General features: G+C 66.0%; 97 protein-coding genes and 1 tRNA gene (2 of these 98 running past the window's edge). 46 read left to right on the top strand and 52 right to left on the bottom strand.

Features of this window, described 5'->3' with window-relative positions:
• From P8R42_03375 to pilB, 8 genes are all read right to left on the bottom strand, one after another.
• A protein-coding gene (locus P8R42_03375) for a phosphatase PAP2 family protein (protein MDG2303690.1) crosses the window boundary here: on the bottom strand, positions 1–712 show its 5' portion. Its footprint begins 329 nt before the window's first position; 712 of the gene's 1,041 nt are visible here — the first part of the coding sequence; the start codon lies at positions 710–712; its stop codon lies off the left edge, out of view.
• Entirely contained in the window at positions 709–2,286 is a 1,578-nt protein-coding gene (locus P8R42_03370; GenBank protein ID MDG2303689.1) for a hypothetical protein, read from the bottom strand. Before P8R42_03370 ends, P8R42_03375 begins: the two co-directional genes overlap by 4 nt.
• Positions 2,283–3,920: a hypothetical protein gene (locus P8R42_03365; GenBank protein ID MDG2303688.1), complete on the bottom strand. Its 1,638-nt coding sequence runs from the start codon at positions 3,918–3,920 to the stop codon at positions 2,283–2,285. Before P8R42_03365 ends, P8R42_03370 begins: the two co-directional genes overlap by 4 nt.
• A 122-nt stretch (positions 3,921–4,042) precedes the next feature.
• Positions 4,043–4,468 (bottom strand): prepilin-type N-terminal cleavage/methylation domain-containing protein, encoded by a 426-nt coding sequence (locus tag P8R42_03360; protein ID MDG2303687.1) that lies wholly within the window; start codon positions 4,466–4,468, stop codon positions 4,043–4,045.
• Between the two features lie 479 nt (positions 4,469–4,947).
• Entirely contained in the window at positions 4,948–7,158 is a 2,211-nt protein-coding gene (locus P8R42_03355) for a sigma 54-interacting transcriptional regulator (GenBank protein MDG2303686.1), read from the bottom strand.
• Positions 7,155–8,378 (bottom strand): type II secretion system F family protein, encoded by a 1,224-nt coding sequence (locus tag P8R42_03350; GenBank protein ID MDG2303685.1) that lies wholly within the window; start codon positions 8,376–8,378, stop codon positions 7,155–7,157. The genes P8R42_03355 and P8R42_03350 overlap by 4 nt, the downstream gene beginning before the upstream one ends.
• A gap of 9 nt (positions 8,379–8,387) precedes the next feature.
• The gene (locus P8R42_03345; GenBank protein ID MDG2303684.1) at positions 8,388–9,491 is read right to left on the bottom strand and encodes a type IV pilus twitching motility protein PilT; all 1,104 of its coding nucleotides are present in this window, start codon (positions 9,489–9,491) and stop codon (positions 8,388–8,390) included.
• 190 nt (positions 9,492–9,681) lie between these two features.
• Positions 9,682–11,355 carry a type IV-A pilus assembly ATPase PilB gene (pilB, locus tag P8R42_03340; protein MDG2303683.1) on the bottom strand — a complete coding sequence of 558 codons (1,674 nt, stop codon included), beginning with the start codon at positions 11,353–11,355 and terminating at the stop codon, positions 9,682–9,684.
• 397 nt (positions 11,356–11,752) lie between these two features.
• Here pilB and P8R42_03335 point away from each other — a divergent pair, with 397 nt between their 5' ends.
• The 4 genes from P8R42_03335 (at position 11,753) to P8R42_03320 (ending at position 14,413) form a co-directional block, all read left to right on the top strand.
• Positions 11,753–12,142 (top strand): histidine kinase N-terminal 7TM domain-containing protein, encoded by a 390-nt coding sequence (locus tag P8R42_03335; GenBank protein MDG2303682.1) that lies wholly within the window; start codon positions 11,753–11,755, stop codon positions 12,140–12,142.
• A gap of 116 nt (positions 12,143–12,258) precedes the next feature.
• Positions 12,259–13,002 carry a Slp family lipoprotein gene (locus P8R42_03330; GenBank protein MDG2303681.1) on the top strand — a complete coding sequence of 248 codons (744 nt, stop codon included), beginning with the start codon at positions 12,259–12,261 and terminating at the stop codon, positions 13,000–13,002.
• The gene (locus P8R42_03325; protein ID MDG2303680.1) at positions 12,947–13,927 is read left to right on the top strand and encodes a YihY/virulence factor BrkB family protein; all 981 of its coding nucleotides are present in this window, start codon (positions 12,947–12,949) and stop codon (positions 13,925–13,927) included. The genes P8R42_03330 and P8R42_03325 overlap by 56 nt, the downstream gene beginning before the upstream one ends.
• 243 nt (positions 13,928–14,170) lie before the next feature.
• Positions 14,171–14,413, top strand: a complete 243-nt coding sequence (locus P8R42_03320; GenBank protein MDG2303679.1) for a thioesterase family protein — start codon at positions 14,171–14,173, stop codon at positions 14,411–14,413.
• A gap of 332 nt (positions 14,414–14,745) precedes the next feature.
• On the opposite strand, the gene P8R42_03315 is transcribed toward P8R42_03320, so the two are convergent.
• The 8 genes from P8R42_03315 to ppdK form a co-directional block, all read right to left on the bottom strand.
• Positions 14,746–15,576, bottom strand: coding sequence for a GIY-YIG nuclease family protein (locus P8R42_03315; protein ID MDG2303678.1), 831 nt, complete (start codon positions 15,574–15,576; stop codon positions 14,746–14,748).
• A gap of 15 nt (positions 15,577–15,591) precedes the next feature.
• Positions 15,592–16,767 carry a CoA transferase gene (locus P8R42_03310; GenBank protein MDG2303677.1) on the bottom strand — a complete coding sequence of 392 codons (1,176 nt, stop codon included), beginning with the start codon at positions 16,765–16,767 and terminating at the stop codon, positions 15,592–15,594.
• A gap of 7 nt (positions 16,768–16,774) precedes the next feature.
• The gene (locus tag P8R42_03305) at positions 16,775–17,557 is read right to left on the bottom strand and encodes an enoyl-CoA hydratase (GenBank protein ID MDG2303676.1); all 783 of its coding nucleotides are present in this window, start codon (positions 17,555–17,557) and stop codon (positions 16,775–16,777) included.
• A 44-nt stretch (positions 17,558–17,601) separates the two neighbouring features.
• Positions 17,602–19,347 (bottom strand): ABC-ATPase domain-containing protein, encoded by a 1,746-nt coding sequence (locus P8R42_03300; GenBank protein MDG2303675.1) that lies wholly within the window; start codon positions 19,345–19,347, stop codon positions 17,602–17,604.
• Positions 19,348–19,352: 5 nt separating this feature from the next.
• Positions 19,353–20,234 carry a shikimate dehydrogenase gene (gene aroE, locus P8R42_03295; protein MDG2303674.1) on the bottom strand — a complete coding sequence of 294 codons (882 nt, stop codon included), beginning with the start codon at positions 20,232–20,234 and terminating at the stop codon, positions 19,353–19,355.
• Between the two features lie 3 nt (positions 20,235–20,237).
• Positions 20,238–20,714 carry a thioredoxin family protein gene (locus tag P8R42_03290; GenBank protein ID MDG2303673.1) on the bottom strand — a complete coding sequence of 159 codons (477 nt, stop codon included), beginning with the start codon at positions 20,712–20,714 and terminating at the stop codon, positions 20,238–20,240.
• A gap of 53 nt (positions 20,715–20,767) precedes the next feature.
• Complete coding sequence (locus P8R42_03285; GenBank protein MDG2303672.1) at positions 20,768–22,228, bottom strand: ATP-binding protein; 1,461 nt, start codon at positions 22,226–22,228, stop codon at positions 20,768–20,770.
• A gap of 135 nt (positions 22,229–22,363) precedes the next feature.
• Positions 22,364–25,237, bottom strand: a complete 2,874-nt coding sequence (gene ppdK, locus P8R42_03280) for a pyruvate, phosphate dikinase (GenBank protein ID MDG2303671.1) — start codon at positions 25,235–25,237, stop codon at positions 22,364–22,366.
• Positions 25,238–25,366: 129 nt separating this feature from the next.
• Between ppdK and P8R42_03275 the strand changes: the two genes are divergently transcribed.
• The gene (locus tag P8R42_03275) at positions 25,367–26,599 is read left to right on the top strand and encodes an acyltransferase (protein ID MDG2303670.1); all 1,233 of its coding nucleotides are present in this window, start codon (positions 25,367–25,369) and stop codon (positions 26,597–26,599) included.
• A 47-nt stretch (positions 26,600–26,646) separates the two neighbouring features.
• Positions 26,647–29,910, top strand: coding sequence for an adenylate/guanylate cyclase domain-containing protein (locus P8R42_03270; protein ID MDG2303669.1), 3,264 nt, complete (start codon positions 26,647–26,649; stop codon positions 29,908–29,910).
• Positions 29,911–29,923: 13 nt separating this feature from the next.
• On the opposite strand, the gene P8R42_03265 is transcribed toward P8R42_03270, so the two are convergent.
• Genes P8R42_03265 through P8R42_03255 form a run of 3 tightly spaced genes read right to left on the bottom strand, consistent with a single transcriptional unit; the run spans position 29,924 to position 32,022 of the window.
• Positions 29,924–30,355: a hypothetical protein gene (locus P8R42_03265; protein MDG2303668.1), complete on the bottom strand. Its 432-nt coding sequence runs from the start codon at positions 30,353–30,355 to the stop codon at positions 29,924–29,926.
• A gap of 5 nt (positions 30,356–30,360) precedes the next feature.
• Positions 30,361–31,176, bottom strand: coding sequence for a DUF4198 domain-containing protein (locus P8R42_03260; protein MDG2303667.1), 816 nt, complete (start codon positions 31,174–31,176; stop codon positions 30,361–30,363).
• A 3-nt stretch (positions 31,177–31,179) separates the two neighbouring features.
• Entirely contained in the window at positions 31,180–32,022 is an 843-nt protein-coding gene (locus tag P8R42_03255; GenBank protein ID MDG2303666.1) for an SDR family oxidoreductase, read from the bottom strand.
• 90 nt (positions 32,023–32,112) lie between these two features.
• On the opposite strand from P8R42_03255, the gene P8R42_03250 reads away from it, so the two are divergent.
• Positions 32,113–32,436, top strand: coding sequence for an MGMT family protein (locus tag P8R42_03250; protein ID MDG2303665.1), 324 nt, complete (start codon positions 32,113–32,115; stop codon positions 32,434–32,436).
• A gap of 12 nt (positions 32,437–32,448) precedes the next feature.
• Here the strand turns inward: P8R42_03250 and P8R42_03245 are convergent, their stop codons facing one another.
• The 6 genes from P8R42_03245 to P8R42_03220 form a co-directional block, all read right to left on the bottom strand.
• The gene (locus P8R42_03245) at positions 32,449–33,243 is read right to left on the bottom strand and encodes a phytanoyl-CoA dioxygenase family protein (protein MDG2303664.1); all 795 of its coding nucleotides are present in this window, start codon (positions 33,241–33,243) and stop codon (positions 32,449–32,451) included.
• Between the two features lie 17 nt (positions 33,244–33,260).
• Positions 33,261–33,644 (bottom strand): response regulator, encoded by a 384-nt coding sequence (locus tag P8R42_03240; protein MDG2303663.1) that lies wholly within the window; start codon positions 33,642–33,644, stop codon positions 33,261–33,263.
• A complete protein-coding gene (locus tag P8R42_03235) occupies positions 33,629–35,731 on the bottom strand; it encodes an ATP-binding protein (GenBank protein ID MDG2303662.1) in 2,103 nt (700 codons plus the stop codon). The genes P8R42_03240 and P8R42_03235 overlap by 16 nt, the downstream gene beginning before the upstream one ends.
• Before the next feature lie 63 nt (positions 35,732–35,794).
• Entirely contained in the window at positions 35,795–36,694 is a 900-nt protein-coding gene (locus tag P8R42_03230; protein MDG2303661.1) for an LLM class F420-dependent oxidoreductase, read from the bottom strand.
• Positions 36,695–36,699: 5 nt separating this feature from the next.
• Positions 36,700–38,025 carry a glycine--tRNA ligase gene (locus P8R42_03225; GenBank protein ID MDG2303660.1) on the bottom strand — a complete coding sequence of 442 codons (1,326 nt, stop codon included), beginning with the start codon at positions 38,023–38,025 and terminating at the stop codon, positions 36,700–36,702.
• Between the two features lie 97 nt (positions 38,026–38,122).
• Positions 38,123–40,048 carry a hypothetical protein gene (locus P8R42_03220; GenBank protein MDG2303659.1) on the bottom strand — a complete coding sequence of 642 codons (1,926 nt, stop codon included), beginning with the start codon at positions 40,046–40,048 and terminating at the stop codon, positions 38,123–38,125.
• A gap of 123 nt (positions 40,049–40,171) precedes the next feature.
• On the opposite strand from P8R42_03220, the gene P8R42_03215 reads away from it, so the two are divergent.
• The 7 genes from P8R42_03215 (at position 40,172) to P8R42_03185 (ending at position 49,942) form a co-directional block, all read left to right on the top strand.
• On the top strand, positions 40,172–40,708 hold the full coding sequence (locus P8R42_03215) for a hypothetical protein (protein MDG2303658.1): 537 nt from the start codon (positions 40,172–40,174) through the stop codon (positions 40,706–40,708).
• Between the two features lie 5 nt (positions 40,709–40,713).
• Positions 40,714–41,883, top strand: a complete 1,170-nt coding sequence (locus tag P8R42_03210; protein MDG2303657.1) for a response regulator — start codon at positions 40,714–40,716, stop codon at positions 41,881–41,883.
• Entirely contained in the window at positions 41,880–42,401 is a 522-nt protein-coding gene (locus P8R42_03205; GenBank protein ID MDG2303656.1) for a chemotaxis protein CheW, read from the top strand. The genes P8R42_03210 and P8R42_03205 overlap by 4 nt, the downstream gene beginning before the upstream one ends.
• A 114-nt stretch (positions 42,402–42,515) precedes the next feature.
• Entirely contained in the window at positions 42,516–44,861 is a 2,346-nt protein-coding gene (locus tag P8R42_03200; protein ID MDG2303655.1) for a methyl-accepting chemotaxis protein, read from the top strand.
• Positions 44,862–44,902: 41 nt separating this feature from the next.
• The gene (locus tag P8R42_03195) at positions 44,903–48,472 is read left to right on the top strand and encodes a response regulator (GenBank protein MDG2303654.1); all 3,570 of its coding nucleotides are present in this window, start codon (positions 44,903–44,905) and stop codon (positions 48,470–48,472) included.
• 9 nt (positions 48,473–48,481) lie between these two features.
• Positions 48,482–49,087, top strand: a complete 606-nt coding sequence (locus P8R42_03190; GenBank protein MDG2303653.1) for an isoprenylcysteine carboxylmethyltransferase family protein — start codon at positions 48,482–48,484, stop codon at positions 49,085–49,087.
• A gap of 12 nt (positions 49,088–49,099) precedes the next feature.
• Positions 49,100–49,942 carry a polysaccharide deacetylase family protein gene (locus P8R42_03185; protein ID MDG2303652.1) on the top strand — a complete coding sequence of 281 codons (843 nt, stop codon included), beginning with the start codon at positions 49,100–49,102 and terminating at the stop codon, positions 49,940–49,942.
• A gap of 58 nt (positions 49,943–50,000) precedes the next feature.
• Here the strand turns inward: P8R42_03185 and recO are convergent, their stop codons facing one another.
• Positions 50,001–50,807 (bottom strand): DNA repair protein RecO, encoded by an 807-nt coding sequence (gene recO, locus P8R42_03180; protein ID MDG2303651.1) that lies wholly within the window; start codon positions 50,805–50,807, stop codon positions 50,001–50,003.
• Positions 50,808–50,898: 91 nt separating this feature from the next.
• Between recO and P8R42_03175 the strand changes: the two genes are divergently transcribed.
• The 14 genes from P8R42_03175 to P8R42_03110 all read left to right on the top strand — a co-directional run bounded on the left by P8R42_03175 (position 50,899) and on the right by P8R42_03110 (position 67,989).
• Positions 50,899–51,510, top strand: a complete 612-nt coding sequence (locus P8R42_03175) for a nucleotide exchange factor GrpE (protein MDG2303650.1) — start codon at positions 50,899–50,901, stop codon at positions 51,508–51,510.
• Between the two features lie 127 nt (positions 51,511–51,637).
• Positions 51,638–53,584: a molecular chaperone DnaK gene (dnaK, locus tag P8R42_03170; GenBank protein MDG2303649.1), complete on the top strand. Its 1,947-nt coding sequence runs from the start codon at positions 51,638–51,640 to the stop codon at positions 53,582–53,584.
• A 74-nt stretch (positions 53,585–53,658) separates the two neighbouring features.
• A complete protein-coding gene (gene dnaJ, locus P8R42_03165; GenBank protein MDG2303648.1) occupies positions 53,659–54,774 on the top strand; it encodes a molecular chaperone DnaJ in 1,116 nt (371 codons plus the stop codon).
• Positions 54,767–55,771 (top strand): thiamine-phosphate kinase, encoded by a 1,005-nt coding sequence (gene thiL, locus P8R42_03160; protein ID MDG2303647.1) that lies wholly within the window; start codon positions 54,767–54,769, stop codon positions 55,769–55,771. Before dnaJ ends, thiL begins: the two co-directional genes overlap by 8 nt.
• A gap of 5 nt (positions 55,772–55,776) precedes the next feature.
• A complete protein-coding gene (locus P8R42_03155) occupies positions 55,777–56,958 on the top strand; it encodes a hemolysin family protein (protein MDG2303646.1) in 1,182 nt (393 codons plus the stop codon).
• Entirely contained in the window at positions 56,955–58,106 is a 1,152-nt protein-coding gene (locus tag P8R42_03150; GenBank protein MDG2303645.1) for a transporter associated domain-containing protein, read from the top strand. The genes P8R42_03155 and P8R42_03150 overlap by 4 nt, the downstream gene beginning before the upstream one ends.
• A complete protein-coding gene (gene larB, locus P8R42_03145) occupies positions 58,103–58,852 on the top strand; it encodes a nickel pincer cofactor biosynthesis protein LarB (GenBank protein MDG2303644.1) in 750 nt (249 codons plus the stop codon). Before P8R42_03150 ends, larB begins: the two co-directional genes overlap by 4 nt.
• A 6-nt stretch (positions 58,853–58,858) precedes the next feature.
• Positions 58,859–60,214, top strand: coding sequence for an AarF/UbiB family protein (locus P8R42_03140; GenBank protein ID MDG2303643.1), 1,356 nt, complete (start codon positions 58,859–58,861; stop codon positions 60,212–60,214).
• A gap of 16 nt (positions 60,215–60,230) precedes the next feature.
• On the top strand, positions 60,231–61,478 hold the full coding sequence (gene larC, locus P8R42_03135) for a nickel pincer cofactor biosynthesis protein LarC (protein MDG2303642.1): 1,248 nt from the start codon (positions 60,231–60,233) through the stop codon (positions 61,476–61,478).
• Between the two features lie 64 nt (positions 61,479–61,542).
• Positions 61,543–61,833 (top strand): hypothetical protein, encoded by a 291-nt coding sequence (locus P8R42_03130; GenBank protein ID MDG2303641.1) that lies wholly within the window; start codon positions 61,543–61,545, stop codon positions 61,831–61,833.
• Between the two features lie 106 nt (positions 61,834–61,939).
• Positions 61,940–63,679 (top strand): tetratricopeptide repeat protein, encoded by a 1,740-nt coding sequence (locus P8R42_03125; GenBank protein ID MDG2303640.1) that lies wholly within the window; start codon positions 61,940–61,942, stop codon positions 63,677–63,679.
• 89 nt (positions 63,680–63,768) lie between these two features.
• Positions 63,769–64,578, top strand: coding sequence for a hypothetical protein (locus P8R42_03120; GenBank protein ID MDG2303639.1), 810 nt, complete (start codon positions 63,769–63,771; stop codon positions 64,576–64,578).
• A gap of 49 nt (positions 64,579–64,627) precedes the next feature.
• Complete coding sequence (locus tag P8R42_03115) at positions 64,628–65,767, top strand: DNA repair exonuclease (GenBank protein MDG2303638.1); 1,140 nt, start codon at positions 64,628–64,630, stop codon at positions 65,765–65,767.
• Entirely contained in the window at positions 65,764–67,989 is a 2,226-nt protein-coding gene (locus P8R42_03110; protein MDG2303637.1) for an AAA family ATPase, read from the top strand. Before P8R42_03115 ends, P8R42_03110 begins: the two co-directional genes overlap by 4 nt.
• Before the next feature lie 142 nt (positions 67,990–68,131).
• On the opposite strand, the gene P8R42_03105 is transcribed toward P8R42_03110, so the two are convergent.
• The 3 genes from P8R42_03105 to aroQ all read right to left on the bottom strand — a co-directional run bounded on the left by P8R42_03105 (position 68,132) and on the right by aroQ (position 71,970).
• Positions 68,132–69,094 carry an SGNH/GDSL hydrolase family protein gene (locus P8R42_03105; protein MDG2303636.1) on the bottom strand — a complete coding sequence of 321 codons (963 nt, stop codon included), beginning with the start codon at positions 69,092–69,094 and terminating at the stop codon, positions 68,132–68,134.
• A gap of 29 nt (positions 69,095–69,123) precedes the next feature.
• Positions 69,124–71,376, bottom strand: coding sequence for a DUF3604 domain-containing protein (locus P8R42_03100; protein MDG2303635.1), 2,253 nt, complete (start codon positions 71,374–71,376; stop codon positions 69,124–69,126).
• Between the two features lie 90 nt (positions 71,377–71,466).
• Positions 71,467–71,970 (bottom strand): type II 3-dehydroquinate dehydratase, encoded by a 504-nt coding sequence (gene aroQ, locus P8R42_03095; GenBank protein MDG2303634.1) that lies wholly within the window; start codon positions 71,968–71,970, stop codon positions 71,467–71,469.
• Positions 71,971–72,077: 107 nt separating this feature from the next.
• On the opposite strand from aroQ, the gene P8R42_03090 reads away from it, so the two are divergent.
• A complete protein-coding gene (locus P8R42_03090; protein ID MDG2303633.1) occupies positions 72,078–72,500 on the top strand; it encodes a hypothetical protein in 423 nt (140 codons plus the stop codon).
• Between the two features lie 71 nt (positions 72,501–72,571).
• Here the strand turns inward: P8R42_03090 and P8R42_03085 are convergent, their stop codons facing one another.
• The 9 genes from P8R42_03085 to pilM are packed head-to-tail and all read right to left on the bottom strand — an operon-like array spanning position 72,572 to position 82,675.
• Positions 72,572–75,055, bottom strand: coding sequence for a hypothetical protein (locus P8R42_03085; GenBank protein ID MDG2303632.1), 2,484 nt, complete (start codon positions 75,053–75,055; stop codon positions 72,572–72,574).
• Between the two features lie 47 nt (positions 75,056–75,102).
• Entirely contained in the window at positions 75,103–75,726 is a 624-nt protein-coding gene (locus P8R42_03080) for a hypothetical protein (protein MDG2303631.1), read from the bottom strand.
• 57 nt (positions 75,727–75,783) lie between these two features.
• Positions 75,784–76,872, bottom strand: coding sequence for a 3-dehydroquinate synthase (gene aroB / locus P8R42_03075; protein MDG2303630.1), 1,089 nt, complete (start codon positions 76,870–76,872; stop codon positions 75,784–75,786).
• Positions 76,869–77,402: a shikimate kinase gene (locus P8R42_03070; protein ID MDG2303629.1), complete on the bottom strand. Its 534-nt coding sequence runs from the start codon at positions 77,400–77,402 to the stop codon at positions 76,869–76,871. Before P8R42_03070 ends, aroB begins: the two co-directional genes overlap by 4 nt.
• A 36-nt stretch (positions 77,403–77,438) precedes the next feature.
• On the bottom strand, positions 77,439–79,841 hold the full coding sequence (pilQ, locus tag P8R42_03065; GenBank protein MDG2303628.1) for a type IV pilus secretin PilQ: 2,403 nt from the start codon (positions 79,839–79,841) through the stop codon (positions 77,439–77,441).
• Positions 79,838–80,314 (bottom strand): pilus assembly protein PilP, encoded by a 477-nt coding sequence (locus P8R42_03060; GenBank protein MDG2303627.1) that lies wholly within the window; start codon positions 80,312–80,314, stop codon positions 79,838–79,840. The genes pilQ and P8R42_03060 overlap by 4 nt, the downstream gene beginning before the upstream one ends.
• The gene (gene pilO, locus P8R42_03055) at positions 80,311–80,931 is read right to left on the bottom strand and encodes a type 4a pilus biogenesis protein PilO (GenBank protein MDG2303626.1); all 621 of its coding nucleotides are present in this window, start codon (positions 80,929–80,931) and stop codon (positions 80,311–80,313) included. The genes P8R42_03060 and pilO overlap by 4 nt, the downstream gene beginning before the upstream one ends.
• A complete protein-coding gene (locus tag P8R42_03050) occupies positions 80,928–81,566 on the bottom strand; it encodes a PilN domain-containing protein (protein MDG2303625.1) in 639 nt (212 codons plus the stop codon). The genes pilO and P8R42_03050 overlap by 4 nt, the downstream gene beginning before the upstream one ends.
• Positions 81,563–82,675 carry a type IV pilus assembly protein PilM gene (gene pilM, locus P8R42_03045; GenBank protein MDG2303624.1) on the bottom strand — a complete coding sequence of 371 codons (1,113 nt, stop codon included), beginning with the start codon at positions 82,673–82,675 and terminating at the stop codon, positions 81,563–81,565. Before pilM ends, P8R42_03050 begins: the two co-directional genes overlap by 4 nt.
• A 337-nt stretch (positions 82,676–83,012) precedes the next feature.
• On the opposite strand from pilM, the gene priA reads away from it, so the two are divergent.
• The 5 genes from priA to rpe all read left to right on the top strand — a co-directional run bounded on the left by priA (position 83,013) and on the right by rpe (position 89,111).
• Positions 83,013–85,508, top strand: coding sequence for a primosomal protein N' (gene priA / locus P8R42_03040; GenBank protein ID MDG2303623.1), 2,496 nt, complete (start codon positions 83,013–83,015; stop codon positions 85,506–85,508).
• Positions 85,509–85,575: 67 nt separating this feature from the next.
• Positions 85,576–86,130, top strand: a complete 555-nt coding sequence (def, locus tag P8R42_03035) for a peptide deformylase (protein ID MDG2303622.1) — start codon at positions 85,576–85,578, stop codon at positions 86,128–86,130.
• Positions 86,127–87,095 carry a methionyl-tRNA formyltransferase gene (gene fmt / locus P8R42_03030; GenBank protein ID MDG2303621.1) on the top strand — a complete coding sequence of 323 codons (969 nt, stop codon included), beginning with the start codon at positions 86,127–86,129 and terminating at the stop codon, positions 87,093–87,095. The genes def and fmt overlap by 4 nt, the downstream gene beginning before the upstream one ends.
• Positions 87,085–88,422: a 16S rRNA (cytosine(967)-C(5))-methyltransferase RsmB gene (gene rsmB, locus P8R42_03025; GenBank protein MDG2303620.1), complete on the top strand. Its 1,338-nt coding sequence runs from the start codon at positions 87,085–87,087 to the stop codon at positions 88,420–88,422. Before fmt ends, rsmB begins: the two co-directional genes overlap by 11 nt.
• The gene (gene rpe / locus P8R42_03020) at positions 88,419–89,111 is read left to right on the top strand and encodes a ribulose-phosphate 3-epimerase (protein MDG2303619.1); all 693 of its coding nucleotides are present in this window, start codon (positions 88,419–88,421) and stop codon (positions 89,109–89,111) included. Before rsmB ends, rpe begins: the two co-directional genes overlap by 4 nt.
• Here rpe and P8R42_03015 read toward each other — a convergent pair whose 3' ends face one another.
• Positions 89,112–91,835, bottom strand: coding sequence for a GAF domain-containing protein (locus tag P8R42_03015; GenBank protein MDG2303618.1), 2,724 nt, complete (start codon positions 91,833–91,835; stop codon positions 89,112–89,114).
• 230 nt (positions 91,836–92,065) lie between these two features.
• Between P8R42_03015 and P8R42_03010 the strand changes: the two genes are divergently transcribed.
• The 7 genes from P8R42_03010 to P8R42_02980 all read left to right on the top strand — a co-directional run bounded on the left by P8R42_03010 (position 92,066) and on the right by P8R42_02980 (position 96,769).
• A tRNA-Pro gene (locus tag P8R42_03010) sits at positions 92,066–92,139 on the top strand.
• Positions 92,140–92,272: 133 nt separating this feature from the next.
• Complete coding sequence (locus tag P8R42_03005) at positions 92,273–92,677, top strand: hypothetical protein (protein MDG2303617.1); 405 nt, start codon at positions 92,273–92,275, stop codon at positions 92,675–92,677.
• A complete protein-coding gene (gene plsY / locus P8R42_03000; GenBank protein MDG2303616.1) occupies positions 92,674–93,297 on the top strand; it encodes a glycerol-3-phosphate 1-O-acyltransferase PlsY in 624 nt (207 codons plus the stop codon). The genes P8R42_03005 and plsY overlap by 4 nt, the downstream gene beginning before the upstream one ends.
• A 272-nt stretch (positions 93,298–93,569) precedes the next feature.
• Positions 93,570–94,781, top strand: a complete 1,212-nt coding sequence (locus P8R42_02995; protein ID MDG2303615.1) for an ammonium transporter — start codon at positions 93,570–93,572, stop codon at positions 94,779–94,781.
• 48 nt (positions 94,782–94,829) lie between these two features.
• Positions 94,830–95,168 carry a P-II family nitrogen regulator gene (locus tag P8R42_02990; protein ID MDG2303614.1) on the top strand — a complete coding sequence of 113 codons (339 nt, stop codon included), beginning with the start codon at positions 94,830–94,832 and terminating at the stop codon, positions 95,166–95,168.
• 202 nt (positions 95,169–95,370) lie between these two features.
• Complete coding sequence (locus tag P8R42_02985; protein MDG2303613.1) at positions 95,371–96,195, top strand: hypothetical protein; 825 nt, start codon at positions 95,371–95,373, stop codon at positions 96,193–96,195.
• A gap of 13 nt (positions 96,196–96,208) precedes the next feature.
• On the top strand, positions 96,209–96,769 hold the full coding sequence (locus P8R42_02980) for a hypothetical protein (protein ID MDG2303612.1): 561 nt from the start codon (positions 96,209–96,211) through the stop codon (positions 96,767–96,769).
• Between the two features lie 30 nt (positions 96,770–96,799).
• Here P8R42_02980 and P8R42_02975 read toward each other — a convergent pair whose 3' ends face one another.
• Positions 96,800–98,227: an AMP-binding protein gene (locus P8R42_02975; protein ID MDG2303611.1), complete on the bottom strand. Its 1,428-nt coding sequence runs from the start codon at positions 98,225–98,227 to the stop codon at positions 96,800–96,802.
• Between the two features lie 8 nt (positions 98,228–98,235).
• A complete protein-coding gene (locus P8R42_02970) occupies positions 98,236–99,216 on the bottom strand; it encodes an NAD(P)H-quinone oxidoreductase (protein ID MDG2303610.1) in 981 nt (326 codons plus the stop codon).
• A 234-nt stretch (positions 99,217–99,450) separates the two neighbouring features.
• Between P8R42_02970 and P8R42_02965 the strand changes: the two genes are divergently transcribed.
• Entirely contained in the window at positions 99,451–100,608 is a 1,158-nt protein-coding gene (locus P8R42_02965) for a pectin acetylesterase-family hydrolase (GenBank protein ID MDG2303609.1), read from the top strand.
• 7 nt (positions 100,609–100,615) lie between these two features.
• Here P8R42_02965 and P8R42_02960 read toward each other — a convergent pair whose 3' ends face one another.
• Positions 100,616–100,903 (bottom strand): hypothetical protein, encoded by a 288-nt coding sequence (locus P8R42_02960; GenBank protein MDG2303608.1) that lies wholly within the window; start codon positions 100,901–100,903, stop codon positions 100,616–100,618.
• 73 nt (positions 100,904–100,976) lie between these two features.
• Here P8R42_02960 and P8R42_02955 point away from each other — a divergent pair, with 73 nt between their 5' ends.
• From P8R42_02955 to P8R42_02945, 3 genes are all read left to right on the top strand, one after another.
• The gene (locus P8R42_02955; protein MDG2303607.1) at positions 100,977–102,161 is read left to right on the top strand and encodes an acyl-CoA dehydrogenase family protein; all 1,185 of its coding nucleotides are present in this window, start codon (positions 100,977–100,979) and stop codon (positions 102,159–102,161) included.
• Positions 102,158–102,952, top strand: a complete 795-nt coding sequence (locus P8R42_02950; protein ID MDG2303606.1) for a hypothetical protein — start codon at positions 102,158–102,160, stop codon at positions 102,950–102,952. The genes P8R42_02955 and P8R42_02950 overlap by 4 nt, the downstream gene beginning before the upstream one ends.
• A 110-nt stretch (positions 102,953–103,062) precedes the next feature.
• On the top strand, positions 103,063–104,274 hold the full coding sequence (locus tag P8R42_02945) for a CoA transferase (GenBank protein MDG2303605.1): 1,212 nt from the start codon (positions 103,063–103,065) through the stop codon (positions 104,272–104,274).
• Positions 104,275–104,631: 357 nt separating this feature from the next.
• Here the strand turns inward: P8R42_02945 and P8R42_02940 are convergent, their stop codons facing one another.
• The 5 genes from P8R42_02940 to P8R42_02920 form a co-directional block, all read right to left on the bottom strand.
• Positions 104,632–105,309: a 3'-5' exonuclease gene (locus tag P8R42_02940; GenBank protein MDG2303604.1), complete on the bottom strand. Its 678-nt coding sequence runs from the start codon at positions 105,307–105,309 to the stop codon at positions 104,632–104,634.
• Entirely contained in the window at positions 105,306–107,183 is a 1,878-nt protein-coding gene (locus P8R42_02935) for a putative nucleotidyltransferase substrate binding domain-containing protein (protein MDG2303603.1), read from the bottom strand. The genes P8R42_02940 and P8R42_02935 overlap by 4 nt, the downstream gene beginning before the upstream one ends.
• 66 nt (positions 107,184–107,249) lie before the next feature.
• Positions 107,250–107,654: an OB-fold domain-containing protein gene (locus P8R42_02930; GenBank protein ID MDG2303602.1), complete on the bottom strand. Its 405-nt coding sequence runs from the start codon at positions 107,652–107,654 to the stop codon at positions 107,250–107,252.
• Positions 107,654–108,814 carry a lipid-transfer protein gene (locus tag P8R42_02925; GenBank protein ID MDG2303601.1) on the bottom strand — a complete coding sequence of 387 codons (1,161 nt, stop codon included), beginning with the start codon at positions 108,812–108,814 and terminating at the stop codon, positions 107,654–107,656. Before P8R42_02925 ends, P8R42_02930 begins: the two co-directional genes overlap by 1 nt.
• A gap of 34 nt (positions 108,815–108,848) precedes the next feature.
• On the bottom strand, positions 108,849–109,634 hold the full coding sequence (locus tag P8R42_02920; protein ID MDG2303600.1) for an exodeoxyribonuclease III: 786 nt from the start codon (positions 109,632–109,634) through the stop codon (positions 108,849–108,851).
• Between the two features lie 135 nt (positions 109,635–109,769).
• Between P8R42_02920 and P8R42_02915 the strand changes: the two genes are divergently transcribed.
• On the top strand, positions 109,770–110,867 hold the full coding sequence (locus P8R42_02915; protein ID MDG2303599.1) for a glycosyltransferase: 1,098 nt from the start codon (positions 109,770–109,772) through the stop codon (positions 110,865–110,867).
• A 3-nt stretch (positions 110,868–110,870) separates the two neighbouring features.
• On the opposite strand, the gene P8R42_02910 is transcribed toward P8R42_02915, so the two are convergent.
• The 5 genes in view from P8R42_02910 to P8R42_02890 are tightly spaced (at most 2 nt apart) and all read right to left on the bottom strand, a layout consistent with a single transcriptional unit that may run on beyond the window.
• Positions 110,871–111,593, bottom strand: a complete 723-nt coding sequence (locus P8R42_02910) for an ABC transporter ATP-binding protein (GenBank protein MDG2303598.1) — start codon at positions 111,591–111,593, stop codon at positions 110,871–110,873.
• Positions 111,590–112,414, bottom strand: coding sequence for an ABC transporter permease (locus P8R42_02905; protein ID MDG2303597.1), 825 nt, complete (start codon positions 112,412–112,414; stop codon positions 111,590–111,592). Before P8R42_02905 ends, P8R42_02910 begins: the two co-directional genes overlap by 4 nt.
• On the bottom strand, positions 112,411–113,382 hold the full coding sequence (locus P8R42_02900; protein MDG2303596.1) for a glycosyltransferase family 2 protein: 972 nt from the start codon (positions 113,380–113,382) through the stop codon (positions 112,411–112,413). The genes P8R42_02905 and P8R42_02900 overlap by 4 nt, the downstream gene beginning before the upstream one ends.
• Positions 113,383–113,384: 2 nt before the next feature.
• Positions 113,385–114,623 carry an ABC transporter ATP-binding protein gene (locus tag P8R42_02895; GenBank protein MDG2303595.1) on the bottom strand — a complete coding sequence of 413 codons (1,239 nt, stop codon included), beginning with the start codon at positions 114,621–114,623 and terminating at the stop codon, positions 113,385–113,387.
• Positions 114,623–115,343, bottom strand: the 3' portion of a protein-coding gene (locus P8R42_02890; protein ID MDG2303594.1) for an ABC transporter permease. It continues 65 nt past the right edge of the window; 721 of the gene's 786 nt are visible here — the last part of the coding sequence; its start codon lies off the right edge, out of view; it ends in the stop codon at positions 114,623–114,625. The genes P8R42_02895 and P8R42_02890 overlap by 1 nt, the downstream gene beginning before the upstream one ends.

The raw sequence follows: 115,343 nt of genomic DNA, 5'->3' as shown, positions 1-115,343 counted from the left end.
GCCACACGAATCGCGAGGGCCAGTAATAGATGGGGCCGAGCGCGGGCCAAACGATGTAGATGAGACTACCGAACATCCACAGCAGGCAGTACGCGAAGAAGAACGTCCCGCGAACCGGCCGCAGCCGGGTCGAAAAGAGGAAGAGAAGCGGCACCAGAAGCTGCACCGGGAAGAACACGAGGTACGCATGATCGAGGAACGGTAGTAATCCGTACTCGGCCGCGAACTCAGTCGCCCACACAGCGGGTTCGACACCGAAGTGCAGCCAGGCGTCGAGGCGCCACAACGGCGAGTCGTACAGCGTCGGATTCAGCGCGGGCACGTACTGCTTCAAGTTGACGAAGACGACCAGGGTCACGTGCACCGCGACCATCGCGGCGACGAACTCGAAGAAGATTCGCGGTGACAGCAATCGCGCGGCGAGATCCCCCAACCGCACACGCGGACCGATGGAGCGATCGAGTGCGTATGCGAGAGCGAGCGAGCCGTACGCCACCACCGCAACGAGCTGAATCTGCGCAACGAGGTGCGCGATCGGCCAGTGCAGCGGCAGCCCCAGGAAGAGCGCCGCGGCGTAGCCGACCGCCACGTAGACGCCCACCAGTGCAAGGCAACGCCAGGTCCAGGCCGAAGCACCGGTCAGGTACGACCGGAGTCCCTCACTGGACCGCTCGGCGCCCGGTTCGATCGCCAGATCCAACCCTTGGCTCATGTATGGGCTCCCCTTCCCTCTGCTTCCAACCACGACGGCTCCGGCGACTGCGCGGGTGCGACCGTCTCCGCGTTCTCCTCGGCGGCGGTCGATTGACCCGCAGTGGCGCGCACCAACGCGCCTTGTCCGTCCGACACCTCGACCGCCCACCCGGACTCGAGCAAACGATTCGACGCCTCCCGTGCCGCCTGCGTGGTCGGCGCGGCCGGCATGACGAGCACACAGGTCGGACGCGCACAGCCTCGACCCGCCGCCCAATCCTCGATCGCACAGAGATCGCCGCGCCGGAGCTTCGCCGGTACCCGCCACGCGGCGAGGGGCAGATAGGCGAGCGGAACGACTGCGGCCCCCTCACAACGGCTGTCATCGGCGATCACTTCGACGCCGCGATAGGCAAGTGCTGCATGCGTCTCGAACGGATCCAACATCAGCTGCTTCCTCCACTGGAAGTCATCGGATCGGTCGGCGAGAAGCGCGAGGGCAAAGATCGTGACGAGGCCCGCCCGTCCCCAGCGCGGCAGCGGCGCAGCCGAGGCGACCGCCGTTGCACCGTACGCGGCGAGAATCGTGAGCGCCGCCGACAGCACCCAGAAGAAGCGGGTGAAGAAAACGAAGGGCTGCAACAGGGCGAGACCGACGTAGGCGCCGGTCAGGAGGAGCGGAACCGTCAGGACGACGAGCCTCGGATCCACCCCGGACCGCGATTCGCTCGTAGCGTCGGAAGCACCCGCGCGCCAGGCAAGAACCGACCGCACCGCGTAGAGCGCCGCGCCGATCAAGACCAGGGGCCATGTCCGCGCGAACAGCAATCTCCCGAACCAGTCGACGAAGAGCATCTCGAGCGAATCGAGCCAGCCCAGTGGCGGGCCCTGCGCGACGTGCACGAACGCTTTGTGCTCGTCCGGAAGGCCCAATGAGAGAATGCCCGCGAGGATCGGCCGCCCGTCCAGGGCCGCGTCGAGCGCCGAGATCGCGGGAATGGCGAGGAACGGGATCGCCACCGCGACGAGCCGTCGAGACAGAGTGATCTTCGGCACGACCAGCACCGCGAGACCACAGACGAGCGCCAACGGCTTGGCCAAAGCCGCGACCAAGATCGCCACCCCTGCCCAGACCACTGCGCGAATCGAAAGAGCATACATCGCCGCTAGCAGCCCGACGCCCACGTAAAGATCCGCGCTCGAGCGAAGCGTGAGGATACTGCGGAGAGGATCGAACACGTACGCCACCGCCGCCAGCACGGCCGCGGCCGTCCCGAAGAGATTCGCTGCCAGCAAGAACACGAAGGCTCCACCGACCGCCGCGGCGCAGAGGGTCAGCGCAGACGAGACCTCCGGACTCCCGGTCGGTCCGAACAGAGCCACGGGCAATACCTTCGGCACCGTGTACCCGAACGGCGTCGCCGCCCCCGCCGCCCAGTCCCGGTAGTACGCGAGATAGGAGAGGAGATCCGCGTCCAGATGCGCGTTCGGATACTCCCGCGCGAGCCAGAGTCCCTGCGCAACAACGGCAAGTGCCGTGAGACACGCGCCGATCCACCGCGGTCCTCCGAAATCCCCCCGAGCCGGACTCATGGGAAGTAGGTCGCCAGACGCGGGAAGTCGTTCCGGTCCTCGACCGACGCGAGTCGCCTGAGCGCCTCGTCGGTGCGCACGCCCGGCCGGACGAACACGAGAGAAGCAGGATCGGAGTACACATAATGCAGATCGTCACGCGCAAAAAGCCGTGGATGGATGTTGCGCCAACGCTGCACGACGACGATGTCGGTGGGATACTCGTCGAGGAGTCGCTCCCATCCGGCCGTGCCGTTCATGAACGCGAAGTAGTCGTCGATGACCTGCTTCGGGTAAACGGCCTCGAAGCGTCCGTCGATGAAGACCCGCGACTCGGGCGCCATCTTCGTGATCGCATAGGCCCCCCACTCGAACGGCATCGCCAGATTCCCGTCGAATCCGTGCTCGGTAAGGAAGCCCAAGGCATCGACCGGGTAATCGAGTCGTCCGTAGCGGATCGCCCCGCCGTGCTCGTCGATTTGACGGGCGAATCCCACCACCTGAAAGAGCGCGACCGAGGCCGCACCGGCGGCGAGTACTGCGAAGACGGGCCTTCGCGGTCGAAGCGCCGGAAAGCGCCTTACCGCCAGAAGGCGCACCTGCTCCATCGACACGACGAGGAAAGGCGTCGCGACGATCCCGAACAGGACGGTGTGGCGCTGATGCTTGAAGGCCATGTACGCGGCGAATGCGTAGAAGGCGACGCGCCACGCGAAGGCGGGCCACGCCGCGCCCGGCGCACGAGGCTCGCTCCATCCCGGCCAGACCACGGCAATGCCGAGGGCCGAGAGGAGGACCATGATCTTGAACCGCAGAAAGTGGCCCGAGAAGAGCGCGACCGGATACCACTCCGAAATCTGACCGTGCATGTCGAGCGTGCGTGCGAGATAGGTATACAGCTCGATCCCGTACGGATTCGCGATCGGCGCAAGGACCGCGGCCACGCAGACGACCGCGAACGGGCCAATGCGCCGAACGGCCTCGCCGACGGATCGCCCGGTGCGCAGGGCGATGATCTCCTGGATCCCGACCGAAACCGCGTACAGGCCGAACATCCCGAGTCCGACCAGGAAGCCCCCGTGCAGGTTCGCCCACAGCAGCAGAAGTGGGGGAAGGACCAAGATCTCCCAGGTCACCCGTGCCGCGTTCGCCTCTTGCCGCGCGCGGACCTCCGCCCGCGTGAGCAGCCAGCCCTCGAGTGCGAGGAACGTCATCGTGAACAGTTGCGCTCGGAACGTCGCGCCGGGTCCGATCACGGCGAGACCGAGAACCAGAACAGCGGCGGCCGTCAGGGGATGAACGTTGCGCCCTGGGCCGAGCAGACCACCCAGCACTCGGGCGGTGTCGATCAGCAGAACCAACATCGCGGCCAGAACTAGAAGCTTCCCTACCACGAGCCCCGTGGCCCCGAAGGTATCGAACACGCCGGCCGTGAGGTAGTCCGTTAGCCACTCGTGATCGTAAAAGGGCGCGCCCGCCGCGGTATAGGAGTAGACCTCCACCGTCGGGAGGCCCTCCCCCTGGAAGATCGCACGCCCGTATTGGAGGTGCGCCCAGAGGTCGGGGTCGGCGATGTTTCCGCCGAAGAAGTGGAGCGCTGCCCCCACAACCAAAAGCACCGCTAGACCGGTGATGCTCTTCGTTGTGTTCCGCACGGCGCCTGCCTCCTCAAATGCCACGTGTTCTCTCCCCATGCGAAGATGGCGTCGCCCCGGGGGGAGCGACGCCATCCCGCTTCGTGTGTCAGCCGGATTTCAGGCCGGTTGCCACCCCGTCCTTACGGCGCGTTCTGCAAACCACCGTTCTCGGAGTTCCAGTCGTAGGTCTTGTCTCCGTTCGCGTGGTTCGCCGTGGCCGTAAAGAACTGGCCCGCCGGCGTCAGGATGATGTCCACTCCAGGCGACTGCTTGAAGCCGGTCAGGCTGGTCACGTCCGAGGTGTACGCTGCATTCGCAGCGAAATAGGCCTCGGCGGCCGTTGCCAGGTTGCGCAGATCAGACGACGCTCGAGCGTTGAAACCCTGCGAGCGATACGCAGAAAACTGCGGAATTGCGATTGCCGCCAGAATGCCGATGATCGCGACGACCACCAACAGTTCGATGAGCGTAAAGCCCTTCTCGTTCTTCGCCTTAAACATTTCTTCCGAAACCTCCTGAGATCCGACCCATCTAAGCGACCGCCCCGCGCGGTAACGCTGTGCCATTTATTTTCGCCGACCCGCGATGCGCATCGGCACACCCTGGACTAGAGCAACACCGATGCCAGCCAGGCCACCTGCGCCCGCCGTCACGAGAGGAAGGTGAAAAACGTCGCAACTACGAGGCTCTGCGATTTCGCCGTCGCGGCACCATCCTGTCTGCTATAGCGTTCCCATACGCGGAGGCGTCTTCGTCCGGGCCGCGACTGCGGCAGTTTCTTGACGACCGACCATTGCGCAGACACTCAGCGTCAATCGGTGACCGCAACCGCAGGACAGAGACGCTTTGCGCGCGTCGATTTCGTGACGACACGAGCCGTCGGTGACAGAACGCGGCCACGGAGGGACCAATCGACATCGAACGCCAGCGCCTGCCCGAGGTTCGCCCCGGTGTCACCCAACCAAAAAGGAGGCGGCACTCGGAACGAACAATGCGCGCGCGGCTACGCCGCGACCTGAGAGAACGCTATGGGGCAAAGCTCGGCTCAGGGCTTCATTTCGCGCAGCAGAGTGCCGCCGTCGGCCCGGCTCAGCACAGAGTCGCTGTGCGCATCGAGGCTGTACTTCTGAAGACGGTGTCGGAACGAGCGGTAGTTGATCCCCAGCAGCACCGCCGCCTTCTTCTTCACTCCGGACGCGCGATCCAACGCCGCGAGGAGCATCTGCTTCTCTCGCGTCGCGAGCTGCTCGTCGAGGCTCGCTCCTTCGCCGTCGTCGATGGGCAAGCGGAGCGACGCACCCGGTCCATCGCCCAGCCCTGCCTCCTCGGATGCCCAAGGATCGGGACCTGAGGCGGCCGCGAGGTCTTCCGACGGCGGCAAGCTACCGTCCAACGCCGAGGCGGTCGCCTCCGCCGCGCTGGGGCGCACCGACCGAACGGGCGAGACCCCACGGATCGATTCCGGGAGATCAACGTCCTGGACGGTATCGCGGTCCGCAAGAGTGATCGCGTGTTCGATCACATTCTCCAACTCCCGCACGTTGCCCGCATAGGGATGCTTGAGAAGGAGCGACATCGCCTTGGCGCTCACGCAGCGGACGTTCTTCCCGTGCCGAGCGGCGCCGACCCGCAGGAAGTGCTCGATCAGGACCGACAGGTCGCCGCCCCGCTCGCGCAGAGGCGGAATGTCGACCGAGATGACGGCGAGCCGGTAGTAGAGATCCTCTCGGTAATCGCCGGCCTTCACCAGATCTTCCAGAATCCGGTTCGTAGCCGCAACGACTCGCACATCGACATCAACCGCCGCATTACCTCCGACCGGCAGGACCTTGTGGTCTTGCAGCACGCGAAGGAGTCGCACTTGAAGAGCCGGCGAGAGTTCGCCGATCTCGTCGAGGAAGATCGTGCCTCCGTGTGCTCGTCGGAAGAGGCCTGCCCGGTCCGCGACGGCGCCGGTGAAGGCGCCCCGCACATGTCCGAAGAGCTCGCTCTCGATGAGCGACTCCGGGATCGCGCCGCAGTTGACCACGACGAAGGGGCCGTCCCCGCGCGCACTCCTGCGATGCACGGCGCGCGCGACGAGCTCCTTTCCCGTACCGCTTTCGCCCGTCACCAGGACGGTGGCGTCGGTCACCGCAACCTTGTCGATCAAGCGCGAGACCTGATCCATGGCGGCGCACGTACCGATGAGGCCGTCCTCCACCCCCGGACCGGGGGTCGCACCGTCTTCACTATCGTTCTCGTTCTCGGCGGGCGTATCCTCGTCGCCCCCGAGCCCCAGGGGCGCGCCCTCGTCCTCCGCCAGCCGCGCCTCTAGCTGCTCGATGCGCGTGACGTCTTGCAGCATGACGATCTCGCCGATCTGGTTCCCGTAGGTGTCCCGCAGGACGCTGCGACCAATCCGCAGGCGTCGCGACTCGCCCGGCCCTACACGCTGCGAGCACTCGAGATGGCCGCGCGACTCCGCGGCCTCCGCCGACTCGAGGAGAGGGACCAGCCAGGAGATCTCGCGCCCGTGAATCGAGCCCACCGGCAAGCTGAGAATCTGCTGGGCCGCAGGATTCACCGAGCGCACGCGCCCCTCGCAGTCCGTCACGAGGATTCCGCACTCGAGCCCATTCGCCAGGACGCGATGCATCTCTTCGAGGCGCCCGACTTCATCCCGATGATTCTCGAGCTGGCCTTCGGCCACTTCGAGCCGGCGAGCAACCCCACCCACGCCGACGGCGGTGAGTCCGAAGCAGATCGCGGCCAGCGTGATCGGCCAAGCCAAGTCGTTCGTCGGCAACCCGCCGACGGCAAGCACCACGTGCTGTCCGTGTAGCAACAGCGCACCGTACGCCACGCTTGAAGCGACCGCCGCCGCCACCGCACCGGGCACCATCAGGAGACCGGCCGCGTTCGCGATCGGCAGAACGTACAGGAGCGCCATGGGACCATCGGCCCCGCGCATCGCGCCGAGCGCGCCCGTAATGAGGAGGACATCGAAAACGATCTGCAGGTAGGCGAGCCAACCCGGCCTCGCAACGGTGCGAACCAAAGCCGCCGACAAGACAGTTCCGAGATACGCCAAGGCGAGAACCGAGAACGTCACGTCTCCGAGCAGCGCACGCGTGACATCAGGCTTCGCAAACCAGAGCGCACCGGCCCCGGCCAGGAACACGCTCATGATTAGGACGCGCGCGAAGAGCAGCACCCGCAGCCGATCGCGAAGCGGCGACTGAACTCCGGTGTCCTTTGTCCAAGTGAGCGTCATGTCGAGAGCAACGAACCGAGCTGGAAGATCGGCAGGTACATCGCGATGACGAGACCACCGATGATCGTTCCCAGAATCACGATGACGAGCGGCTCCATCAGCGCGGTCAGGTTGTTGACGGCGTTGTCGACCTCCTCCTCGTAGAAGTCGGCGATCTTCTGCAACATCTGATCGATCGCTCCGGTCATCTCACCGGCGCCGATCATTTGGCACACCATCGGCGGGAAGACTCCGCTTTGCGTCAGCGGCTCCGCCATCGTGCGGCCCTGGCTGATGCTCTCACGAACCATGAAGCCCGCCTTCTCGACGACCTTATTCCCAGCGGTACGGGCCGTGATGGTGAGAGCGTCGAGAATCGGAACACCCGAGGACACCAGGGTGCCGAGTGTCCGCGAGAACCGTGCGATCGATGCCTTTCGCAGCATCTCACCCAGGATCGGAAGCCGCAGCATGAACTTGTCGATCATGAATCGGCCCTTCTCGGTCTGGTAGGTCTGCCGAATCACGATGGCCGTGATGACGACCGCCGCGACGAGCACGTGCAGGTAGGCCACAGTGAAGTTCGAGATGTTGATCACGATCTGAGTGGGCAGCGGAAGTGCCTGCCCGAAGCTCCCGAAGAGCTCCGCGAAGACCGGAATGACGAAGACCAGCAGGATCAGGGTCACGACGATGGCGACCGAGATGATCGTCGCCGGATAGATCATTGCACCTTTGATCTTGCGCTTCAGCGAGATCATCTTCTCCATGTAGATGGAGAGCCGTCCCAGGATGGTATCGAGAATGCCGCCGATCTCACCCGCCTGGACCATGTTGGTGTAGAGTTCATCGAACGTCTTCGGGAAGAGCCGCAGGGCATCGGACAGCGTAGCCCCGGATTCGACCGCCTCCTTCACCGCCAGAACCTGCTTCCCGAACACCTTGTTGTCCGTCTGCGTCCCGAGGATGTCGAGGATCTGGACGAGCGGCATGCCGGCGTCGATCATCGTGGTGAGCTGACGCGTGAAGATCACGACGTCTTTGGACTTCACGGCGCTCCCGAAGGTCGGGATCGTTATCTCGCGATCGAATCCCTTGCCGCGCTCCTTGATCTTGTTCGTGATCGGCTGGATGCGCTGCGCGCGAAGACGGTTGATCACCGCCTCACGGCTCGGCGCTTCCATGTTGCCGCGCAACGTCTTCCCGCTGGCGGTCCGCCCCTGATATGCAAATTGAGCCATCGCGTACGCCTACTTTGCCAGCACCATGCGGCCGGCCTGCTCGGTCGGCCCGCGAGCTACGCCGAGCATCTTCTTCAGTTCTTCGGGCTCCGTCGCGGCCAGCAACGCCGTCTCGGCGGTGATGATGTTGCGGGACACGAGATCGAGGAGAGACTGCGAGAGCGTGACCATTCCGAACTTCTGCTGCCCGACCTGCATCTGCGAGTAGAGCTGATGGACCTTCTCCTCACGAATGAGATTCCGGATCGCTGGGTTCGGAATCATCAGCTCGCAGGCCATCGTACGACCCCGGCCGTCGGCGCGCGGCAGCAGGGTCTGCGAGAGAACCGCCTCCGTCACGAGCGACAACTGAGCACGCACCTGCGACTGCTGGTGCGCCGGAAACACGTCGATCACGCGGTTGACTGTCTGGACCGCCGAGTTGGTGTGCAGCGTCGCGAAGACCAAGTGACCGGTTTCCGCGATCGTCAGCGCCGCCTCGATCGTCTCGAGATCTCGCATTTCGCCGATGAGCACGACGTCCGGATCCTGACGAAGAATGTGCTTCAACGCCTGCCCGAAAGTCTGCGTATCCGCGAAGACCTCTCGTTGGTTCACGATGCAGCGTTTGTGATTGTGCAGAAACTCGATCGGATCTTCAATCGTGACGATGTGGTCCTGCCGGGTCTCGTTAATCTCGTCGACCATGGCGGCCATCGTCGTCGACTTACCGCTACCGGTAGGCCCGGTGACCAGGATCAGACCACGGGGCAGCTTGATCAGCGCTTCGGCGGCCGCGGGAAGGCCCAGCGACTTCAGCGGCGGCGCTGTATGCGGAATCGAGCGAAAGACCGCGCCCACGGCACCTTTTTGGATGAACAAGTTGCCACGAAAACGCGAAAGGCCCTCGACGCCGAAGGAGAAATCGAGCTCGCTCTCTTCCTCGAACTTCTTCTTCTGCTGTTCAGTAAGGACGCTGTAGCAGAGCTGTTTCGTGTCATTCGAGTTCAGCGGTTCGTACGGCAGCGGCGTCACGGAACCGTGTACGCGAATCATCGGCGGCGCACCCGACGTGATGTGCAAGTCGGACGCCTCTTGGCCTGCCATCTCGTGAAACAACTCGTGCATCTGCATTTTGTCGAAACCTCCCCGGTCACACCGTCGCGTGCGTCACTGCGTTTGCCTATGCAAACGCGGTACCATCGCTCGGGGTGACCCTACTCCACGATTCGGCAGTTCTCGCGCCGGGCTTGACCCTTCAGGCCAAGAAGAATGCATCATCTCGCTACTTTGCTGCAGCGAAGCGATGCACGGGACGAGACGTTTAGTCCGCCATGCTAACGCGCATGACTTCCTCGACAGTGGTGATACCCTCGATGATCTTCTCGACGCCGCTTTGGCGGAGGGTCTTCATCCCGTCTTCCATCGCCTGGCGCTTCAACTCGGCGGACGAAGCCCCCGAGAGAATCAGCTCGCGCAGCAAATCGGTCATAATCATCACTTCGTACAATGCACTTCGACCGCGGTAGCCGGTCGTGCCGCAGTTCTGGCACCCGTTGCCGCGGTACGAAAGGATCGGCTTTGCCTCCTCCTCGGGTACGCCCATGTCGATCATCACCGAAGCAGGAATCTCAATCTGCTCGCGACACTTCGGACACACCACGCGTGCGAGACGTTGCGCCATGATGAGGTTCACCGACGAAGCGATCAGGAACGGCTCGATGCCCATGTTGAGCAGCCGGTTGACCGTCGAAGGCGCGTCGTTCGTATGGACGGTGGACAGAACCAAGTGACCCGTGAGCGCCGACTTGACCGCGATCTCCGCGGTCTCGAAGTCACGGATCTCACCAACCATGATGACGTCGGGATCCTGTCGCAGGAAGGCGCGCAGTGCCGATGCGAAGTTCAGTCCGATGTCCTCGTGCACCTGCAGCTGGTTGATTCCGACGAGATTGTACTCGACCGGATCTTCCGCGGTGGAGATATTGGTCGTGATCTTGTTCAGCTCCGACAGGGCCGAGTACAGCGTCGTGGTCTTCCCGGACCCGGTGGGCCCCGTGACGAGAATCATGCCGTACGGGCGCATGATCGCGTCCTGGAACTTGTCGAGGGACTCCTGCTCGAAGCCGAGCGTCTTGAGATCCAGCTGCACGCCACCCTTGTCGAGCAACCGAAGAACGACCTTCTCGCCGAAGAGCGTGGGCAGGGTGGAGACACGAAGATCCATCTCGCGGCCCTGACCGATCTTCACCTTGATTCGTCCATCCTGCGGCAGCCGGCGCTCGGCGATGTCGAGCGAAGCCATGACCTTGATGCGCGAGATGATCGCGCTCTTCAGCTTCACCGGCGGCTGCATGATTTCGTACAGAACGCCGTCGATTCGGAACCGGACGCGCAGTATCTTCTCGTACGGCTCGATGTGAATGTCGGACGCGCGTTTCTTGATTGCGTCGGTAAGGAGCGCGTTCACGAGTTTGACGACGGGCGCTTCTTCCGTCGCCTTCTCGAGCTGTTTGAGGTCGAGCTCTTCCTCGGCCTGAACGACCTGCATCTCCTCGTTGCCGAGCTCGGAGAGAACGTCGCCATAGTTGACGCTGTGCTCGTAGTACCGCTCGATCACGCGCTCGATCGATCCCGGACCGGCGATCGCCGCGCGAACGTCGAGTCCCGTGAGAAACTTCACCTCGTTGATGGCGACGAGGTTCGACGGATCGGCCATCGCGAGCGTCAGACTCGTTCGGCTGAGGCTCACCGGAACCACGTGGTACTTGTTCGCCAGCAAGGCCGGGAGGACGTCGATGACTTCAGGCGCGATATCGAGCGCCGCCGGGTCGACCACCGGAAGGTGGTACTCCTCCTGCAGGATGGTCAGAAGCTCCTGCTCGGAAAGCCCGCAGAGCTTCACCATCCAGGTGGTTAGGGCGCCGCCGGCTTCCCGAAGACGAGCCGTCGCCACCCGAAGATCGGACGCGCTGATGACGCCCTGCCTCAGGAGCAGGTCACCAACTCGACTACCGACAGCTTGGGCTTTGCCCCCGCCCGGCTCTTTCGACTCTCTCGTGAAGGCTTCCACTCCGCCCAAACCCAATCGACTCTCCGCCGCCCCAAATCTGGTTCACGTGACGCGCTGGGGCCCGGCGCGCACACGCTCCCCGACCCTGGATCGGAGCCAGCGACGAGGAGAGGATCTTGTCTGCATATCGGCCCGCATTGCGCACCGCTTGAGGGAATCCGGTGCGGCCAACGTATTTCATAGGCACCCCTGGCGAAGACGCCATGCCTTGGGCCACATCGACATCGGTCCTTTTTCCTAGAGCGTTCGCGGCCGATAGACACTCCAGAGGCCACGAACATTGGTTGCGACCCCCTATGCGCTTCTCCCCCTCTTCGCCGGGGTGCTCCTCACCGGGAGAAAGCGTTGGGTGAAACGGCGGCTGATAGCGGCGCTCCCCGTGATCACGCTCACGTGCCTGTGGCTCTCCACCCCTCTGGTGTGGGATCAGGCCACTCTCACGAACGAAACGCCCTTGCCCGCTATCGTCGTCACGCACGGGCCACTCTTCTGGCTGCATGTTGGAAACGCGTGCGTGCTCCTCACCGTGTCGACCGGGCTGCTCATCGCGAAATACGTTCGCACCTGGCGAGAGCACTGGGCCGAGGCGATTGCTTTGCTCGGCGTAATTCTGAACCGGGTCGACCCCGAGAGCTCGCTGTACGCGACCGACTGCCACGACACGTACTACGCGCCCGGCTATCCAGAGACCGATCCGACCGCCGGCGCCTGAGTCTGGGAGCCTTCCGCGAGGTCGGCCGAGCCTACCGGTGCCGCAGAGCGCACCGACCCTACTCAGGAACCCGACGTTGTGCCGGCCACACGGCCCCTTCATACTCAATCCGGGTCATGTCGAAGCGGAGCACCATCGGCGCTGCCGTCTCAGGCGTCATCCTCGGCGCGTGCGCGTCCACGCCCGCCGTCCTCCAAGGGGACTTCTACGAGCCGATCTCGCCCGACCAGGCAGCGGTCCAACAGCGAACCGGCTCCTACGTCCGGTGGGGCGGCGACATTTTGTCGGTGACGCACGGCAAGAACGACACCTGCTTCGACATCCTGAGCCGACCGCTCGATTCGCGGGCCAAGCCCGAGCAGGGCACCGACTTCGCCGGTGGTCGATACCGCGCCTGCGCACCGGGCTTCTACGACCCCGCCGTGTACAAACCTGGCCGCGCGATCACCACCACCGGCCTAATCGACCGCGAAGCGACGCAGTCGTTCGAGTCCTTCAAACTAAAGGTGCCGGTCGTGACGGCGGAAGTCGTGTACCTCTGGCCGCGGCGGGTCTACTACGCGGCCCCCTACCCCGCGTACGGCTACGGCTGGGGTTTCGGCGCGTCGCCCTACGCATACCGGTGGGGTCCGTACTACGGACCCTGGTTCGGCGCCGGCTTCCCGGGCCCCTATTACGGATACGGCTACGGGTACCGATTGCCGTATCGGTACGGCTACCGGGGCGGTCACGGTGGCGGTAGACACTATCGCGGCAGAGGTGGCGGGGGTCGCGGCGGCGGCCGAATGGTTCGGGGAGGAAGCGGTGGAAAGTTCGTCCGAGGTGGGGGGGGGCAGCGCGTCCCGGTTGGACGGCGCTGACGCGAAGGTGGAGGAGACCGGAGAGCCATCACCGGCCGGCTGGCGCTGGGCCTGGGAGGTCCTGCGCGAGACGGTGAAGGAGTTCGGCGAGGACCGTGGCCTCCAACTCGGAGCCGCCCTCGCCTACTACACCGTCTTCGCCGTCGCCCCGCTGATCCTAGTCATCCTGTCCCTGACCGCGTTCTTCCTCGGCGCCGATGCAGCGGGGGGCCACCTGACCGAGCAGTTCCGCGGTCTCGTCGGCGAAGAAGGCGGTGGGCTGATCGAGCAACTGATCGAGCAAGCGGCCAAGGGCGACACCGCAAGCTGGGCCGGGATGATCGGGCTCGCCACCGCGATGTTCGGCGCCTCGGGCGTCTTCGCCCAGCTCCAGGCCGCGCTGAACCAGATCTTCGATCTGAAGCCGAACCCGACTCGGTCCGGAGTCGGCCGGTTTCTTCGCGCCCGGCTCGTATCTCTGGGGATCGTGGTCTCGGTCGGGTTCCTCCTCCTGGTCTCGCTCGTTGCGAGCGCCGCGGTCGCGGCGATCGCCGACCAGATGCGGGCCGTGGGAACCGCCGGCAAGATTGGCGCACAGGCCGTGAGCGTTTCGGTATCGCTCGCGATGGCGACGGCCCTCTTCGCGCTGATCTTCCGCGTCCTGCCGGATGCCGAAATTCGATGGAGGGAAGCGCTCGCGGGCGGGTTTGCGACCGCGCTGCTCTTCGCGCTCGGCAAGCTCCTGATCGGGCTGTACCTCGGGCGCTCGTCCCTCGCCTCGGTCTACGGCGCGGCCGGATCGCTCGCCGTCCTGCTCGTGTGGGTCTACTACTCGGCGCAGATCGTTCTCTTCGGCGCTGAACTCACTCAGGTCACCGCCCGGAAGCTCGGCGTCCCCATCCAGCCGAGCCCGTGGGCCCAGCGCGAAGGCAACAAACCGACCTGAAGCCGCGGCGGTCCGAGCTCCCCGGAACGGCGCGGTTGAACCGACCGGCGCAAGGCGGCAGAACCGACGCGTGGGAGACTTCCGAGAAGACACGCGCGTCACTGGGGGCGAGGGTGCGTCCCGGGCCCCGATTCGTTGCGCTCCGTTCAAGACCTGGTCCCGGCCGAGGACTTCGCGGAACGTTATCCCTTCTGGGAGAACTTCGAGGAGCGGCCGACCGAGGAGTGGGTGGCGTGAAAAGAGCTGGAAACCGGAAGTGCACTCTTCCGCGGGTGGTTTCGCTTCCGGCCGCGCACGACGTTTCCCGGGGATCCGTTCCTCGATGCCGCACGCTCGCTCCTGCTGATCGACACCATGGACTGGCCCGCCTCATGCCGAACCCACGTGGGCAACACAGGCTTTATGGCCCCGAGCCTCGACGTCTCGGTTCGCTTCCACGACGAAGTGCAAGACGAATCCTGGCTCCTGCGCGACGCGCTGGCCTGATCGTTGTCGCCCATCTGTAGGAAAGTGAACGAGACCCCGGTCGCGGGTTCGGCGAATCCGGCAACGTGCAACGAACGTTTCCGAAGCCGTCCGCCAGTACGTCCGGCTTCCAGAGTTCGCCGAGGTTGTTGAGGAGCCCCTGGTAGAACAGCGCGACAAAGGCCGCGATCGCGGGTTGTCTCCTAACACAGGAAGGCCGACTCCGAACTCGCCAGGCGACCGGAAACAGCATGCCCGGCCAGTATGGCGAAATCTGGATTCGACTTTTCCCCGCGAGATGAAACCACTCCAGCAATGGCTCGAGGGAGCGATCGGCTGAGGCGAACGCTTCCCTACGAGTGACGGCTCGAGATGAAGAGCGCATCGCGTTCCTGCTGTGGAACGTACGCCTGCTTCCGCCCAACTCGATTGACCGCCGCGCGGAGCTTCTCGATGTCGCTCCGATAGAACGCCGCCAGCCGGTCGAGTGCTTCTTGTACGTCCGCCGCGTCACGCCGCGCGCGCGGCTTTTCCAGAAGATCGACCGCAAGACGGCCGAGGCCGTCGAGCGATTCGCCCGACAGGAAGCGGCGAACCGACGCGACGCGCGTGGGGCCGAGCCGACGAATGCCCACGACCCTCGATCCACGTACGCGCGGCAGCTCGGGCAGGTTCGTACCCGGCTCGAGGTGGCCGAGCCGGGTGGCCAGGTCGATCAGTGCGTCGAAGGCGTCCTTCGCACGCAGGCGGGAGCGAAAGCTGCCGTACCAACGGAACCCGAGTCCCTGCCAGGCATCGATGCTGGTCGTGAAGCAGAACAGCGCCTGGCCGTCTTTGTGACGAACGCCGATGGACGGATACAGGAACGAGTAGGCCCCATCGACGTTGTACGGGGGTCGCAGCTCGCGGATGAGCTCGTTCTCGGTGAGGAGTGCCATCCGCTCCGATTCCTGCAGCCGAACCTCGACGGAGCTCGCTTCACGCACCAGCGTGCGCATCTTGCGATGCGCCTTCCGGCGCGAGGCGTTCCGATAGCTCGAAAGCCGCCGTCGGATGTCCTTGGCCTTCCCGACGTACAAGACCTGATCTTCGTCGTCACGGAAAAGATAGATCCCTGGCGAGGTCGGGAGGCTCTCCACGAGATCCTCACCGAACTTCCGATCGAACTGCCGCCCGGCCGCCACCACCCGCAGTATAGCCTACAAGACTCCGCCGGATCGAAGGGCCGCGACCTCCTCTTCGGAGAGCCCAGCCTCGGTCAGGATTTCGTCGGTGTGCTCCCCATGCAGCGGCGGCCGGCGCTCGATCGCCCCCGGGGTCTCCGAGAGCTTCACCGGAAGGCCGGTCGTCTTGATCGTGCCGCGCTCTGGGTGCGGAAGCTCCACCAACATCTGGCGGGCGAGCACCTGCGGATCGGCGAAAACCTGCTCCAGGTCGAGGACAGGTCCGCACGGGACACCGCCGGCGTTGATCCGCTCCACCCACGTGTCGACGCCTTCTCCCGTCAGCGCGTCCTCGATCTCGGAGGTAAGTGCATCGCGGTGGCTCACGCGGCCGGTCACGGTCTCGAATCGTTCGTCCTGCAGCCACCGCTCGCGTCCGAGCACGCGCGCAAGCTTCTCCCACATCGCGTCGTTCCCGGCGGCGATGTTGAGGAATCCATCCGCCGCGCGGAACCGACCGTACGGTGACGACAGCGGATGATGCTGACCGGCCGGGCCCGGCGCCTTCCCTGAGTCGAAGAACATGCCGGCACCCCACGAGAGAATGCTGATCATCGACTCGAGCAAGGACGTGTGAACCACTTGCCCTCGGCCCATGCGTTCCCGGGCCAGCAGCGCGAGTTGAATGCCATGAGCGGCGAAGACGCCCGCGAGCAAGTCCGCGATCGCGATGCCGGCGCGGGTCGGACCGCTCTCCGGCGTTCCGGTCAGGCTCATGAAACCACTCATCCCCTGCGCGATCTGGTCGAAACCGGGGCGGTCGCGATAGGGGCCGTCGGCGCCGAAACCAGAGACGCCGCAGTAGACCAGCCGGGGGAACTTCTCGAGCAGCCCCTCCGCCCCGAGTCCGAGCGCGTCCATGACGCCGGGCCGGAAGTTCTCGATCAGCACGTCGGCATCCTCCAGGAGTCGGAGAACGAGGTCGCGCCCCTCCGGCTTCTTCAGATCGATCGTGATCGAGCGTTTGCCGCGATTCGCAGCGAGGAAGAAGTAGTTGTCCCGCTCGTCGGCACCGCTGCGGAACTCGCGCCCACGCGGCGACTCTACCTTCACGACGTCCGCCCCGTAGTCGGCGAGCAGCATCGAGCCGAACGGCCCGGCCAGATACCGCGTCAGGTCAATGACGCGAACGCCTTCGAGAGGGCCGGCCACCTGCGGCCTACTTTCCCTGGAAATCCGGTCGTCGTTTTTCGAGGAACGCCGATACGCCTTCGGCGTAGTCCTCACTACCGTAGCAGGCAGAAATCGAGGTCTTGAGCGCTTCCGCATCCCGCGCCTCGGGCGTCTTGCCGATCTCACGGAAGGACAGCTTCGCACTCCGCAGTGTCAGCGGTGCGTTCGCCGCCATCTGCGTCGCGACCTTGCGGACGTAGGTCTCGAGATCGGCCTTCGGCAGCACCTCGCTCACAAGGCCCAGGCGCAGCGCCTCGGCCGCGTCGAAGCGACGCGCGGTGAAGAAGATCTCCTTCGCCGACGACACACCGACGATCCGCTCGAGGGTTTCGAGGCCACTCGTCGCATAGCCGAGGCCGAGCCGCGCCGCGGGAATCGCGAAGACACCGTCGTCGGCCGTGTACCGAAGGTCGGCCGTGAGCGAGATCGCGCAGCCACCGCCGACGCAGAAACCGTGAATCATCGCGATCGTCGGCTTAGTGATGTTGGCGAGCGAGTCGAACGCGAGCCAGTTGTCCACGTCGTAGTTCTGCGCTCCATCGCCCGACCGGAGCTGGCCGAATTCGGAGATGTCGGCGCCCGAGACGAAGGCGACATCGCCCGCGCCCCGCAAGATCACGACGCGTACGTCGGGATCCTCATCCATCTCCTTCGCAGCAACCGGAATCGCTTTCCACATCTGGTTGGTGATCGCATTGCGTCGCTCGAGGTGGTCGAAGATGATCCAGCCGAGCCCATCGCTCTTCTCGGTACGTACCTGTCCTGGCATGCGGCTAGGCTAACGCGCCCGGCCCGCCGCGGCACGTGGTCGCTTCAGCGGTCGATTCGGAGGCTCCGGAGGCGATTGATCGCCGCCGCGATCTCGAAGCGACGCACGCCGGCCCGGTCGCCGAACGACGTCTCGGCGACCGCCTCGATCCCCGACACAAGGCAGGCTTCCTCGAACTGGTCAAGGAGCTCGGCCAGGCTCGCACTCCCGTCACACCGACCTCGGCTGAGGTCGAGGAGGACGTCGCCGATGAGCCGGCATTGACCCGGGTCGACGAGCTGCGCGACCAGAGAGAGGTCGATCTCTTCACTACCAAACTCAATCGCGCGCGTACTCCGGCTTCGTACGCGCTCTTCCTTTCGCCCGCGTCGCGGATCGAACGACTGCGGACGGGGCCGGCGCGGGACGGGAGCCATCCACGGGTCCGCGGAGCGAGGTGCGGCGTCATCCACCAGCGGGAGCGCCATCGCGACCGAGCGTGCGGCGGCCGTCGCGTCCGTGGGCGCGTAGGTGTCCATCAGCACGACGGCGTCGGCAACATCGAGATAGTCCCCCGCGCCACCCACGACGAGTACGGAAGAAACGTGGCACTCGTCGCTTAGAGAACGGACGCGATCGAGGAAGGGCGTGATCGGCTCTCGCCCCGCCGGCACCAGACGCCGCATCCGCGCGTCGCGAATCATGAAGTTCGTGGCCGCCGTGTCCTCATCGATGAGGAAAACGCCGGCCCCCGCTTCGAGCGCCTCCACAATTGCAGCGGCCTGCGAGGTCGACCCCGATGCATCGTCCGTGTCGAAGCTCTCCGTCGATCGATCGAGCGGCAGGCGTCCGATGAAGGGACGGAGATCCACCCCGCGCACCGATCGGCCGTCCTCGGCCCGAATGCACACGGCATCCTCCCGGGTGACGCAGACCTCGCGACCATCACCAGGCACGTGGTCGTACACGGAGCGCGCTAGAGCATCGAGCAGCGTGGACTTCCCGTGATACCCACCCCCTGCGATCAAGGTTACGCCGTCGCGGATCCCCATGCCCCGCACGCGACCACGGTGCGGCGTGTCGAGTTCGACGGCGAGCGACGCGGGCACCGCGAGCGCACGCGCGACCGCGAGGGGCCGGTCGTCGACGCCACTGGATCGCGCGAGGATCGCACCCTCGGCGAGAAACGCGACAAGGCCGCGCTCGACGAGCCCCGCCCGAAGAGCGACCTGATCCTCCACGGCTTCGACGTGCGCCCGCAGGGCTTCGAGATCGACGCGCTCGCTCCCGACGACGTCCAACACCAGTCGGGGCAGTCGCTCCGCAAGCAGTTCACCGGCCGCACGACCGAGAATCCGGCGACCGGCCGCGGGCAGTCCGACCGTGAGACGAACCCTTGCGGCACCGTCCGGGTCGATCACCACGGCGGTGCGCGCCAGGACTTCCTGTCCGACGCGGGCGATCTCGACTGTGCCGCTGCCGCCGCTGCCATTTCGACCTCTTCCGCGCGCGTCCCCCTGCGGCTTGGGCGGACGCGCAGACCGCAGGGCACCAGCGAGCAGGCGGTGCAGGAAGTCCGCGCTTGCCCGGCACGCCGCGGGGCCCGCGAGTGCGAAGTCCGGCAGCAGCAAGGCCTCCGAGTCGAGGTCCAACCGAACGCGGCTCGGGGCCGCAAACGGGTCGCCCTGCACGTGCTCGATCGTGAGTTCGATCGGCGAGAGCGACCACGTGCGCCGTCCGACTCGGCGGTAGTCGCCGTACGAACGACCGTCGAGCGCCTCGAGAGCTTCGCGCAGTCCGACCTCGGCCATGGTCGTCAGGGCTTCCGCGCGAGGGCCCGTCGCATCACATCCAACGGCGGCTCCACGCCGGTCCAAATCTCGAAGGCCGCCGCTCCCTGGTGCAGCAGCATACCGAGCCCGTTCGCGCCCGGGCGACGCACGCGCGCTGCAGCCGTGACGAACGGCGTGCGGCGCGCGGTGTAGATCAGATCGTAGAAGAAGCAGCTCTTGGGCGTCGCGCCGAAGGCGAATGGAAAGAAGGGCTCCCCCTTCATACCCGCCGAGGTCGAGTTCACGACGAGACCCGCGTGCTCGAGCCATCCGTGGGCGGAATTCGAATCGGGGCGTAGGTCCGCGAGGTCCACCGCCTCGATCTTGGTCCGCAAGGTCCGCCGCAAATCGCCCACGAGGGCCCGGGCCTTCTCGACCCGGCGGGCCGCTACCAGAACGCGACGGCTGCGACTCGCGAGCGCGACGGCGGCCGCGCGCGCCGATCCCCCGGCCCCGAGGACCACCGCGTCCTTTACGCGCGGCGCAACACCGAGCTCTCCCCAATCGCGCTCGAGTCCGATCACGTCGGTGTTCTCGCCTCGGAGCACACCGCGGCGGTGGACGATCGTATTCACCGCCCCACAGGCCAAGGCCCGCCGCGAGAGCTTGTCGAGGTGGGGGATCACCGCCTGCTTGTGCGGGATCGTCACGTTCAGCCCGACGAGACCGAGAGCGCGGACGGCCGCGACCGCCTCACCGACGCGATCACCAGGGACGGGAAACGCGAGGTACGCCCACGGAAGGCCCAGCGCCCGAAACGCGGCGTTGTGCATCGCCGGAGACCGGGAGTGATCGACCGGATCGCCGATCAGCCCGACGAGCTTGGTGTCGGAGCCAATCGGGACCAGAGAACCGCGCGCCGCCATGGGCTACGAGGCGTCCGAGAGCTTTTGCACCTTGCTCGGCGCATTCTTCATGGCCTCACGAAGCTGCGTCGGATCGTGCTCGTCGTAGAAATACAGGTACTTGTCGCGCGACAGCTTGATCTCCGGCACGAGATTGCCGGCGGAATCAAGGAACATCGTGCGCGGGATGTAGGACCCGTCCGGGACGAACTTCTTCGAGAGGCTCTCGTTGTTTTCTTGGTCCAGCCGAATCATGACGAACTGCTTCGAGAGCTCTTCAATCTCGGCATCGTGGAACACCTTCGCGTAGTTCTTACAGTGCGGGCACCACTCGGTATAGATGACCAGGCAAACGGGCTTGCCGTCCTTCTTCGCTTCGGCCACGCCGTCGTCGAAGGAGCGCCAGGCGATGCCGTCGTCGTTCCAGTCTCCGCCCGCCCAGGCGCTCGGGACGGCAAGAGCCAGCAGGAGAACCATCCCCAGCAGCCCGCTTCTGCTCAACTTCGCTCGGTTCATACCCCGTGAATGCCGGGCTGCCGAGGAGAGCGCAACCTTCAGGAGGCGACGTACTGCTTCAAACGCTCGAACTGGTGAGCTGGGGTCGCCGAGACGTCCGCGACGGATGCGGACTTCTTCGTCTCGGACGCTTCGATCGGGGGGGTGCTGGCGACCTCCACGACCTGCATCGGGAGGGAGAACGAGAACCGGGAGCCGAATTGGGGCTGGCTTCGAACCTCGAGCTTGCCCTTCATCTTCGCGACCAGCTCCTTGCTGATCGGAAGCCCCAGCCCGCTGCCGCCGGAGACCCGCGCCGTGGACGAGTCGATCTGCGTGTAGCGCTCGAAGAGTCGCTCCAGCGCGTCGGCCGGGATGCCCGCCCCGGTATCCGTCACAGCGAACCCAAGCGTCACCTGTTCGCCCTTGCGCTTCTTAGCCACGACTTCGAGCTCCACCCCACCTTGCGAGGTGAACTTGATCGCGTTCCCGACCAGATTCAGAAGAACCTGACGCACCCGACCCGGGTCACCATAGACTCCCGCGGGAAGCCCTCTACCGAGCTTCAGGTCGAAAGCGATCCCCTTGGTGTCCGCTGCGTGACTGAGGTGACGCTTCACGTCGCGCGCGACGGCAGCCACGTCGAACGGAATCGACTCGATCTCCAGGCGCCCAGCCTCGATCTTTGACAGATCAAGAACGTCGTTCACGAGATTGAGGAGATTTCCGCCGGACCTCCTAAGAGTCCGGGCGAATTCTTGCTGTTCCGAGTCCAGCTTGGACTCGAGCAACATGTCGCTGATCCCGATGATGACGGAGATCGGCGTCCTCACCTCGTGGCTCAGGCTAGCAACGAACTCACTCTTCGCCTGATCCGCACGCTCGGCCCGATCCCGTGCCTGCGCCAACTCGACCAGCGAGCGCGTCATCAGCGCGTCGTACACCAATGCGAGGACGAGGATGAGAATCATCACCCCGGCGCCCCGCATCCGGCCCGTGCCCTGCAGCACCGTCTCCGGTAGAACGAGGAAGCCCGGGAGTTCCAACCACCCAACGTGGACACCGGCGAACAAAATCAGCCGGGTGACGACGAGCGCCCCCCAGAAGAGTCCGACGCGCCAGCCACCGACCAGGACGGCGACGAGCGGAATCAGCGCGGAGGCCATCATCGGCTCGAGCCCGCTGGAAACGCGGGCGAGGCTTGCGAAGCTGATCGTGAACGCAATCGCGGCGACGATCAGGTTTCCGACGAGACCGATGGATCCGGTCCACCTTAGGAGGAACGGCAGAAACAAGAGCAGCGCCACCGCGAGCAAGGGCCAATGGGCCACGACCACCGCACCATCGAGATGAGCGTTCACCGAGCCGAGGACGACGACCACGGCACTGGTGAGGCTGACCCCAACGAGCAGCCTCGCACGGCGAACGCGTTCGATCCCCTGCTCACGGATCGAGGTCGGGACGAACGGATCCGCCAGAGTGGCGCCAAAGCCGCCTAGCCGTGACATCAAATCGCTCACAAAATCGGAATTCCTCGGGCACCGGCCACCCCCGCGCGGGGTACGCACGAGATCTGACCGCTGCCGCGGATGACAGCGCAATCCGGAGCAAGAAGTCAAGGCCGCCCCTTATCGGGGGCGGCCTCAGGAGTCGGCTCAGTCCTCGGCGAGCGCAGCCTGCGCCGCCGCGAGGCGTGCAATCGGCACCCGGAACGGCGAGCAGGAAACGTAGTCCAGACCCACGTTGTGGCAGAAGACCACGGAGGCCGGGTCGCCGCCGTGCTCACCGCAGATGCCACATTTCAGGCCCGGCTTCGCGGCGCGGCCGGCACGAACCGCGTGCTCCATGAGGAAGCCCACGCCCGTCTGATCGACGGAAACGAACGGATCATTCTCGAGCACGCCCGCCTCCACATAATACGGGAGGAACTTGCCGGCGTCATCGCGCGACAGGCCCATCGTCATCTGAGTCAGGTCGTTCGTACCGAACGAGAAGAAGTCGGCGTGCGCCGCGACCTCACCCGCCGTGATGGCCGCTCGCGGCACTTCGATCATGGTTCCGATCGTGTACGGGACCTTCACCTTGTGCCTGGCGACGACTTCTTGCGCGACCTGCTCCGCGAGCTCGCGAAGCCGAGCGAGCTCCGTGTCCATCCCGACGAGCGGGATCATGATCTCGGGGAGCACCTTCACCTTGCGCTTCACCAGCTGACACGCAGCCTCCATGATGGCACGCACCTGGACCTCATAGATCTCGGGGAACGTGACGCCGAGGCGGCAACCGCGGTGGCCGAGCATCGGATTGAGCTCGTGCAGAGAGTCGCGCTTCTGCTTGAGCGTGTCCTTTGACACGCCGATCTTCTTGGCGAGAGCGGCAATCTCGGCGTCCGTGTGCGGGAGGAATTCGTGCAGGGGCGGATCCAACAGGCGGATCGTGACCGGTAGACCCTTCATGGCCTCCAGGATGCCGACAAAGTCCTTCTTCTGCATGGGGAGAATCTTCGCGAGCGCCTTGCGCCGACCGTCGGTGTCTTCCGCGAGAATCATCTCCCGGACGGCATCGATGCGATCCCCCTCGAAGAACATGTGCTCGGTGCGGCAGAGGCCGATGCCCTCGGCGCCGAACTCACGCGCGACCTTCGCATCATGCGGGGTATCGGCATTCGCACGGACGTTCAACGTGCGGACCGCATCCGCCCACTTCATCAGCTTGTCGAAGTCACCTGAAAGCTCTGCTTCTACCGTCGGGACGAGCCCGACGAAGATCTCGCCGGTCGCGCCGTCCAACGTGATCGGATCGCCGGCCTTCACGACGCGATCGCCGACGTGCATCATGCCCTTGTTGTAGTCGATCCGAAGTGCGCCGCAGCCCACGACGCAGGGCTTGCCCATGCCGCGACCGACGACGGCCGCGTGTGACGTCGCGCCGCCGCGAGCGGTGAGGATCCCCTCCGCCGCGTTCATTCCGTGGATGTCCTCGGGCGAAGTCTCGACGCGAACGAGGATGGTCTTGCGCCCGGACTCCGCCGCCTCCGCCGCATCGTCCGCCGAGAAGACCACCTGACCCGCAGCCGCGCCGGGCGATGCGGGGAGGCCCTTGGCGAGAAGGTCCTTGGCGGCCTTGGGATCGACCTGTGGGTGGAGGAGCGCATCCAGCGCAGCCGGTTCGACGCGCATGACCGCGACCTTCGGCTTGATCAGCTTCTCCTTCACCATGTCCACGGCGACCTTCAGGGCCGAGGCGGCCGTCCGCTTGCCGTTGCGTGTCTGCAGCATGAAGAGCCGCTTGTTCTCGATGGTGAACTCGATGTCCTGCATGTCGCGGTAGTGCTTCTCGAGCTTGCCGGCGGTCTTCCGAAGCTCCTTGTAGGCCTTCGGCATGACCTCCTCGAGCGAAGGCGCGTTCGCCTTGCGATCGCTCTCGCTCTGGCCGCTCGCCTTGGCCACGACGCGCGAGGCCTTGAGCGTGATCTTCTGCGGGGTGCGCGTTCCGGCGACGACGTCTTCGCCCTGCGCGTTCACGAGGAACTCGCCATAGAAGTCGTTCGTGCCGTCGCCCGGGTCACGCGTGAACGCGACGCCGGTAGCGCAGTCCTCACCGAGATTGCCGAACACCATCGCCTGGACGTTGACCGCCGTGCCCCAATCGGCCGGGATCGAGTACAGGCGACGGTACGTGATCGCGCGCTGGTTCATCCACGAACCGAACACGGCGCCGACCGCGCCCCAGAGCTGCTCCCAGGGGTCGTCGGGAAAGGTCTTGCCCGTGCGTTTGCGGACGAGCGCTTTGAACTCGACGACCAGTTCCTTCAGGTCCTGCGTGGTGAGATCGAGATCGTTCTCGGTACCGCGCTTGGCCTTCTTGTCCTCGATCAGCAGTTCGAACGGATCCCGCTCGGTCTTGCTCTCGGGCTCCATCTCCATGACGACGTCGCCGTACATCTGGATGAAGCGACGGTACGAATCGTACGCGAAGCGCTCGTTGCCCGACGCCTCGGCGAGCCCGAGGACAGTCTTGTCGTTGAGCCCCAGGTTCAGCACCGTGTCCATCATGCCCGGCATCGATGCGCGGGCGCCGGAACGAACAGACACGAGCAGCGGGTTCTTGCCGTCACCGAAGCCCTTGCCCATCAGACGCTCGACCTTGGCGATCGCCTGCTGGACCGCACCGGTCAGCTCACGCGGGTACGTGCGCTTGTGGCCATAGAAATAGGTGCAGACATCTGTCGAAACGGTGAAGCCGGGAGGTACTGGCATGCCGAGCGATGCCATCTCCGCGAGGTTCGCGCCCTTACCGCCGAGAAGGTTCTTCATCTTCGCGCGACCATCCGCACGACCGGCGCCGAAGGCGTAGATATACTTCACCTTCCCCTTCGCGCCGCTCTTCTTCTTGGCCTTGGCGGCCTTCTTCTTCGGGCCGCCCGCCTTCTTGGAGGATCCGGCTCGAGCTTTGCTCGCGGCGCCCTTCTTGACGGTCTTCTTGCGGCCGCCGGCCTTCTTGCCCTTCGCGAGCTTCTTCGCACGTGCCATGATGTGGATCTCCTCGGAATTTCGCCCATTCTCTTGGGCGTCGAAAGGCAGATCCCTACCACCCGGACCCCAGGCCTGCCACGGCGCCTCTGGACTTCGCGGCCTAAAACCGGCAACCCCCTGTTCGACATGGCCGACGCCCTTCTGACTCACGGCGACGCGCCCGCGCCGGTCCCACCGCACGTCCCTGTGATCGACGGGTTTCGGGGCACCTCGGCCCTCCTGGTCGCGATCTTCCACTGCTGGCTCTACACGGACGCCCCTCTCGACGGCGGGCCCCTCCGGGCGCTTACCATCGCGGCCGGGATGGGGGTCGATTTCTTCTTCGTGATCAGTGGATTTGTGCTGTTCCTGCCGGTCGTCCGGCGCGGTGGCACCTTCGGATCCCTCTGGAGCTACACGGTCCGCCGCGTCGCGCGCATCGTACCGGCCTACTACGTCGCGCTCGTGGTCCAGGCCGCCGCGACCCCGGTCCTGACCCGGTTCGCCTCCCCCTTCGCCAGCACCGGGGGCTGGATCGTCCTCCTGATCCACTTCCTCTTCCTGCAACACTCGGCCCCCCGGTGGCTGCTTCGCCAGTTCGATTTCCACGCCAGCGTGATGGGCTTCGGCGTGAACGGGGCCCTCTGGTCGCTCTCGATCGAGGCGATCTTCTACGCCTTCCTGCCGCTGGTCGCGGGCCTGTTCTTTCGCAACCCGAGGCTCGGCTTCGCGCTGGGTGTGGGCGGGGCGATCGCCTGGCGCTGGCTGGCGTTCCATTTGCCATCCGTCGCGGCGATCGTGGGCGCCGGCAACGCGGTCGGCGGGACCGCGCCGCGCCTCGTGGAGCAGTTCCCCGGATACCTCGGTCACTTCACCTTCGGGATGGCCGCCGCCTATCTGTACGTCGCCGGCCGTACCGCGCGAAAGCGGGGGAACGCACCCGGTTGGGCCACGCGACCGCTGCTCTTTCAACTCGGGCTGCTCGCCCTGCTCCTCGTCTCGATGGTGGGCTACGGCAGTGTGAGCAAGGACGCCGCGGACGGCGTCTACGCCCGCTACTTCGACGACCTCATCCCCTCGTTCGCGTTCGCGGGGCTCATGCTCACGACGGCACTCGGTTCCGCGCGCGCACAGTGGGCGATGGCAAACCCGTTCGCGCGCTGGCTCGGAGACGTCAGCTATGGCGCCTTCCTGTGGCACTTCCCCCTGATCCTCCTCTTCTCCCATACCCTCGGCTGGATCCGCGGCACCGGAGATGCGCAGTTCTTCGGACTGACGGCCCTGGTACTCCCCGGCTCGCTCTTGCTGGGATGGATCTCGCGACGATTCATCGAAGACCCCGCGATCGCATGGGCGCGCACAAAAACTCGCCCGAGCTGACGCCCCCGCACTCACTCCGGTACACTGCGTGAGATGACGGTGGGCCTATGAACTGTCCGAGCTGCGGACACGAGAACAGCGCGCACGCGAAGTTCTGCGAAGAATGCGGCGTGCGGCTCGGTACCGAGGCCCCTGCGAGTCTCCCCGCCGAGTCGCCGCAGAGCTACACCCCACGCCATCTCGCCGACCGGATTCTTCGCACGCGCAGCGCCCTCGAAGGAGAGCGTAAACAAGTCACGGTTCTATTCGCCGACGTGAAGGGCTCAATGACCCTCGCCGAAGAGGTCGATCCGGAAGAATGGCACCGGATCCTGAATCGGTTCTTCGCGATCCTCGGAGACGGGATCCACCGATTTGAGGGAACGATCAATCAGTACACCGGCGACGGCATCATGGCGCTCTTCGGCGCACCCATCGCACACGAGGACCACGCCAGCCGCGCGTGCTACTCCGCGCTCGCCCTGCGCACCGAGCTGCGGCGCTACGCCGAGGACCTGAAGCGCAGTCGCGGGATGAACTTCTCCGTTCGTATGGGCCTGCACTCGGGCGAAGTGGTCGTCGGCAAGATCGGCGACGACCTTCGCATGGACTACACCGCCCAAGGCCACACGGTCGGACTCGCCCAACGTATGGAGCAGCTCGCGGCTCCGGGAACCGCCTATCTGACGGGCAGCACCGCCAAGCTCGTCGAGGGCTTCATGAAGCTACGCGACCTCGGCACATTCGAGATCCGCGGTGTCGCGGACCCCGTACAGGCCTTCGAACTCGAGGACGTCGGCGCCCTGCGCACACGGTTCGATCTGTCCAAGACCCGGGGGCTCTCGGTTTTCGTCGGCCGCGCGAACGAGATGGAACTCCTCGAAGAAAAGCTCGAACGATCCCTCGCCGGTGAGGCGCAAATCGTGAGCCTCATCGGCGAAGCCGGCGTCGGCAAGAGCCGACTCTCGTTCGAGTTCCTCGAGCGATGCCGCGCGCGCGGAATCCGCGTCGCGGAGGGCCACGCCCTCTCGCATGGCCAATCGGTACCGCTCCTTCCGTGGCTCTCCGTCTTCCGAAGCTCCTTCGACGTCGACGAGCGCGACGATGCAGCCAAGGCGCGTGAGAAGGTCGCAGGGCGCGCGGTCCTCTGGGATCCGATGCTCTCCGAGCTTCTACCCATCGTGTTCGACTTCATGGGCATCGCCGACCCGGAGGCTCCGACGATCGAGATGGATCCCGCGTTGCGGAAGCGAAAGCTCCTCGACTTCGTGTGCCGCGCGTCGGAGGCGCGGAATCGCACTCAGGGTGGCATCCTGCTGTGGGAAGATCTGCATTGGCTCGACGCGGCCAGCGACGAGATGCTCGCGGGCTGGCTCGCGGCCGTCGCCGGGACGCGCACGCTCGTGGTCACCAACTACCGCCCGGAGTATCGGGGCCGTTGGTCTTCCTGGGAGAACCACACCGAGGTACGCCTCGGCCCGCTGAAGTCCCGCGAGGTTCACACCCTCCTCACCGAGCTCTTGGGCTCCGACCACACCGTCTACGCGCTTCCCCGGATGATCGAGGAGCGCACCCGCGGAAATCCGTTCTTCATCCAGGAGGTCGTCCAGTCTCTGATCGAGAGCGGCGACCTGCGTGGGAAGCGCGGCTCCTACAAGCTCGAGACCGCCGTGCGCTCGCTTGCCATCCCGGGCAGTGTCCGGGCCGTACTCGCAGCTCGAATCGATCGACTCCCCGACGACCAGAAGTCGTTATTGCAGACCGCGTCCGTGCTCGGGAAGACGTTCGAAGAACCGGTGCTCGAGAAGGCGACGGGCTTGCCGCGTAGCCAACTCGCCGCGCCGCTCGCGTCGCTTCAGTCGGCGGAGATGATCCTCGAAGATGCGCTCTACCCGGTGCGCCGGTTCGCGTTCAAGCATCCCCTCACGCAGGAAGTCGCATACCACTCGCAACTCCAGGATCGTCGCGCCAAGACGCACCTCGCGGCAGCGCGAGCACTCGCGGACCTCCACTCGGACCAACTCTCCGAGAAGGCCGCCCTTCTCGCACACCACTTCGAGCAAGGCGGCAAAGCACTCGAAGCGGCCCGTTTCCACGCGCGGGCCGCGCTCTGGGTGGGGACCAAGGACATCCCCGAGGCGCTCCGCCACGACCGGCGCGTCGTCGAGTTGCTCGAGAGGATCTCACCGAGCGACGAGACGATGACCCTCGGCGTAAAGGCCCGCGCCCGCCTCCTCCAGCTCGCATGGCGGTCGGGCATGGAGCCCGAAGAAGAGGATCGCCTCTACCGAGAGGGTGCGGCGCTCGCCGAGCGGCTCGCCAACGAAGGCCTGCGCGCCACCGTCGCCGTCGGCTTCGAGATCTGCCTCGGAAATCGGGGCGACGAGGACGGCCGGGAGCGGCTAGGGCGAGAAACCTACCAGCGCGCGCTTTCGCTCGGCGACCGTGAACTCACCCTGATCACGCTCGTGCCGCTGGCGAACTCACTGCTCGAACGCGGCAAGCTCGCTGATGCCATGAGGCTCCTAGAGACACACGACGCCGACCTCGAACCCACCACGACCGACCGGGGTTTCGGCGAGTTCTCTGCGCGCACCCACCTGCTCGGGCTTCGCGCGCAAGCACACGCCGGACTCGGCAACTTCGAGACGGCCGAGATCGGCGCGGCCGACGCCATGGAGCGAGGCGTGCGAGACGGCCGAGCAGAAAGCGAGATGCTCGCGCACCTAACAGCGTCAGAGGTCCACCTTCGCGCGGGAGACGCGGATCGGGCAACCGAGCACGGACTGCGATTCCTCGAACTCGCCGAGCGCCACGGAGCACCGACCTACGTCACTCTGGCCCACAGCAGCGCGGCGCGGGCGAGAACGCTCGCCGGCGACGCCGAAGCAGCGATCGAGCACGCCCGCGTGGCCGGCGGGACCATCCTCGCGTACGGGCTGGAGGGCCTCCGGCCGTGGCAGGGGGAGGCGCTCGCAACGGCCCTTCTCGCGGGAGGATCCGTCGACGCTGCCGAGACGGGACGAGCAACCGCCGAGCTCTGCCGACGCACGGGCCAGACGACGGCGGGCGCTCTCTGCATGCTCGTGGTCGCCGCCACGACCGAGTTCCCGGAAGCCCGACGACTCCTCGACGGGGCGGACCAACGGCTTCGGGGAGCGGGCGCACGCGGCTACTTGCCCCTCGTCTTGGAGGCGCGCGCCGAGCTGGCCAGGCGGCGGGACGACCCCGCGAGAGTCCGCGCACACTACCGGGAAGCGAATCAGGCATGGTCCGAGATGGGCGCGCACGGGCACGCGGAGCGTACGCGGCGACTTCTCGACGAAACCTGAAGGTTCACAGCAGCTACGGAGCCGCCTCACCGCGTGGGGTCAGGGGCGACTCGCAGAGCGCCCAGGCCTCGGCCGAGGTGTCGACGAGCGCGTCCGGAGAGACGAAACGACGGCCCCGCCTGATGAGCCAACGCTGTACCGCGCAGGGCGTGACGATGACGTACTGGGTGAGGTGGGCGAGCCCCGGAATCCGGCGCAGCTCGAATACGTTCATCGGGTGCACCACTCGGACTCGGGTGACGTCGGCCACATACGTCCATCCATGCGGATGCTCTGCCGCGAAGACCTCCGCCCGCAACAGATCCTCGCGCAGCAGCGGGGGCGTAATCGCGCCTTCAGCTTGCACCCAGAAGACCGCCGGATATTCGCAACGCGCGATCGTGATGCCGCCAAGCTTGGTCGCGAACGTCTCGCCGGCGAGCAGTCCGCCGGGGAGTTCCGGCACGTCGTTCACTCCAACTTCGAGACTACGGGCGGCAACTCGAGCGTCAGGCTCGCCCAGAAGCTCTCCCAGTCGCCCTCGACGCCATCGCCGGCGCGCCGCATGAAGACGGTGGCCACGAGCCACGGACCCGGCTGCGGCGGCTGAAGCTCCGCCCGGCCTTCCGCGTCCGTACGAGCATGCAGCTGGAGCTCGCGGTCGATCAGATGAATGAGCTTGAGGCTCTGATCGGCGAGTGGACGTCCGCCGTACAAGACCCGGACGACCAGGGGGTCGCCCACCCGCCAGCCGCGGGGATCCGTTTCGAGGACGACCTCGACCAGAAGGCCAACCTCAAGCGAGAAGACACGTTGGCCATCGTCGACCTCGCCGACGTTCACGAGCGACTTGGCGTAGCGCGCGTAAGTCTCGCGACCTGGAGACAGGCTCTCGTTCCGGCGCACGCGCTCTGCGATGACGCGGGCGAGGTCTTCGGTTTGCAGGTAGCTCTCGAACTTTTCCGCCGGCAACTCGATGAACGTGTGCCGCCCCTGGTAGACGAGCAGCAACTCGCCGGGAGTCTCGAGGCTCAGCATGCCGGCCGGCGCGCGGCCGAGGAGACCGACGACCGGCTCCGTGCTTTCGGCGCGTACCGACTCGAAGCGGAGCAGGTGATCGCTCCGCCGGGCTATCTCTTCGCGCTCGCCGGCGTCGCCGACGAAGAGTCGGACGGCTACTCGGTCGCCGACGCTCGGCGTGAAGCTCTCGGGCTCGACCCAGAACTCGTGCGCGCCCGCAGTCGTTGCCGCGAGGAGCAGCGCGAGCGCGGTACAGACGATCCGCACGGGCTAGGAATCGCCTTTGACGAGCTTCCAGGTGTCCTCGCCGAGTGCGGGGCGAAACAGTGCATCGTAACTGGGGCCGCGGCGCAGAGTGTGCCCACCGTCGACCGCCACCGACTGGCCGGTGATCCAGGAAGACTCGGGCCCCGCCAGGAATCGCGCGAGCTGACCGACGTCCTCGACCTCTCCGACCCGGCCGAGCGGCATGTTCTCGATGTAATCGTTTACGACGTCTTCGTTCGGAATGACGGCGCCCTTCATCATGTCCGTCGCCGTGATGCCCGGCTGGATCGAGTTGACCCGGATACCGAAGTGACCGAGTTCATCGGCGGCGCAGCGGACGAGCATGTCGAGACCCGCCTTCGCCGTACAATACGCCGGCATGGCCTGGTGCGTGATGGCGCCGGCGATCGAGGACATCGCGATGATCGAGCCGCCGCCCGAGTCCTTCATCGCAAAAGCCGCCGCGCGGATCGTGTTGTAGGAGCCCAGGATGTTGAGATCGAGCGATTGGCGGAACGTCGCGGCGTCCGTCAGCAGGATGTAAGCCCCGAAGCCACCGCCCGCGTTGGCAATCGCGATATCGAGATGACCGTCGTTCGCCGCCTTCGCGACACACGCGGTCACTTCCTCCTCGGACGTGACGTCGCACTGTGTGACCCGCACCTCTGCGCCGTCGGGCGCCTGTGCCCGCAGTGCGGTCGCCGCTTCCTCCAGGACTTCGAGACGCCGGCCGGCGATCGTCACCGTCGCACCATCGCGCAGCAGCGCGAGGGTACAGCCGTACCCGATGCCCGTACCGCCTCCGGTGATGAAAGCCGTCTTTCCTGCGAGTGCCTGGGTGCTCATCAAGTCTCCTTCCGTCGACGTCGTCGCCGACTCCGGGAGACCTTAGGATGCCCGACCCCGGCGAGCCACCCTGGTATGCTCCCCGAAACCGTGACGAAGGACCTGTACAAAAAGTTCTACGCCGTCGTCCGCCGTGTCCCGTGCGGAAAAGTCGCAACCTACGGCCAGATCGCGATCCTCGCAGGCTACCCGCGACACGCCCGCCACGTCGGCTTCGCCCTTCGCGCACTTCCCGAGGGCTCGAAGGTCCCCTGGCACCGCATCCTCAACTCCCGCGGCGAAGTCAGCTCCCGTTCCTTCCCGGGCCCCGACACCCTCCAACGCCGCCTCCTCGAAGACGAAAATGTAAAATTCTCCTCCAAGGGCCGCATCAGCCTCGACCGCTACGGCTGGGAAGAAGGGGACGTTCTTTGAAAACGTCCCCGCTCAGCCAATCAAGAACTGGCGGTCCGGGGCGTCTTGGGGCGTCCGGTGGCGGGTGCCTTCGGGGGTGACGTCGATGCGGTTGGCGCCGTCGGGAGCGAACTGGACGATATAGGACTTTCGAACGTCCGTCGTGCGGTTCGGGCCAGTGCGGTGCGGGGTGAGCGACGAGAAGACAGCGATGCTGCCGGCGCGCACGGGCAGCGGTACCGCATCGGGCCGGTCTTCGAGACAACGCCAACCCAAGTCGGTCATCGTGTGGAGCAGCGTGCCGTCGAGGTGCTTACCGGGCACGACCCACGGGCAACCGTTCTCCTCGTCCGCATCGGTGAGCGCGACCCAGCACGTGAGATAGGCCTGCGGCTCGATGTACGTGTATCCATTATCCTGATGCCACGGGAACTCGCGATCGGGTTCCGGCTTCTTGTAGACAGCCTGATCCCAATACAGGCGCACGGCCGATCCGATGAGATCATGTCCGAGATCCTGGAAGACGGGGCCGGAAACGAAGTCGCGAAGGAGCGGCGACTGAAGTACCAGGTGCGTCGTGAAGGTGATCGCGTCGGCCTGCGCGATGAACATCTTCCCGTCTTTCTGCGTGCGCAGAAACTCGGTCGTGCGCGCTTCAATCGGGTCGACGATGTCGATGACCTTCGCCATCGTGTCGACATCGAACGCGTCTTCGAGGATGAAGGCCCCCTGCTCGTCGTACGCCCGAGCCTGCGCAGGGGTGACGCGCCGGAAGGGACCCTCATGCGGCTCCCAACGAAAGAGCTGGTTGTTTAGATGTAGTTCCACGTCGACGAAATGACGATTTAGTGGATCACCGACGAATTCGCCAACAGCTCTTCAACCGCCCCGAGGAGCGTCGATTGCTCGAACGGCTTCGCCAGAACCCGGTTCGCGCCGAAGCGTTCCGCGATCGGCAGGTATTCCAGCTGTCCCCGGTTGCCGCCTCCGGAGATGGCAATGATCTTCAGTTCGGGGAACTTCCCGCGAGCTTCACGGATGGTCTCCAAACCCTCTTTGCGAGGCATGAACAAGTCGATGATCGCGAGATCTGCGACGTCGTCTCCGAGCGTCCGGAGAGCCTCCTCCCCGTCCCCGGCCTCCCGTACCTGGTAGCCGGCGAGTTCGAGGGTCTCGCGGAGGACGGCGCGGGCGGATGCATCATCCTCTACAATCAAGATCTCTGCCATGGCTGTGCCCCCCTGCTCTCATCCAGCGCGCGCCGCACCGTGGTCCCCAACTGCTCTAGACTAAACGGCTTCTTCAGGAAAGAATGGATGCCGAGCTCGCCCCACTCCCCCGCCTCGAGGCGTTCACTGAACCCGGTACACAAAACGATGGGCATATCCGGTCGGATTCGTAGCACCGCGCGCGCGAATGCGTCTCCCGTGAGGTGCGGCATGGTCTGATCGGTCACTACGATGTCGTAATGACCCGGATTGGCGCCGAAACGATCCAGCGCATCCCGGCTGTTGGTGAGCGCCTCTACCGAGTAGCCGAGGGATTCGAGAATTTCTTGCCCAAGACGCGCCACACGCGGCTCGTCATCGACGAAGAGCACGTTCTCCTGACCATGCCCGAGGGCCGGCGCGGCGGCCTCCTCGGACGAGGCGGGCGCCACCGCCGGCAGATGCACCCGGAAGGTGGAACCGCCCTCGACCTCGCTCGTGACGTCGATCGTACCACCGGCAGCACTCACGATCCCTTGCACCACGGCAAGGCCCAATCCCGTCCCCTTCCCGCGCGGCTTCGTCGTGAAGTACGGCTCGAAGATGTGCTGCACGAGGGACGCGGACATGCCGTGCCCCGAGTCGCGGACGGACATTCGCACCTGCGGGGGCTCGGCCACGGAAGAGCGGGGAACTTCCTCGAAGTCCACATGGACCTCCCCACCCACGGACATCGCATGACTCGCGTTCGTGCACAGGTTCACCAGGACCTGCTGCAGGTCCGAGGCACCGACGGGGACGAAGAGGCCTTCCCACTGTCCGTCGAATACTAACTGGGTCGAAGACGGCAGGGCCGCGGCTAGGAACTCGCGCGTCTCGCGGACGACCGCACCGACATCGCACGCCGTCTGTGGCTCGGTGCCCACTCGGCTGTACTGTAGGATCCGGTTCGTGATGTCGGCGCCCCGCCGTGCCGCCGCGAGAATCTCGTTAAGATTCTTGCGAGCCCCATCGTCCTCGCCGAGCTTTTGCAACGCGAGCTCAGCGTTGCCGAGAATCACGTACAGCGCGTTGTTGAAGTCGTGGGCGACACCACCCGCGAGCGTTCCGATCGCATCGGTCTTCTGGATGTGCCGCAGGTTCTCTTCGGCGCGTCGGCGCTCCAGTTCCGCCTCGACGCGGTCGGTCACGTCGTGGATGGCGCCGGCGTAGCGGCGGTGACCGGGTTCGAGGCCGACCTGCAGCCGCTGCGAGCAGTGGACCCACCGCACACTGTCGTCGGGCCTCACGAGCCGGAATTCGCAACGGGCCGTCTCGCCCGGAACGATCGCCCGCGCATACGCGACCACACGCTTCCGGTCATCCGGGTGCAGAAGCGCTTCGAGACCAACCTGATCCACTTCCTCGCTGCTGTACCCCGCGAGCCGCTCGTAGCCCGAGTCGATCCACACGTGGGTTTCACCGTTCGGCGGAATGTCCACGATGAATTTCCCATCACTCGAGACGTCGGCGATGAGCTGAGTGCGCTCCTCGTTTTGCCGAACCTCCCCCTCGAGCCGTCGCCATTCACGGTCGTCCCGGTACGCCTTCGTGATCGCGGCGCAGGTCGTCACGAAAGGCGTCAAGAAGTCCACGAGCGTCTGGTCGTACCCACCGGCGCGATTGGCGACGCCCACCATCCCGATCATCTGACCACGGTGATGGAGCGGAAGACCGAGGGACGCGTCGAGCGAAGGATGTCCGCTCACAAGGTCACCGCTTCTCTCGTCGTGACTCGGGTCGTTCGAGATGACCGAGCCGCCGGTGGTCATGACGGTCCCGAGAAGGTTCTCCAGATTCGCGAACTCGAGACCCGTCGGGGCATTCTCCGCATAGAACCGACGCGTCGCGTCGTCCCACGCGATGTTCGCGAAGGCCCGGGGCTCGAGATAGGCAACCCCGTCGTCCCCGGTCAGAACGTCGCCGATGAGCCCGTACTCGCTCCCGGTCAGACCGAGGAGCGTCGCAAGAAGATCTTCGAGCACTGCATCGGTCGTCCCGTCATCGGTGTACCGGGTCTGGATTGTGTGGATCGCTTGAAGAAGACGCAGTTCATCGGGATCTGGCATTGACGAATCTAGACCATGACGCAGCCGCCCGGGCGGGTCAACTGAAGCCCGGCGGCCGAGCCGTCAGACCGAAAACTCCGGGAATAGCTCGGCGGCACCGATCTCGAGTTGCTCGATGAACTGCTCGACGCTCGCGCTCCGGAACCGCAGAGAAAGAACCGTCGCCCCGATCTCCGCGTAGCCCCGGCAGATCTCCCGCCCGCGCTCGAGTCCATCCGGTGTCGCGAGGTCGAGGCTACGCTCGGGCTGAAAGATGAGATCCAGGGGCTCTCCACATTCCTCGCGAGCAATCCACGCGGGCTTCGCGCGAGCCCGAGCGAGCAGGTCGCGGAGAGCGTCGAGGCTGAGGCCGAAGGGATCCCAACCATCCGCGAACTCGAGCGCCCGGCGCAGCGACCGCTCGCTCCGCCCTCCGATCCACAGCGGCACCTTGTCCTGCACCGCACAGGGGTCGATCGTGAATCCGTCGAAGGAGAAGTGCGTCCCCTGATAGGACGGCGTGGGCCCGCCCATCGCGGCACGCAGCGCTCGAAGTCCGTCCTCGAACAACGGCCCCCGCGCGTCGAACTCCGCGCCGAGCAGACGAAACTCTTCCTCCAGACTCCCGACACCGACACCCAGAATCAGCCGCCCGTTCGAAATCCGATCGAGGGTACCGTACCTCTTCGCCACCTCGAGTGGGTGGTGGTACGGCAACACCAGGACGTGGGTCGCGAGGCGGATCCGCCTCGTGAAGGCCGCCAGGTATCCGAAGGTCGCGAGAGGATCGTAGTAACGAGAGCCCCGCGCCGGCCCAACGTCCGTCGGAATTCCGACGTGCTCACTGCAGGTGAGATGATGGTAGCCGAGCCGGTCGGCCGCCTCCGCAACTTGGCGGAGCTCTTCCGGTCCGGCCGCATCTTCCCAGGGCGCATGTCCTCGCGGGGTCAACGTGACGACCGGCGAGGTGAGTCCGAACCGCATCGATGCTATCCCGCGACCCGCCGCAACAACTCTGCCAGAATGTCCGACTCGTGAATGCGCTCTTGCGACGTCTTGTCGCGATCGCGCAGGGTCAGCGTTCCGTCGTCCATCGTCTGATGGTCGACGGTCAGCGCGAACGGCGTACCGATCTCATCCTGGCGACGGTAGCGCCGCCCGATCGAACCCGCCTGATCGTACTGCGCGACCATGTGCGGGCGAAGCTGCGCGAAGACCTCTTGCGCCTTCTCGGGCTGCCCGTTCTTTCGAAGCAGCGGCAACACCGCGACCTTGACCGGCGCGAGTCGCGGGTGCAGACGGAGCACTACCCGCGTCTCGCCCTCGACCTCGTCCTCATCGTACGCATCGACGAGGAACGCGAGCGTCGCGCGATCGGCGCCGGCGGCCGGCTCGATGACGTAGGGCACGTAGCGCTCTCGGCTTTCCTCGTCGAAGTAGGAGAGATCTTTCTTACTCCACTCGGCGTGCTGCTTGAGATCGAAGTCCGTGCGGCTCGCGATGCCCTCGAGTTCCGACCAGCCGAATGGAAACTTGTACTCCACGTCCGCGCAGCCCTTGGCATAGTGCGCCAACTCGTCCGACTCATGCTCACGCAGCCGCAAATTCTCGGGCTTGATGCCGAGGCGGAGGTACCAGTCGAAGCGCTCCTTCTTCCAGTAGTCGTACCACTGCGCCTCTTCGCCCGGCTTGACGAAGTACTCCATCTCCATCTGTTCGAACTCGCGCGTGCGAAAGAGGAAATTGCCCGGAGTGATCTCGTTCCGGAACGACTTCCCCTGCTGCGCAATTCCGAACGGGAGCTTGCGCCGACTCGTATCGAGAACGTTCGCAAAGTTCACGAACATGCCCTGCGCCGTCTCCGGGCGCAGGAAGACCTCGTTCGCCGACTCCTCGACCGGACCCATGAACGTCTTGAACATGAGGTTGAACTGACGCGCCTCGGTCAGCTCGCCGTCACAGCTATCGGCGTGCACCGCGATCTGATCGGGATGATCTGCACGGAAGCGGCTCTTGCACTTCTTGCAGTCCACCATCGGATCCGTGAACCCGGCGAGGTGGCCCGAGGCTTCCCACACACGGGGGTGCATCAGGATCGAACAGTCGAGCCCCACGATGTCGCCGCGAGACCAGACCATCTCGCGCCACCACGCGTCCTTCACGTTGCGGCGGAGCTCGACGCCGATCGGGCCGTAGTCCCAACAGCTGTTCAAACCACCGTAGATTTCGCTCGACTGGAAGACCAACCCACGCCGCTTGGCGAGGTTGACGATCCGCTCCATGCGATCGGGCGCTTTCTTCTTCGGTTTGGACATTGGCGGTGCTCCTTGGAGGTCGGAGCTACCACGCAGCCGTGGGGCAGGCCAGTTTGCCCCACATCAAATGCCATCAAGATCGTGGCCTGAGGCGGTACTAGCAGTGGTGAGCGAGCGCGCTATTGAGCAACCGGCGCGCATCGGTCGAGCCGTACGGTTCGAGGACATTGGCGCGCTCGGCATCGGCACGCATCGTCTCCGCGTTGATCGCCTCCGGCATGAGGAAAAGGATCGGAACGTCGCTCGTCTCCGATTCCGTGCGGAGTTGGCGTGCCAGGGCGAGCCCCTGTCCACCATCGAGCATTAGATCGATCAGGACCGCATCGGGCCGCCGGACGATCTCCAGGAGATCGGTCGCCTGTCGCGCATCGCAGGCGACGGACCCCGCGGCGTCGACGTCGACCAGAGCCTGCCGGAGGCCGGCCAACTCGCGAAGCTGCGCACTCACGATCACGATGCCCCCGAGCCGCCCCGCGACCCGAGTCTGAATCCGCTGAAGCGCCTCGGCCGGATCCAGCGGCCGCGGAACCCACCCGATCGAACCGAGCTCGAAGCCCTGTCCCGACTCACCGTCGGCCGCGTACACCAGGCTCTCGACGTCACTCGCGGCGAGGTCCAGCGCTCGGGTAACCGAGTCGTCGAAAAGATTGATGAGCAGCATGCTTTTCGCCGCCCGCGGAGGTTCACCGTCGCCCGTCCAGAAGGCCGAGCCCGATTGGACGGCCAACTCCTCGGCCCACGCGCGCGCGCCCGGATTCGAGTCGAAGTGCCACACGCCCACCGGGGGGCAGTCCCCACCCGCAATCGCGAGCAAGGGCTCTACCCTCGCGAGAGCCGGCTCGCCCGGATCCGCGACCACGACCTCGTCGGATGGATCGAGCAGGTCTTCGGCCGACGACTGGTCGACATCACCGATCGCCGCCGCCGCGGCCTGGACGATCTCTCCGAGTCGAAGGTCACCGCCCTCGGGGTCGAGAAGGGAGGTCGCTTGCGGCTCCGGCTCGACGTCGCCGAGTCCGGGCTGGTTCATGACCTCGCGCAGCGCCTCCTCTGCCGAGAGGCTTTGCGCCGCACGCTCCTCGGCATCCACTCGAGCGCCTTCCGAGCTCTCGATTCGCTCATGAAGCGATCGATTCTCGGCCTCCAGACCCGCGATGCGATGCTTCCCTTCGTCGATCTCCGTAGACCGACGCCCGATCTCGGACTCGAGTTCTTCGCGCCTGCCCTGCTCGCTTCCGCCTGCCGCCGCCGACGCTTCCAACTCGGCCACGCGCGCCCGCAGGGATTCGCTCTCCGCCCGCTGCGCCGCTTGCGCGCTCAACTCCTCGTTCTCGATCCCGCGGCATTGGTCGCGCGCCTCGGCGAGCTGTGAACGAAGCTCTTCGATCTCGACGACGTACCGCTCGGCTTCGCCCGCTGGCGCGGCGGCTTCCCCGTCCAAGATCGCCGTCCGTCGGCCGGGATGGAGCAACAGGCTCAACAGACGAAAGGCGGGTGCCAGAGAGCCAAGGACGGCGGCCGGCAGAGCCGTCTCCGTCGCGGCCAACACAAGAACGCCCGCGCACTGCTCTCGATCACACAGCGGCACGAGAACGAGCCCACTCCATTCGCTGCGAACCTCACGCAGGGCCGGCAAGAGCGGCTCACGGCTACCGCGGGCGAGCAGAAAAACCCGACGTTCATCGAGTGCCCGCCTTACGAGAGGTGCGTCGCCACCCGGGGGCGGCGACTGCAGGAGTGCCTGCTCCTCGGCTCCAAAACCGCGAGCGGCGACGACGCGAAGGGTCGCGGCATCGAGAAGCGCGGCTCCAGGTTGCGACAGACCACCGGCAACGACGTCGAGGAGACGAGCCGCCATCACGTCGATCTCCTCTCCGGCCGCTTCTGCGTGTGAGTCCGCCGCGATCAGCTCGCGGACGAGCCGAGTCGAGAGAACTCGATACGGATCGCTCTGTTTGTTGCCCTCACCGCCCAACCGACCCTCTATCGCAGTCGGTGTAGCGGTCGCTCCCTCGACCGACATGGCTCTTGCGCCCCTCTGCGGCCTGACTGCCGCCCAACCCCACCATCGGCGGCCACGCCGCAGGACTTGATGGGCAATGTGAACACATCGGGGTTCAAGTCCTCCGTCGATCAGGTCGAATCGATGAGGAAGAAGGCGCTGCGTGCGCCGGTGGGGTTCTTCATGGGTGGAGTGGATAGTCGAACGAGCGGGTCGACGGGGGCGCGAATGCTTCTGCTTCGAGCCGAGGGTTGCTTGGTGTGCCTGGCACTCGACGTCGTCGAGGGGGTCTTCGCATATCCGGCGGAAGAGGGTTCGCGCCAGGCGTCGGTCGACGTCGTGGGGTGGAAGGACGTCTCCGGCATGGGGTCGGATCAGCCACCGCCCGAACGCGGATCCCTCGTGATCGTGCGAACCGACGCGGGATCGATCGGACTTCGCGCCGAGGAGTGCCTCGGCGTGCGCGACGTCTCATTCCTCGAGTCGCCGCCGATCCCGACACGCCTTGCCGAGAAGGAGGGTCGCCCGCTTTGCTACCTTCTCCTGGTCGATCGGCAGCCGCACTTCCTGATCGAGCCGCAAGCTCTATCACGCGCCCGAGAGAACCGATTGCCGGCCCGACCAATCGCACCCAGCGGGATCGCGGCCATCGCGCCTCAAGGCACCGCGGTGGGGAACTGACCGATATGGATCAGGCTCGCCTTCTCGTCGTCGACGACTCACTCACGATTCGTCGCGCTCTCGAATTCATTCTGAAGCCCCGCGGCTACGCGTTGGAGTTCGCAGCCGACGGCCGCGAAGCACTCGACCGCGCCGCATCCTTCGACCCCGATCTCGTACTGCTCGACTACGTCCTCCCCGACATGCGGGGCCCGGACGTGTGCTCGGCGCTCTCCGCGATCCCGTCGACCGCGCAGACACCGGTGATCCTGGTCTCGGCCAAGGGCGCCTCGATCCGGCAGGCGTATCAGGATGCGCAGAACGTGGTGAGCTACATCACCAAGCCGTTCAAGCCACAGGTAGTCCTGTCCATAGTCGACAACGCCCTCTCCCGTGGGCGAGCGACAGTCGTGGCTGCAGAACCGGCGGCGCCTCGCCCGCAGCCGACACGAGCAACGATGAAACCGGCACCCACGCCCGCAGGCGCCTCCCTCCCACTCGTGCGCGCCGCGACGCTCGAGGAGACGTTCTCCGCGCTCCTCGGCCAGCTCGAGGACGCCGTCTCCGCGGAGACCAGTACTGACGCCGCCGCGCCGCGGACCCTCGCACGCCTCGGGGATCCGCTCCGACGCGCGCGCGAACAGCTCCGTGAGATCGGGCAACACATCGAAGACGACGGTGTGGCTCCGTATCGACTCCGACCCGACGGTACGTTTGCCAACATCGCGAGCACCCTGCTCGAAACGCACCGGGTGTTGTGTGAGGCGACGCTTGCTCTCGCCGCGACCGGTGCACCGGGCCCGGAGCTTCCGACGCCGCCCGAGGTGATCGTCCTCGTCCCGACCGACCACGAGCTGCACACCACACTCTCGCAGCTAGCGGGGCCGCGCAAAGAGGTGCTGCTGATCGATCGGGAATTCGCCTCGGTCCCGTGGGTCGTCCACCTCATGCAGCCCCAGGTGCTCGTCGGCGTGCCGGGAGCCGACCTGAGCCTGAACGCGGCCATCGGCCGGCTGCCGAACGCTCCGTGCCGGCGGCTCGCGATCGCTCCACTGAGCGCATCTCTCGAGGGCGGCCCGTGGGCAGCATTCGAACACGTCGCCGATCTGGATGAGCTCGCGGGCTCGTTCCAGTCGACCGAGAGCCGGGGCGGTGAACCGACGCGCGTCATCGGCCTCGAGGTGGTGAGCCTATGAGCACCGACACGTCGGCTCGAATGGACTTCTGCGTCTTTCATCGTGGCAAGCGGGGGTTTGCGATCTCGACCCACCTTGCCAAGGAAGTCATCGAAAACCGCCCTCTCACCGCCGTACCCTTCGCACCACCGGAACTCCTCGGCGCGCTGAACCTGCGCGGCGAAGTCGTCCCGTTGGTTGCTCTGGACTCGTTTCTGGACGTCCCGGCGCGGCCTCCGTCGCACAAGGACGCCCTCCTGGTCCTCGGTTTGGGCGACCTCCGTTTCGCAGCGGTCGTCGATCGAGTCGCCAGGGTCGTGCACTTCGCACCTTGGGAGATTCGTCGTGACGTCGAAGGAGAGCCGCCTCCGGGCGAGCTCGTCCGCGGCTACAGCGGCACCGGGGAAGACCGCCTCATCGTTCTTGATGGCGAAACGCTGATCGGCACGGTCGTTCAGCGCATCGCCGAGGGATTCCGTTATCACCCCGCGTCCGAGCAAACGAGCCCGACACGCACTGCCGGACCGGAAGAGGACTGAATCATGGCCACTCAATCCAAAACGTTGACGTCCGCATCGAGCGGACCAGTCATTGCGAGTGCCGCGCGCTCGAACACGGAACCACGCCGGCCGGGTGCGTTTCGCGTCGCCACCTTGGCTCTCCTTCTAGCGGGTGTCGCGTCCAGTGCGGCGTTCTTCGGCTCTCGATGGCTCGTCGAGCAAAATGCGCTGCGACATCTGGAGGGTCTGCGAGACGCCGCCCACAACGATCTCGGGACGTTGTTCGACGAGGTCGGCGCCGAAACGGGCGTGCTCGCGGCGGACCCGAGGACCGCGTCGGCAATCGAAGCGTTCAAGGACGGGGTCCGGAGCGCGACCGTCGAAGTCGCCGACAAGAAGCCGGGCGAGCTCGAACCGTATCAGTCGCGACTCACCGCGTTCTACGAGGCCGAAATCCTACCCAGCGCCCGCTCGGCCGGGCGTCCGGCGAGCCTCGAGGAACTCTACCCCGACGACGGCTCATTCGAGACCCCGAACCCGACCGTTGTCTTGCAGTCCCTGTACCTCACCGAGGATTCCACAGTCGCGACCGACGACATCACCAAACAGTACGGCGAGGCGTACGGAAGCCACGGGCCCTGGCTGCGGGACCTGGCGACACGCAACGGGTGGGAGAACCTCCACCTGATCGACAACACCTCCGGGACGATCGTCTACAGCACCGAAGCTGCCGTAGAGACGTTCACCAACCTCACCGACGGCGTCCACCGCGGCAGCGGGCTCGCACTCGCCGCCTCGAGGACGAACGCCGAGACCAGCGCCGGCGAGCATTTCTTCGCCGACACTAAGTTCGGTTCTGTCGACGCGTCTCCTCGTGTCTTCGTCTCCGCGCCCGTCTTCTCGGGTGAGCGTCGCATCGGCACTATCGTCGCAGCCATCGATACCGCCGCGATCGACCGCGCGCTCCTTCCTGGCACGGGCGCCGAGAAGTGGGCCCGCGCAAACCTCGGTGCCGGCGGACAAGTTCTCGCCCTCGCCGGCGACGGCGCGCTACGGAGTACACCACGCCACGCCTCCAACCCGGGACAGACGTCCGCAGGACTTCGCGAGGCGCTCGCGGGGACATCGACCACCGGCACCTTCGACGTCGGCGGCAACACCACCCTCGCCTCGTACGGACCAATCGACGTCGGTGGAAACCGATGGGTGATCGCAGCCGAACGACCGCAGAGTGAGGTCGTAGCGCCGCTCGCCCTGCTGCTCCCGGTCTTGTTGGGAATCGTCTTCGTGGCGACTCTCGCGGGATGGATGCTCGGCTCGCGCCTCTGGTCCCAGTTCGCGGGGCGGCTGCGGAAGATCTCGAGCGTCGTCCAGAAGGCGCAGCGCGGCGACCGCAAGGCGCGTCTCGAGGTCGATCAAGAAGGTGCCGTCGGCGAACTCGCCGCGACGATCAACCGACTTCTCGAAGATCGCGCGAGCGTGATCGAAAAGGCGGAACTCGAACACCAGAGATTGGCTAACGACGCCGAGCAGCTCCTCGAGGTCGCCCGTACGGCGGCGCACGGCGGACCAGTCGTCCACGCGCAGATCAATGGAGGCGCCTTGGCCACCGTTTCGAGCGCCCTGAACGAGATGCTCGATACGATCGGTACGCTGTCGGAGAGCATTCACGAGGCGTCCGCGCTGGTCGGCACGTCGGCGACTCAGATTCGCGCGTCTGCCGACGAGACGTCGACGAACGCCGCGCAGCAGACGCGGGTTTGCGGCGAGACCGAGGGCTCCGCGCAGGCGCTACGGACCGAAGGCAGCCGGATCGCCGAGAAGTGCTCCGAGGCGCTCGAGGTCGCGCGCCGCACGGAGCAAGCAACGCGCTCCGGGCAGGCTGCGCTCACCGATCTCCTCACCGGCATGGACGGTCTGCAGCGCGAAACCCGCGCCGCTACCGTGAAGATCAAGAGACTCGGCGAGCGATCGATGCAGATCTCCGCCATCATCGGAACGATCTCGAAGATGTCGGCGCAAACCGACATGCTCGCACTCAACGCAGTGATCGAGGCCTCCCGTGCCGGTGAACAGGGGCAGGGTTTCACTCTCGTTGCCGACGAGGTCCGCAAGCTCGCGGAGCGCGCCGCGGCGGCCGCCAAGGAGATCGAGCGGCTGATCGTCGGCATCCAATCCGACATCGGGGACGCGGTGGGCGGGATGGAGCGCCAGGGCGAACGAATCGAAGTGCAGGCAGCTGCCGCCACACAGGCGCAGCACGCACTCGAGAAGGTCGGGGCCGTCACCAACGAGGCGAGCGTCACGATGGAAGAGATCGCGACCACCGCCGACGCACAGGCCTCCGGTGCCGAAAGACTCGGCGAGGCCGTCTCGCAGATCGCCTCGGCCGCCACCGGCGTACAACGATCGAGTGACCAGACACGCCGCAGCAGCGCCGAACTCTCCAAGCTCTCCGACGAGCTACGCGCCCGCGTCGAGCGGCCGGCCGAGGCCTGAGCCAGGACTTCATGGACGACTGGAGACAGAGAGCGGTCCCTGTGGCGAGTCTCAGTTCACCGGAATCGGAGCCACCGCCCGCCGCCGATGACACCCTCACCGCGATCCGCGGTGTCTTTTTCGAGGAGGCAGAGGACCTGCTTCGAGCGATGGCCTCACGACTCGGCTCGCTCTCCGAGGATCTCGGCGACGCGACCGGTCTGGACGAAGTCGCCGCAGGCGGTCACACCCTGCGAGGCTCCGCCGCGCTAGCGCAGCTGCCGACGCTGAGTCACGTCGGTGCCGTTCTCGAGCGAGCGGCAGAACTCGCGGCGCGGCAGGCCGAGCACAGTCGCGACACCGCGCGCAGTCTCGTTCGGGAAACACTCGCTGCGCTGAACCCGGCGCGGCGGATGGTCGAGCACGCTCGTTCGGGCTACGCGGGTGCCGACGAGGTGCTGATCCGCGAGATGCACGAGACCTTCTCTCCGGCGTACCAGGAGGGGCTTCGCCAAGATCTCGAAGCCGCATCCACAGCGGCACCCCAAATCGAGGAAGACGTGCCACTGCTTGCGGACGCTGCCGTGGAAACACCGGCCGCCGTACCGACCCGCGAGCCGGACCCGGCCGCGGAGGAACCCGCGTTTGATTCCGCTCTGGCTGAGAGCCTCGCCGGAATCTTCCAGGAAGAGCTGAAGGATCTCCTCGCCGACGTGCCCGATCTTCTGACGGGCCTCGTCGACCCCGCGGAGCAGATGAATCTGTGCGCCGATCTCGGACGGATCTTCCACACAGTGAAAGGAAGCGCCGCGACCGTCGGGCAGAACCAATTTCGTGATCTCGGCCTCACGCTGCAGGATGCATTCGAGCGCCCGACCGAGGATGCGAGCCTGCTCCCGCTGCGACCGGAGTTCTCCAGCGAAATCGCCGAGCCGCTGAAGGATCTGTTCCTGACCGCCGGCCTCGAACCACCTACCGCCGCGTTGGACCTGCTGTTCGGGATGGCCGCCGCGAGCGTCGTCGACACGGACGACGCAGGCGGACCACTGGAGACCCCGCCGCCGAGAGAGCCCACGGTCGACCTGGAGCATCTCCCCGCGGCAGGACCCGACGCCGAGGCAGCCGAGCCTGCCGCCGGTCCCGGAGCGCCCACCGAGCCCACCGAGCCGATCGAGACCGCGGGCGAACTGCCGGCCGGAGCGTCGGCCGCACCACCAGAGGAAGCGTCGCTCGGTGTCGAGCCCGAGATCATGGAGGCGTTCACGCTGGACGCCGACACGGCCCTCGAGGCCTCCGAAGGCGCGCTCATCGCGCTCGAGCAGAACCCGGCAGACCGCGGCCCGCTTCGGATTCTGTTCCGCCAGTTCCACACACTGAAGGGCGCGGCGGCGGCAGTCGGCCTGGACCGGATCGCGGAGCAACTCCACTCGGGTGAAACCCTGCTCGAGAACGCCGTCGACGCCGGCATCCCCGGCGATGCCGACCGCTTCACGCAGCTCCTTCTCGAGATGCTCGATTCGGTCACGGGTCTGATCGACGACGCGCAAGGCAACCGCCACGACCACCGGATCCTGCCGGACGTGGACGCTCGGATCTCCGAGATTCTGACGGAATCCATTGCGCAGGAGCGGCCCGTACCGATCGCCAAACCCGCGGCCGCACGGATCGCCCCGCCAAGCGCCGGCGCCGCTCCACCGACCACCACACCGGCACCGGCCGCCGAGGGCGACTCGGCGATCGTCCGTGTGCACGCGAGCCGGCTCGACCTGTTGATGAATCGCGTGAGCGAGCTCGTCGTCAGCCGGACCCGCATGGACGACGCCCTGCTGTCGATCAACGACATGCGAGACAAGCTGAACCTCGACCGGCTTCAGCTGAACGAGACCGTCGAAGGCTTCCGCAGCTTCGAGTTCAACACCGTGCCCTCGTCCGGCGACGACGCGGAGACCCACACCTCGAACACGCCCGATGAGTTCACCGATCTCGAATTCGACAAGTACGACGACTTCAACGTTCTCACGCGAACACTCGTCGAACTGGCCGCGGACACGGGAGAGATGCTCGAACAGCTCTCGGGGGTCCTCGACGGGCTCGGCGAAGAAGGCCGCCAGATCTCCAAGGTCAGTTCCAGTCTTCAGCGGACCGTCAGCGCCATGCGGCTGCAGTCGCTCGACACCCTGTTCCGCAAACTTCAGCGCGCGATCCGTGATGCAGCCCGGAACGCCGGCCGCGAAGTCGAAATCGTCGCGATCGGTGGAGACGTGCAACTCGATCGCGGCCTGATCGAGTCGCTCTACGGGCCGCTGCTGCACGTCGTACGAAACGCAGTCTCCCACGGAATCGAATCCCCCGAAGAGCGCGAGCAAGCAGGCAAACCGAGCACTGGGCGCATCACGCTTGAAGCACTCCAGCGACAAGGCTCCGTCGAGATCATCGTACGCGACGACGGGCGCGGCCTCGATTTCGACGCAATCCACGCCAAGGCCGAGCGCCTCGGCATGCTTCCCCCGGAGGCGTCCGCGACGCGCGACCAACTCTCGCGACTCATCTTCCGCCCAGGCTTCTCCACGCAGGAGCAGGTCACCGACCTCGCCGGCCGAGGAATCGGGATGGATGTCGTCGCAAGCGACGTCGAGCAACTCCGCGGCACCGTGTCGGTCAACTCACGCGATGGAGCCGGCACCACGTTCGGCATCACGCTGCCGCTGGCCGCGATGATCGAACAGGTCCTCGTCCTTCGGGCAGGTGAGCAGATCTTCGCTCTCTCCCAGGCGCCGATCGAGACCGTCCTGTGCATCGAACCCGAACACATCGAGTACGGACCGAACGGCGCACGCGTGCGCATCGGCGGCAGCATGCTGCCCGCACTCTCGCTGGCGGCGGTTACCGGCCAGCCCACCGGCCATCCGTCGACGGCACTCGTGGTCCAGGACGGCGACGAGCGAATCGCACTCCTCGTGGATCGGATCGAGGCCCAACGAGAAGCGGTCATCCGTCCGCTCAGCCGTCTCTTCTCTGGCCACCCCTTCATCACGAGCGCCACGTTCGCGGGCGACGGACAGGTCGTGTTCGTGCTCGACTCGTCGCGCCTCCCGGCGCTCGCGCAGCGAATCTCGACGCCAAAGCCCGAGGCGCCACCGGAGTCGAGGAGCCTCGTCGCCGGTACCACGCCGACCAGCGCAACGGTTCTGTGGGCCGACGACTCGATCAGTGTCCGCAAGCTCGCCGGTTTGTTCCTCAACGCCGAGGGCTGGAGCGCGGAGACCGCGGTCGACGGCATGGACGCGCTGGAGAAACTGCGCCGCGGTCGCTTCCAGGTCGTGGTGACCGACCTCGAGATGCCCCGACTTCACGGCTACGAGCTCCTCCAGGAGATCCGGGCCGACCCCGAGCTGAGCAACCTTCCCGTCGTCGTCTGCAGCTCGAGATCGAGCGAGAAGCATCGCCGGCGCGCGCGCGAGGCCGGTGCGAACGGCTATCTGACGAAGCCGTTCACGCAAGAGGCGCTCGCGACCGTAGTGCGAGAGTGCCTCGCTGAGCCACCGGCCCCCATGGCCGCTCCGCCGTTGCCGCCCGCGCCCGAGAGGCCCAAACCGCCTTCGATTGATGCGCCCCCCTCTTCTGGTGAATAGAATCACCGTGTGACGCCACTCTTACGGGGGGCCGCCGCCGTGTTCCTCGTGGCGGCAGCGGGACGATTCGCCACACCTCCCGTGTGGGTGCTGGCGCTGATCGCCGGGCTATCGTTCTACGACCTCGGCCGGCGCGAGCACGCCGAGGCGGATTCGCGCGATTGGACCGGGTGGGGCATGCAGATCGGCTTCCTGCTCATCCTCTGCGGCGCCGCCTGGGACAACCGGAGCTGGGCGCACCTGAAAATGCCCGGCGTGCCCGAGGCACTGGGACTGGTGCTGATCGCCGCGGGCGCCTGGCTCCGGCGGTGGACCTCGGAGGAGATGGGACGCCATTTCACGGTGCGGATCCAGAGCGCGAACGATCACGAGCTCGTCCAGACGGGCCCATTCCGCATCCTGCGGCATCCGAGCTACTCGAGCCTCGGCCTCATCGCACTCGGTACCGCGCTGTCCATGCGGAGCAGCGCCGCCCTCCTCGCGGCCGTCTGCCTGTGGCTCCCCGCGGCGGGAATCCGGATCGCCCGCGAGGAGGCGTTCCTGTCCGAACGATTCGGCGACACCTACAGCGCGTACGCCCGTCGAACGTGGCGGCTCGTGCCAGGTCTCTTCTAATCCTCCGAGACCATGAAAAACGCGCTCAGCATCGACGTCGAAGATTGGTACCACGACGCGGCCCGGCCGGCGGGCCCGGCCTCCGCGAGTGAGATCGCAGCAGTCGGCTCCCGGGTCGAGCGCAACGTGAACGCTCTGTTCCAGATCCTCGCCAAGCACGACACCCGTGCGACTCTGTTCTTCCTCGCGGACGTCGCGCGTGAGCAGCCCACCCTGGTGCGGCGCGCCGTCGACCTCGGACACGAAGTCGCGTGCCATGGCCTCGATCACAAGCCCGTCCACGGACGCACCGCACCCGAGCTCCGCTACGACGTCTCCACCGCACGCGAGATCGTGGCTGACGTGGCGGGAGTCGACGTGCTCGGCTTCCGCGCCCCGTACTTCATCCAGCCCAACGACCTTTGGGCGCTGGACGTCCTGGCCGAGAGCGGCTTCCGATACGACTCGAGCTACATGCCGCTGCGATACTTCCCCGGGGACGTCCCGCGACTGCCCGGCGGAGGCGGCGCGGTCCGCATGCAGAACGGACTGTGGGAGTTTCCCCTCCCGTTGTCACGACTCCCAAGCGGCCACATTCTCCCCTCGGCCGCCGGCGGGTTCTCGCTGCGCGCCCTCCCCTTCTGGATCACCCACCGCTACCTCGAGCGCTTCAATACCGAGGTCGGGCGAACCGTCGTCTACACCCATCCGTGGGAGATCGATCCGGACTCCCCGAAACTGCCCGGCACGCCCGGCTACGTGCGCTGGTTCAACAACGTCGGTCGGAGCCGGATGCGCGCCAAGATCGACCGACTCCTGTCGACGTTTCGCTTCGCTCCGATCCGTGAAGTATTCGCAAGCGAACTCGCGCAGTAGCGCCGTCACAAACAACCATCTCAGAACGGTCGCCGAGTGAGGCGTCCGCCATGGCGCCCTAGAGAACCCCCATCGCCTCCAGGGCCCGAAGCCGCCCCCGAAGATGCGGCTGTAGCAGGGTCATCGTCGCGATCCGAACCTCGGTCGCGACTCGAGCCGATGCGTCGGCTTCGATCGCGTCATCACCCACGAAACAGGCCGACGCATCGATGTCGTCCGTGTCCCCCGGAAGGCCGCGGGAGACCGCCTCCTCGAGGCGTAGGAGGATCGCAGCCGCGCCAGCCGAAATCGTCGGCCCACCGTGCTCTCGATCGGAGCACCGGGCGCACAAAATACCAGTGCCGGCATAGGGCACGCGCAGAGCATCACCGAGCCCCGCAAGCTCTTCCTGGCAGCGCGTGCACCGACCGAACTCCTGGCGATAACCACTCGCCGCCAGGGTGGCGAGTTCGAACAGGCGAAGCGTGGTGGGCGACGGCGGGCGGTCGTCGATGCGGGCAAGCGCCGCGACGACGAGGGCGTAGATCTCATCGCCAACTTCGCGATCGGCCGTCATCTTGTCGGCGACTTCGATCACATGGCTCGCCGCCGCATAGCTCTCCAGCGAGGTCACCAAAGTGCGCCAGGGACGAATCAGGACGGCGCGCTCGAGGAAGCAGAGGGCATTGTCGTTCTTCTGCTTGAAGGCCAGGTCGACGTGGGCGAACAGCTCAAGGGAGCCGGGAAAGCGTCGCCGTGAACGTTTTGCCCCTTTCGCAATGCCGGTGAACTTCCCGTCGGAGCGCGAAAGCACGGTCACGATCTTGTCGGACTCGCCGAATTCGCGCGCTCGCAAGACGATCGCGGGCGTGGATCCCACACGCACGCGACAGCCGTACCACGACCGAACCCACGTTGACACGTGTCCGTCCCGTGCTTACGTTTCCGCCGATTCAGACCGAGGAACAGTGGATCCAATGAGCGAGAAAAACGACCAAGACGGCTCCCCCACAGAGGACATGCCCAACGCGGCCCCCGAAGCCGAGGCGACCGCCACAGAGCCCCCCGAGCCGACCACGCTTCAGGACGCTCTGACGATCATCGGTGAGCTCCAGACCACGATCGCCCAGCAGGACCAAGGGGCGGCGAAGCTCCGAGACCAGTTCCTGCGCGAGCGGGCGGACCTCGAGAACTTCAAAAAACGAATGCAGCGGGACAAATCCGAGTCCCTTCGCTTCGCCAGCGAGCCCCTCATCCGGGAACTCCTCCCCGTAATCGACAATCTCGAGAGGGCCCTGAACGCCGCCCCTCCCCTGGCCGAGGGACAAGCCGACGCCCTGCGCGACGGCTTGGCCATGGTCGCGCAGCAGTTCGACGACATCCTGACCCGCTTCGGCGTCGCCCGGGTGGAAGCCGCGGGGCAGCCCTTCGACCCCACCGAACACGAGGCGCTGGCCCTCATCGAGACCACCCAGAAAGAGCCCGGTGCCGTCCTCGACGAGCACCTCCCGGGCTACCGCCTGCACGATCGGCTCCTGCGCCCGGCGCAGGTCACCGTCGCAAAAGCGCCCGGCGGCCAAGGGAATTGACCTGATGCAGGGTTGAACGACCCCGGATCGTGGTTAAATCCATAGTCGCTGCACAAAAAATCCAACAAAATCCGAGGGATGCGCGCTTTTTGAGACGCTGTTTGTCCCTGTCGGTGGAAGGAAAACCATGAGCAAGGTCATTGGAATCGATCTGGGGACGACGAACTCGTGCGTCTCGGTCATCGAGGGGGGCGACCCCACGGTGATCACCAACTCCGAGGGGAGTCGCATCACCCCGTCGGTCGTTGCGTTCGCAGAAAATGGGGAGCGCCTCAGCGGACAGATCGCCCGCCGCCAGGCCGTGACCAACCCCGAGAACACCGTCTTCGCGATCAAGCGCCTCATCGGGCGCCGCTTCGACGATGCCGAGGTCCAGAAGGCCGCAACGGTCCTTCCGTACACCGTCGTCCGCGCCGACAACGGCGACGCCTGGGTCGAGTGCCGTGGCAAGCAGTACAGCCCGGCTGAGATCTCCGCGTTCGTCCTTCAGAAGATGAAGCAGACCGCGGAAGACTACCTGGGCGAAGAAGTGACCGAGGCCGTCATCACGGTTCCGGCGTACTTCAACGACAGCCAGCGCCAGGCCACGAAGGACGCCGGCCGCATCTCCGGCCTCGAAGTGAAACGCATCATCAACGAGCCCACCGCGGCGGCTCTCGCGTACGGCCTCGACAAGAAGGCCGACGAGAAGCTCGCGGTCTTCGATCTTGGCGGCGGTACGTTCGACGTCTCGATCCTCGAAGTGGGCGACGGCGTCTTCGAAGTGAAGTCGACCAACGGTGACACGTTCCTCGGCGGTGAGGACTTCGACCAGCGCATCATCGACTACCTCGCCGACGAGTTCCGCAAGGATCAGGGCATCGATCTTCGCGAGGACCGTATGGCTCTGCAGCGTCTCAAGGAGGCTGCAGAGAAGGCCAAGATCGAGCTCTCGTCGGTCGCCGAGACCGACATCAACCTGCCGTTCGTCACGGCGGACTCGACGGGTCCAAAGCACCTCAATCTGAAGCTCTCGCGAGCCAAGCTGGAGGCGCTATGCGCCGACCTGCTCGATCGCCTCGAGGCCCCGTGCATCACCGCGCTGAAGGACGCCGGTCTCTCCACAAAGGGGATCGACGAGGTCGTTCTGGTGGGCGGCATGTCCCGAATGCCGGCCGTCGGCGAGCGTGTGAAGGCGCTCTTCGGCAGAGAGCCGCACCGCGGTGTGAACCCCGACGAAGTCGTCGCCATCGGCGCTTCGGTTCAGGGCGGCGTGCTGAAGGGTGAGGTGAAAGACGTCCTCCTTCTCGACGTCACGCCGCTGTCCCTCGGCATCGAAACGCTGGGGGGCGTCTGCACGAAGCTCATCGAGAAGAACACCACGATCCCGACCAAGAAGAGCCAGGTCTTCTCGACCGCTTCGGACAATCAGACTGCGGTCACGATCCGAGTCTTCCAGGGCGAGCGTGAGATGGCGCCGGACAACAAGCTGCTGGGTCAGTTCGACCTCGTCGGCATTCCGCCGGCACCGCGCGGCGTCCCCCAGGTCGAGGTCTCGTTCGACATCGATGCCAACGGCATCGTGCACGTGAACGCGAAGGACCTCGGCACGGGCAAAGAGCAGTCGATCAAGATCACGGCTTCCTCGGGTCTCTCCGAGGACGAGATCAAGCAGATGGTCGACGACGCCGAATCCCACGCGGAGGACGACAAGAAGCGCCGCGAGACGATCGAGGCGCGCAATCAGCTCGACTCGCTGGTCTACCAGACCGAGAAGAACCTCACCGACAACGCCGATTCGCTCGACCCCGAAGCCAAGGGCGGCGTGGAGACGGCGGTCGCGGAAGCGAAGAAGGTCCTCGAGAACGAGGCCGCCGAGCCCGAGGAGTTGTCCGCAGCGGCTGCCGCTCTCACCCAGGCGTCGCACAAGCTTGCGGAAGCCATGTACGCCAACACCGGTGGCAGTGACGGCGACGGTGCGGCCCCGGGTGGCGACGCGGGCAGCGCGGACGCGACCAGTGGCGATGCGGGCCCTGGTGACGACGGCAAAGACGATGTCGTCGACGCCGACTTCGAAGAAGTCAAAGAAGGATGAGTCGTCGATTCGGCGCGGCGGGGCGGCACTTGCGTCGCGCCGCCCGCTGACCGACACTGCCTCTGGACTCAAGCGTGGCGACCAGAAGAGATTTCTACGAAGTACTGGAAGTTGAGCGCAACGCCGACGGCGAGGTGATCAAGAAATCCTTCCGGAAGCTGGCTCTCAAGTACCATCCGGACAGGAACCCCGGCGACCAGGAGGCGGAAGCACAGTTTCGCGAAGTCTCCGAGGCCTACCAGATCCTCTCGGACACCGAGCAGCGCGCGCGATACGACCGACACGGTCACGCCGCGTTCGAAGGCCCCGGCGGCAGCGCCGGCTTCGACTTCAGCTCGGCCGGCTTCGAGGATCTGTTCGGCGACATCTTTAACGACTTCTTCGGCGGCGGCGGAGGAGGAGGCGGTCGCGGCCGACGCCGGCGCGGCGAAGACCTGAGCTACACCCTGCCAGTCAGCTTCGAAGAGGCTGCATTCGGGTGCGAGAAGGAAATCTCCGTCCCGCGCGCGGTCAAATGCGACGATTGCAATGGCAGCGGCGGGAAGGGCGGCGCCAAACCCGAGAAGTGCCAGCCATGCCGCGGCATGGGCCAGGTTCGATTCCAGCAGGGCTTCTTCTCGATCGCCAAGACGTGCGGACACTGCAACGGGCGCGGACAGGTCATCAGGGACCCCTGCACCGGGTGTCGTGGCACCGGGCACGTTCGCGAACAACAGAGCCTCGAGGTCCGCGTCCCCGGCGGCGTCGACTCCGGCACGCGGCTGAAGCTGCGCGGCGAAGGCGAGGCGATGGCCGGCGGCCAGAAGGGCGACCTCTACGTCCTGATCTCGGTCGAAGAACACGACCACTTCCGTCGCGACGGGAACAACGTGCTTTGCGAAGTCATCGTCGGGTTCGCCCAGGCGGCGCTCGGCACCGAGGTCGACGTCCCCACGCTCGACGGAGCCGTGAACATGAAGATCAAGGGCGGGACGCAGCCGGGCGCGATCTTCCGTCTGCGCGGCAAAGGCGTGCCCGACCTAAACGGCTACGGCCGCGGCGACCAACTCACGCGCGTGAACATTGCGACGCCGCGTACGCTCAACCCGCGTCAACGCGAACTCCTGGAAGAGTTTGCCGAGATCGCCGGCGAAGAGGCCGACCACGGCGCAAAGGGCTTCTTCGACAAAGTCCGGGAGAAGTTTGGCTGACGACGACCCATTAGAAGGCGAGCACCATTTTCTCCGCCGGCTGATCGGGCGCCTTCAGGCTCGCGACGCAACCCCCGCACCCTCCGGCGCCGCACGGCTCCTCCTCGGCGCGGGCGACGACGCGGCCGTTTTCCAGCCCGGCACCCATCCGCTCGCCCTGACGACCGACGCCCTGGTGGAAGGCATTCACTTCCGCACCGACTGGCTCGACGCGACCGAGCTCGGCAGGCGCGCCGTCGAAGTGAATCTGAGCGACCTCGCGGCAATGGCCGCGCAACCTCGATTCCTGCTCTGCGCGATCACCGCGCCCAGCAGCACATCTTCGGAATGGCTTGATGCCCTGCTGGACGGCTGTGCCGACGCGGGCGAAGCCGCCGGAGCCGCGCTCATCGGCGGCAATCTCTCGCGTGCGAGCGAGATCACCATCACAATCACCGCGCTCGGCGACATCCCCGGACGACGGCTCGATCGTAGCGGCGCGCAAGCCGGCGATGACCTCGTCGTCACGGGCACGCTGGGAGACGCGGCGGCCGCCGTGGCCATCCTCAGTGACGGAGGTCGACCCGAGTCGGAACAGCGGAACCGATGGGCCCGCCCGCAAGCGCGCGTGCGAGCCGGTTTGGCCCTCGCGGAGGCGGGTGCCCACGCCGCAATCGACTTGAGTGACGGCCTCGTCGCCGATCTCAGCCACGTCTGCGAAGCGAGCGGCGTGGGCGCTGAGATCGAACACGCCAAGCTTCCGCGATCCGCCGCCGTGAGCCACTTCGACGCGAACGGCGCGAACTACGCAGCGACGGGCGGAGAGGACTACGAGCTCCTCGCCGCATGTCCACCGGCGACTACGGCCAACCTCAGCGCACTGGCCGCCCAAGCCGAAGTCCCGCTGACGGTCATCGGTCGCTGCACCGAGCGGGCCGGCGAGATCATGCTTCTCGACTCCGCACGCCAGGCGCTCCCTCTCACGCGCGGCTTCGACCACTTCACGCCCGAAGGCTGATCCGAATGGACGCGACCGACTCCATCCGCATCGCCGTAAGTCTCGTCGCCGGGGCACTGTTCTGTGTCCTCGCGGCGTGGGTCGGGCGCGCCGAATCCCGGTTCCTCCGAACACGAACCGCGAGCGATCCACAGGCGCCGCCAGAGATCCGCGACGTGCGCGCCTTTCCGCGCCTCGCCGTCACGTCTCTTTGGCTGACGCGGGATATCGCGCTGTTCGGCGCGGCGGCATCCGGCGCTGCACTCGCCGGCGTCGGACCCGCCGTTGCGCTCACCGTCTTCGCCTGGACGGCCGGCCTCATCGGTGCAGCCAGGGCGTCTAAAATCGACGGCCCGTTGCGCGGCCGGACCTGGCGCTGGGTTCAGCGACTCCTCCCGATCGCGCGCGTGCTCCGCCAGAGCGGCCGCCTCCTCGCACGGCGCCTTACGAACATGCCCCTGGACGCGTTCGTCGCGGGCGACGTCGAGGGTGTCGAAGGCGACCCTCGCGAACTCGACCCCGAAGAGCGCGAGCTTCTCGCCAACGTCCGGTCGTTCGGCAGCCGCCAGGTGAACGACGTGATGACCCCCCGGGTCGACGTCTTCTGGCTCTCCGAAGACATGTCCGACCAGGAACTCCTCGCCGCGGTCGATGAGGCGCGCTTCGCGCGAATCCCCGTGCACGGCAAGGCCACCGACGATGTCGTAGGAATCCTCTACGCGAAGGATCTCCTGGGACGCGATCCTGCGGGCGGACCGGCTCTCGCGAATCTCCTCCATCCGCCCAGCGTCGTCGCGCCGGAGCTTCCGGTAGACGAAGCGTTCTACGAGCTCCGGCGAAAGAAGGTGCACATCGCGCTCGTCATCGACGAGCTCGGCACTCTCGCGGGCCTCATCACGCTGGAAGACCTCCTCGAAGAGCTCTTCGGTGAGATCCTCGACGAGTCAGACGTCGCCGAGCCCGGGATCGAACGTCACGGAGAAGCACTCGTCGTCCCCGGGCGGCTCCCCGTCGCAGAGCTAGCGACGGCGCTCGATCGCGCGATCGAGGGTACCGCAGAGGAAACCACCGTCGGGGGGCTCCTGATGGAGACCGCCGGAAAGATCCCACGCGTCGCCGACCAACTGACCATCGACGGTCTTCGTTTCACAGTCGAACGCCGCGAAGGAACGATCCTTCGGCGCGTACGTGTGGAGCCGGCCACGTGATCGGAAGCCCCGAAATCCTCGGACTCACTCTACTCGTCGCCGGGATGACGGTGCGCATCACCACCGTCCTCGACGACGCTCATCGGCTGAAGATGGTCGACGACCCCGGACGGGGTGACGGGCTACGCGGGACCTATGTCCTTAGCAGGCTCGGTGCCGCTCTCATGGCACTCGGAGGTGCTGTTTTCGCAAGCGGCCTCCTCGGTGACGCCGGCTTCGCCGTCGCACTCTTCGCCGCGCCACCTCTGCTCGTACTCTCCGACCTCCTCCCTCGCGCGCTCGCCCGTCAGCCCCAGGAAAAAATCCTCGGTGCCTGGTGGACGGCCGCGCTGGGCCGCGGCCTCCGAGCCCTCGAGCGTCCGTGGACCGGAACGAACGAGTACGCGTGGACCCACGACGGCCTCACCACGCTGGTCCGCACGGACGCACCCGGCGAAGATGCCGCCGAGCAACACATGGCGCGTCGGGTCTACGACTTCGGCGACGTTTCGGTCGGCGACATCATGGTTCCCCTCGTCGACGTGATCGCCGTCCGCGACGACTCGTCCGCGGACGAGGTCGTACGCGTCGCCAAGCAAGAGGGCTTCTCGCGGATCCCCGTCTTCCACGAACGACTCCCCAATGTGATCGGGCTCATCCACGTGTTCGATCTGCTCGTGCAGAGCGGTGCCCGATCGGCCGCGGAGCTGATGAAAACTCCCACTTTCGTGCCCGAGATGACCCCGGCCAGTGACGTGCTACGGCGACTGCAGGTCGAGGGCGTGAACCTCGCGGTCGTCGTGGACGAGTACGGGGGCGCGGTAGGGATCGTCGCCATCGAGGACATCCTCGAAGAGGTGGTCGGGGAGATCGAAGACGAGTACGACGAGGAGGAAGATCCCGTCTGCGAAGTCGAGGCCGGCGCGTGGATCGTGGACGGACGAGCGGAGATCGAGCGATTGAATGAGCGCTTCCCCTGGCAGCTGCCGGAAGGCGAATATGAAACCCTCGGAGGACTGATGTTGGCACACCTGGCACACATTCCGGACGTGGGAGAGACCCTCGCTCTCCCACGCGTGGCCCTTCGGGTCACCGCGGCGTCTCCGAGATCCGTCGATGAAATCTCCGTGACGACAATCGCAGAACCCAACGAGGAGGGACGAACGTGACCCCTGAACAACTCCGCACGGTTCTGGCGCAGGTCGAAAGCGGTACGCTCTCGGCTGACGACGCGCTCGAGAAGGTGAAACACCTCCCCTTCGACGATCTCGGCTTCGCCCGCGTCGATCACCACCGCGAATTGCGCGTTGGGTTCCCCGAGGTGGTCTTTGGTGAGGGGAAGACGCCGGAGCAGATCACGGCCATCGCCTGCAATTTGCGCGATGCCGGCCAGAACGTGCTCGTCACACGGATCTCACAGGAGGGTGCCGACGCGCTGCGCGTGGCGATGCCCGAGATTTCCCACGACCCGGTCTCGCGAACCGCGGCTCTCACGGTGACCAAGGCGACCCCCGAGACCCGCGGGCCCATCCTCGTCGTCGCCGCCGGCACGACCGATCTGCCGGTCGCGGAGGAGGCCGTCCGCACCCTCGAAGCGCTCGGACATCCCCACGAGCGGCTGTACGACGTAGGCGTCTCCGGCCTCCACCGCCTCATGGCCAACAAGGAACGGCTGACCTCGGCTTCGGTCCTGATCGTCGTGGCCGGCATGGAGGGCGCGCTGCCGAGCGTCGTCGGCGGACTCGTCGGGCGGCCGGTGATCGGCGTGCCGACCAGCGTCGGGTACGGCGCCTCCTTCGGCGGCTTGGCCGCCCTACTCGGCATGCTGAACTCCTGCGCCGCGGGGGTGCTCGTGGTGAACATCGACAACGGCTTCGGGGCCGCAGTCGCCGCTTCGATGATCAACCGAAAGTAACTGCCGATGGCCCGTGGGAGTCGAAAGAAAACGGGCGCGGACAGCCTGACGACCGGGCGCACCCGACGTGCGCTCAGCGTCGGATCGCTCACCACACAGGTCGGCGGGAATTATCTCTGGAACGCCCTCAAACGGCCGTTTCAGTCAATCGACGAGCAGAACCGCGAGCTGCTCGATACCCATCTGAAGAACGCGATGCTCATCGTCGAGCGCTCGCAGGAACTGCGCGGCACGTTCCTCAAGCTCACGCAGATGCTGAGCATGCGAAACGACCTACTGCCGACCGAGATGCTCGACGTCCTCTCGGTCGTCCAATCGGACGTCCCGCCGATGCCCTTCGACGTGATCCGAGACCAGATCACCACCGAGCTCGGCTCCCCACCCGAAGAGCTTTTCGCGGAACTCGAAGAGGAGGCATTCGCCGCGGCCTCCCTTGGTCAGGTCCACCGCGGGCGACTGCACGGCGGGGACGACATCGTCGTGAAGGTCCAGTACCCCGGCGTGGAAGAGACCGTCGCCCAGGACCTGAAGAACGTGAAGGCCTTGCTTCACACGTTTACGTTGATCGCCCGCGACGTCATGCGGCAGAAGGTGGACATCCAAGAGGTCTACGAAGAGCTCGAGGAACGACTCAGCGAAGAGCTCGACTACGAGAACGAGGCAAAGAACGCACAGCGCTTCGGTGAGATGTTCGCGGACGACGACGAGATCCTCATTCCCGAAGTCTACCCTGAGCTGACGTCACGACGCGTTCTCACCGCCTCCTACATCGACGGCTACAAGCTCACCGAGATCCTCGGCCCCGGAATCGACCAGGACCTGAAGGACCAGGTTGCGATCAAGTACTTCAAGGCGGTCTGGCGACAGGTCTTCGAATTCGGGGTTCTTCACACCGACCCCCACCCGGGGAACTACCTCGTCACCTTCCACCCGAAGCTCGCGATCCTCGACTTCGGCTCGATCCGGTTCTTCCCCACCGAGATCCGGCATGCGTACCGCCGGCTCGCCCGGGCGCTGCTCGAACAGGACAAGGAAACGGCCGGGGCGGCCCTAGTCGACCTGGGCTTCATCAACGAGGGTGACGACCCCGCGCCGATGGTGCACGTGCTCGACATCATCTTCGAGCCGGCCTACACCGACCGGCCGTACGACCCGCGGGAGTACAACTCGATGGAGCGGGCCTTGAGCGCCGCGGCCATCAAGCTCGAGAACCGCGTCTTCAACTCGCCGGGGCATAGTGTATTTCTGGGAAGGGCCCTGGTCGGGCTCGATTCCTACATGCAGCAGTTCGGCAGCGTCGTAAACTACCACCGGCTCTTCGAAGAGTGCATCCGCGAAGCGGAAGAGCGCGAAGAAACCTGAGCGCAGGAGAGGATTGATGCGAGTCGCCTACTTCGACACCTTCTCCGGCGTCTCCGGAGACATGACCATCGGGGCCTTCCTCGACCTCGGCATGCCGCTCTCCGTTCTCGAAGAGGGCCTGGCACCACTCGGTCTCGCCGACGTGACGCTCGATGTCGGTCATCGCGTCCGCTCCGGCATTCAGGCGACGAAGTTCACCGTCCACGCCCCCGGGCTCCACGAGCACGGGCATCATCACGACGACCATTCCCACGATCATCACCACACGCACCGCTCCTACGGCGACATACGAGAGCTACTCACGAAGAGCGCGCTCACACCCCGCGTGCGCGAGCGAGCCGAGAAGGTGTTCCACGTTCTCGCCGTCGCGGAGGCACGCATCCATGCCATGCCCCTCGAGGACGTGGGCTTTCACGAGGTCGGGGCGATCGACGCCATCGTCGACATCGTCGGAGCGGCAATCTGTCTCGAGCATTTCGGGATCGATCGAATCCACTCCTCGCCGCTGCCCCTCGGTTCCGGCATGACCCGTTCGCAACACGGCGTGATCCCGGTTCCCGCGCCGGCGACCGTCGAGATCCTTCGTGGCTTCCCCACGCGCCTCGAGGACGGAACCGCCGAGTTGGTCACGCCGACCGGGGCCGCGATCATCGCCGCCCTCGCGCGTCCCGAGCCACCTCCCGTGCTCGCACCTATCGCGAGCGGCTACGGCGCCGGGGATCGCGAGATGCCCGACCGCCCGAACCTCCTGCGGATCATCCTCGCCGACACCGTCCCGGACGCGGCACCGTCCGCCGTAGCGCCGGGCATGGACCTCGAACGGGACGAGATGATGGTGCTCGAGGCGAACATCGACGACATGAACCCCGAGCTCTTCGAGCCCGCGATGGAGGCGCTCTTCGAGGGCGGCGCACGAGACGTATCGCTCGCCCCGATCACGATGAAGCGCGGTCGGCCGGGAACCCTGATCCGCGTGATCGCCTCGCCCAGCGACGGCGACGCCCTCGGCCGGATCCTCCTGCGCGAGACGTCGACCATCGGTGTCCGAACCCACCCCGTGTCTCGACTCATGCTCCCGCGCGAGAACCGGACGGTGTCAACACGGTTCGGGGCAATCAACGTAAAGGTCGTTCAGGTGCCGGGCGGCGACGAGCGGATCACTCCGGAGTACGCCGACTGCCACCGAGCAGGCCGCGAGCACGGGGTCCCCGTCGCAACCGTCTACGAGGAGACCCTCCGAGCCGCCTGGGACAAGGGGTCCTGAGGACTTCCGCTCCCCAACTGGCCGGCCCGGGTAGGTGGACCGGACTCTGGATGGGAGGTGTCGTTTGGCGAAGTACATGGCCCGCCTGCAAGGCTCTAACCTCTCGATGGTCACTGGTGGCGTCCAGAAGGTCCGTGAGTTCTTAACAACCAGGTTCGTGGAAGCGGACAGCAGTACCGAGGCCGGCGCTATGGCTGCAGGTGTGGTGCGCGAGGAATTCGCAGGCTCGGTTCGCAGTGAGGTCGGTGCCCCCTTCGTGGTCGAGGTTCAGGAAACCACAGAGGTGGACTCATTCCGCGAGTACGCGAGCGCAACGCTGATCGTGCCAAAGACCGCGCCCGGCCGAGATCAGTAGAAGCTCCCCGGCCCGCCGGAGACCAAGACGAACCATCGAGGCCACCGCACGGAGGGACGCTTTATTTTGCCGGAGGTGGGCCAGCGTGGTAGCTGTGGATGAGCGCATGAAGCGGTGTGTCATTCTGTCGCTCCTGCTGGCGGTATCGCTCGGAGCCTGCACTCCGCTCGGCTCCGGGAGCCGGAGTTCTGGGGCTTCGCGCCCATCAGCCGACCTGGGCTTGTCGCCGCGCGATCTGGCGCTCGGCGCATTCCTCAAAGGCGAGGTCGCCATGCGCAATGGCGACTACGAGACGGCTCTCACCGCCTACCAACGCGCCGCCCGCCTGGACCCCGAAGAACCGCGACTCCACGCGCGACTCGCGAATCTCTACGTGCGCAGCGGCGACCTCGAGCGGGCGCACGAAGAAGCATCGTACGCCGTCTCGAAGCGTCCCGACGACGTACCGACCCGCATGCTTCTCGCCGGCACGCTCGTCGGCCTAGGCCGCGAGAAGGACGCCGCCGAAGAGTACCGTGAGGTCATCGGCCAGAGCTCCGACACGGCCGAGGCCTACCTCCTGCTCTCCGCCCTCTACACGAAATGGGGCGAGCCCGAGAAAGCCCGGATCGTGCTCGAGCGACTCGTCGAAGCCGACCCCGGCTCCGTCATGGGCTACTACTACCTCGCCCGCCTGCACGCCGGAGCGGGTCGTCTCAACGAAGCGCGCGACGCGTTCAAAGAAGCCCTGCGTTACAACTCCCGGTCCGTCCTGATCCTCACCGACCTCGCACTCGTCGAAGAGATGCGCGGCAGCGCGCAAGAGGCCAACCTCCTGTACCGCCGCGTGCTCGCGCTCGACCCCGGCAATGAAGTCGCGCGACGTCGCCTGGCCGGCATGCTGGCCGGACAGAAGCGCTACGACGAAGCACTCGAAGAGTTCCGCCAGCTCGAACGCATCGAAGCCGACCCGACCGACACCCGGCTGAAGATCGGGCTCATCTACCTTGAAAAGGGCGACTTCGAGAGCGCGGCGACCGAACTCACGCTGGTACAGCGCGCCAAGCCAGAGGATCATTCCGTCGCCTACTACCTCGGCGTCGTCTACACCGAGACCGGCGAGCTCGATCGTGCGACCGAGACCCTGCTCTCGGTTCAGACCAACTCACCGCTGTACGCGGAATCGCGTCTCCAGCTGGCTTATCTGGCCCAGCGTGAAGACGATCTAGATACCGCCGTGGACTACGCCAACGAGGCGCTCAGCACGCATCCCGAGTCGGCCGGCATCGTCGAGTTCCTGATCGCGCTCCAGCGCGATCGTGAGGATCTGCCTCAAGCGGTCGAGCTCGCCGAGCGGCTCGTCGACAAGAGCCCCAACAATGATCGCTACCACTTCATGCTGGGCGCGCTCTACCAGGAAGCGGGCAACCGCCCGGCCGCACTCGAACAAATGCGCGAGGCGATAGAGCTCAACCCGAAAAATGCCGCCGCGTTGAACTACCTCGGATACTCCCTCGCCGAATCGGGACAGCAACTCGAGGAAGCCCAGCGCCTGGTGAAGCGGGCCCTCGCCATCGACCCGAACGACGGGTTCTACATCGACAGCCTCGGCTGGGTCCTGTTCCAACGAGGCAAGTATCGGCAGGCGGTCGAGCAGTTGGAACGTGCAGTGGAACTCACCGGCGACGACCCGACGATCAACGAGCACCTCGCCGACGCCTATCGGAAGGTCGGACGCGAACTCGAGGCCCTGCAGCTCTACCGCGAGGCGCTGAGCGCCTCGGACGACTCCGACCAACGACGCCGTATCGAGGCCAAGGTCCGCGCGGTCGAGCGGGCTGGAAGCGCCGGCGAGCCCTCGCTCTGAAGGCAAACGGCGACAAGCTTGCTCTGTGGTTCCTCTGCACTCCGCTGCTGCTTGGGGGCTGCACCCTCGGGGGGTCGTCCGCCTCTCAGGTGTACGGCCGGCTCGAGGGCTCTTCGGTCGCGTCCCTGATCGAGGTGCTCGACGAACAGCGCACCGACGTTCGAAGCCTCCGCGGGATCGCCAAGGTACGGATCACGTTTCAGCCGTTGCCCGGGGAAGACGAAGAGAGCTTCAGCACGTCGCAGGCCGTTCTCGCCTCGGCGCCAGGGGCGTTTCGTCTCGACTCCCTCTCCCCCTTCGGCGTGAGCTACTCGGCGGTGAGCGACGGCAGCAGCCTTGCCGTCCTCGCGCCGGACGAGGGCACGATCTATCGCGGCCAGGCCACCCCGGAAACGGTCGCGAGCGCTACCGGTGTCGAGGCGACACCCGAAGACATCACACGCATTCTGCTGGGCCAGCCACCGGTCCCCGCGATCGAGGGCCGCCTGGCGTGGGCCTCTTCCTCCCACGACGGGGGCACCGCCGAAACCCGGCCCGGCGGCGAAGGGGCCGAGGTGTTCCTCCACGCGCCGAGCGCGGCTTCCGCCGGCGAGACGGTGCTCGTCGGATTCGCCCGCGCTCCGGTCGCCGGAGGCGTTGCCGTCCCGGTCTCCTTCGAGCGGATCGACGCGAAGGGGACCGTGCAGCTCCGAGCACGGTTTGGCGAACACCAGGATTTTGGTGGCCACGTGCTCCCGACGCGAATCGAGGTGACGGCACCCGGATCGAAGGTCACGGTGACGTACCGCGAGCTCGAAGCGAACCCCGAACTCCAGGCCTCGAGCTTCCAACTAGTCACCCCCAGCGGGATGAAGGATCTTCCCTTGGGCCCACGGATCGTGACGAGCGTCGGGCCCTAACGAACCTCGGTGTACTTCCCCCGGCGTTCACGTTAATCGTTCCGGGAACATGGCTCGCGTTCGATTGCTCCAGACATCTGACGTGCACCTTCGTAAGGACCGACCCGAGCGAGGCCGGGCGCTGTCCTTGGTGTTCGAGCTGGCCCGCGCCCGGAGCGCGGATGCCATGCTGATTTGTGGCGACCTGTTCGATCGGGCCTCGGATGCCGTCGGCGGACGCGCCTTTGTCAGGCAGCTCGTAGAGAGCGTCGCACCTCGGCCCGTCGTCTTCGTTCCGGGAAACGATGATGCCGAGTGCTACGGGCCAGACGCCGACTACGGCGCCAACGCCATCGTCCTCGCTGGCACACCGTCCTCCCGAGCGAGGGTGTGCGGACTCGAGATCGTCGCAATCCCCTACCAGCACGGGAAAGCCCTCGCGGAATGCCTTACGGGCATCGTCGGAGATCCGCGGCACACGATCTTGATGGCACATGGCACCATCATCGACGGCGTCCAGAACGCGTTCGCCGGCGAAGGGGAAGACGGCTCTTACATGCCGATCTTCCTCGCCGATCTCCTGAAGCGCTCCTGCTACGCAGCCCTCGGGCACCTGCATTCCGGCGGGAACCTGATCCACCGCGATGGCGAGCGACTGGTCGCGTACGCCGGCTCCCCGGTCGCGACGAGCCGCCGGGAAAACGGTCCGCGGGGCGCGCTCCTCGTGGACTTCGAGGCCACGGCGGGCGTGTTGGCCCACGAGTTCGTCCCAATCGCGACGCCCTTTTACGAGCACGTCAGCGTGAACTGCCTCCCGGGCGGAGAAACCAAGGCGATCGAGGCGCTCGCACGAGAAGCTCTCGCGCGAAAGAAACCGGGGGCGCGCGTTCTCGCGCAGCTGACCGGGCTCTCCCTCGCCGCGGAACCCGACCTTCGCGACGCCGCCGAGCGTGCCCTGGCACGCGCCTTCGGCGGCGAGGCCAGTCCGACCCCGTCGACCGTCTCCACGGACCCGGACGACCCCGATGCCTCACTCGCGATTCTCGAGCTCGAGACTGCCTCGTACCCCAGCCTCGCCGATCTTCCGATCATCGGCGAGTTCGTCGAGCGGGTCGAAGCGTGCGCGCGCAGCGAAGGAGTCGACGACCCGACCGCCCTGCAAGCGGCGCTCCGGATGGGCCTCGACGCGTTTCTCGAGGCGATGCCGTGAGTGTGCGCATCGAGCGGCTCTCCATCCGCGACTTCGGCCCCCTACGCGACCTCGTCCTCGTGCCAGGCGAAGTCACCGTGGTGCACGGACAGAACGAGGCCGGCAAGACCTCGTGCATCGACGCTCTTACCCATGCGCTCCGCGAGCGCGTGCGCCCCGGCAATCGCAAGATGCTCGAGAACCTGCGCGACGGCCCGGGCTTTCAGGGCGAAATCGACCTCTTGCTCGCGCCCGAAGATGGCGGCCCGGTGGTGGACTTGCTTAGCGACCATCCTTCCCTCACCCGCCTGTTCATCGTACGCGACGCCGATGCCTCTCTCGAGGGCGGCCGTGGCTGGCTGAACGCGATCCGCGGCCGACTCATCGGCATCGACCTCGCCCGGGTGTCGGAACGGGTGCGAAGCGCCGCATCCCTCGGCCCGAACGGAACTCCGCGCGAAGCTCGGCAGGACGAGCGACAACGGCTCGCCGAGCGACTCTCTCGACTCGAGGGCTTCCTGGCCGACCTTCCAGCAATCAGCCGCCTGCTCGAGGAATCCCATCAACTCACGCGCGGACGCGGCGCGGCGCGCAATCGCGTCGAAAAGCTGCGCGCTGCCGAGCGCTTCGAGCGCTTCCGGCTCGCGCAACGTGCGGTCGACACCGTCGAGAACTCCCGGAAGGGCCTCCAGGAACTCGAGCGATACGGAGAAGACGACCTCACCGCCTGGCGGGAAGCGGTCGTGGCCGTGCGCGAAGCTGCTGTCGTCGCCAAGTCCGGGGAGCACGAGGCGCATCGCCTGCGCGACGAACAGACTCTTTCTGCCGAAGAGGTTCGAAAGCGGGAGATCGCGGCCGACAAGGCCCGCACGCAAACCGCGGATTGTACCCGGCGCGATCTCGACGGACTCGTCGAACGCGCGCGCAACGAGCGTTCCAGTGCCCGACTCTGGACCCTCTGGCGCACGCCGCTCGCCATCGCCGGAGTCCTGCTCCTTCTGTTCTCCGTCGGCGTCGGCGTCGAGGCGACGGCGCGAGACGCGAACGCAGACGGCGTCCCTCTCGGCCTTCTCGCGGGGGCTTCGGCCGTCCTCGGCCTCCTCGGCGCAGGCCTCTCGATCTTCGGCACTAGCCGCAACCGTTCCGCGAAAACACTCGAAGACCAGGCCGTCGCCGCGTGCGGCGCTGTGCTCGCAAAGGCCGGAAACCTCGACGAGTGCACCACACAGCTCGGCAGCATCAGCGGCAACGCCGAACGGGCCGAGGCAGAGCGCGGCGCCGCCGTCGACCAGAAGCGCATCGCGGACAAAGCCGTTCGGACGGCCGAGCGCACCGAGGCCGAGAGACATCGTCGGCTTGAAGAAACCCAGCGAATGGTGGCCGACGTCCGCGAACGCGTACGTCTCGCGAGCATCGATCAGCTCGAAGAAAAGCTGAAGCAGCGCACGCAGATCGCTTCGACGCTCGAGGAGGCACTCCGCACGGTGTCCGGACTGCTCGGGGACGGGAATGCCGACCTTCCGCTCGAACGCCGTATGGAAGCTCTCACCGTGCCGGACCCCGAGGTCGCCCCGGACGCGCACGAGCTGGCCGCCCTCGAACGGGAGCTCGAGGGCTTCGACGAGCGCCTCCTCGCGTTAAAGGGGGAGATCGGCGACCGCCGCGACCGCGCACTCAGTGCCATCAGCCTTCCCGACCTCGGTGCCGCCGAGGCCGAGCGCGAACGCCTGGCCCAAGGAATCGAGCAGATCGACGCCGAGGTTCGCGGCGGACAACTCGGCCTGCAAGCCCTTCGGGAGCTCGCACAGGACATCGACCGGCCGCTTCGTGAAGCACTCGGGAACGGGCCCGGTGCCGCAGGGTCCTATCTGGCTCGGCTCACCGGCGGGCGATACGTCGCCGTCGTTCTCGACGAGAACGGCGGCCTCGCGGTGGAACGCGACGACGGCACCCGCTTCGGAACCGATGCGCTGAGTCGCGGCGCGAAGGACCAGCTGGCACTCGCCGTGCGCGTCGCGCTGGTCCGGCGGCTTCTTGGCGAACCGGGCTTCCTGGCCCTCGACGATGCATTCCTCACCTCGGACGCCAGCCGGCGGGAAGCTCTCGCAACGGCGTTCTCGGAGCTCGCGGAGGAAGGCTGGCAGATCCTCTACTTCACGTTCGACGCGGGCCTGCGCGACCGCCTCGCGAGCCGCGGCGCGAAGGTCATCGAGCTACCGACCCCTTCGCGCTCGACCGCGTGATCGCCCGGCTCCCCGCGCACCGTCTGCACTGCCCGTATCGACCCGGCACGGATTCCGACTCCCGAGCCGCCCGCGCCACCAGTGCACTGCCGTCGACATCGAGTGAACATCTTGCCGCCAATTCTATGCCCACGGCGCTCCACTAGCGCCCAGCCGGCAGGAGCTCGTTCTGGTCGATGGTCTCGACGGTGAGATCCGCGATCTCATCGTAGAGTTCCTGCGTGGGATGAGCGGTCTTGTCGAAGAGCCGGGGGGGGGGGCCGCCGTCGTCCGATCCCCGCTCCTCCAAACGAACCTTCGCACTCGTTCCGTCGACCAGCGGCACACCGGTATCGCTGGCAGCCCAACGGATGCCGACGTTTACGCCGCCGTAGTACGACCGCTCGTTCGGATAGGTGATCGGGAGCACGGCGACGCCGCGCTCCCGAGCGCGTTTGATCATCCACGCGAGATCTCCCGCCGTGACCCGAGCCACGAGTTCGGAGTCCAACTCACCACCGGTCTCGTCGCGCGTATTTACGAAGACGTCTTCGGAGCCACCCAGCTTCCGAGCATGCACCTTGCGAAACCGCGTTCGCTCTTCGGAGGTTTCCGGCACGACGTACCCGTCACCGGCCGCGAGGATCTCGTTCAATTCCGCCTGGTGGCGCCATACGCGTACGAAACGAAGGATCCGGATCTCGTCGAGGAGACGACGCCAGAACGGAGCCTCCTCGTGACCTGCATCCGCCCAGGCCTCCGAGCCGGTCTGATTCCAGACGTTGTTCAAGCCGCCCCAGAACACGATGAGGGCCGGATCGAATTTTTCCAGATACGAATCGAAGCGCTTTCGATGTTGCGCCGTGTTGGTCCCCGGGACGCCCAGGTTGATCACCCGGTACTGCCCGGAGCGCTCGGCCAGACGCTCAGCCAGACGCGCCGGGACGCCCTCACCGCGCCCCCAGGTGTGCGAGTCCCCGACACACAAGACGATGATCGCTTCCCCATCGGCGCCGGCAACCGTCCTCCCACGCGACGACACAATCCCCGCGACGCGCAGCACCCCCTCGAGCAAAACCAGGGCGAGCAAAACTCCGAAGACGACGAGCGCGATCCGGGAACCCACCCGGCGCCCCGACGATGGCGGAGGCGAACTCACCGTGCTCCCGTCGCCGGGAGAACGAAGATCGGCGAGGACCAGGCGCGCTCCTGCACCATCGAGAGGCACTCGTCTTCGGGATCGAAGTCGGGGCCGGACGCCGGGCACGGGTTCGACCGAACACAGGCACCCTCCTCATCGCGCTCGCACCGCATCGGGTCGCCGTTCACCGCGGGCGACGGCTCCTGCAGCGCCCGCACGTAATACACGTACTCTCGCTGCCCGGGCACGAACTCGGGATCGTCGAACTCCACCGTGCAGCCGTCATGACCGCCCGCGCACTCGAAGCTGCGCCACGGATCTTCAATCAGCGGACCCACCGGCTCACCCTCGTACGTCTGCGGGCGGATCCGCACGACGTCGATTCGGTTGATGCGCTTTCGGACGTCGCTCGGGTGGTAGCACTCGTTCAAGCACAGCCGTTTCAGCCGCTCGGGTGAGAGACGTTCCTTGGTGTAGTCGGGACAGCCCGGCAGCTGCTCGAAGGCACCGAGCGCCCGCACCCGGAAGCGCGGCGTCTCGCCCATCGTGACTTCCGAACCCATCGGCACCGACGCTTCCATCGGACCGTTCAGCAGGTCGAACCACAAGAGGATCCGATCTCCCGAGGTTCCGTACGCGTGCCGCGCGTCCAACGCGTTCCAGATCTCCTCGCGCCCTCGGCCCTCCGCGTGTACCGCAACCAGACCGGCCGTGTAATAGAACGAGGCGTTGCGATCGGCGGCACCACCGAGCCCCGGCCCGGGAGAGACCGGCTGCGAGGACGGCTCCTGGGGGCCGCTCAGGAGATCCGTCCACGCGTCGTTCAGACCGTAGGCATCGCCGAATGCCTTGCGACCAATCTCCTTGTAGCTGGAGCCCGCTCGCGCCTTGTGGTTGTCACTGGAGCCGATCAGCCCGTAGCGGAATGCAGAGACCCCTCCGTCCGGTCGGAAGCCCCGCGCCGCCAGGCCGTACTGTGCGCTCATCTGCGGACGGTACTCGTACGCCGGAAGGAAGCCTTCGGGGAGTTGCCCGCATTCGAGCCAATCCGCGGCGTTCGTGCCTGGCACGACGTTGTAGCGCCCCGGCCCGCTCGCCTCCGCCATGTACTCACGCGCGAGTTCCGCGCGGGCGGTGCACTCGGCTTCGGGTAGGCCTTCCTTCCCGCAGCGTTTCAGGATGATCTCCCCCGCGCGCCAGCAACACGGCAGGAAGCCACCGCTCGGCGGTTCGCACGCTCGCTCTCCATTCTCGTCGACGGAGAACTCGAGAAGTTCGCGATAGACTTCCGACGACCCGTGGCCGGAGTAGACTTCGAACAGCCGCTGCCGCGCCTCATCCTGCATGCCCGGCTCGAGCTGAAGCGCCAACGACGAGCCCCTAGGCGCATGAATGCCCCAGGCCGTGCCGTGGGGAATGACGAGGCTCTCGTACCCCCAATCATCCAGCTTCGCGAAGAGGAGATCAGGGCTCGAGGCGCCCTCGAAGCAATCTTCCGAGAGCTCTCGGACCGGAACACCCGCCGGGCAATCCTCGGTGCCGCGGACTTCGCGCACCCAGCGATTGAGGTCGAGGTAGGGGCCGATCGCCGGCATGTCGAGTACGGTGATGCCGACACGCAACGCGGCCCACGCGGCACCCGGCACGTCAGCCGAGAACAGGCCACCGCTTCCGGCGCCGATCGGACGGACGGGCACCTCGTCGTCCTCGGTGCCGAGAAGGATCACGTTCTTGTGCCCGTAGTGCGGGCCATCCGCCTTCAAGGGGTTCGCAGACTGCGTCCACTCCCAGCCCAGAAAAGCGACGAGGTCAGGATCCCCGGCGTCGCCGGCCACCGCGTTGCACTCGCGAACCGACGCCTTCGTCTCCGTCCATTGCCGAGGAGTGATGAACTCGGCGTGGTCGTTCAAGCTGAAGAAGTCGAGTTCCGCGCAGAACCGCGCGAAGTCGCAGGCGTCCGCGGGGGGATGCACGCCCTCCCCCTGAAACATGGGCAGCGAAAACACGAAGGCATCCGCGGAGAAGGTCGTATGCACGTGCAGATCCCCGAAGAGGACCTGCGCCTCTCCCTCCGGAGCGAGACCAGCCTGCCGAGCGGCCTTCGCCTCGACGGCCGACGATGGCTGCGGCTGCGTGGTGACGACACCGCGGTCATACAGTTCGCCGAACACCCCTTCTGAGATCGGCCACGAAACGAGCACGAGCAGCACAGCGACCGCAAGAAAACCCAACGCGGTCCAGCCGAGGATTCGAAGGGCGCGCCTCACCGGTTCAGAGCTCCGAGCATTCGGGATCTATACCCAAGGTCAGCGGGGCCCGACAACGGGAGACCTCCTGCGATCCTGAGCCCGGAACGCTCAGCGCCTGGCGCGGGCGCGGGACGCGGTCGCAGCCGCCCGCAAACCGAGAAGGTAGCTCTCCGCACCGAGTCCACAGATCTGGCCGACGGCGACGCCTGCGATGAGGGAGCGGTGTCGGAACTCTTCGCGCTGGTGCAGATTCGAGAGGTGCACTTCAATGACGGGCACATCGGCCGACGCCAAGGCATCGCGCAACGAGACGCTGGTGTGCGTGAGACCGCCGGCGTTGATCACGATCGCGCGAACCGAGCCCCGTGCTCTCTGGATCTGATCGATCAGCGCCCCCTCGTGGTTGGACTGGAACGTCTCGACGATGACGCCCAGGTCCGCGCCGAGCTGGTCCAGGGATCGATCGATCTCGGCTAGGGTCGTGCTTCCGTAGATCGCCGGCTCCCGCTCTCCGAGCAGGTTCAGATTCGGTCCGTGAAGAACCAGCACCTTCGGGGCCCGCAGCGCGACGACCTTCTTCTTGCCCGACGTCTTTTTCGTGTTTCGCTTCATGACCACGGCTCCGCCCGGAGCTATCCCCATCGGCGGACGACGTCAATCGAGAGGCCACGAATGCGGGGCCCATTGCTCTGATGTGGGCGATGGCTTAGCCTCACGAGATGCCGCGTTTACGGATGGTTCTCGCATTGAAGGGTACGATCGCTTTTTTCGTGCTGGCCGTACCGATGCTCTTTCTGCCGCTCGAGGCCTTCCAGCTCCTCGGCATCCCGGAGTACTCGGAACCCTCGTCCTTCTTCATTCGCCTCTGCGGCGCGATGATTCTGACCGTCGCGAGCTTCCAGCTATGGACCTGCGTCGACGTTTCCCACAAAAAGGGTGGCGTCGTCGGCACGATCGTGGAGTGTGTCGTGACACTCCTCGTGCTCTGGCACTACATCTTCTACGGCGACATGGCGACGTGGCCGGTTCGCGGGAAGATGATCGTCGCTGCGTTCGGCTTCCTCGAGTTCGGCTTCCTGATCGCCATCCTCGTCACCGGCTACGGCGCGATCTTCGCCGACGACGAAACCGCCGCAGCCTGAACCAGCCGCCAAACGAAATACGCCCCGGGGCTCGGTGAGCCTCGGGGCGCATTCGTTTCAGAGCCTTCCGACTAAGGGACGAAGACGCTGATCGACAGCGTGTTCGGCGAAGCGGCGCTGTCGGTGATCAGGATCTGGCCGGAGGTCGGGCTCGCCGGGGCGTTGTAGTCGAACGAACCGGGAGCCGGGAGCGGACTCCCGGTGATCGAGCCACCGAGGCCGCCCGTGAGCGTGATCGCGTACGGCGGCGCACCACCGCCCGTGATCGTCACGGTCTCCACTGCGGAGAACGCGACCCCCAGCGGACCCGTCTTGTCCACCTGGATGATCGAGCCGGCGGTATTGTTCACCGCGGCGCTCGTCACCTGACCGTTTGAATCACTGACCAGGATGGTGAAGTTGCCCGGGGTCGTCGCGAGGTAGCTGAAGGTCGACCCGGACGACGGCACGGTGGTCGGCGTTGCCGTTCCACCACTTGCGCTCACCGTGTACGGAGCCACGCCACCGCTGACCGCGAAGACCTGCGTCTTACCCACATCGAGAGCCGCGAAGTTCGGCACGACACTCGGGGGTGCCGGCGTCGGAGTCGTGACCGGCGGCGCCGGGCTCGGCGTCGGCTCCACCACCGGAGCTGGCATGGTGAAGTTTGTCGACGTGGTGATCGACGTGCCCGCGACCGTCGCGACGACACTCGCCGCCTGACCGCCGCGATCCGCATCGTACGTGAAGCACGTCGTCGCGGTACCCGGTTGCGGGGAAATACTGAGCAGCAACCCGAGGTCGCTGCACCCGGCGCGGTACTGATCGACCGAGCACGGGACCTCGGCATTCGTAAAGCTCTCGCTGATGACATCAGCGAAGGCGGCGGGCGTCACCGGCCCCCACTTGACCGCGACACCCGTGGTCACGGGGTTACCGTTGTCGTCGCTGACCAATGCCGAGATAATCGCCGTGTACGACCCATCCTGGTTCAGCTGACAGGCATCGTTACGAAGGATCGCCGCGGAGATCCTCGCGGGATCGCCCGACGGCGTCGTCGTCTGCGACGTGATCCCGACCTGAGCGCTGCCAACCTTACCATTGTCGGTTTCGGCCGAGATCGTGAGGAACTGTGGCGCCGTACCGGTCGGCACTGTGAGGATCGTGGAGACCTGGCCGTTGCCGTCACTGACCCCGGTCGTGGTCCCGATAGACGGAACCGTCGGCGTCGGATCCCCGCTCTGGCCCGGCAGGGTGAAGATCACCGGAACCCCCGCGAGCGGGTCGAAGTTCTGATCCAGGACGCGCGCCGTGATGGTCGACGTGCCTCCGTCGGGTCCGTTCAGCGTCGGCGGGGTAGCCGAAACTTCGACTCGCTCCGCCTCGCGGGCCGGCGTCGGCGTCACGACCGGTCCAGCCGTGCTTCCGGGGCTCGCCGCCGGGAGAGGCGTGATTGAAACGGCCGCAGAGATGGTCTGACCGCTCTGGTCCGTACAGAGAATCGTAAAGGTGCCCTCACGAAGGATCGCGTCGGGAGTGAAGACCGTCGTGCCGCCACGTTCCGGGATGGTCGTCGGCGTCAGAACGCCACCGCTCGGGATACAGTTGTACGGCGGGACACCGCCGGTGAGAGAGAAGGCCTGCGACTGGCCGACTTCGATCGATGCCGTCTCCGGCGTGATAACGAGTCCGGTGAACTCGACCGTGACCGTGCCGGTCGCGGCTTGGCCCGCCGCATCGATGAGTCCGAACGTGTGAGCGCCCGCGACTCGACCCCCGAGCGTATAGAGCACCGAGGCCGGGAAGCGACCATTGAAGACCAGGTCGGCCACGCCGATCCCGCTATTGAAATTCTGTATAATGAACGGCGGCGTCTCCATCGCCGGAGACTCCAGGTCCGCGAACACGAAGCCCACGTCGGGCTCGACCGCCGCCGAAGCGGGCGGCTGGTTCTGGGCGGTGAACGGGATGCCCCCGATGACCACGAACTGAAGCCGCGAACCGGTGCTCGGATCGGTCACTTTGATCTCGACCGGGATGACGGCGAGTATGCCGTCGTCCCCGGGGATGAAACCGACGTCGTAGACGTTCACGAAGATGAGACCGGACAGACGCAGATTTCGCGCCGTCGCCGCGACGATCGCCATGCGGCCGGGCTCACTCGGAGCGACGACCGTGATCTGTGCGATACCGTCGCCATCCGTGAGCGCGGAACTCGCGGGGAAACCGTCCTGCGTGACGCCATCGGGTGGCGTCCGGTCCGGAATGAAGGACGAATCCGGAAAATCCGTCGTGAACCCGACCGGAACACCGACCAGCGGTCGACGCTGCGGGTCTAGCAACTGTGCGAAGACCACGATTCGGTCCGCCCGGTTCGCATCCAGTCCCGCCTTGGAAACACCCATGGTGAGGCTTCCCGTGTTGGACGTCGTACCAACCGGATCGAGCACGAACTGCGGCGTCCGCGTTGCCGGCTCCGAGTTCGTACTATTGGTGCCCCCACCACAACTCGCGAGCAAGGCGGCACTCAAGACCGCTAGCCCCACCGCTCCACTCCACCCCACATACCTTCTCATGGCTTCCTCCCCGGCCCTCGGCGCGAATTGGTACCGCAACCGCCGGGTCACCTCGTGATCGTAAATTGGTAGCCGATCTCGTTCGACGTATAGCGCGTGCCGCTGTCAGACTGGCCCTTCGCCCGGAAGAACGCGTTCATCGAGTACGGCTCTCCGGGCAGGTTGTTCCGATTGACCTCGAGCCAAGATATCATCTGTTCCGGGATCATCTGGCCGAGGAGCTTCGCGTAGGCCAGGTTCGGCTGTCCGCTCGACGACTCGTCCTGAGACGAGGCCGAGTTGATTCGAAGCCCGAAGGAAATCGAGTTCTCCGGCGGCGTGATTCCTGCGCCGGGGATCTCGTAGGCTACGACGATCTCCTGCACGTTCACAGCCTGCGTCGAGAGATGGTTCTCGAGCGCGAGGTAGCCACCGCACGGATTCCCGAACGGGTCGTTCTCGTCCGGGAAGAAGCTGGTCCGGTCGAGCTCGATGACGAACGACGAGTCGATGATCGCGTTCTGCGTCGTCGGCTCCGTGCACCGAATCTGGTCGGTGTCGATCGACGCGGGGCCCTTTACGAAGCTCACTGCGCGAAACACGATCCCCTGATCGTTGTTGCCGTCGGCGCCGCCCGAACCACCGCAGCCCAGAAGGCCCACCGTCGCCAGCACCACCAACCCAAGCCCCACTCTTTCGATCCCTATCCGCATTACAACTCCCTCCCCACCGCTCCGCTTCGGGCAAACTCAGGCTGCACGAAGCGAGTCCTCGATCTCACTCGTCGAGAGAAGCTCGAACCGCGTCTTGCCGATCCGCTCGACGCAAACAAACTTCACTCTGTCCTCTTGTCGTTTTTTGTCAGTCTCGATGGCCCGGGCCAAATCCCCGCGGTCCAACTCCTCCGGAATGACTATCGGCAGCCCGAAGCGTTCCAGAAGCCCGGCCACCCGGGCCGCGTCTGGCGCGGGAAACCCGTGCCGGACCGCCGACAGCTTCGCCGCGAAAACCATCCCGATGGCCACGGCTTCTCCGTGGAGAAAACGCTGGTATTTGGTCAATGCCTCTACGGCGTGGCCCAGCGTATGGCCGAAGTTCAGAATCGCCCGGAGGCCGCCTTCCTTCTCGTCTTCCATCACCACGCGCGCCTTGGCGGCGGCACACCGATGCACGACCTCCGCCAGGATCTCGCGGTCGAGCGCCAGAATCGCGTCAGCTCTTGCCTCCAGGAACCCGAAGAGCTCGTCCGAGAGTATCACGCCGTACTTCACGACCTCGGCAATGCCCGCGCGAAGTTGGCGCACCGGAAGAGACGCGAGCGTCTCGACGTCCGCCAGAACGAAGCGCGGCTGGTGGAAGGCACCCACCAGGTTCTTGCCGGCCTTCAGATTCACGCCGGTCTTGCCACCGATGGACGAATCGACCTGGGCCAGGAGAGTCGTCGGGACCTGCACGACATCGATGCCGCGTAGAAAACTCGACGCGGCGAAGCCGGTGAGGTCGCCGATCACACCGCCGCCCAGCGCGACCAGCGTCGACGACCGTTCGAGGCGCGCGCACGCGAGTTCCTCGTGGACGCGCTCCAACTCGCCGAGATTCTTGTGCTGCTCCCCGGTCGGCACGGTCACCTGCGCAACCGTGAAGCCGGCGTCTCTCAGGGAATCGCGTACACGGCGTCCGTACAGCGGCTCGACGACCGGGTCGGTGATGAGTGCAATCTTCTTCCCTCGCAGCAACGGCGCGAGGCACTCGCCGATTCGCCCGAGCGAATCGATCCCAACCTGAATGTCGTACGAGCGGTCACGCAGCTCGACCGTGATGGGCTGAAGGTCGCTCAAGAGGATGCTCCTTGCCCATTCGCGGCAGCATCGATCGCCGTCTCGATGGCGCGCACGACCTGTTCGAGATCGAGATCCGACGTGTCGATCTGGCGCGGAATCCGCGCGTAGGCCGGTTCCCGCTCGGCTTGGAGATCCCGAATCCGTGCGACGAGATCCGAATGGCCCGCCAGCATGGGACGGTCCTTCACCTTCAAGCCCACCCGGCGAAGAACCGCCTCCGGGCTCGCGACGAGACAAAATAGAAGGCCGCCGTCCGCGAGGGCCTCGCGGTTCTCGTCGTCCACCACCGCTCCACCGCCGGCGGCAATCACGGCTTCATCAAGGGCACACGCATCGCGCACCACCCGCTTCTCGATCGCACGAAAGGCCGCTTCCCCCTGCTGGGCGAAGACTTCGCGCACGGGCATCCCCGCCCGCTCCTCGATCCACGAGTCGAGATCGACGAACGGGAGACCCAGGCGGTCGGCCAACCTTCGACCGACGGCACTCTTCCCCGTTCCCATGAAACCAGCCAACACGATTCTCATCACTCCAACATCATATCCCGTGCGCGAGTGAAGGGCTCAGCCCGGGATCGCCGAGATCGGGTTCGGATCCAGGACCTGGTAGGCGCTCTTGTCGCGCTCCTGCCAGAGCTTCGCCGCGCTCGGCAAGGCTCCCGGCTGCACCGTCCGCCACACGACGCGCGGCGTAATGAAGACCAAGAGCTCTTGGCGACGGTCCTGAGTCGAACGGTTCTTGAAGAGCCATCCCAAGATGGGGATGTCCTTCAGCCAGGGTACGCCACTCTCCGCCTGGCTCGCCTGCTGGCGATAGACGCCACCAATGACGACGGTCTCACCGTCGCGCACCAGAACCTGCGAGGTCGCCTGGCGGCTGATCTCGTTCGGGATGTCGTCGGTCTTCGCAGAACTCGGCACGCTGGACTTCACGAACATCTGCAACAGGATGTAGCCGTCGTTCGACACCTGCGGCGTGACCCGCAGGATGATTCCGGTATCGATCGCCTGAGTGGCCGCCGTGTTCCCACCCGCACTGCCACCGGCGCCGGTGTTGATGACCGTGCCCGTAGACGGCAGCCGTACGCGGAGGATCTCGAGGCTCTGGATCTCCGCCTCTGCATTGTTGAGCGTGATCACCTTCGGACGCGAGATCACCTTACCCTTACCGGCCTGCTCGATCGCAGTGACCTGGGCATCAATCTGCGAACTTCCATCGAGGGATCCGAGCACCAGGCCAAGCGTACTGCCCGCGCCGGCGGCAATACCCGCAGCCGGGAAGTCGACCAGGATCGGGCTTCCGGCGGTCGCGCCATCCTCACCCTCGACCGTGTTTCGCGGCCCCGCACCACCAACCGCGACCCGGCCCGGAAAGTTCTTACCCGTGGGATTGCCCGTCTCGGGGCTCGCGATGTAACTCGCGCCCCAACGAACGCCGAGATCCCGACCGATGTCGGTATCGGCCTCGAAGATGAGCCCCTGGATCGCGACCTGTGGCGTCTGTACGTCGAGCCGACGCACCAACTCACGCGAGTTCGCGATACCATCGGAGATGTCACGAACGATCAGACTATTCGTCGCGTCGTTCGTCATGACGGTACCGCGCCCCGAGAGCAGACCGCGGCGCTGTCCGGCCGACTGCCCGGCGAGATCTCCCGCGGTCATCGCACCGGCGGAAGACGTGGTCGGATTCCCGCGCAGAAGCTCCGCCAGGTCACGCGCCTTCACGTAGTTGACCCTGAGGTACGCGGTCTGGAGAGGCTCGAGACGACGACCCGCGATCTGTGCCGCGAGACGCGCCTTGCGCTCCTCCTCGAGCCGCTTCGCGGTCGAGACCGTGATCACGTCGTCGTACTCGACCAGTTCGAGGCCGGTCGACTTCAACAGGATTTCGAGCGCCTGATCCCAAGGCACATCGTAGAGAACGATCGTGACGCGACCCGTGACATCATCGGTCGCGACGATGTTGCGGTGCGCGACGTCCGCGATGATCCGCAGGACGTTCAAGATGTCGGCGTCTTTGAACTCGAGCGAAATCCGTCGCCCGCTGTAGATCTTCCGTCGCGGTGCCGCGGCCCCATCGCCATCGATGATCTGATCCCCGGCCGGCGACGGCGCACCGTAGCGGTTATCCGGCGGCGGAGGCGGCATCTTCAGACTCGCCTGATCGCCCGGAGGGCCCGCCGGGCCCGGGTTCGGAAGAGGCGGAGCAGCAGCGTACGGCTCCCCGAGATCGGCCGGCACCGGCTTCGGAGGCATGGGCGCTGCAGCCATCGCCTCGGGGAGAGGCGGCGCAGGCGGTGTGACTCCGGATGCCACGGCCAACGTGTGTGCCGCATGCGCGTGCGCACCCAGCGGGACGTCATACGCCTCCCAGAGATCGATCGCAGTCGCACCACCGGTGCTGCCGCCCAGAGCGACGACGACCGCACTGTCCTCGAACGTGACCGAGCAGGCCCCCGCCATCGCCGGCGACTGATCGACGACCAGACGAAGACGATCGGGGTAGTGCCCGACACGCACACGAGGTGCGAGCGGATCGCCAGTCTCGACCGACCGAGGACCGAAGTCGTCGGCCGTCGGCGCGTAAACGTCCACCATGCAGCGAGGCGGATCGGAGAGCTCACTGAACTTCCAATCCACCGGACTTCGCGAAAGCTGCACGACAACCCGTGTGCCGTTCGGTCCGCCGGCCCGCGCAACTTCGAGAACACGGAGCTGGTGCTCTTCGGCGAATCCCGGCGGCTCTGCGAGCATGCTGTTGATCTCGGCCGAGGCGCTACGGGCGTCCCTGTAAGAACCGTAATCCGTCGTGTCCTCGAGCGTCGCCACTGAATCCTCCGCGTCGACCACACCGTCTCCACTGATGCGAGTCTTGTACTCACGACCCACGATCTCGGGCTGCGGCCTCTGCGCCGCACACCCGTAGGTGAGAGCGACCAGCACGATGAGGCAAATTGCCCTCATCGAACCGGCCCATCCTCGTCGGCCGGAAGCTCCAGCACGTGCTCCGTGCGATGCTCCTGGCCAATCACGTCCGTATGCCATTCCTCCACCACAACCTCTCGCGGTCGGATCTGCGTTACGACCCCACCGTTCGGCCCGACAGGCGTCCCGGGCGTCAGAATGAACCCGAGCCCTGCACTATCTTCGACCATCGCCCTCGGCGGCGTGAGCTGATGCACCACACCGACTAGGCGAAGTTGACCGAGCTCGTAACGCTCGAGCGGCGTCAGTGGCTCGGCTCGCGCACGATTCGGTTCCCGAATGAGGGAGAGAGGCCGGAAGGGATCGCGTTTGCCCGTCGGGTCGTATTCGTAGCCGTCGCCGTCGCCGGCACCGGGCATACTCCCAATCGTTTGCGCACGCACCGCCGGCAGCGCCGTCGAACTGGCGGCCGTGAGTGCCAGTGCGAGCAGCCATACCGCGGACTTCCTCACCTCTTCTCTCCTTTAATCTTCTTTTGCTCGATCAGACGCTCGCGCTCTTTGTCCGAGAGGAACCGGAAGGTCGTGACGGTGGAGTTCGCCTCGAGCAGGAGGTCATCGTCGGCGATCTTGGGATCCCTTAAGACGATGTTCGAGACGTTCACGATGCGATCGAGCTTGGCCACCTCATCGAAGAACGACGCGACTTGGTGGTAGGTCCCGCGCACCTGCATATCCACCGGCACCTCCGCGTAGAACTCTTGATAGCCCTCGGGCTTCTGGCGGAAGATCAGGATGTCGAGGCCGGAGTCTCGCCCGAGCGAAGAGATGCTACTCAGAAGCTCGGGGATCTCCTTCTCGTCGGGCAGGCGCGTGATTGCCGTCTGGAGCTTCCGGTCCAACTCGGCGACCTGCTGCTCCCGGTCCGCAAAACGCGCGGTCTCGATCTGTTTGCGGTCCCTCTCCTCCAGCATCTCGCCGATGCGCTCGCGCAGGCCCGCCGTGCGCGACATGCGGGGCCCGAGCATGAACACGTAGTAGGCGAGCAAGATGAGGATCGGCACCGCGATCACGATCGCGAGCTTTCGGCTCGGCTCGAGGTTGTCGAAGAACTCCGAGATCTGATTCACGACGACGCCCCCTCGGCATCCGTTGCCGCGGTCTTCTCCTCGGCCTCGGCCTTCTTCTCATCCGCAGCGGGCGCCTCCGCCTTCGGATGCCGCCCGCCGTAGATCACGCTCGAGCGAATCGCGAACTCTTTCAGCTTCGCCTGCCCGTCTTCCACCTGTTTGGTCTCGACGAGTTCCACGTTGGAGAAGTACGGCGAATCTTCGAGGTTCCGCATGAAAAGAGCGACGGTCTGGTTGTCGAGGCCACGTCCCGACAACGTAGCGGCGCCACCGGCCTCACGCATCTCCGTCAGCCAGAGCTTCTCGGGAGTCGCATCCCCCAAGTCCGCCAGAACGTGCACCGGCCCCCGACGCTGACGCTCGAGTACATCAATCGTCTTGAGCTTCGCTTCGAGCTCGGACTGCCTGCGCTCGAGGAGGACCGTCTCCTGGTACTTCTTGGTCAGATCAGCGAGCTGCGCCTGATAGAGATCAGCCTCACGCTGCACTTCGCTCGCATCGCCGCGCGTGAAAAACTCGGCCACCCCGATCAGACCGACGAGGAGAACCGCGACCAGAATTCCGGCCTGCTGGTCGCGCCGCCGAGCCGCCTGCCGACGGGCCTCATCCTGAGGAACGAGATTGACGCGAATCATGCGTCACCCGGTCGGCGCGTGCCCAGGCCTACCGCCACCCCGAGCGATGGGGCCATTTCCTCGAGGGCGACCATGTCCAGAGAACGGTTGATCTGCACTCGGTTGAAGGGATTTGCGATCTCGACCGGAGCCTCGAGCCGGGCGGAAAGGCTCTCCACCAAGCCCGGCACACGCGAACCACCGCCGGTGACGAACACCGAGTGAAGCGGCTCGTCGCTTGCGGTACGCCAAAGAAAGCGGAGCGACTGATTGATGGCGTCAGCCAACTCCGCGACGCCGCGTTCCAGAACCATTCGGATCTTCAGATCCATCTCGGCGCCCATCGACTCGCCCCACTGCGCCCGCTCCGCATCGTCGTAAGAGAGACCGAGACTCGAAACGAGAGCGTCGGTGATTGCTCCGCCGCCGGCCTGAACGTCACCGGTCGTCGCTGAGACGCCACCCTTTACGATGTTGATCGACGAGTAGCGCGAGCCGACGTTGATCAGTGCGACGACGTCGTCGGGGCCATTGTCGTAGTTCAGCTCGTACATGTTCTCGAGCGCGAAGTAGTCGACGTCAACGATGGCCGGCTCGAGACCTGCGTCCGTGATCGCCATCGTGAAGCCGGACAGGATGTCCTTACGAACGGCAACGAGCAGCACCTCGGCCTCAGACTCTTCGTGGCTCAGGACCTGGTAGTCGAGGCTGACGTTCTCGATATTCTCCGGGATAAAGTTCACGGCCTCGATCATGAGTAGTGATTCCAGATCTTCATCCGGCCGAAGTGCGAGACGCGCCTTCTTGATGATTACCGAAGGACCCGGCACTGCCGTGACGACCTGACGGGCCGTGACGCCCAACCCGTCGACGAGGCGACGAATCACCTCGGACACCGCGACGATGTCCTGGACGGTGTTGTTCTGCAGCGCCCCCTCCGGCACTGGCGCCATCCCGGCGCGGACGATCTCGGGGCTCCCACCCGGACCGCGCACCTCCAGGAGTTTCACCGAGCTCGCGCCGACGTCAAGCGCAATGTAGCTGCCTGCACCGCGCCCGGTCAGCTTGGACCAAGCCGTACCGAGGCCGCCAAACCTACCGGCCTTCCGAGTTCTTCCGCTCCAAGCCACCGCACCCCACCTCGGGCCGCCCACAATCCAGAAAAAGCCCAGTCCCCTGGCGGCACCACCTGAGTCACCGCCCGTCCCACAACCGGCGGCCAACGATTAAGATGGCCCCCGGGCGGGGTGGAGTCAATCAGCCCCCCCGCATGAACTCGCTAAAGGTTTGATCGATCGTATCAACTCCAAGTTGTAGAAATCGCTGCAAAAAATGGGAACCCCAGAACCGCAGGCAGCGCTTGCCTCGGGACCCTCCGCGGGGCCCGCCATGCGCTCGGCGGGGTCGGCCCCCCACGCCCCGCCCTCGACGGCGCGCCGGTCCGAAGAGTATGAGCGGAGAGCGCCCATGCCAACAGCCGATCGCCTCGTCGAGGTCGCCCTCGTGGGCGCCAGCGGCGCCCCGGGAACCTTCACCTACGGGGTTCCGGAGGCCCTCTCACCCCAAATCGTGCCGGGGAGCGCCGTCGAAGTTCCCCTCGGGCGACGGCGCGTCTCGGGATTTGTCGTGGGAGAGAACGACGGACCCGCGCCGAAGGGGCTCAAGAACGTAGCGGCGATCCTCCCGGGCCAGCCGCTCCCGCCGGATCTCATCGAGCTCACCGGATGGGCCGCGCGCTACTACCAGGTCCTACCGGCACACCTCCTACGCGCAATCCTCCCCCCGTCGGTGCGGCGTCGTACCCGGCGACAAGTCGTACCGACAGCGGCGGCGGTGCCCGCCACCGAGCCTCCGCGCGAACCCGCTCTTCTTCCGGAGGCCGCCGCACCGGCGAAGCCCAAACCCCTCACCGATCGAATTCTCGCACGCTTACCCGAAACCGGACTCGATCTCGGGCAGCTCCGTCGTGACTTCGGGGACGGTACGGACGCCGCAGTGCGGAGGCTCGCGGGCCAGGGCCGGGTCACGGTGAACGACGTCGTGATCGAACGGCGCGAAGAAGTACGCGCCTTGGTAGCGGAGAATGCCGGCACGGAGCTCCGCCGAGCTCCGCGGCAGGCGGCGATTCACGAGTTCGTTCTCGCACGACGACCGCAACCGGTCTCGCGGGCGGAGGTCGAACTTCGCTTCCCTGGTTCCGGCGACCAGGTCCGACGTCTCCTCGCACGCGGCGCGCTGCGGCCCCCGTCAGAAGAGGAGCTAAAAGCTCCCCAGCCGAACGCCACCGCAGCCGTCGACCTAAACGCAGAACAGAACGCCGCTCTCAGCGCAATCGTCGGCGGCCAGGGGCGCTTCGGCACCCTCCTTCTCTTCGGCGTGACGTCGAGCGGCAAGACCGAAGTCTACTTGCAAGCCGCGAGCGCGGTGCGCGCGGCCGGACGCAGCGTGCTGCTTCTCGTACCCGAGATCGGCCTCACGCCGCAGTTGATCGCCAATGCGAGCCGCCGGTTCCCCGGCGAAATCGCCGTGCTGCACAGCGCCCTTAGCGACACCGAGCGTGCACGCACGTGGCACGACATCTCCGCCGGACGGACTCCGGTCGTGATCGGTGCCCGGTCCGCCGTTTTCTCACCCCTGCCGAACCTCGGCCTGATCGTCGTCGACGAAGAACACGACGCCGCGTACAAGCAGGAGGAATCGCCCCGCTACCATGGGCGGGACGTCGCCGTGATGCGCGGAAAGATCGCTGACATCCCCGTGGTCCTCGCCTCCGCGACGCCGTCCCTCGAAAGTTACCAGGCCGCCCTCACCGGGCGGTATCAATTGCTCGAGATGCCGAACCGGGCGACGGAGTCGGCGCTCCCCGCCGTCGAGTTGATCGATCTGCGCGATCCGAAGAACCGATTCCCCGAGGATCGTCCGCGACAACCCGAAACCGAAGGTAAGACCCCCCCTCCCCCGCCTCCGCTGCTGTCCCCGCCCCTGGAGAAAGCGCTCGTCGAGAACTACCGCGGGGGCGAGCAGAGCCTCGTGTTCCTGAACCGACGTGGGTTCGCCCGCTTCATCCAATGCGAAGACTGCGGGCGCGTCGAGGACTGTCCACATTGCAGCGTGAGCCTCACGCTCCATCGGGCCCGGGGCATCGCGACGTGCCACCACTGCGGCTTCACGCGTCCACCGAGTTCGACGTGCACCGACTGCGGCGCCGCGATGGCCGGCCGAAGCTTCGGCACCGAGCAGGTCGAGGGCGCACTCGCCACGCTTCTCCCGGCCGCGCGCATCGCGCGTCTCGATCGCGACACGGGAGGCTCGCCCGAGTTCGTGCAGGAAACGCTCGCGGCCTGGCGCGATGGAGAGCTCGACGTACTCGTCGGGACGCAGATGATCGCGAAAGGGCACGATGCGCCGGGTGTGACTCTCATCGGCGTCATCCTGGCCGATGCCTCGCTACACTTCCCGGACTTCCGGGCGAGCGAGCGCACGTTTCAACTCCTGGCTCAGGTCGCGGGACGCGCAGGACGCGGCGCAAAACCCGGACGCGTTCTCGTTCAGACCCGTACCCCGGACCACCCAAGTCTCGTAGCCGCCACACGCCACGACTTCCCGACGTTCGCCGAAGGCGAGCTCCGGTTGCGCGAAGACTTGAACTACCCGCCCTTCGGGCGCCTCGCCCGGATCGTCCTCGAGGGCGATGCCGCCCTCGTCGAACGCCAGGCGGATCAGCTCGCCGACCGGCTGCGCAAGACGGTTCACTCCATGCCCGGACTGGCGCCCGGCGAAGTGCAGGTCCTGGGCCCGGCTCCAGCCCCGATCGAACGCCTTCGAGGCCGGTATCGAATCCAGCTTCTCCTGAAGGCCGCCGAGAGTCGCCGGCTCGCCCAAGTGCTCCGGGCGGCACGCCCGACCGAGACCAAGAGTTCCACCAGAACGATCGTCGACATCGATCCGATCAGCATGATGTGAAGGGCCGCGCGGCGCGGTGGTTGGATGCGCTTCCCCAGCCTCTTTGGTATCAAATGGCCCGAACGCCATGGCTATTCGTAAGATTCTCACGTTCCCCGATCCCTTCCTGAAGGAAGAGGCCGACGACGTCGCAAACATCGACGGGCGCATCGTCGAAGCCATGGACGACATGGCACAGACGATGTACGCCGCGCCCGGCATCGGGCTCGCCGCACCCCAGATCGGACTCAACGAGCGGATCGTCGTCGTCGACGTCGGCGACGACGATGAGGACGGCGAACGCGGCAAGGAACTCGTCTCGATCATCAACCCCGAGATCGTCGAGGAGGAAGGTACGATCGTGTGGGAGGAAGGATGCCTCTCCGTGATCGACTTCCGAGCCGAAGTCACCCGCGCGAACCACATCTGGGTGAAGGGCTATGACCGGGACCAGAAAGAAGTGTCCCTCGAAGCCGAAGGCCTACTCGCGGTCGCGCTCCAACACGAGATCGACCACCTTGACGGCACGCTCTTCCTCGATCACCTGAGCCGGCTGAAGAAAGACATGTACGCTCGCCGCGTGAAAAAGGCCCTCCGCGAGGGGCGACCGATCGCGCGCGATGAAGACGACGAGGACTCTTGAGCGCCTCGTCTCTTCCGGCGCTCCCCGCCGCGCCTCTGCGCGTGGTCTTCTTCGGAACCCCCGATCTCGCTTCAACCGTCCTCGAAGCCCTCCTCGGGCGCGATGACCACGTCGTTGGCGTCTTCACCCGCCCCGACGCCGCCAAGGGACGCGGGATGACGATGGTCGCTCCGCCCACCAAGCGGCTCGCCACGGCGCGCGACATCCCGGTTGCCCAGCCCCGCGGCTGGAAGGACGGCAGCGCCCTCGAAACCTTCCGGGAAATGAAGCCCGACCTGGCCGTCGTGGCCGCCTACGGGCGCCTGCTGCCACAAGCCGCGTTGGACCTGCCCCGCTTCGGCTGCATCAACGTGCACGCGTCGCTCCTCCCCCGATGGCGAGGCGCCGATCCGATCAGCCGCGCCATTCTCGCGGGGGACGACGAGACCGGTATCACGATCATGCAGATGGTCCTCGAGATGGATGCCGGTGCGATCCTCCATCAGTCGCGCCTGCCGATCACGTCGCAGGACACCGGCGGTGAGCTCGAAAAGAAGCTCGCGCTCGAGGGCGGGCAAACGCTCTGCGAGGCCTTGGATCTCTGGCGCGAAGGACGCCTCGAAGCGCGCGAGCAGGTCCTGTCCGAGGTCACGACGGCGCCACTGGTGCAGAAGAGCGACGGGCGTATCAATTGGTCGAGCCCGGCGGCGGACATCGAGCGGGCAACGCGCGCGCTCGATCCGTGGCCCTGCGCCACTACGACGCGCGAAGGAGCCCTCCTGAAAATCTGGCGCGCGGCCGTCGAGGACTCCTCCGCCGCCGCGACCGGTACCGTTCTCGCCGTCGACAAGACGGGTCCGCTCATCGCGACAGGAACCGGCGCACTCCGGCTGCTCGACGTGCAGGCCGCCGGGAAGAAGCGGATGAAGGCGGCGGATTGGGCGCGCGGCGCGCGCCTCGAGGCAGGCCAAGCCCTTGGCACGTAAGACCGCACCCGAAGTCAGCGCACGAGAAGCCGCGCTCGAGGTTCTGCTCCGGGTGGAGAAGGGCGCGTTTCTCGACGCCCTCCTCGGACCCGCCGTCGACCGCTTGAGCGACCGTCGCGAAGCCGCCTTACTCACGCGACTCGCCTACGGCGTCGAGACCTGGCGCGCGCGACTCGACTGGACGCTCGCCGCCCTCTCCAGCCGGTCTCCGGAACACTTCGAGCCGGCCGTGCGCGGCGCGCTCCGCCTCGGCCTCTTCCAACTCTTGTTCCTCGACCGGGTGCCCCATCACGCTGCGGTCGACACCAGCGTCGAGCTCGCGAAGCGCACGTCACCGGGCGGCTCCCGCGTCGTGAATGCGATTCTGCGGCGTGCACTGCGCGACGGCGAAGCCGCGCCTCCGCCCGACGACGTCGATGCAGCCGCACACCTCGCGATCCGGTGGTCTCATCCCGAATGGCTGGTGCGCCGGTGGATCGACGAACGCGGTCGCGCGGCGACCGAGGCACTCCTTGCCGCGAACAACGAGGCCGGCCCCTCGGCCTTTCGGGTCGATCTCCGTCGCGCTTCGCGCGACGACATGATCGCCTCCTTGGCGGAGCGCGGCGTCGTCGCACACGCGAGCCCGTATGCGCGGGCCGCCGTCGTCATCGAAGGACCCGTTTCTTCCGTCTCGGACGTCCAAGGCCTGGAGGCGCAGAGCGTCGCCTCGCAGATCGTCGCCGAAATTGTCGGACCCGCTGCCGGCGACCGAACTCTCGACCTCTGCGCCGCTCCTGGGGGAAAGGCCGCTGCCCTTGCGGAGAGCCAACCCGATGCCCGCGTCATTGCGTCCGACCGAGCGCGCGGCGGCATTAGGCACACGGCCGCGCGCCGCTCCGGTCGCTCGGGCCTCTTCGTCCTTCGAGCGGACGGTACCCACCCGCCGTTCGCGCCGAACACGTTCGACACCGGCCTCGTCGATGCTCCGTGCTCCGGCCTCGGAACCCTGCGGGCACACCCCGAGCTGCGGTGGCGACGCGACCGGCAGGACGTGATCCGCCTGGCCGCCCTTCAACGCAGGCTCCTCGACTCGGCGGCACCGCTCATCCGGCCCGGCGGCCGACTCGTCTACGCCACGTGCACGACCCTCGCGGAGGAGAACGAGGACAACGTGGCCGACTTTCTCGCGCACCATCCGACGTGGACCCGCGACGATCCCCGCGACCGCATCGGCGACGCCGCGACCTTCGTCGGGGAAGACCTCGCCCTGCGCACGTCCCCCGACCTGGGCGGTCTCGACGGGTTCTTCGCCGTCGCCTTGAGAAACGGCGGTGGCTCGGTATGACCAGCTACGTGCCCGGCACCATTCAGATCGCCCCTTCGATACTCGCGGCCGACTTCGGTCAGCTCGGCGACGAAATCAAAGCAGCGGAGGCCGGTGGAGCCGACCTGATTCACGTCGACGTGATGGACGGCCACTTCGTGCCGAACATTTCGCTCGGTCCGGTCGTCGTCCAGGGCATTCGGCCCGTGACGAAGCTCGAGTTGGACGTCCACCTGATGATCGAGTCGCCCTGGGAGTACTTGGAGGCCTTCGCAAAGGCCGGCGCCGACTCCATCACCGTGCACGTCGAGGCCTGCCCGGATCCGGCCGACACGATCGGCAAGATCCACGGTCTGGGAAAACGCGCCGGGATCGTGATGAGCCCCGACACCCCGGTCGATGCGGTCGAGCCGTTCCTCGACCTCGTCGAGCGCGTCCTCGTGATGAGTGTGCACCCGGGCTTCGGCGGTCAGTCCTTCATCCCCGAAGCTCTCGCGAAGACCGAGACGCTCTCGCGTTGGCGATCTGAACGCGGCCTGGCATACGACATCGAGATCGACGGCGGAATCAAGGAAGCGAACAGCCACGAGGTCGCGGAAAAGGGCGCCGAGACCCTCGTCTCCGGCTCGGGGATCTTTGGCGGGGACGACTACGGCCAGCGCATTTCCGCGATGCGTGCCGCCGCCGAGAGCGGCCTGGCCGCTCGCTGATCAGCTTTCCGATCGGTTCGGAAACAGAGCGGCCTTCTCCTCGGGGGAGACACCGGTGACCACCGGCCTCTTGAACATGTCGACCTGCCGGGCCTCACCATCGCGGCTCGGGGCACCGTGCGCCGGGATCCAGAGCCGGAACGTCGCCCCTTCGCCCTCGGGGCTTTCCAGCATCACGTTCCCGCCGAGCACCCCGACCAGCTGTCGGACGATGTAGAGCCCGAGCCCGACGCCGCCGTGTCGACGGGACGAGGACCCATCACCCTGCCGGAAGGATTCGAACACAGCATCTTGAAGGGCCAAGGGAATTCCCGGACCCGTGTCCCGAACGCAGAACTCGATTCCGCCGCGGACCACGTCGACCGAGAGCGTGACGCTCCCATTATCCGTGAACTTGAAGGCGTTGGACAGCAGATTGCCCACAGCGACCTTCAGCTTCCCGGGGTCGGTTCGAACGAAGCCGAGGTCCTCCGCCTGCTCGAGACGGAACTCGACCGCGGCCGGCACCTCCACCTGGGCCTCGACGATCTCCCGCACGAGCTGGTCCACCGCGACGTCGGCCGGCTCGACGTGAATCCGGCTCGACTCGAGTCGACTCAAGTCGAGCGTCGCGTTCACTAGCTGACAGAGATTCTCGGCGCTTCGCGACAGGCGACTCATCGTGTCGACCTGCTCTTCGTTCAGGGGGCCGAACACGCCGTCGAGGAGGAGATCCGAGTACCCGAGAATCACGTTGAGCGGCGTCCGCAGCTCATGCGACATCGTCGCAACGAACTCCGACTTCAACGTGTTCGCGCTCTCGAGTTGCGAGACGAGCTCTGCGTTCGCAAGCCCGAGCGATGCGAGGCGACCAATGCGGAGGGCGATACGCTCGTCGGTCGAATCGAAGTTCGGGCCTGACGTTTCCCAACCGATGGCGAGAACGCCATGGAGTTCGGGGCCTCGCCGGAGCGGGACCAGCAACCCCTCAGCGACGCCGTACACCGACATGATCGGAGCAAGACTCGGGTCGTCGTCGGCGACGTGCACCAGCCCCTGTGCCTCCAGGACCTCGATCGTTGCGCCAATGGGGCCGCGCGGGATCCGAATCGCCTGCAGCGCATCGTACGGCATCGCCGTGTGACCGTCGTGACCCGCAGGAACGAAATCGTCGGCTTTCTCGTCGAACAGGAACGCATGCACGGTATCGCAGTGCAGGGCCTCACGGGTCGCTCGGCAGAGCCGCTCGAGTAGAACCGGAGCGTCCATCAAAGAGATCATGTCCTCGGCAAGCCGGGCCTGGACGGCCTCGAGGCGACCTTCCTCCTGCTTGAACCGGAAGAGCTCGGCCGCTCCGACCGCGCTCGTCAGAAGTCGAGCAATCGCTTCGGCCAGCGCCACCCCCGCCGGATCGAACGCGCCAGGGCGTGTGCTCCACCCGGCGACGGCACCATAGAACTGGCCGGTGGCATAGAACGGTGCGATCAAGAGCGACGAGATCCCCAGGGGCTCCAGCACCTGCTCGACCAGCTTCGGAGGCGCTTCGTCCCAGCTGCGAAGAACCACAGTCTCACCGCGGGCGAGTCGCCCACCGAACGGAAAGCCTCGCGGAAACTCGAACGAGCGAAGGAGCGCCGACTGTTCCGGAGCGAAGCCGAGATCTGCGATGGTCCGACTCACCTCGGTTTCCGGATTCTCGCGGAAGACGATCCCACCATCACAGCCAAGGGCGGATACGGTGGGCTCGAGCGCTCGATCGAACAATGTGGCCAGATCCAGATTGCCCGCGACGTCTTTCGCAATCCCGAGCAACGTCTGCTTGTGAGACTCGGAACGATTGCGATGGGTCACGTCCCGAGCGACACCGATCACGCCCGTGATCTCTTCGCCCGTGCGCCGCGGCCGCGCGCGAAGCTCTCCGACCTTCCATCCGCCCACGCTGTCTCGAAACCGAAGTTCGAGCGCGACCGACGACTCTCCCGCGAAGATTCTCGTCTGCACTTCGACGGCAAGCGAGAAATCGTCGGGGTGGATGAACGCGGCGAAGTGCTTGCCGATCCAATCCTCACGCTTCCAACCCAGCAGGCGCTCGAACGCACTATTCAGTGATGTGACCCGGCCGTCGTTCTCGACGACGTACAGCACGTCGTCCATGCTCTCGATGAGCTCACCGTAGGCCTGCTCAGAATCGCGAAGCGAGGACTCCGCGCTCGCACGCCCCTCGACTTCTATGACGAGAGCCACCAGGCCGCATACGGAGCGAACGAACTGTTCTTCCTCTCTCGTCCAGATGCGAGGCCCGCCGACATGCTCGTGGCAAACGACCCCGACGAGCTCACCGTGAAGCCGCACCGGCGCGTCCAACAAAGCGCGCACGCCGTTGAGATGTTTCGAGGCGAACCTCAGCACGGACTCCGCCTCGGTGTCGGCGATGAGCAGAGACCGCCCCGAACGAACGGCGGCGAAGTACTCCGGGCACTCGGCTGCCGTGAACTCCTGGCTGCTCGTCGCCCGGCCCCGGCTTCGCTCCCACAACCGTTCGCACGTGAGGCGGCCCCCGTCCTCGTCGAAGGACCAGACACCGACGCGCTCGAGATCGAGGGTGTCGGCTACGAGGACGGTCAGCTCGGCGATGAAGGCGGCCCGGTCTCCACGGGCGAGCGCATTGCTTTCCGCGAGCTCCGCCAGCGCGCGAGCCTTGCGATCCGCGGTCACAGGCGCACCGCCTGCCGGCGAAGACCGCACCACATCGTCAATCCTCATCTGTGTGGGCATTGTACCGCTACCCGCCCTGCCAGGGGCGCCACCTCTTGTCTCCCAAGGCTGCCCCGTTGGCCTGCTCTAGTCTAGCGGCACTCCCCAGCACGCCAAGCGAGCCCCGGCCGGCACCGGGATCGTCTTGCGTGCCCCGAGGGCTGTTGCTAGATCCGGTCCTCTCCGCGCGACCGCGCGGAATCAGGCGTTTTTCGCTTCTCCGGGGTGTAGCTCAGACTGGTAGAGCACTGCGTTCGGGACGCAGGGGCCGCAGGTTCAAATCCTGTCACCCCGACTCTTTCGCTTATTGAAGGAGTCCTGTCGGGCTCGGGGGAAGCGAGCGGCCGCGAGCGATGGATTGACGGCCGAAGGGGTGGTATATCGCGCCCCCGTTGGGTATTTCTCGCTTTCTTGCAGGCCTTTCGATCGTGCTCCTCCTTGTGGGAAGCCCGATCGCAGCCCTCGGCCTGGAACCTCCGCCCGCAGCACCGCTGCGAGCCGCGGCCGCGCCTGCGCCGGAGCCCGATCTGAATGAGGAGATCGCTGCACTGCGTGACGACGTCGGCGCACTGTGGCACCAGCTGGATCGCCTCACGGATGGGGAAGAGGCTCCGCAGTGGGCCAGCCAAGAGCACGACCTCCTCGATCGTCGTCTCGAACGCCTGACGACCATGCTCGAGCGTCTGTCCGCCCGCGTCGACACCCCGGTTCCTCGGCTCGACGAACCGCTTACGCTCCTCACGGTCTCCTTGTGCACCCTGATCCTCGGCTTCTTTGCCGGGCGCAGTCTGCAGCGCCGAAATAGCCGAAAAGACTCCCGTTTCCGGCTATGACCTGGGAGCTCGTAGCAGTCGGCGTCGCTGCCTATCTGCTCGGGTCGATCCCTAGCGGGTACCTTCTGGGCCTGCTGTACCGCGTCGACGTCCGCGAAGAGGGGAGCGGGAACATCGGCGCAACCAACGTCGCGCGATCGGTGGGTGCCTACGCCGGTGCGGTGACCCTGGGAATCGATGCAGTGAAGGGCGCGGTTCCCGTACTCCTGGTGGCGGGACTCGAGTCCCTCGCCGGCGGGGGACCCGCCCATGTACTGCGAGCGCGGGTCGTCGCCGCGATCTTTGCCGCACTGGGCCATGTGTTCTCAGTCTTTCTTCGATTTCGGGGAGGAAAGGGTGTCGCCACCACGCTCGGCGCCCTCCTGGCGCTGGCCCCGACGGTCGCCCTGGGTTCGGTCGCCGTCTTCGCAGCGGTCCTGGGCGCGACCAGAATCGTGTCCGTGGCGTCGATCGCGGCTGCCCTGGCGGCCCCGCTCTGCGCCGTTGCCCTGGGAGAACCGGGCCTCGTGATCGCGGCGGCCGCCGGGCTGAGCGTGCTCATCGTGGCCCGCCACGGCGAGAATCTGGCTCGGCTCCGGGCCGGGGCCGAGCCACGCCTGGGCTCCGGGCAAAAAAATTGACGAGAAGGCCACGCCGGCCTTCCCCCACCGGCCGGTGATCTAGTAGGCAGTGCCTTCATCCTAGGCACGTCGCTGTCGGGGAACGAACAACTCTTCGCCCGTTTCGGGGGCCCACCGCTGGCCCCCACCTTGCACCTCTCGAGAGGAAATCAGCCATGGAGAAGAAGCGCCCGAAACACGCGCGCGCATTTCGCGCGCTCATTTCCGCCTGCCTAGCCGTACTCGGGGTTCTGCTCACAAAGAGCCTGGCCTGGGCCCAAGACGCTCCTGCAATCGACACGGGGGACACGGCGTGGATTCTCACGGCGACGGCCCTAGTCATCATGATGACCGCTCCCGGCCTCGCGCTCTTCTACGGCGGCCTCGTGCGACGCACGAACGTCCTGAGCGTCCTCATGCAGTGCATCATGTGCATGGCCGCAATCAGCATCGCCTGGATCGTGATCGGCTACTCGCTGGCCTTCGGCGAAGGCAATGCCTTCATCGGCGACCTCAGCATGGTCGGTCTCGCCGGCGTCGGCGTCGAGCCGCGTGAAGGAGGCACGATCCCGCACCTGCTCTTCATGATGTTCCAGGGAACATTCGCGATCATCACCCCGGCGCTCATCGTCGGCGCGTTCGCCGAGCGGATGAAGTTCAGCGCGTTCCTGATCTTCACCGTGCTGTGGTCGATCCTGATCTACGCGCCGCTTTGCCACTGGGTGTGGGGCGGCGGCTGGCTCGCCGCGGACGGTGCGCTCGACTTCGCCGGAGGCACGGTCGTGCACATCAGCTCCGGCGTCTCGGCCCTCGCCGCAGCGCTCCTCCTCGGGAAGCGAATCGGCTACGGCCAGGAGCCGCTTCCGCCGCACAACCTTCCGTTCACGGTCGCCGGCGCCGCCCTCCTCTGGGTTGGATGGTTCGGCTTCAACGCCGGCTGCGCGCTCGGCGCGAACGGCTCGGCGGCCATCGCCTTCGTCACGACCAACACCGCGGCCGCGGCCGCGACTCTGGCCTGGGTGTTCGTGGAGTGGATGAATCGGGGCAAGCCCACGGTGCTCGGCGCCGCCTCCGGCGCCGTCGCCGGCCTCGTCGCGATCACACCGGCCGCGGGCTACGTGAGCCCGATGTCCGCGATCGCCATCGGCGCGGGCGCCGGCATCCTCTGCTACTTCGGTATCCGCCTGAAGGAGATGCTCGGAGCCGACGATGCGCTCGACGTGGTCGGCATTCACGGCGTCGGCGGCACGTGGGGCGCGATCGCAACGGGCATCTTCGCGGACGCGGCGTTCGGCGATAAGGACGGCCTGCTCTACGGAAACCCGGGTCAGCTCTGGATCCAGGTCGAGGGCGTGCTCGCGACGATGGCATTCTGCTTCGTCGGTGCCATCATCATACTCAAGCTCACGGACATGCTGGTCGGCCTCCGCGTCACCGACGAGGGCGAAATGGCCGGACTCGACTTGACCGAGCACAGCGAGCGAGCCTACGGCTCGATCGACTGAGCGAGCGGACCAAAACCACCCATCAACTCCGCCACGGAGGAATGAACCATGAAAAAAGTTGAAGCCATCATCAAGCCGTTCAAGCTCGACGAAGTGAAGGAAGCCTTGAGCGCGGTCGGCTCTACCGGCCTGACCGTCTCTGAGGTGAAGGGCTTCGGTCGCCAGAAGGGCCACACGGAGCTCTACCGAGGCGCCGAGTACGTCGTCGACTTCCTGCCGAAGGTGAAGCTCGAGATCATCGTTTCGGACGACAACGTGGGGCAGGTCGTCGAAACGATCGAGAAGGCCGCCAAGACCGGCCGGATCGGTGACGGCAAGATCTTCGTTCTGCCCGTCGACGAAGTGGTGCGCATCCGCACGGGCGAGCGCGGCGACGAGGCGCTCTGAGAACGCGCCCCTCGCGGTGACGTACGCGCGCGGTTCTTCCCGCCGCGCGCGTACGCAATCGACCCCGTTCCGCCCAACGACGGCGGAATGAAGAGAAGGCTTGCTCTGCGGAACAAAGTTTCCGCGGCATCCCTTCCCGTACCGTCGCGCCCGCCATACGCCGAACTCTCCGGGAGCCAATCCCCCGGAGAGGAGGACGGTGATGGATTCGAGACGCGGAACGACGAGCACAGGACGGCGAACAGCGCGCAGAACCGGAATCCTCGCACTCCTCGCGGCCCTCGTCGCGGGCTGCGGAGGAGACGACGCGGGGGAGGACGGCATCCTCTTCGCAGGCCCGCCCGGAGAGCTCCTCCCGCACGAGACGGACCGCCGCAGCCGGTTCCTCGTACACACTCGAAGTGGGGACGAGGCGATCTCCACGATCCTCACCACGCGGGTTCTGAACGAGGGTCCGGATGGGGTTTTCATCGTCGAAGGCACGCCCGACGGTGGCCCCCCCCGCCGGCTACGCGCACGAGAGACGGAAACGCAGATCCGCCTCGAAGCCGTGTCTGTCGACGGCCCCGACGGCATGCACTGGACGGACATCGATCCGGCTGCCGTGCTCGTCGAGACGCCTGTCGTCCGTGGCCGCGCCCTCCGCACCCGGTTCGTCCGAACGCTTGAGGTCCTCGCCACCATCGACGGGGCCCCGCGCGCACGGTCGATTACCTTCGAAGGCGAGAGCGTGCGGACGCCCCGCTCGCGGGAGACCATCTCCGTGTCGGGAATGGAACTCTCGGCACTCGCGTTCGACGTACGCGGCGAGAGTCAGACGGTCCACCTCACGGGACACGCGGGCGCCCCGAGCGACACGGCTCTCCGACTCGACCTCCGGGGAACCGAGCATCTCGTGCCCGGCATCGGGCTCGTTCGCGAGGTACTAGAGCTGACGATCCTCGCGGGCGAGACGCGAACCCGCATCAATCTGCGAACCGAGCGCGACCTGGCCGAGATGGCGGCGGACTCAATCGGTCAGTTCTGAGTAGCTTCTGCTGATGTCGGTCGGGCGCGTGTGGGAGCCGTGGTACGATGGCAGCATCGCGGGACCGAGCGACGAAGAAGGGCCCGACCTCCGCTTCGTGGAGTCCATGGTTCGCTGCGTGGCCGATCGGTGGTCCGTCGACGAATCTCAGATCCACGTCGGCGGCATCTCGGCGGGAGGCTCGTTCACGAACCGCTCGATGACCTTCAATTCCGACTTCTTCGCCGGCGGAGTCGCCTCGTCGGGTAACTGGTACGGCGGGCTGGCCGCCCCCGCGGACGACGTCACCATGGATCGATCCCTGGTCATCCTCATCTGGGGTGGGCCGACGGATCTGTGGCCTCCCAACGCCCCGATCGCGAACTACGACCCGGAGACCCGGGACGCGGCGATCTACTACGCGGCGCAATCGAACGTCGTGACGCTCTCGTGCACCGGGAGCCACGGGCACATCTGGCCCACCGCAATGACGACGTGGCTCGCGAAGACGCTCCTCTCGTTCCCCAAGGGGACCAACCCCTCGAACTTCGAGTATACGACACCGCCCGACGGCTTCAGTTGCGTGCTCGGCTAGTACACCGACCACTGAGATCGCGGTGTCGAATCAGCCCGGCGCGTAGCGGTCCCGCAACTCGCCGCGCCGAACCTTCCCCGCACTCGTCCGGGGAAATTCACGGACGCGGACGAGAGCGCGCGGAAGCTTGAAACCTGCGAGGTGCGGGCGAGCGAATTCGCGCAGGTCGTCGAGAGCGATGTCCACATCGGAAATCACCGCGACCGTCACCTGCTCGCCCCATCGCTCGTGAGGGGTCCCGAACACGACCGCGCCCCGAACGTCGGGATGCCGTGAGAGCACGACCTCGACCTCCTCGGGACTGACGTTCTCGCCGCCGGTGATGACGATCTCCTTCAGGCGACCGGTAATGTACAAGAACCCGTCGGCGTCGATCCGACCGAGGTCTCCGGTGTGGAGCCAGCCGTCGCGGAGCGCCGCCTCCGTCTGAGCAGAATCGTTCCAGTACCCGCGCATGACCATCGGCCCTCTAGCTACGACCTCACCGGACCCGCCGACGTCACTCGCCGCTCCATCCGGCCTCCGGACTCCGATCTCGAACGACGCATGCGCCCGACCGACGGTCCCTGCGCGGATCAAGGCCTCTCGCCCGGTCGTCATCGTGAGCCCGTCGGTGCTCTCGGTCTGGCCGTACGCTTCGAGGATCTCCGCATTCGGGAATCGCTCCGCCAGAGCTTCCTTCACATGCATGGGCGTCACCGCACTGCCGACCGTCACCTTCGCCAGACTCGATGCGGCGGAGACGCCCGACGCAAGAAGCGGTTCGATCATCGCGGGCACGAGCGGCAGGTCCGTCACCCCCTGCTCGCGGATGACGCGCGCCACGCGCGCTGGTTCGAATCCACCGAGCACGAGCGTGCCGCCCGTGAGGAGACGCGCGAGATAGTGCGAAACGAAGACCGGATTGTGACAGAGCGGGCTCGCAACCACGGCGACGGACTCCGGTCCGTCGCGTCGCGTGCGCGCCACGGCCATCGCCGCAGCGAGCATGTTCACGTGCGTGAGCCGCACGCCCTTCGGACGGCCCGTCGTGCCGGACGTGTACGCGACGACCGCGTCCGGCTCATCGTCCGAGTCTTCGCCCTCGTCCGCACCGGGAGCCGATTGAATGTTCGGGGCCCCCGTGCCTGCGTCGACCTCGAGCCGCGCGGTGGCGCCCACATGAGCGAGAAGCGCGTCGGCCTCGGCGTCGAGCAAACGGGGATTCAACGGAACCGCGACCGCGCCGGCGCGCCAGATCCCGAAGAGGGCAGCGATGTGCGCCGACGTGTTCTCGACCACCAAGCCCACGCGAGCGCGTTGTGTCACTCCGCTGCGCAGCAGCTCCGTCGCGACGTCGCTCGCCGCACAGTCGAGGGTCGCCACTGTCGTGGTCCGGTCCCCCTCGCGGATCCGAGCCCAGGCGTCGCCGCGCGCAGCGGCGTTTCGGAGTGCAGCGGAAAGCGCGTTCTCGGACATCTCTCGGCTCACACCCGAAGGAGAACCTTGCCGACGTGCGTGCTCGCCTCGAGAACCCGGTGGGCCCCGGCGGCGTTCTCCATCGGCAGGATTTGATCAACGACCGGTGCCAACCGTCCTGCCTCCACGGCCGCACCGAAGCGCTCGCGAAACCCGCGAACGATCGCTGCCTTCTCTTCTACGGGGCGCGCGCGGAGGGTCGATCCCATGATCTCAAGACGACGCAGTAGGAGTGACACGATGTCGAGGTTCCCCTGTCCACCGCCCGTGATCCCAATGATCACGAGCCGTCCCCCCACGGCGAGCGATGCGACGTTCGGTTCGAGGTACGAGCCGCCGATAGGATCGAGCACGACGTCCACTCCGGCTCCACCCGTGAGCTCGTGGATTCGCTCGCCGAACGCCTCGGTCTTGTAATTGATCGCGGCCGCCGCGCCGAGTTCCACACATCGAGCACACTTCTCGTCACTCCCGACGGTGACGAAGCAACGACCCCCGGCCTCACGCACGAGCTGCATCGCCGCCGTGCCGATACCGCTGCCACCGCCGTGCACGAGGAGGGTCCCACCTTCCGGAAAGCGGGCGAGTTGGAACACGTTGAGGAAGACCGTGAGGTAGACCTCCGGAAGACCCGCCGCCTGCACGAGATCGAGTCCGGCGGGCACCGGCATCACGGAGCCGTGGTGCACGACGACCTGCTCGGCGTATCCACCACCCGCGAGCAGAGCCATGACCCGGTCGCCAACTTCGAAGTCACCCGGAACCGCGGAGCCCTTCTCGACGATCTCTCCCGAGCACTCGAGACCGAGAATGTCCGGCGCACCCGGTGGCGGCGGGTAGAAACCCATCCGCTGATTCAGATCCGCACGATTCACGGCGGTCGCCGCGACGCGGATCCGAACGTCCTCGGGCCCCGGCTTCGGGTCGGGCGCGTCGCCCCATTCGAGCACCTCCGCGGCACCGGGCTGGTTCATGATGATCGCCTTCATTCGAGTTCTCCCATTGCGCATGTGCCGTGCTCGTAGGTCGCACACCCCGCGCCGCAGGCAAAGCCTCGGCCCACTCCTGTAGCTCGGCCGGCCCGACTCCGAGACGCGGGCTGATGCGCACGATTGGGGCGCGGGCGGACGCTCAGATCGGGATCGGACCCATGATGCAGTCTGCGAACGGATACCCGGATTCACCCGTGGCATACCCTGACCCGATATGGGTATCTTCGACGGATGTCGCTTCTATTCTCGCTCATCGCGCGCCGCTCGGCGCACATGGTCCTGCTCCTCGTGTTCGCCGTGTTAGTCGTCGGCTGCGGCGATGGCTCGACTTCGGCCGGAAGCGGAAACACGCCGAACGGAGGCGGCGACTCGCTCAGCCCCCGCCGCGCGGTCGACGAGCTCCGCGAGACCGGGTTCGCAGAGTACCTCGGCACGCAGGAGCCGAGCCGCGTGGTCGAGGACGGGGCGTGGACGCACTACTTCTTCGACGCAGCCGAAGAGGGCGCGATCTGCCTCGTCGGCGACGAGTTCCAGGTGAGCGTCCGCGAGGGAGCCTCCGACGAAGCCCTCCTCTATCTCCAAGGCGGCGGCGCCTGCTGGGACTACGCCACGTGCCATGCCGCGAATACTGCACTCAAGACCGCCAACGGCCCGGCTCAAACTGGCATCATCGACACCAGCGACTCGCGCAACCCATTTGCCGACTTCGACATCGTGTACGTCCCGTACTGCGACGGCTCGGTGTTCACCGGAGACGCGACCGTGGACTACGACGGCATCCGCACCTACCACCATGGCTTCAGAAACCTGTCGGTCGCGGTGGATGCACTCACGAACAACTTCCCGAACCCGTCGCGCGTCGTCATCGCCGGAAGCAGCGCCGGCGGCTACGGAACCTATGCGGGCTACGGAGCGGTCCGCGTGGCACTGCCCGAGACTCCGATTCTCGTCTACAACGACTCGGGTCCCGGCGTGCAGAACATCGGCGCCTCCGAAGACATTCAGAACCGCGTCAAGAACTGGAACTTCACCCGCCTCGTCCCGGAGAGCTGCACCAAGTGCGACACGCAGTACAGCTTCCTCACGGAATGGGCGTTCGAGCGAGATCCGACACTCCGCACCGCGCTCTACTCGTACCAGGAAGACAGCGTCATCAGCTTCTTCATCGATCTGAGCGGCCCAAAATACCGGGACTTGATCCTGTCGGTGAGCGGCGAGCTCGCGGCGAGTTGGCCGGGCCGTTTCGAGCGGTTCTTCCCCAAGGGCACGACGCACACGGTGCTCCTCGGCTCGGAGTTCTACACCCAGACCGTGAACGGTGTCTCACTCCTCGAATGGACGCGCGACTTCCTCGACGGCTCCTCGTCGTGGGAGAGCGTAGTCGAGTAGAGACCGCTCAGCGACCACGAGCGCGGCGGAGCGATGTGCCCGCCTCGCGGATGCAGAGCGTGGCCGCGTCCTCGGCGGTCGACGCGTTCGCGAGTGCCTGGATTCCGGGATCGTCCTTCTCGACCGCCCGGGCGAAGTAGCGCGCGGCCGGATCGGCGGAACGGTGGTCACAGAACACGCTTAGCCGGAACCAGCCACGCACAGCTTCGGTGAACTCGAGGACGAACTCGGCCTCGCCTACGACCGCGGCCAACTCGACGACGTTCTCGCTCTCGGGGATCTGCGTCCAGTCCATGAGTCGCTGTTTAGAGGAAAGTCCGAGACGGGGCACTGGCGAAAGCCCCGAAAAAGCGCGACGATCCCTGATCATGGCCGCTTCCGAACCCCTCATGGACACCCTTCCCGGACAGATCGAACCCGAACTCCCCAGCGAAGAGCACCGGATGCTCCAGGACCTCACCCGCGACTTCACTGCCGGCGAAGTCGAGCCGCAGGCTGGCAACCATGACCGGGAGGGCAGCCTGAACGTCGCGCTCATGCGACGCGCGGGCGAGCTCGGACTGCTCGGCATGACCATCCCGTCCGAGGACGGCGGCGGCGGTCTCGATGCGACCGCCGCGGTGATCGTCCATCACGAGCTCTCGAAGAGCGACCCCGGATTCACCCTCGCACTCCTCGCACACGCGATCCTGTTCGTGAACAATTTCTATCACTCGGCGAACGCCGACCAACGGGCCCGCTTCCTTCCAGGCGTTCTTTCCGCGAAACAGATTGGCGCGATGGGTATGACTGAGCCCAGCGCCGGCACCGACGTCCTCGGCATGAAGACCACCGCGGAGCGCCGCGGCGACGACTACGTGCTGCAGGGCCGTAAAACATTCATCACGAACGCTCCCGATGCGGACTACTTTCTCGTGTACGCGAAGGTCCAAGATCGCATCACAGCGTTCGTCGTCGAAAAAGATCGACCCGGTTTCTCCGTCGGCCCGTCGATCGACAAGATGGGCATGCGCGGATCCCCGATGGCGGAACTGATCTTCGAAGAGTGCGCCGTGCCGGCCGACAACCTTCTCGGCGCCGAGGGCGGCGGCATGACGCACATGATGCGAAACCTCGAGATCGAGCGCATCTGTCTCGCCGCGATGAGCGTCGGAATCGCCGACCGGTGTCTCGCAATCATGGCCCGCTACAGCGTCGACCGGGAGGCGTTCGGGAAGCCGATCGCGGAGTTCGGACAGATTCAGCGCTACGTCGCCGATTCCTACGCCAAGGCTGAGGCCGCGCGCACGTTGGTGTACCGCGTCGCGCGCGACGTCGGGGAGGGCAAGCGGAACCGGATCGGCACGGACGCAGCAAAGCTCTTCGCAGCGCCGGTCGGCAAGGAGATCGCGGACAACGCGATGCAGGTCCTCGGCGGTTGGGGCTACTGCACGGAGTTCACAGTCGAGCGGCTCCTGCGGGACGCGAAGCTGCTCGAGATCGGCGGCGGCACCCTGGAGTCACACCAGAAGAACCTCACGCGCGACTTGACACGATCGCTGGCCGACAGATGAGCGACCTAAATCTACTAGTCCGCGCGACGCTCGGACTCTACGCCGACGCGCTCCGACAAAGCACGACCTCGCTCGTGCGACACATCTGGATCGTCGGCCTCGTCCCTACGTACACGATCGTACTCCAGCTCGTGACGACCGTCGCGATGAACCTCGGTTTCGCGGGCGGCCTTCTCGTCTTCCTCGCCGTCGCCGCGTGCGCCTCTTCGTTCCTCGCGATCCTCGGCGAGGCGGTCGCCCACCAGCGCGTCCAGATGAGCGAGCTCAGCCAGACGTTCGGGCGTTACTTCAGTCGGCTCATCACGGTCTTCTTCATGTTCTGGATCGTTCGGCTCCTACTCGGCATGATCGTCTCGCAGAACCCGAACATGGTCTGGCTCATGGTCGCGGTGAACACCGGTATCTTCATCGTATTCAATCCGATCCCCGAGCTGATCTATCAAGGCCACAACGATGGCATGCCGCTTCTCCAAGACGCCGTGCAGTTCACGCGCGACAACCTCCTGGAGTGGCTCCTCCCAGTGGCGATTCTGATGGCGCCGTTCTTCCTGATCGACCTGCAAATCGGGTTCCTGGTGATGTCGAAGCTCGGCGTTCAAAACGGCCTCGATCTCGTGATAGGCGCCGTCGCGACCTGGCTGCCGTTCGGTGGGATCGTCCAGACCCTCGTCGCGACCGCGCTCGCGAGCGTGCTGGTCGTCTGGGCGATGCTCTTCCGCGGGTTCTTGTTCCGGTCCCTCTCCCGCTCCGGCCGCCGCCAGCGCATCTTCGCTTCACGCGCGCGGGACTAGGCTCTCTTGCTCGGCACGCTCTCCTCGGGATTCGGATTCGGCGCCTTCCTCGTCGTCGTCGCGACCTTCTTCGCGCCGCCGGAACTACGGCGGGTCGACTCGGAGGCCGCGTGAACGCACAACCCCTCTCCGGCCTTCGGGTGCTCGAACTCGGCCAGGTCTACAACGGGCCTTACTGCGGCCTGCTGCTGGCCGCACAAGGCGCCGATGTCATCAAGATCGAGCCGCCCGGCGGCGAGATTCTGCGGCGCCATGACATTTCCCCACCCGGCGGCAGCTACTCGTTCCTCATGCTGAACGTCGACAAGCGCGGCATGACGCTCGACCTCAAGAGCGAACGAGGACGCGAGATCTTCCTGCAACTCGTGCAGAAGGCCGACGTCGTCGTGGAGAACTTCCGGGAGGATGTGCTGCGGGATCTCCGCCTCACCTGGGACGTGCTCGAATCGCACAACCCACGCCTGATCCTCGCATCGGGCCGGGGCTACCGCAGCGGCAGCCCATACGCGGGCCTCGCAGCGATGGACTTCACCATCCAAGCCGTCTCGGGCCACATGGCCATGACCGGCTTTCCCGACCAGCCTCCAGTGAAAGCAGGCGCGACCCTCGCCGACATGCTCGGTGCCTCCCATCTTTTCGGGGCGATCCTGCTGGCGCTTCGAGACCGCGACCAGACCGGACGCGGGCGACCCGTCGAGGTGGCGATGCTCGACGCGACGTTCCCCGCGCTCATGTCGTACGCGTCGCCGTACCTGCAGACCGGCACCGATCCGGGACGCGTTGGGAACCGCCACGCCGTGCCGGGTTCGGCACCCTACGCCGCCTTCGAGGCGTCCGACGGCTGGCTCACGATCATGTGCGTCACCGACGCACAGTGGGCGAAATTCTGCGAGATCTGCGGAGATGAGGCGCTGTCGGGCAATGAGTCCTTTCGCCAAGCACCCGCCCGAGGCGCGAACCGCGATTGGATCGAAGAGCGCGTGGGCGCCTGGACGCGGAACAAACACCGCGCCGAGCTTCTGGATCTGCTCGAGAGCGGTGGAATCCCGTGTGCCCCGGTTCGGTCTCTCGCAGAAGCCGTGGACGATCCCTACAACGTCGAGCAGGGCGTGCTGCGGCCGGTCGACGTCGAGGAGCGCGGCACCGTGCAGGCACTCGGCAGTCCGATCCAGCTCCGCGACCCCGCCGACCGAGACCATCCCGACGGGAGTCCTCCCAGGCCGGCGCCGAAGCTCGGCGAGCACAACCGCGAGGTCCTCGCCGAGCTCCTCGATCTCGGTCCCGCTGCGATCGACGCACTCGAACGCGACGGAATCGTCTAGCTACGTTCGGCCGCGTTCGCGGAGGCCGCCTGGCGGACGACGCCATCACGCAGGGCCGCGATCATCGTCGACGTCTCGAGCATCTCCGAGGGGAGGGCACGATAAAGGCCCACGAACACAGAACCAGAGGCCTATCGCGACCAACGCGATCGCCGGGCAGACACGCCACGATACCGTGAGGGTCTCCTCGAAACTGAGCCTGAGTCTTCCGGTTCCGGAGAACCGCTCCTTTCATTGTCCTCTGCCCAGCAAGCGGTGCGCCAGGCCCGGGCATAGGTCTCCCTCGACTTTCGACGCACCCGCCCACCTTGCCGTCGCAATCGCGACACGCGGCTTGGCGAGGCCGCAACAGGCGCTTCACGCCTCCGGGTCGACGACGGGTGCGCGCTCACAGAGAGCCGCCAGGGCGCCGCGCCCGTTGCGCGCCGCGACCCGCAGCAACTTCAAGAAGACCAGCGCAGTGAGGAGCGCATCGCCGGGGGCCGTGTGCCGACCGTAGGGCTTCACTTCGAATCGCTCGCAGAGCGCGTCCAGAGAGAAGCTCCGCATGGGCTCGTCCTCGCCGAAGGCGCCTCCGCGTTCGAGGAGCAGCGTCAGATCCATCGTGTCGATCCAACGGTTGAGGAGTTTCGCGCCGAAATGCCGATCGAGCGCCACGTCGAGCGTCCCAATGTCGTGTCCGATATGATGCCCGACGATCACTCCATCGCGGAGGTAGTCGAGGAACGCGAGCAGGGCGTCGGGCTCGTCCTGTCCATCCCGCGCCGCATCCCGGGTAATGCCGTGCACGGTGACGGCGGAGAGATTGTGGTCGATCTTGAGCATCGCCTCGAAGGCATCTTCGAGCACGATCTCCCCGCGGTGGAGCCCGACCGCGCCGATGGTGATCAGGCGGTCCTTTCGGGGATCGAGCCCGGTCGTCTCGCAATCGAGCACGACGAAGCGGATGTCGTCCGAGGACGCATCGTCGCTCCAGCTTCGGCCGAACCCTTCGTCGTACCGGAGAATCTCCGCCGGCCGGGTCGACGTACTCATCGCGGCGCCGGGAATCCAAAATGGTGCGCGGTACGCTCGAGCAGGGAGAGGATCGTTCGGAAACACGACTTCAGAAGCTCGCGCTCTACCTTGAGAAGTGCCTCCGGGCGGATCTCCGACCGATCCTCCGGATGGGCGTACGCCACCCGAGCCCGTTGGAGAAGGGCGAGTTCCGCCGCTTCCGCCGAACGCCGGAACAGCTCCTCGTTCTCGGAGCGCCCGTCGGCAACGGCCCGCAGTCGCCCCGCGGTATCGCAGTCTCCGTCGCTTCCCTCCTGCAGCGCGAAGACGCGGGCGATGTCGGTGAGCGGGCGGACCGCGCAGTTCTCGAGATCCAGGAGTTCCGTTCGTTCCCCCGCCTTGTCGACCACCTGTCCGCGGAAAAACGTGAGCGGAGGCATGTGCGCCATCGAGTCGTTGGCGGCCAGTGGCAGGAACGTCTCGTCCGTCGCGACCGCTCGACGGAAATGCGCCAGAACCTGCTCCTGAAGCTTCTGCTCTCCGGCAACGAAGAGCACGTCGAAGAAACCGAGCGCCTTATACATGCCGGTCCCGATCGGGTCGTGGACCCAGCCTTCGTAGGCGGCCTTCCATTGGTCCAAAGTCCCGTGCGTCGGGATGCCGCTGCCGGACGGGAGCATGTGGAACGCGAGCTGGATGCCGAGCTCCGTGAGCTGCGCACCGACCCGGTCGGCGAGCCGCCCCATGCGAACGGTGTCGTCGGGCTCGCCCCTCCAAATCAATCCGACGCCCATCGGCATCGAGCCAAATCGTTCTCGCCGCCCCGCCGCGCCGAGCAACACCCAGCACCGCTCCGCGGCTCGGGCCGCCGCCCCGAGATCCGCCTCGGCACGGCCCACGACCCACCGGCACGTGGCCACGTCGAGTGCGCCCGCCGCCTCGACCGCCCAGGGCGCCGACCGCCGGTTGGTCAGCAGACGTTCGATCGCCGTTTCGGCCGCACGGCGGAACACGCGAACCTGATCGAGGCTGCGCGCGCGCCCGATTCGTAGAATTGGAACGAGCGGGTCACCCCCCAGATCGACGGCAAGGTCGTTCTCGGTGAGAACACCGACGACATCGCCCGACGGCGATGCCGCGAGCGGAAGCGTCGAAACCCCGGCGCGCAGCATCCGCCGCCAGTAAGCTCCGACCGGCTGCCCGTGATCGGCGGCCGCGAGCCCCGCGGCCGCCGGCGAGAGCAGTGCCCCGATCTCGCCTGTCGGCAAGAGGTTGCCGGTTGCGACACGCGCGCGAAAGTCGGCGTCGCGAACCACTCCGAGCAAGCGGCCATCTCCGTCCAGCACCGCGACCGCAGACAGACCCTCAGCCGTCATTCGGCCCGCAACCGCAGCCACAGATTCGTCCGCGCGGCAGACGGCCGCTTCACACTGCGCCCGTTCCTCGGGCAGCAGGGCATCAAGCCAGAAGTCCGAAGGCCCGAGCGATCCGGGCCCTCCCGCGCGTCCCTCGTCCGCCAGCGAGAAAACCGTCTCGAGGTAGCGACGCGCACGCGCATGCCGTTCCAGCAGCGGGCGAACCGCTTCGCGCGGGAACATGTAGACCAGGACGTCGGACGCCGTTCGCGCCAGATAGCGATGGCGCTCGCTCGAACCGATCCCGACGATGTCGCCGGGCCCGAGAAGATCGTGCAGGACCCCCTCGTCGTCGAGGATCTCAACCGTCCCTTGCTGGATCACGGAGAACTGCGACTGACGAACCTCACCGGCGTCGTGGAGCACCTCCAGGGCTTCGTGGAACCGAACCCGGCCGGTCCCGGCGAGAACGACCAGTTCTTCCTCCCCCATCCACTCGAACGGGGGATGACGTCGCAGGAAGTCCGCCACCCGGTAGCTGATGCTCGCCGCCTTCATCCGAACACCGAAAAACTCGACTTCGAGGAAAGTTGCAAACCCATCGGGAGATCCGGAAGCAAGCCGCTAGCGCGGCGCCCACACGGGCAAAGTCACTTCGGCCGTGAGGGGCTCGTAGACGACCTGGACCGGCAGTCCGAGACGCATCTCTTCGACGGTACAAGAAACCATGTAACCGACCAGCCGGGGGCCCTCCTCCAGCTCGGTGACGACCATGATCAAGGGCAGCAAGTGCTCGAACGCGGGGAGGAAGGGCTCACTCCCGATGACCCAGCTGTAGACTTCGCCCCGCCCGGATGTCTCGACCCAGCGCAAGCGATCGCCCTTCCAGTAGGCCGGCTTCGGCGGCCAATGGTACGCCCCCGTCTCCTCGTCACGTTGGATCATCAGCTTTCGTTCGCGACAGCCGACCCAGAACGGTGCCGTGACCGGGTGCTCGACGTCGGGAAGTGGATAGTCCGGATGGAGCATCAGTCGCCTCGCACCACCAGGGCGCTCGTGGCGACGCCCGACGCGCCCGTCACGAGAACCGACTGACATCCATCGACCTGCGCAGTCGATGTTCCGCGCACCTGACGTACGGCTTCGAGAAGCAGATTGAATCCATGGGTGTACGCCTCGCTGAGGCCCCCTCCGGAGGTGAGCACGGGCAGCGCGCCGCCGAGCTCGATCCGTCCCTCTTCGGTGAAGCTTCCGCCCTCACCTCGCTCGCAGAATCCGTAGTCCTCGAGACCGAGAATCACCAGCGGCGTGAACGCGTCGTAGATCTGCGCGCAGTCCATGTCCTTCGGCTTCAGGTCCGACCGATCCCACAGCTGACGCGCGCACGGAACGGCAGTCGTCTCCATCTCGGGCGTGTTGTAGTTCGCGAGGTGAACCGGGTTGGGACCACTCGCCTGCGCACCCGAGTGGACCCATGCCGGCTTCTGTCGAAGGTCCCGGGCGCGCTCCTTCGTCGTGACGACGCACGCGAGGGCACCGTCGGTTTCGAGACAGCAATCGTACAGAGTGAGCGGATACCCGATCACGCGGCCCCCAAGATAGGTCTCCATGTCGAGCGGCCGGTCGTGCATCATCGCGTGAGGGTTACGGTTCGCATGCTTACGAGCCGCAATCGCCACGTTACCGAGCTGCTCGCGCGTGGTCCCGTGGACCAACATGTGGCGATGAGCCCACATCCCGATGACGTCGACGGGCCGAATGAGGCCCCAGGGAACGTGCAACGCCTTGTCGTCGGTGACGAGTTCGCGCTCCTGCGCCCACGGCCGCGCGGCCTTACTCCCCCTATTGCGGGCGCGAAGGCAGAGGACGGTGGTCGCGGCTCCGCAAGCGATCGCCGCGGCGGCGTGCAGAATCGTCGCGCACGAGGCGCCCCCTCCGTAGGTGATCTTGTCCCACCACTGCAGGTTCGAAACACCGAGCCCACGAGCGATCGTCACCTCATGGGTCTTCTCGAGCTCGTACATGACGATCCCGTCGACGTCCTCGGCGGCGAGCCCGGCGTCGTCGAGAGCGCTCTGACTCGCCTCGATTGCAGTGTCGGAGATCGGTCGGCCGAGATCCTTCGCGAACGGCAGCTGCCCGATACCGACGATCGCGACCTGGTCGCGAATTCGACTGAAGTGGTCCACCGCCGCCTTGCCTATCGCATCTGGCGGCGCGCCACTAATCCAAGTCGATCCCGATCGGACAGTGGTCGGAGCCCACAACGTCGGTGAGGATGAACGCGCGCTTCACTCGTGGCATCAGATCCTCGGACACGACGAGGAGATCGATCCGCCACCCGATGTTTTTCGCTCGCACACCGAAGCGACTGCTCCACCAGGAGTACCGAACCTCTTCGGGGTGAAGCGCGCGGAACGTGTCGACGTACCCACGCTTCAGACACTTCGCGAGCGCCTTGCGCTCCTCAGGAAGAAAGCCACTCGTCTTCTTGTTGCCCTTCGGACGGGCGAGATCGATCTCGTCGGGAGCTGTATTGAAATCCCCCATGATGACCGCAGGCAGGCCCGTCGCTGCGCGCGCCTCGTCGACGAGGTCGAACACTCGCCGCGTGAAAGAGAGCTTGTAGGGCACCCGGCTGTTGTCGCGGTCCTTCCCGTTTCCGTTCGGGAAGTAGACGTTCGCGACGAGCAGATCGTCGAATCGAGCGAGCTGAAACCGACCCTCGCGATCGAATCGCGGGCGGGCGAGCTCCGTCGTCAGAGAAACGGGCTCTTCGCGCGAGAAAAGCCCGACGCCGCTGTAGCCCTTTTTCGACGTCGCCTCCGAGAGCGAGAAGCTCGGGAAGCGGCGCTGCCGACGGAGCCCCGGTGGAAGCTTCTCCTCGCTGACTCGCGTCTCCTGCAGGCCGACCACATCAGCCTTCGAGCGACATAGCCAGTCGAGAAAACCCTTGTCCACGCAGGCGCGGATTCCATTCACGTTCCAGGAGAGGATGCGTCTCGGCACCGCGCTTGTGTAGAGACCCGGTGCAGCCTAGTGCAAGCCCGAGCCCCCTCGATGCCGTCCACCAAAGCCAGACCCGCCCGTATTCTCGCGCTCTGCGAAGCACCGATCCCGTCCGCCGTACTGGGGGTCCACACCGTGTTTGAGGGTCTCGGGGCGAAAAGCCGCCTCTGCGAGTTCCGAACCGGGTCGAGCGTGTCGCCCTCGACGCACGACGTGGCGTGGGCCGACACAGTGATCCTGGTGCGCGGCGCATCGCCCGCCGAGCGTCGCCTCCTGACCGAGGCGCGACGCCTAGGAAAGCGCGTCGCAACCTACCTCGACGACGATCTCGAACGGGTGCCGGATAGCGCACGGAGCGGCTATTTCTTCACGTCCGCCGAGGTACGCGAGAACGTTGCCTTCCTGGTCCGCGAAGCGGACGACGTCCTCGTCTGCAGTGACCGACTACGAGAAGAGCTCGACGCGCGGCACGGAGGGCGTGCGGTGCGGGTCCTCCAACCACGCCCGGCCCGACTCCCTGGAGAGACCGTTCCCAGGCCGGACGGCGAACCCGTTCGCATCGGTTTTCTCGGCAGTGTGGATCACGGACCGTACATCGACGAGCTGCTCGGAGACGTCCTCCGCCAGCTGAAGCGCGAGCAGGGGCAGAACATCGAGTTCGTCTTCTGCGGCGCGGATCCGAAAGTTGCGGCCGACCTCGGCGCCCTCCGCCACCCCTTCGAGAGCGACTTCGGTACGTGGCGCCGGCGAGCCCTCGCGCTCGAGCTTTCGATCGGGCTCGCGCCCCTGCCCGAGAGCGACTTCCACCGCTTCAAGTACTGGAACAAGTACCTGGAATACGGCTCCCTCGGCGTCGCCGGCATCTACTCGGGGGTGCCGCCCAACGGAGACATCGTGCGCGACGGGGCAACCGGGCTGCTTTGCCCCAATGAGCCGGCGGCCTGGCACGACGCCATCGCTCGCTTGCTCTCCGAGCGCGCTCTGCGCGAGCGACTCGGCCATGCCGCCTACCTCGATGTCGAGGCACGCTTCTCGGTCGGAGCCCTCGTGCCCCACTGGAGCACCACACTCAAGCCCCTCCTCGCACACCGCGCGCCCGAGTGCTGGCCCGAGCAGGTCCACCTGCGCACGGGAGCGTTCTGGCACGCGCTGGACCGCCTCGCCGTCTACGGACCGGTCCGGTTCACCGAGCGCGTCATCGGCCGCCTCACGGGGCGGCTTCGCCCGGGCTGACCTTCATTCCGCCGTGTAAGCCTGGACGACCTCTTCCGCGGGTCCATCCATCCGGACACGACCGGCTTCGATCCAGACTACCCGGGTGCAGTTCGTGAGGATCGTATCCATGGAATGGCTGACCAGAACCAGGATAGATGCGTGCTCCACCATCTGCTGCAGGCGACGTGTCGCCTTGTCCTGAAAGTGCTGGTCCCCGGCGGCGACAACTTCGTCGAGGAGCAGCACATCCGGCAGAATCGAGGTCGACACCGCGAAGGCGAGCCGGATGAACATGCCGGCCGAGTACGTCTTCACCGGCCGGTCGAGCGCCGCGCCAAGCTCGGTGAAGTCCGCGATCTCCTGCGTACGGTCGCGGATCTCACGGCGGGTGAGACCGACGAGAAGGCCGCGGGTGATGATGTTCTCCCAGCCGGTCGCCTCCATCTCGAACCCGGTCGCGATCTCGAAGAGGCACGCGATATCCCCTTCGACCGTCAACCGACCAGACGTCACCGGATAGATCCCGCACATCACCTTCAGCAGGGTCGTCTTGCCCGCACCGTTCAAGCCAATCACGCCGACCCGCTGTCCGTAGCGGATGTCGATGTTCACCTCGCGCAGGGCGGTCACGGAACCGCGATCGGGCACCTTGGCCGAGGACCGCACGAGAGACGTGAACTTCTCGCGCAGGCTCTGCGCCCCCTGGCCAGGGAACGTGAGCGAGATGTCCTCGAGGCGGATCACAGCCAGAACACCAGGCGAGGTCGCGCTCGCTTCACGGCGAAGTACGCCGCCGACAAAGAAACGACGAGGGTCGCGATCGAGGCGACGTAGTGCGGCGCCGCCGGGACCTGATTGACCAACATCGGCACGCGCACCAGGACCATCAGGTGGTAGATCGGGTTGTACGTCAGCATCCACGAGAGGCCGTGGCTCACGAGGAGATCCGCGGGGAACATGACCGGCGTGGCGTAGAAGAGCGCCTGGATGCCTACGGACTGGATGTACTGAAAGTCACGTACGGCGGTGTTGAAGACACCAGACACGCAAGCGATCGAGAACCCGAAGAGGAACCACGCGACGAGCCCGGGCAGGATGTAAAACCAGGCCGGGCTGATCCGGCCGCCGAACACGAGTGAGACGAGCGCGGCGGCCACGAGACCCAGGAGCAGCGTGACGAAAGCCGCGAAGATCATCCGCAACGGGTACGTGAAGAGCGATACGCGCGGGACCTGCTTGATGTAGCCTTCGGCCGCGAGAAAAGAGATCGCGCCACCGTCGAGACACGCGATGAAGAATCCCCAGAGGGTCAGGTTCAAGAAGAGGTAGGGCAGGAAGGTCCGCAGTTCCACGCCGAACAACCGTGCGAATACGAGCCCGATGACCGCGGCCATCAGCAGAGGCGAAAGAACCGCCCACGCGAGGCCCAACATCGTCGCGGTGTAGCGACGAACCAGGTCCAAGCGCGCGAGCTGCCAGGCGATCGACAACGTCCGCAGGTGCTCCTGGCGAGAGCCCAGCACAGGCGTGCTGCGGGGCGCCGAGGTACCGCTCGCCGGCGTCACGTAAACCACCCCGCGACCACGGACGGATCCCGCCGACGGCGCGCCTGGATGACCTTCCGCTGCCGGCGCGCACGCGGCCAGAGTCGCGCCACGTCCATGAAGGCCGGCAGAGAACTCCACTCCGTCGTGAGGCAACCGCCGAGCACCAGCAGATCGCGAGCGACGCCCCGAGCTCCGCAACGAAGGATCACGGCACTGTCCGCGTTCTTGATCCGCATCAGGAACCGGTTCTTGACGGAATGGCGGTTGAGAACAGCTGCCACCCCACGACGATTCGCCGGCAGAACACGGCGAACGTGATACCCGACCGCCTTCGGAACGTAAAGACAGTCCCATCCGAGGAGCTGCGCCCGCCACGCCAGGTCCGCGTCCTCGCGGTATGCGAAGAACGCCTCGTCGAAGAACTCACCTTCGATGGAAACATCCTCGATCATGTCGCGTCGGTAGCAGGCGGCGGCGCCTGTAGCCCCGAAAACAGGCTCGAGCCGATCGAACTGGCCGTCGTCGCGCGCCTCGGAACCCCGATCCAGGTGGCGAAAGGAGCGCTCGAACACGACCCCGGCGGAGTCGAGCGTCGGGGGCGTCCGCGGAGAGCCGTCTGGTTCGGCCCGCAGAAGCTTGCCACAGAGCGTTCCGAGCGCGGGCGGCGCCTCGAAGTGCTCTCCGAGCGCCTCGAGAAACCCCGGCCCGAGCGTCACGTCGGGATTCAAGACGAGGACCCAGTCCCCGCCCGCGTGCCCGAGCGCCTGATTCTGCCCCGCGGCGAACCCACGATTGTCGGTATTCCGCTCCACACGCGTCACCACCGCGTGGCGCTCAGCGACACCCGCGCTCCCGTCGGACGACGCGTTGTCCACGACGATGACTTCCGCCGGCGCCTGCGTCTGCGCGGCGAGCGCGTCGAGACAACGCGGCAGGTCCTCTGCGCTGTCGAACGTGACGAGCGTGACCGAGACGCGAGCGGCCACGCTCAATCCCCGGACGGGCGACGTCGAACCGTGCCCTCAATGGGAAGCGCGGCCAGTCCGGTGAACGGCGCATTCTCCCCGGGCACGACTTCGATCAACGCCGCGCGATCCCACCAATCGTAGTTCGACTCGACGTGTACATGATCGCGATGTAGCGCGACGCTCAGGGAGTACGTGCCAGGCCCCAGGTGCATCACGGTGCGGAATTCCGCCTCAAACAGCTCGCCGGCCTCACCGACGGCCCCTCCGACATCCAGGTGGAACGTATTGGACCCGAACACATCGGAGCCGAGTCGATCCCGAATCACGAAGCCGACGGTCGGACAGTCCATCGCAGCGTTCAGCTTGATTCGGCAACGGATCGTCGCGGCCGCACCGACGCGGAAGAGGCGCGCGGGCCGGCCCTCGCCGTCTTCGACTGTGACTGACACCAACTCGGCTTCTCGCGTACCCGAGCGCGTAACCGAACGGCCTTCGGAGTCCTTGTGCTGCTCGATCTCCGCGTCTTTCTCACGTTGCGCGATGCGCGCGTTGTAGTAGTCAAAGACCGCGTCGGGTGCGTCATCCAGCACGAGCCGACCCGCCTCCAGGAGCAGCGCGCGGTCGCAGAGCGATTTCACCGCTCCCGGATCGTGGGTCACGAACAGAAGCGTCGTACCCTCCTCCCGGAACGCGCGGATGCGGCTCATCGACTTGTGCTGAAAGTAAGCATCGCCGACGGAGAGAGCTTCGTCGACCATCAGGACATCGGGACGAACGGCCGTCGCCGCACTGAAGGCCAACCGGACCTGCATCCCCGTCGAGTAGGTTCGGACCGGCTGATCCATGTGGCTGCCGAGCTCGGAAAACTCCTGCACCCAGGGAAGGACCTTCGGGATGTCGTGCTCTTCCACGCCGAGGAGTCGGCACGCGAGCCCCGCATTCTGCCACCCATCGAACTCGGGGTGGATCCCGAGCCCCAACTCCAGCAACGCGGCGACCCGACCAGAGACCTCGAACGAGCCCTCGCTCGCCAGCGTCGTTCCCGTGAGGATTCGCAGGAGCGTGCTCTTCCCCGCTCCGTTCATTCCGATGATGCCGACGGATTCGCCTTCGTTCACTTCGAAGTCGATGTCCCGAAGCACCCAGTCTTCCCGGTGGAGGGTCTTGCCGCCGCGCGACATCCACTCCAACAGCTGATCGCGGGAGCGCCGGTAGATCCGAAACTTCTTCCCGAGGCCTCGTGCGACGATGCGTCCCATCAGAGGTAGTCCGTCATCTCGCCGGCGAGGCGTCGGAAGATCTTCCGTCCTAACGCCAGGGCCAGGCACGCGAGTACCAGGTGCGGAAGAAACGAGAGCCAGTCCGGAGAGCGATCGTACAGAAGGATACCCTGGTAGGCGTCCACGAACGCCGTCATCGGATTCAGCCGGACCAGGAACTGGAGGCGCTCACCGAGGATCGAGAGCGGGTAGATGATCGGCGTGAACCAGAACCAGAACTGAAGAAGGATCCCCACTGCCTGTCCGACGTCGCGGAAGAACACGTTCAAAACACCGAGCCCGACGCCGATGCCCACAGCGATCATCTGCTGCAAGAAGAGAAGCGGTACGAGCCCGAGTAGCGGCCAGCCGGGGAAGCGTCCGAGCACCAACATCACGAAGAGCAGCAGTCCGAAGATGATCGCGAAGTTCACCAACGCCGAGGCAACCACGATGATCGGCAGAGACGCCCGCGGGAACGTCATCTTCTTCAGGAGGTTCCCCTGGTCGACGAAAACGTTGGTGCCGCGCTGCAGAGTCTCGACGAACATGTTCCAGGGCAGCAGCCCGGCGCACAGGAAGATCCCGTAGCTGGTTCCGTCTTCGACGCCGGGCAAACGGGCGCGCATCACCTGCCCGAAGATGACCGTGTAAATGAAGATCATCGCGAGCGGATTCAGCACCGACCACAAGGAGCCGAGCGCCGAGCCCAGGTAGCGA

Source organism: Candidatus Binatia bacterium, from assembly GCA_029243485.1.
Taxonomy (GTDB): domain Bacteria; phylum Desulfobacterota; class Binatia; order UBA12015; family UBA12015; genus VGTG01.
Note: the sequence above shows the minus strand (reverse complement) of the source record. Positions and strands in the feature narration are given on the sequence as shown.

Excerpts from the sequence above, each read along its gene's own strand:
- P8R42_03370 (MDG2303689.1), bottom strand. The coding sequence starts at position 2,286 with ATGAGTCCGGCTCGGGGGGATTTCGGAGGACCGCGGTGGATCGGCGCG.
- P8R42_03360 (MDG2303687.1), bottom strand. The coding sequence starts at position 4,468 with ATGGCACAGCGTTACCGCGCGGGGCGGTCGCTTAGATGGGTCGGATCT.
- P8R42_03355 (MDG2303686.1), bottom strand. The coding sequence starts at position 7,158 with ATGACGCTCACTTGGACAAAGGACACCGGAGTTCAGTCGCCGCTTCGC.
- P8R42_03350 (MDG2303685.1), bottom strand. The coding sequence starts at position 8,378 with ATGGCTCAATTTGCATATCAGGGGCGGACCGCCAGCGGGAAGACGTTG.
- P8R42_03345 (MDG2303684.1), bottom strand. The coding sequence starts at position 9,491 with ATGCAGATGCACGAGTTGTTTCACGAGATGGCAGGCCAAGAGGCGTCC.
- P8R42_03330 (MDG2303681.1), top strand. The coding sequence starts at position 12,259 with ATGTCGAAGCGGAGCACCATCGGCGCTGCCGTCTCAGGCGTCATCCTC.
- P8R42_03305 (MDG2303676.1), bottom strand. The coding sequence starts at position 17,557 with ATGCCAGGACAGGTACGTACCGAGAAGAGCGATGGGCTCGGCTGGATC.
- P8R42_03300 (MDG2303675.1), bottom strand. The coding sequence starts at position 19,347 with ATGGCCGAGGTCGGACTGCGCGAAGCTCTCGAGGCGCTCGACGGTCGT.
- aroE (MDG2303674.1), bottom strand. The coding sequence starts at position 20,234 with ATGGCGGCGCGCGGTTCTCTGGTCCCGATTGGCTCCGACACCAAGCTC.
- ppdK (MDG2303671.1), bottom strand. The coding sequence starts at position 25,237 with ATGGCACGTGCGAAGAAGCTCGCGAAGGGCAAGAAGGCCGGCGGCCGC.
- P8R42_03275 (MDG2303670.1), top strand. The coding sequence starts at position 25,367 with ATGGCCGACGCCCTTCTGACTCACGGCGACGCGCCCGCGCCGGTCCCA.
- P8R42_03270 (MDG2303669.1), top strand. The coding sequence starts at position 26,647 with ATGAACTGTCCGAGCTGCGGACACGAGAACAGCGCGCACGCGAAGTTC.
- P8R42_03255 (MDG2303666.1), bottom strand. The coding sequence starts at position 32,022 with ATGAGCACCCAGGCACTCGCAGGAAAGACGGCTTTCATCACCGGAGGC.
- P8R42_03240 (MDG2303663.1), bottom strand. The coding sequence starts at position 33,644 with ATGGCAGAGATCTTGATTGTAGAGGATGATGCATCCGCCCGCGCCGTC.
- P8R42_03235 (MDG2303662.1), bottom strand. The coding sequence starts at position 35,731 with ATGCCAGATCCCGATGAACTGCGTCTTCTTCAAGCGATCCACACAATC.
- P8R42_03230 (MDG2303661.1), bottom strand. The coding sequence starts at position 36,694 with ATGCGGTTCGGACTCACCTCGCCGGTCGTCACGTTGACCCCGCGAGGA.
- P8R42_03225 (MDG2303660.1), bottom strand. The coding sequence starts at position 38,025 with ATGTCCAAACCGAAGAAGAAAGCGCCCGATCGCATGGAGCGGATCGTC.
- P8R42_03220 (MDG2303659.1), bottom strand. The coding sequence starts at position 40,048 with ATGTCGGTCGAGGGAGCGACCGCTACACCGACTGCGATAGAGGGTCGG.
- P8R42_03215 (MDG2303658.1), top strand. The coding sequence starts at position 40,172 with ATGAGGAAGAAGGCGCTGCGTGCGCCGGTGGGGTTCTTCATGGGTGGA.
- P8R42_03210 (MDG2303657.1), top strand. The coding sequence starts at position 40,714 with ATGGATCAGGCTCGCCTTCTCGTCGTCGACGACTCACTCACGATTCGT.
- P8R42_03205 (MDG2303656.1), top strand. The coding sequence starts at position 41,880 with ATGAGCACCGACACGTCGGCTCGAATGGACTTCTGCGTCTTTCATCGT.
- P8R42_03185 (MDG2303652.1), top strand. The coding sequence starts at position 49,100 with ATGAAAAACGCGCTCAGCATCGACGTCGAAGATTGGTACCACGACGCG.
- P8R42_03175 (MDG2303650.1), top strand. The coding sequence starts at position 50,899 with ATGAGCGAGAAAAACGACCAAGACGGCTCCCCCACAGAGGACATGCCC.
- dnaK (MDG2303649.1), top strand. The coding sequence starts at position 51,638 with ATGAGCAAGGTCATTGGAATCGATCTGGGGACGACGAACTCGTGCGTC.
- P8R42_03155 (MDG2303646.1), top strand. The coding sequence starts at position 55,777 with ATGGACGCGACCGACTCCATCCGCATCGCCGTAAGTCTCGTCGCCGGG.
- P8R42_03140 (MDG2303643.1), top strand. The coding sequence starts at position 58,859 with ATGGCCCGTGGGAGTCGAAAGAAAACGGGCGCGGACAGCCTGACGACC.
- larC (MDG2303642.1), top strand. The coding sequence starts at position 60,231 with ATGCGAGTCGCCTACTTCGACACCTTCTCCGGCGTCTCCGGAGACATG.
- P8R42_03125 (MDG2303640.1), top strand. The coding sequence starts at position 61,940 with ATGAAGCGGTGTGTCATTCTGTCGCTCCTGCTGGCGGTATCGCTCGGA.
- P8R42_03115 (MDG2303638.1), top strand. The coding sequence starts at position 64,628 with ATGGCTCGCGTTCGATTGCTCCAGACATCTGACGTGCACCTTCGTAAG.
- aroQ (MDG2303634.1), bottom strand. The coding sequence starts at position 71,970 with ATGAAGCGAAACACGAAAAAGACGTCGGGCAAGAAGAAGGTCGTCGCG.
- P8R42_03090 (MDG2303633.1), top strand. The coding sequence starts at position 72,078 with ATGCCGCGTTTACGGATGGTTCTCGCATTGAAGGGTACGATCGCTTTT.
- P8R42_03085 (MDG2303632.1), bottom strand. The coding sequence starts at position 75,055 with ATGAGAAGGTATGTGGGGTGGAGTGGAGCGGTGGGGCTAGCGGTCTTG.
- P8R42_03070 (MDG2303629.1), bottom strand. The coding sequence starts at position 77,402 with ATGAGAATCGTGTTGGCTGGTTTCATGGGAACGGGGAAGAGTGCCGTC.
- pilQ (MDG2303628.1), bottom strand. The coding sequence starts at position 79,841 with ATGAGGGCAATTTGCCTCATCGTGCTGGTCGCTCTCACCTACGGGTGT.
- P8R42_03050 (MDG2303625.1), bottom strand. The coding sequence starts at position 81,566 with ATGATTCGCGTCAATCTCGTTCCTCAGGATGAGGCCCGTCGGCAGGCG.
- priA (MDG2303623.1), top strand. The coding sequence starts at position 83,013 with ATGCCAACAGCCGATCGCCTCGTCGAGGTCGCCCTCGTGGGCGCCAGC.
- def (MDG2303622.1), top strand. The coding sequence starts at position 85,576 with ATGGCTATTCGTAAGATTCTCACGTTCCCCGATCCCTTCCTGAAGGAA.
- rpe (MDG2303619.1), top strand. The coding sequence starts at position 88,419 with ATGACCAGCTACGTGCCCGGCACCATTCAGATCGCCCCTTCGATACTC.
- plsY (MDG2303616.1), top strand. The coding sequence starts at position 92,674 with ATGACCTGGGAGCTCGTAGCAGTCGGCGTCGCTGCCTATCTGCTCGGG.
- P8R42_02990 (MDG2303614.1), top strand. The coding sequence starts at position 94,830 with ATGAAAAAAGTTGAAGCCATCATCAAGCCGTTCAAGCTCGACGAAGTG.
- P8R42_02985 (MDG2303613.1), top strand. The coding sequence starts at position 95,371 with ATGGATTCGAGACGCGGAACGACGAGCACAGGACGGCGAACAGCGCGC.
- P8R42_02980 (MDG2303612.1), top strand. The coding sequence starts at position 96,209 with ATGTCGGTCGGGCGCGTGTGGGAGCCGTGGTACGATGGCAGCATCGCG.
- P8R42_02975 (MDG2303611.1), bottom strand. The coding sequence starts at position 98,227 with ATGTCCGAGAACGCGCTTTCCGCTGCACTCCGAAACGCCGCTGCGCGC.
- P8R42_02970 (MDG2303610.1), bottom strand. The coding sequence starts at position 99,216 with ATGAAGGCGATCATCATGAACCAGCCCGGTGCCGCGGAGGTGCTCGAA.
- P8R42_02965 (MDG2303609.1), top strand. The coding sequence starts at position 99,451 with ATGTCGCTTCTATTCTCGCTCATCGCGCGCCGCTCGGCGCACATGGTC.
- P8R42_02960 (MDG2303608.1), bottom strand. The coding sequence starts at position 100,903 with ATGGACTGGACGCAGATCCCCGAGAGCGAGAACGTCGTCGAGTTGGCC.
- P8R42_02955 (MDG2303607.1), top strand. The coding sequence starts at position 100,977 with ATGGCCGCTTCCGAACCCCTCATGGACACCCTTCCCGGACAGATCGAA.
- P8R42_02950 (MDG2303606.1), top strand. The coding sequence starts at position 102,158 with ATGAGCGACCTAAATCTACTAGTCCGCGCGACGCTCGGACTCTACGCC.
- P8R42_02940 (MDG2303604.1), bottom strand. The coding sequence starts at position 105,309 with ATGAGTACGTCGACCCGGCCGGCGGAGATTCTCCGGTACGACGAAGGG.
- P8R42_02935 (MDG2303603.1), bottom strand. The coding sequence starts at position 107,183 with ATGAAGGCGGCGAGCATCAGCTACCGGGTGGCGGACTTCCTGCGACGT.
- P8R42_02930 (MDG2303602.1), bottom strand. The coding sequence starts at position 107,654 with ATGCTCCATCCGGACTATCCACTTCCCGACGTCGAGCACCCGGTCACG.
- P8R42_02895 (MDG2303595.1), bottom strand. The coding sequence starts at position 114,623 with ATGGGACGCATCGTCGCACGAGGCCTCGGGAAGAAGTTTCGGATCTAC.